Here is an 83,586-nt window from a genome sequence, read left to right as displayed (position 1 = left end):
CCCCGCCGAGGTGCGCGAGGACGTGCGGGCGCGGTTGGAGCGGAACGGCGTCGAGGCCCTGCATGCGGAACTCGCAAGCCGCGACCCGCGCGCGGCCGAGCGATTGAAGGTGCGTGACCGCACCCGCATTGCGCGCGCGCTCGAGGTGGTCGAGGCGACCGGCCGTTCGCTGCTCGATTGGCACCATGAAGGCCAGCCGCCGCTGCTGCCCAAGGACAGCTTTCGCGCGGTGTTTCTCGCGCCCGAGCGCGACGAGCTCTATGCCCGCATTGATGCCCGTTTCGATGCCATGCTGGGCGCGGGGGCGCTCAAGGAAGTGGAGCGGCTCGCCGGCCGCCACCTCGATCCGCTGCTGCCGGCGATGAAAGCCCATGGCGTGCCGGCGCTGATCCGGCACCTGTGCGGCGAGCTCAGCCTGGAGGAGGCCGCCAGCATCGGCCGCGCCGACACCCGCCACTACGCCAAGCGCCAGTTCACCTGGTTCCGGCACCAGTTGCCGGAGTTCGAGTGGGTGAAGCCGGAGGAGGCGAGGGGGTGGCTGCGGGCGGCCGTCAAGACAGCGCGGGACGACCGCTGAGGAGCGTTCCATGCACCGTCATTCCGAAGCTCGCGAAGCGAGAACCCGGAATCTCGAGATTCCGGGTCCGGTCCTTTGGACCATCCCGGAATGACGTGAGAGGAAGGGGGAATGACGCAGGATTGTTGGCGGCGCCGCATTTTCCCTCTCGCCGAACCCTGGGAACCCCGCTACACTGCCAAAATCGCGCGGGAACGGCCGCTTTGCCTTGACATCCAGGCTTCGGTCGCTATGTTCCGCGCAACCTTTGGGAAGCCGAGCGCCTGCCATGCGTAACATTATTACCAAACTCCTTATCGTCGTCGTACCCAGGCGCATCGCCGGGGATGGCTAGCGGCCATCCTGAAGTCAGGCGGTGCGCACGGGCCCTCTTCGGGGCCTTTTTTATTTCCCGAACCAGACCAGAACGAAGCCGCTGACAACAGCGCATCCGGAGCAAGCCAATGAGCGACAAGAGCCACGATCCGAACCAGATGACCGGCGCCGCGATGATCGTCCGCGCGCTCATCGATCATGGCGTGAAGGATATCTTCGGCTATCCCGGCGGCGCGGTGCTTCCGATCTATGACGAGATCTTCCAGCAGAGCGAGGTCCAGCACATCCTGGTCCGTCACGAGCAGGGCGCGGGCCACGCTGCCGAGGGCTATGCGCGCTCGACCGGCAAGCCGGGCGTCGTGGTGGTGACCTCGGGTCCCGGCGCCACCAACATGGTGACGCCGCTCACCGACGCGCTGATGGATTCGATCCCGCTGGTCTGCATCACCGGCCAGGTGCCCACCCATCTGATCGGCAACGACGCGTTCCAGGAGTGCGACACCGTCGGCATCACGCGCCCCTGCACCAAGCACAACTGGCTGGTGCGCGACGTCAACGATCTCGCAAAGGTGCTGCACGAAGCCTTCTATGTCGCGACCTCCGGCCGTCCCGGCCCGGTGCTCGTCGACGTGCCGAAGGACGTGCAGTTCGCGACCGGCACCTATCATCCGCCGCGCAAGTCCGACGTGCATCGGTCGTATGCGCCGCGCGTGAAGGGCGATGCGACGCAGATTCGCAAGGCGGTGGCACTGCTCGCCAACGCCAAGCGTCCCGTGATCTACAGTGGCGGCGGCGTCATCAATTCCGGGCCCGAGGCGACCAAGCTGCTGCGCGAGCTGGTCGAGGTCACCGGCTTTCCGATCACCTCCACGCTGATGGGCCTGGGTGCGTATCCGGCGTCGGGCAAGAACTGGCTCGGCATGCTCGGCATGCACGGCACCTACGAAGCCAACATGACCATGCATGATTGCGACGTCATGCTGTGCGTCGGCGCGCGCTTCGACGACCGCATCACCGGCCGCGTCGATGCGTTCTCGCCGGGCTCGAAGAAGATCCACATCGACATCGACCCGTCCTCGATCAACAAGAACATCCGCGTCGACGTGCCGATCATCGGCGACTGCGGCAACATCCTCGGCGACATCCTCCAGGTGTTCAAAGCCGAAGCGAAGAAGCCCGACATCAAGGCGTGGTGGCAGCAGATCGCGCAGTGGCGTGCCCGCAACTCGCTCTTCTACAAGAAGAGCAACGACGTCATCCTGCCGCAATATGCGATCCAGCGCCTGTTCGAGCTGACGCGCGGCAGGGACACGTACATCACGACCGAGGTCGGCCAGCATCAGATGTGGGCAGCGCAGTTCTTCGGCTTCGAGGAACCGCACCGCTGGATGACGTCGGGCGGTCTCGGCACCATGGGCTACGGCCTGCCGGCCGCGGTCGGCGTGCAGGTGGCCCATCCCGACAGCCTCGTCATCGACATCGCGGGCGACGCATCGGTGCAGATGACGATCCAGGAGATGTCGACGGCGGTCCAGTACGAGCTGCCGATCAAGATCTTCATCCTGAACAACCAGTACATGGGCATGGTGCGGCAGTGGCAGCAGCTGCTACATGGCAACCGGCTGTCGCATTCCTATTCCGAAGCGCTGCCGGATTTCGTCAAGCTCGCGGAAGCCTATGGCGGCGTCGGCATCCGGGCGCACAAGCCCGCCGATCTCGACGGCGCCATCAAGGAGATGATCTCGGTGAAGCGGCCGGTGCTGTTCGACTGCCGTGTCGCGGCGCTCGAAAACTGCTTCCCGATGATCCCCTCCGGCAAGGCGCACAACGAGATGCTGTTGCCGGAACAGGCGAACGACGAGGCCACCGCCACCGCCTTCGCGGGCGGCAAGGCGCTGGTGTGAGCTGAAAGAGCGATGATGCAGCAGCGACGAGCGGTCTCTCTTTGCCTCTCCCCGCAAGCGGGGCGAGGGAGCAGACCGTACGCGGGGCTACGATGTTCGATCTGAAGGAGCTCGAGCGCGCACATGCGATCGTGGGGCAGGCGGTACCGGCAACGCCGGCACGCGGCTGGCCTTTGCTCGCCGAGCGGCTCGGCACTGAGGTCGTCGTCAAGCACGAAAACCACACCCCGATCGGCGCCTTCAAGGTCCGCGGCGGGCTCGTCTATCTCGGACGGCTCAAGCGCGAGCGGCCGAACACGCCCGGCATCATCTCGGCGACGCGCGGCAATCACGGCCAGAGCCTTGCCTTTGCGGCAAGCCGGCATGGTGTGCCCGCCGTCATCTACGTGCCGCGCGGCAACTCGGTCGAGAAGAACCGCGCGATGAAAGCCTTTGGCGCCGAGCTGGTCGAGCATGGCGAGGACTTTCAGGCTGCGCGCGAGGAGGCCGAGCGCCGCGCGCAGTTCGCCGGGCTCCACATGGTGCCGTCGTTCCACCCCAACCTCGTGTTGGGTGTGGCGACCTACGCGCTCGAGCTGTTCAGGGCCGCGCCCGACCTCGACATCCTCTATGTGCCGATCGGGCAGGGCTCCGGCATCTGCGGCTGCATCATGGCCCGCGACCTGCTCGGCCTGAAGACCGAGATCGTCGGCGTGCAGTCGACCGAGGCGCCGTCCTATGCGCTGTCGTTCGCGGCCGGCACGATCGTGACGACCGAGACCAGCAATACGCTCGCCGACGGCATGGCGACGCGCATTCCGGACGCGGATGCGTTCGCCCTGATCCGCAAGGGCGCCTCGCGCATCATTCAGGTCACTGACGACGAGGTCGCCGCCGCGATCCGCGCCTACTGGACCGACACGCATAATCTCGCCGAAGGCGCCGGCGCCGCCGCGCTCGCCGCAGCGCTCCAGGAAAAGAGCAAGCTCGGGGGCAAGCGAGTGGGTCTCGTGCTCTCGGGCGGCAATATCGATTTCGATCTGTTCAAGCGATGGGTGATGGCGGATGCGCCGCAGGCCCAAAAGGTGGTCGCATGACGCGAGCATTTCCCAGGAATTCCGCTGTCATCGTCCGGCTTGACCGGACGATCCGGTACGCTGCGGCAGGCGTGGGAATCTCAGGCGCCGGTGATTACTGGACGCCCCGCTTTCGCGGGACATGACGAGAGACATTTGAGAGGACGACCATGAACCAGCCCGCATCCGCCTACTTCATCGAGGACCGCCACGATCCCAACGAGACGCACACGCTCGCGGTGCTCGTCCAGAACGAACCCGGCGTGCTCGCGCGCGTCATCGGCCTGTTCTCGGGTCGCGGCTACAACATCGAGAGCCTCACGGTCTCGGAGACCGAGAGCCAGAAGCATCTCTCGCGCATCACCATCGTCACCACGGGTACGCCGATGGTGATCGAGCAGATCAAGCATCAGCTCGACCGCATGATCCCGGTCTATCGCGTCGTCGACATGACCCTGACCAAGCGCTCGATCGAGCGCGAGCTGGCGATGGTGAAAGTGCGCGGGCAGGGCGAGCACCGCGTCGAGGCGCTCAGGCTCGCGGATGCGTTCCGCGCCCGGGTGATCGACGCAACGACCGAGAGTTTTGTGTTCGAGATCACCGGCAACACGGACAAGATCAATCAATTTATCGACCTGATGCGCCCGCTCGGCCTTGTTGAGGTCTCGCGCACTGGCGTTGCCGCGATCGGTCGCGGGCCTGAAGGGATGTGAACCATGCTGGCGCGCGACTGGTACTATAACGAGCGGAACCGGATGGGCATCGAGCCCGCGGTGGCTTCGATCTATGACAGCCACGACGATGCCGACCTGCGCGCGCGCGCCGCGCTGAAAATGCTGGGGGTGCAGCGGGGTTGGCGGATCGCCGACATCGGCTGCGGCAACGGCGTGCTGGCGACCGAAGCCGCGCTGATCGGCGCCGAGGTCGACGCCATCGACATCTCGCCGGCGATGCTCGCGCTCGCCGAGATCTACGCCCGCGACCGCAAGGCGCCTGTGCGCACCCAATCGGCGGGCCTGCTCAGCTTCTCCTACCGGCCTGAGTCCTATGACCTGATCGTCAGCGAGTTTACGCTCCATCATTTGCCGGATTTCTGGAAGGCGGTGGCGATATCGCGGATCTATCGCGCGCTGAAGCCCGCAGCGACCTTTTACCTGCGTGACATCGTCTTCGCCTCGATGCCCGACGCCCTCGATCGCGACGTCGAGCAATGGGCCGACTTCCAGATCAAGAACCATGATTTCTCGCGCGAGAACGTGGTGACACATATGCGCGACGAATATTCCACCTTTGGCTGGGTGATGGAGCGGATGCTGACCGACGTCGGCTTCACGCTGGTCTCCGCCGATTACCACGCCCCCATGCACGGCACCTATCTTCTGCGTAAACCCAATTCTTCCACGTAACGGCCGGCGACCAAGCCTAGACGACGACAACAGAGCGGCGACAGAGCAGAGCCAAAACAGCAACCAAGAACAACAACAATGAAGCCGGCCGACTTTCTCATCGCCGTCCTGGTGGCGATCATCTGGGGCCTTGCCTTCGTGGCGAGCCGGATCGCGCTCGACGAGTTCTCGCCTGAGCTGATGACGGCGATGCGCTTCATCATTGCCGCGGTGCCCTGCCTGTTCGTTCGCAAGCCGAAGATCTCCTGGTCGCTTCTGATTGCGATCAGCTTCACGCTGTTCCTCGGCCAATTCCTCGCCCAGGCCTATGGCATCGCCCATGGCGTTCCGGTGGGGCTGACCAGTGTCGTCGTGCAGAGCCAGGCGCTGTTCACCATCGGCTTTGCCGCGATCGCGTTCGGCGAGCGGCCGACGCCGATGCAGGCCCTTGGCATTGGCATCGCCGCAGCCGGGCTTCTGATGATCTGCGGCACCGTCGGCTATGATTTCAGTGCCGGTGCCTTTGCGGTGCTGATGATCTCGCCGATCTGTTTCGCCGTCGGCAATCTCCTGCTGCGCGGCGCTCGCGGCGTGCCGATGTTCGACCTGTTCGCCTGGCTATGCCTCACCTCCGCAGTGCCGCTGTTCGCCCTCGCCCTGGTCGTCAACGGGCCGGCGCCGACCTGGCAGTCGCTGATCCACATGTCGCTGACCGGCCTCATCTGCCTGCTTGTGATCGGCGCCATCTCGACCAGCATCGCCTATTGGCTGTGGGGCCGGCTCCTGCGCGATTACCCCGCCGCGCAGGTGGTGCCGTTCGCGCTCTTGGTGCCGTTTGTCGGCTCGGCCGCCTCCAGCATCGTGTTCGGCGAGAGGTTCGGCCCGCTGCGCCTCGCCGGCATGCTGACCGTCATCGGTGGCATCGCCGTGATGGTGCTGGCCAGGCGTCCGCAGACGCTGCCGAAGACCGCGTGAGGCCAGAATGTCCCAGTCGCTGCTCTATGCCTTCATCATCTTCGCGGTCGTGATGTTCTTCACGCCAGGGCCCAACAATATCATGCTGCTGTCGTCGGGGCTGACCTACGGCTTCCGCCGTACAGTCCCGCACATCGCCGGCATCACGATCGGGTTTGCTTTCATGGTCGGCGCCGTCGGCCTCGGGCTCGGCACGGTGTTCCTGGCCTATCCGATCCTCCAGACCATCCTGAAATACGCCGGCGCCGCCTACCTGATCTATCTTGCCGTGGCGATCGCTTTATCTGGACCGGCCAAGCCGGGCGAGGGGAGTGGGCGCGGGCCGATGACCTTCTGGGGCGCGGCGATGTTCCAGTGGATCAACGCCAAGGGATGGGTGATCGTGATCGGCACCATCACCGCCTATGCCGCCATCGCCCAGTTTCCGCTCAACATTGCCATCCAGACCCTGATCAGCCTGCTCGTGGGCACGGTCTCGACCGTGGTCTGGGCCCTGTTCGGGACCGCGCTGCGGCCGGTCCTGACCTCCGAGCGGCTGGTCCGCGCCTTTAATATCCTGATGGCGGTCCTGCTACTCGCTTCGCTCTACCCCGTCTTCATGGATGCATGATGTCGCGGATTTCCATGCAGAAACGGGTTTCCCTGGGGGGCGAAAATGCTCTAGACAGCCCCCGAAATCCGCAAATTTCACCGTCCGAGACCTGACCAACGGCCGATTCCGGCCCCCGAATGAGGAAACGACTATGCGTGTTTATTACGATCGCGACGCCGACCTGAACCTGATCAAGGGCAAGAAGGTCGCCATCGTCGGCTACGGCAGCCAGGGCCACGCCCATGCGCTGAACCTGAAGGACTCCGGCGTCAAGGAGGTGGCGATTGCGCTGCGCAAGGGTTCGGCCTCGGCCAAGAAGGCGGAGAACGCCGGCTTCAAGGTGATGGAAGTCGCCGAGGCCGCCAAATGGGCCGACCTCGTCATGATGCTGACCCCGGACGAGCTCCAGGGCGACATCTATCGCGAGCACCTGCACGACAACATGAAGAAGGGCGCGGCCCTGGTCTTCGCGCACGGCCTCAACGTCCACTTCAACCTGCTCGACCCGCGCGCCGACCTCGACGTGCTGATGATCGCGCCGAAGGGCCCCGGCCACACCGTGCGCTCGGAGTATCAGCGCGGCGGCGGCGTGCCCTGCCTGATCGCGATCGCCAAGGACGTCTCGGGCAACGCCCATGACCTCGGCCTGTCCTATGCCTCCGCCATCGGCGGTGGCCGCGCCGGCATCATCGAGACCACCTTCAAGGAAGAGTGCGAGACCGACCTGTTCGGCGAACAGGTGGTGCTCTGCGGCGGCCTGGTCGAGCTGATCAAGGGCGGCTACGAGACCCTGGTCGAAGCCGGCTACGCCCCGGAGATGGCCTATTTCGAGTGCCTCCACGAGGTGAAGCTGATCGTCGACCTGATCTATGAAGGCGGCATCGCCAACATGAACTACTCGATCTCCAACACCGCCGAGTACGGCGAGTACGTCACCGGCCCGCGCATCGTGACCGCCGAGACCAAGGCTGAGATGAAGCGCGTTCTCGCCGACATCCAGGGCGGCAAGTTCGCCCGCGACTGGATGCTCGAGAACAAGGTCAACCAGACCTCGTTCAAGGCGACCCGCGCCAAGCTCGCCGCCCACCCGATCGAGGAAGTCGGCGCCAAGCTGCGTGACATGATGCCCTGGATCAAGAAGGGCGCGCTGGTCGACAAGTCGAAGAACTGACGGCCACGCCGTCATTCCGGGGACGCGAAGCGCAACCCGGAATCCAGAGGTCGTGGATCGAGATTCCGGGTTCGCGCCGATGCGCGCCCTGGCGTGACGGGTGAAACAAGATGCTTCACTCGCCAAACCAAATCTTAAACCTCCGCGACTACAACCGGAGCGAGATCGCAAGTAGCGGTCTCGCTCTTTCCTTCTCGGCGCAAGCGCTGCTGCTTCATTCAAATTCTTCGATGTTGAAGCATAGCCTCAAGTTCAAGAACTGACGCTTAAAGCACATCCTTGATCTCGCGCTGCTTCTGAGGCCCTTGCCTCGCTTCTCCAATCCTCAAAAGAGCAGCGACTTCAGAGTCTAGGATTCGACTCTTCATCCTCGTGGTGATCGTTCGCGCACGATGCGCGAGCGCGGCTTCACGCACCACATCATCTTAAGAGCTGACGTCCGATCGCGCTTCTTGCGACGGCCGCAGATGGGAGAGGACGTTGCATCCGGACGCCCAGCAGACGGGCAGCATTGCACCCGGTTCCGTTTCCCCTACATGATCCCTGGACATGGAGGGGAGGCCACAATGCGATCTGTCGTCATCACCGGCGCATCCACCGGCATTGGCTGGGCTACGGCAAAATTCCTGATCGAGCGCGGCTTCCGCGTTTTCGGCAGCGTCCGCAAGCAGGACGATGCCGACCGGCTCAAGGCCGAGCTCGGCGCCAATTTCACGCCGCTCCTGTTCGACGTCACCGATGAGGGCGCGGTGCTCGCTGCGGCGCGGCAGGTGCGTGAGGCGCTGGGCGACGAGACGCTCGCAGGCCTCGTCAACAATGCGGGCGTCGCGGTCGCCGGCCCTGTCCTGGAGCTTTCGGCCGATGAGTTCCGTCGGCAGATGGACGTCAACGTCATCGGCCCGGTCATCGCGACGAAGGCGTTCGGGCCGCTCCTCGGCGCCGATCCGTCGCTCAGCGGACCCAAAGGCCGCATCGTCATGATGAGCTCGGTCGCCGGCAAGAACGGCAACCCGTTGATGGCGCCTTACTGCACCTCGAAGCACGCCATCGAAGGGCTGTCCGAAAGCCTGCGCCGCGAATTGATGCTGTATGGCATCGACGTCGTCATCATCGCGCCCGGCGCGGTGAAGACGCCGATCTGGAGCAAGGCCGAGCAGGTCGACATCTCGGCCTACCAGAATTCGCCCTATTTCCCGGTGCTCAACAAGCTGATGGCGTTCATGAGCAAGCTCGCGGAAAACGGCCTGCCGGCCGAGCGGATCGCCGAGGTCGTGTTCGAGGCGCTCACCGTAGCCAGGCCCAGAGTGCGCTACCAGATCACGCCGGATCCGATGCGGCACATGATGGGCGCGGCACTGCCCAAGCGCGCGCTCGATCGCATCATCGGCAAGCAGCTCGGTCTGCTGCCGCCGTGAGGCGGACGTTCTATCCCGCCGCGACGGCGCGCCCGCGCGGCCTGGCGGCCATTGCGATCATGCGGAGCGCCATCACGGCAAGCAGCGGGACCAGGAAGGCCGCATAGGGCGGCATCGCCGGCACGCGCATGCCGAACGACACCATGAACTGGAACCAGAGACAGTAGCCGCCGGCGAGATGCAGCGCGCGCCAGGCGCGGGGCCCGATCAGCGAGGCCGTGCGGTCAAACGAGGTCGCGCTCATCGCGATGATGAATGCGTAGCCGATGCCGCCGAAGATGTAGGAGGCGGCCGAGGTCGTTGCCGCAAAGCCGGCGGGATCCATTTTGGCGAACGCGATGATCGCAAGCGCGTGGATGGCGTGGGAGGCCGCGAAGCTCAGGCCGAGATAGCGGCGGTTGCGGCGCTGCCAGCGCGTCCAGGCGTTGGGCCAGAGCCGCGCCAGCGCCGCAGCGCTGAAGGCAAGGCAGAACAGGAGGAGCGAGCTGCGTGCCGTGAAGCGGATCACCATCCGCACGCCCTCGACTTCGAACTGCCGCATCGAGGCGATCCAGAGGCTCAGGGCGATCAGACTAAGGGCGAGGGCGGCAAGCAGCCGCCAGCCTTCGAGCCAGCTTCGACGTTGAGTCATGACGATGTTTCCTCCGTTATGTAATCATCGATTACATTTGGATGGGAGAAGATCGTCAACGGTGTAATCGCCGCTTACATTCAATTTCAAGTGATGCTAGAGAAGGACAATGCGGCCGCAGGTCTGCTGCACTTCTCCCGCTTGCGGGGGAGGTCGGCGTAAAGCGCCGGGTGGGGGCTCTCTCCACCTTGGGAGTGTTCATTGTGGATGCACCCCCACCCCAACCCTCCCCCGCAAGCGGGAGAGGGAGCTCACTTCCGCCTTGGCTCTCAGAATGCCGAAATCTGCCCGTGAGACTCCAAAGCGTCGCGCTCGCCGTGCCCCCGAAGCCCGGCCTTACCACCATGGCGATCTCCGTCGTGTCCTGATCGATGCTGCGCTGCAGCTGGCGGCGGAGGGCGGCGAGGTTTCGGTGCGCGAGGCCGCGCGCCGCGCGGCGGTGTCACCGGGCGCGCCGTTCCGGCACTTTCCCAACCGCGATGCGCTGATGGGCGCGGTGGCAGCGGAGGCGCAGCGGCGGTTTCGCACCGAGATTGACGCGGCGCTGGCTGAGACGCCCGCCGATCCGCTGGCCCGCTTCCGCGCGTTCGGCCTTGCCTATCTACGCTGGGCGATGCGCAATCCCGCGCATTTCGAGATCATCTCCACGGGGCGCTACTTCGTGCACAGCAGCTCCACCGAACTCACGCGCGACAATGCCGAGCTGGTCGCGCTGACCGAGCGGATGCTGACGGAGGCGGCGGAGCAGGGGCTGCTGCGGTCCGACGACCTCAAGCGCATCCAGATCGCGGGCCGTGCCCTGGTCTACGGCTTTGCCCGGATGAATCTCGACGGCCATTTCCCGCGCTGGGGGGTTGAGGAGGGCGACATCGAGCGCATGGCGGAGGAGGTGATCGACCTGTTCATCACAGGGATCGCCAAGCCCTAGCGCGGCGCATGACCCTCATGGTGAGGAGATAGAGCAAGGCATGCGGCCCTTCGCCGCTCGCAAAATTAAGCGAAGGTCGCACTGCAGCCCGCGTTGCCTCTCGGTGACTGTTCCATTACAGTTTTGTGACACGGCGCGCTCCGGCGGCGTCGGACGCCCTGGCCGTCAGCAGGCCGGCCAGAGGGCTTGGCATGACCGCGCCGGACCGTGTTCAGCGTGTCGTAAATGGCGTCCGCGCCCAATCCAGGTCCTTCCGCCGCCACCGCCGTGCTGGCGAGCGTCGCCGCACTCGGCATCTGGCGCTTGTTGGCGGTCGCCGCCCCGCATTTCGCAGCCCTCGCGCTGATGTACGAAACCGAGACCGATTTCGGCTCGCGGCTCTCTTTCGTCCTGGCCTGGGGGATCCTCAACTTCTTCTGGATCACGCTGCTGCGGCGGCCCGCGATGTCCGGTGCGTTGTCGCTGACCATGGTCGTCGCGCTCGTGCTGTTGTCGCGGCTCAAGCACGACGTCGTGCAGATGACGGTGAACTTCATCGATCTCATGATGATCGACCGCGACACCGTCGCGTTCCTGTTCACGATCTTCCCGAACCTGCGCTGGTCGGTGATCGGGGCCGGGCTCGTCACACTGCCGCTGATGTATGCGCTGTGGTGGCTCGATCCTTTCCGCATCCGCCGCCTGCCGGCGCTCGCCTGCAACCTCGCCTGTCTCGCCGCGCTGGTTGGCTATTCCCTCTATCATCCGGACGAGGCCTGGCGCGGCTATTACGACGACGGCTATCTCTCGAAATTCTTTCGCTCCGGCGTCACCGCAGTCTCCGACTTCGTGCAATACGGCTTCCTGGAGTCGGCGGTCTCCACCAATGAGCGGCTCAACATGCCGCTGGTCGACGCCTGTCATCCTGCCGGCCTCCGTCCCAACATCATCATGATCCATGATGAATCGAGCTTCGATATCCGCGCCGCGCAAGGCATCAAGGTGCCGCCGGGTTATGGCAGCCATTTCAAATCCTATGACGGCAAGGAGCGCACTTTCCTCGCCGAAAGCAATGGCGGACCGAGTTGGTTCACCGAATACAACGTGCTCGCGGGGCTCTCCTCGCGCTCGTTCGGCCGCTTCGCTTATTTCGTGACGCGCATTGCCTCTGGCCGTGTCGAGCGCGGCCTGCCGCTAGCGCTGCGGCGCTGCGGCTATGACACCATGTCGCTCTATCCGGCCTTCGGCGCCTTTATGAGTGCGCGCAGCTTCCAGCTCACCACCGGGATCGAGCGCTTCTACGATGCGAAGGATCTCGGCGCCAAGGATGTCGAGCCTGACAGCTTCTTCTACGACAAGGCGCTTCAGCTGATGGGCCGGCAGCCGCCGAACAAGCCGCTTTTCACCTTCATCTATCTCGGCGCCAACCATTTCCCCTGGGAGACGCGCTTCCGCCCAGACCTGATGCCGACCTGGCGTGCGCCAGGCAACACGCCTTCCATCGATGAATATCTGCGCCGGCAGGCGATGAGCGCCGAGCAGTACAAGGCCTTCATTGCGGGCCTGAAGAAGACGTTTCCGGGCGAGCCGTTCCTGATCGTGCGTTATGGAGACCATCAGCCGGACTTCGCGCCCCATATCCTCGAGCCCGGGCTCGACGAAGGCGGCATCGGCAAGAAGCTCGACGACTACGATCCGCGCCTCTACGCGACCTATTACGCGATCGATGCCGTCAACTTCGAGCCGGTGAAGAGCAAGGCCGTGATGGATACGATCGACGGCGCCTATCTGCCGCTGGTGATCCAGGAGGCCGCCGGCATTCCGCTCGATCCGTCCTTCGCCGCACAGAAGGAGATCATGCTCCGCTGCAACGGCGTTTTCTACGGCTGCAAGGCCGGCGCGGAGGCGCGTCGCCTCAACCGGCTGCTGATCGACGCGGGGATGATCCGGGGGCTGTAGAGCAGACGGCCTTTGTGCCCGTCACCGCGATCTCAACGGCTTCATGTCTGCTGTGCTTCATCAAAAGTCCACCGATTGCCGCGCGTGAAGTATTCCCTCCATGCTCGTTTCAGGATAGCAACAGATGTTTGTACAACTTGTCGGCCATGATGATTCGAAAATCGAAGCTGCGCGGACGGTCAAGCTCCGCCTCAGAACTAATACACGATCCCGCACGATTCCGACGCCTTATACACGCGCAAGGTAATCTTGCGGCTGGTCTCAACCGAAATCGGAAGGTGATCTCGCCCGACGCGATTGAACGTATCGTTCATTCGCTGATGGCTAACCCCGTATATCGCCATCTACTTGCTCCTGACCCGTTTCCCGTCGCGCATGCAAAGGTCAAAGCTGGTCGGATTCTGCAAGAAGTCACTCCTGGGTTCGAGATTGTCTGGTGTGCTTCCGTACTGTCGCATCATAAGGAAGATTTGGCGGAATTTCTTGGTCTCAAGGCATCTTATTCTTCTGCGTACCTCGGATCGGATTATCGGTCGGCGGCCGAATGTTTACGATTGATCGAGGAAAGGTTTGGTCTTTCGCTTTGGCTGACCAACGCGCAGCTGACGCTGGCTCATATGGCGAATGGTATAGCTAGTCAAAAGGAAATACTTAACAGGATCATCAACGAGCCGGGAGTCGATACCCTCTATGCCTATCTCTCATTCTATTTCAGCTATAGCCTGGAGGAAAGCGTAACTGCCAGCGAGGTTCGGCGCGAGTTTGTCGATGCTTCCAAAATTCGCGACTACTTCTTCTACCACGTGCTTCCTTTCAATCTCGATGAAATAGAGAGGCCTCACGATTGCCTTCGCCTGGAGAGCAACTCTCCGGTGATAGATCGATTCGAGACTTTGCTCGATGTGATGTTACTTTCTTATGGGAGAAACGAATGCCTTGAGGAGGTCAGGCAAGCGGCCACGCTTCTTGGTGGGCTTGATGACTTTAGGCTATCTTCTCTGCAATTTTTGCTGTCACCAAGTTGCACAGAGGCGACTGGAGATGTCGAGTTTCTTGTCGCATGCGATCAATATTCCCTAGGTGACCACCGCGGTGCGGCAGTCACGATCTCTCGGTTAATTGAGGCGGATCCAGCGGCCGCATGGGTGTATGAGTTGGCGGCGCGTAACGACAGTGCTCTTTCCATCCCAAGATCGACGTCGTCTCTAGCCGGAGTGATTATCTCGGAAACAAAGGCATTTCTTGATCTATCCAAGGATTTGTCGTCTGTTCGCGAAAGTCTTCTCAAGCTCGGATTTCGGACCAGGAAACTGCTCGCTTCACGGGCGGTCGCTGGATTGTTGGACAGGGTGCTGGACCTTCCGATCTCTGAGACATTTTCAGCGGCGCAGTCCGTCTTCTGTATGAGTTGCCCCCTTATTCAACCGTCTCACTACAAAATTCTGGAAAAGGTTGAAGAGCGCGCCTTCGAAAAGCTGACCGCTCAGCGGCGTACATCTTCCTCGGTCGCCCACCAGATCGGCGTTATCGCTGCGTCCAGCACGGACGACGCTCCGCAAGTTATGGCACAGATGTCGGTTCCGGCGAAAAGAGCGAATCTCTATCTCGCGTACAATGCCTATAACGAAAGGCGATACTCGGACGCTACGCGATACTATGCTGCTTATCGGGCTATCGATCCGCAGCTAACGAGTCCCAGAACGCTCGCGTTTGAGTATGCCCTTTACCGGCGGCAAAATCAGCTGGGGCAGGCGTTGACTGCGTTTGTGGATGCATATTTCGATCATTCGCGATCGCACTCGCTGTACTCTATGGAGGAGTTTGTCGATTGGGCGGTTTCACAGGCGGTCGCGGACAATACGGCGCTAGATCGATCGATCCTCTTGCACGTTTTCTCGACCTACTACGGTTCGGTACACGACGGCGACTTGTCGGACGCCCTAGAGGATATTCTGGACCATTTTGGTGTGAGATTGCCTAGCGAACTAATCAGAGAAAATCTGGAGAAGCGGCGGCTCATTTATGTGTTGCGGTTCGTGGCGAATATCGATCGGTTGGAGGATACAACCCGGTTCGCCTCGTTGAATGAAATAGAGACGGAGCGCATTCTGATCTTGCAATGGCTCGTCCAAAATGATCCTCCGAATCGAAACGCTTATACTCAAGAAATTTCCTCGATTACCAAAGATCAGGAAGTTGCGAGGCTGTCAGTCCAATTCGAGCGTAGTAAAATCTACGTGCACGAAGAAGGCATCCGTCGGACGTTCGACACTGAGATCAAGCCTCAATTTTTTCGATATCGGCAGCTCCTTGCTGATCCCGAAGTGGGCGCGCAAATCGACAAGATCGAGCAAAGAATTCGTAAGCTTCTTAAGGAATCGGACCTAGAGTTCGGATATCTACTAATTCCATCGACGGAGCGAGACTCCGTATATTTTTCTATGATTCAGAGGGCGTACGATATCCTGGTCCTTGACCCAAGCCACGGCTTCAAGACCTATCTGAGCACGCGCATCTTGCATGGAATTCTGGAAGGGGAGCTGCGTGCAAGCTTTGTCAATGAAGGTCTAATGGTCTCGGTCGATGGGTCATCGAAGGAGCAGGAGGCTTTGGATCGGTGGAGTGAGCATCTTAACGGACTCGGTCCTCCAGTTAGGATGGAAATTGCGAAGAGCATTGTGAAGTTCTCGGAACGAGTAACTGAGGCGATAGCCTATCTCAAAGACCGCAGAATCAGGATTCTTTCGAAGGAAATGCCGGAAGGATTGTTCGCGATCGGAATGTCAGCGCCTGCCTTTGAACGATTGAAGCAGAGCTTGAGTAGCACGACGACGTACGAGGAGTTTTTTGAGAGGCTCCTTTTGAATTTTTGGGAGAGCGTCGAATTATGTCTCCGCGATGTTAAGCTCGAACTCTCAGGCAAATTCCTCCGCCAGATACTGAGTGCATTCGACTCGCTGGAGTCGAGCCTCAATGGTCATGACGCAGAGGGTAGGCCTACCGAATTGCTTGATGCGATCGCTCGGTGTCGAACGTCGTTTGCTCTCCACTTGGAGCGGGTGAGTGCGTGGTTTGCGCGAGCTGGTGTATTGGCCCGAGAGCCATTCTTGGCTAGTGCCGCTATTCGCGTGGCGGAGAGAATAACAAATAATTGCTATCCAGAGCATCCGCTGGATGTTCAGAATACGGAAGTTGGTGTTCATGAGATAGCTGGCGATATCCTGAACCCACTGGTTGATTTACTTACGAACTCCTTTCAAAACGCCGCTGAGCATTCGGGTGTTCTTGATCGGGCGCCTGTTGTTCGAGTGATGGTAGCGTCGACAGTGGCGAAGGATCTGCGCTTTGAAGTTGTCAGTGAGCTCTCGAAGTCCGTCGACGTGGATGCGTGTCGGGCCGAACTGAGGGAGCTCGTGGATGAGGAGGACGTGAGTAACCCTGCCGCTGTCGCTAGCGAAGGGCGAACGGGGATTCGCAAAATGAAAAGAATCCTACGCCACGATTTCCAGTCTGAGAGTAAACTTTACATCGATGTTTCCTCTGATAACGAAGTCGTTGTGTCGTTCATCGTTCCGAGGAGCTACGTGCGTGAACGTACTCATCATTGAGGACGACTCCCAGAAGGCGGAGCGTGTGGTTTCTGTTGTGAAGGCGACCGTGCCAGATGCGAATATCGACGTCTGTCGATCGTACCAAGGTGGACTGAAGTTTCTCGAGCGAGAAAATGACATAGCGCTGGTCATTTTGGACGTGAGCTTGCCTACATTTGATCCGGATCCAGAAAACCGGCACGGGAGGCCGAGACCGTTAGGCGGGTACGATATAATGCGAAAGATGAGGCGGCGAGGGGTGACGCCGCCTGTCGTTATATTGACTGCGCTTGAGAATTTTGGGTCTGCGGCTCAACCTTATTCTTTTGAGCAACTTAGGCAGAAGTGCGCGCAAGAGTTTCCGGATTACTTCAAGGGGGCGATTTATTACTCGCAGTCCCGAACTGCGTGGCGTGATCAATTGGCCGATATCATAAGAGCAGTGCAGGCATGATTTCTATACTTCTCGTGGAAGACAATCAGGCAAAGATCAGGGCAATTGCCTCGACGATCGAGGAGTGCGGGGTCGAATACAAGCTTACTGTCGAAATGAATGTTGTGGATGCCAAGCGAGAGCTTGAGGGGCGGCGGTTTGATTTATTGTTGCTCGATATCAACCTTCCTCGACGAGCGTCCTCGGCTCCGGAGGCTGATGGTGGACTTGAGCTTATGAGGTGGCTCAAAGCAAGGGGGCAAGCGCACCGCCCGTCGTACATAGTTGGAGCAACATCATTCGAAGGTTCTTTTGCGCAGGCCAAAGCTGAATTTAACAATCTGATTTGGCAAGTGATCCCAATTCGACTTGATGAGAGTGGCTGGCGTTCGAAGCTGAAGGAGACGATAGCTGCGATCGAGGAGCAAATTCGTCCGCCGTTCGTTGGAGATGGTGTTTCGAATAGGGTCGATGTGCTCCTGGTGACTGCCCTTCACGAGCCGGAACTTGCGGAAGTGTTGAGATTGCCGGCGGGGTTCGAACGAGTGGAAGTCTTGCACGATGCTAGTGCTTATCATCTTGGTAGGCTAAAGCGAGATCGCAAGGCGGCGGACATTGTCGCAGTTGCAGCTTCCGACAAGGGGCTCTCCGGTGCCGCAATTGCTGCTATCAAGGGCATCGTTGCGTTCTGGCCAAGATACTTATTTATGACAGGTATTACGGCTGGGCTAAAAGGTCGAACCAGGATTGGTGACGTGATCTTTGCCGATCTTTCTTGGGATTGGGGTAGCGGTAAGATTAAGAAGGTTGGGCAGAAGGAGCAATTCATTCCAGCCGCATATCAGCGTCGTCTCGATGAAACGATTGCACGGCAGGTGAAAGAGCTGAGCGCTGACACGGGATTTCTTCAGAAGGTATGGGAGGCTGCAGAGATGCCCAAACCGAAGGATCCGCCTCGTATCCTCTTGGGCGCAATGGCTTCAGGAGCGTCCGTGCTGCAGAGCAGTGGGGCCGTGGCTAAGGTGCTGCAACAACACAAGGACGTTCTCGCCATAGAAATGGAGGCATTCTCGATCATGTTTGCGGCGCAGGCGGCGCCGCTTCCTAGGCCTTTGCCAATCGTTGCCAAGAGTGTGTGCGACAACGGTGACTCCAAAAAGAACGATAAATACCAATTGTACGCAGCATATACCTCGGCCCGGGTGTTTCAGGAGTTCGCCTTACGATACTTAACCCCGCAATTGCACGACTAGGGGCATCGTAATGATGCATCGATTATTCTCGACGGATAGTCGTTAGTTTAGAGTTCCCGCCGAGTTCAGGCACGGGCGGTCTGAAGGTAATGTTTTGCCCGACGTGTCAAGCTGGGCGCGGAAAAAGAAACTGCTTTACCGAAATTCGGAAATATCGTATGTGTCGCCTATCCCGGTTCACCAAGAGGGGCGATCGTACGTCGTCACGATTCGCGGGCCGGGTTGCGGTGGACGCGGCAGCGTCGGCACGAGAGGTGCGGGCAGGGCGGGTAGTCCCCGTGAGTCCGTGGCCACGTGCGGATGAGCGGCGCTGAGGGTTCGTCTCGCCAGCATTTTTCCGGCACCGTCGACAAGGCCGGAGAACCCTGCAGCGAGTATGGGAACCGTGCGTACGGCAAAACCGTGTGGTCCTGGCCGTCGTTGCTACGGTCAAGCCTTTCGCGGAGGTGCAGGCGAGCCCAACCGGGCGGACTTGCGCCGTCAATTCGCGGGGCGAGGGAGGCCAGAGGGAATTCGGCTCCCGGGAGAGCGCGGCATAAGCTGTCAAACCACTGCGCAGGGAAGGCCGCGTGTTTGGCTTCACCTGTATGCTGCTGTGCGGTTTCCTCTGCGCTACACGCGCACAGCGGACCGCGGGTGCCAGCCGGCACCCGGCCTTCCCTGCGCCCTCCTGGTCAAGAGGGCGGAAACATGAGCAGAGCTCGGGCGGATTGCGCCGCGAGGATGCGAGCTGACGTCCGCTGTTTGAATATCGAACAGAGCGTTGCCGCAACAGATGCTCCGTCACTCTCATCCGGAGGTGGTAGGGGGATGGATCTCCGCCGCCCTGCTGAAGGGTGATTGAGGGTGATGGCCAGGTTCTGCCTACTGCTTGCCCATCTTCCCCCACAGCCACTTCGCCACCGCGTCGGGCGACGAGTTCGCGTCATTGCCGCTCGCGCGCAAATTGGCCTCGCGCATGGTGGTGATGTCGATCTTGCCGAGCAGCGGCTTGAGTGCCGCCTGCAAGCGTTCGTCCCCGGCACGCTTTGGCGCCAGCAGCAGGATGGCATCGTAAGGCGGGATCGCGTGCCTGGGATCGTCGAGCGTCACCAGATCGTATTTCGCGATCAGGCCGTCGCTGGTGTAGCCAGCGACCACGTCGACCTCGCCGCTGGCAACCGCCGCATACATGAAGTCCGGCTGCATCTGGCGCTGTGCGCGGAAGGAAAGACCGTAGGCCTGTTGCAGTGCCGCCCATTCCGGACGCGAGAAGAATTCATAGTCCCCGGCGATCGACATCGTCGAAGCACGCGCGGCGAGATCGGCGATCGAATGAATGCCGAGCGCCTCGGCGCGCTTCCTGGGCATCACCAGCGCATAGGCATTCTCGAAGCCGAGCTCGCCAAGCACGGTGATGTTGTCCTTCGCGAGCGCCGTCTTCAGCTCCGACAACAGCTCCGCGCGCGGCTTGATGTCGGTGCGGTGCAACTGGTTGGCCCAGAGCGTCCCGGAATAGTCGACATAGAGGTCGATATCGCCCGCCTTGAGCGCCTCGAAGATCACGCTCGAGCCGAGGCCGGAGCGCGTGGTCGCGGAGAGGTCAGCGGCTTCGAGGCGATCGCGCATGAGCGCCGACAGCACATATTGTTCGGCGAACGTCTTGGCGCCGACGACATAGCGCGATGACGAGCGCCCCATCGACGGCACCAGCGTCGCAGCGACCAGCGCAGCGAGGCCGAGGCCGCCGAGCGCCGTGCGCAGGCGGCTCCGGTCGCGCAAGCCGCCCTCGATCAGGCCAAGCAGTTGGTCCACGGCGAGTGCAAGCAGGGCAGAAGCAAAGCAGCCAAACAGCACGAACACCCAGTTCTGGGTCTGGAGCCCGGCGAAGATGTAATTGCCGAGGCTGGTCTGTCCGATCGGTGTCGACAGCGTCGCCGTCCCGATCACCCACACTGCGGCGGTGCGGACGCCCGCCATCATCACCGGCAGCGCCAGCGGCAGCTCGACCATGAGGAGCGATTGCCGTGGCGTCATGCCGACGCCCTTGGCGGCCTCGAGCAGGGCCGGGTCGATGCCGTTCAGCCCGGTGATGCCGTTGCGCAGCACCGGCAGCATCGAATAGAGCGCCAGGGCCAGCATCGCCGGCAGGAAGCCGAAGGCCGAGAAGGAGACGCCGAACCAGGCGAGCGTCACCGAGGCGGCCGCAAGCAGCAGCGGATAGAACAGCGCGAGCAGCGCCAGTCCCGGCACCGTCTGCACGATGCTGGCGAGCGCGAGCAGCACGCCGCGCGGCGCCGGGCGGTTGCGTGTCAAAATCGCCAGCGGCAGGCTGACGACGAGGCCAAGCGCAAGCGCGGCGAGGCTCACCCGCACATGGTTGCCGAGATAGTCGGGCAGATGCGCCAGCGCCTCGCCCCAGCGTGGATCGGTCAGCAGGCTCATGCGCCGCCACCCCGCGGCAGCAGCGTGTTCAGCCGCTCGACCTGGCGCCGCGGCGTGCGCAGGAGCTCAAGCACATAGGCGTCATCGCTGCGGGCGAGCTCGGCCGGCGTGCCCTGCGCCAGCAGCTTTCCGCCGCGCATCACCGCGATGCGGTCGGCAAGCAAAATCGCTTCCGTCATGTCATGCGTGATCATGACCGTGGTCAGGCCGAGCTTGCGATGCAATTCGCGAAAATCTTCGCCGAGCGCATCGCGGGTGAGCGGGTCGAGCGCGCCGAACGGCTCGTCCATCAGCACAATGCGGGGACGTGCCGCGAGCGCCCGCGCTACCCCGATACGCTGGCGCTGGCCACCGGAAAGCGCCTCGGGCAGCCGGTCGCGATGGGCGCCGCGGTCGAGCCGCACGAGCTCCAGCAGCTCGTCGACGCGTGCGGTAATTTCCGGCGCCGGCACACCCAGCAGTTTTGGCGTGATCCCGATGTTGTCGGCGACGCTCAGGTGCGGGAACAGTCCGCCGCTCTGGAAGACGTAGCCGATCCGGCGCCGCAGTGCGACCGGATCGACGGCGCCGATATCCTCGCCCTCGACCGAGATCGTGCCACCATCCATCTCGATCAGCCGGTTTGTCAGCCGCAGCAGCGTCGTCTTGCCCGAGCCCGAGCTGCCCACGATCGCCACAAACTCGCCCTCGGCGATGTCGAGCGACACGTCGTCGACGGCCACGACGCGGTCGAAGTTCTTGGTGACGTGCGTGTAGCTGATCGCTGCTGCTGGTCGCACGCTTACCCTCCCCTGGAGGGGGCCGAGACGAGCGTAGCTCGCTCGTGGGTCGGCTCGCGCGATGCGCGAGGGGGGTAGGGTGACGGTATCTCCCCGAACGCGGTGGTCAAGCGTGCATCTCCTCGAAGTCGCGGCGATTGCGCGGGTGGCGGTGATACCGCGTTCGCGGCTTACCCCACCCCGACACGCATCGCTTGCCGCGATGCGCGTCACCCTCCCCCTCCCGGGGAGGGTGAAGAGAGACCATGCGTACCACGCTTGGCGGCTTGATTGAACTTGGCTGCGCGAGAGGCTAAGCCATCGATCGAGGTTCGGAGGAAACACATGACAACGCCCACAGCGGTGGCGCTCGAGGATGCGAAGGTTGCGTTTCGGCTGGGAGACGGGCGGGTCTATACAGCGGTGGAGAAGGCCCACCTCACCGTGGCGCAGGGCGAGTTCGTCGCCATCGTCGGTCCGACCGGCTGCGGGAAATCCACGCTGCTCAACGTCGCGGCCGGCCTGCTGAAACCGGCCGCCGGCAGCGCCAAGATATTCGACCGGCCGCTCGCGGGCCTGAACCGCGATGCCGGCTACCTGTTCCAGGCGGATGCGCTGTTCCCCTGGAAGACGGCGCTCGACAATGTCGCGATCGGGCTCGAGATCAAGGGCACGCCGCGCGCCGAGGCGCTGCCGCGTGCGCAGAAATGGCTCACTTCCGTCGGCCTCGGCGCCTTCGCGGGCCGCTATCCGCACATGCTCTCGGGCGGCCAGCGCAAGCGCGTGGCGCTGGCGCAGGTGCTGATCCGCGATCCAAAAATCCTCTTGATGGACGAGCCGTTCGGGCCGCTCGACGCGCAGACCCGGCAGGTCATGGGCAATCTCCTGCTCGACCTCTGGAACGCCGACCGCAAGGCCGTGCTGTTCGTCACCCATGATCTCGAAGAGGCGATCGCGCTCGCCGACCGCGTCGTGATCATGTCGGCGGGGCCGTCCTCGCGCATCATCGGCGACTGGCGCGTGACGCTGCCGCGCCCCCGCGACATCTTCGAGGTGCGGCTGGACAAGGAGTTTCACGCGCTGCATCGCGAGATATGGAGCGTGCTCAAGGACGAGGTCATGAAGGGTTACGCGCAATCCACCCAAGCGGCGGAGGCGGTCTGATGTCGCGCGTGACGCTGCTTGCGCTCCAAATTCTGGTCGCCGTCGTCTGCATCGCGCTGTGGGAGGTGCTGTCGACCGTCCCCTTGTTCGGCAAGATCCTGTTGCCGCCGTTCTTCTTCTCCAACCCGGTCGACGTGTTCAGCCAGATCGTCAAATGGTTCGCCTCCGGCGTGATCTGGAAGCATCTCGCTATCACGCTGTGGGAGTCCATTCTCGCCTTCGTGATCGGATCCCTCGGCGGGGTGCTGGTCGGATTCTGGTTTGCGCGCCAGCCGCTGGTCGCCGCGGTGTTCGATCCCTACGTCAAGATGGCGAATGCTTTGCCGCGCGTGGTGCTCGCGCCGATCTTTGCGCTGTGGCTCGGTCTCGGCATCTGGTCCAAGGTCGCGCTCGGCGTGACGCTCGTCTTCTTCATCGTGTTCTTCAACGTCTATCAGGGCGTCAAGGAGGTCAGCCGCACCGTGCTCGACAATGGCCGCATGCTCGGCATGAGCGAGCGGCAGCTGATGCAGCACGTCTATTGGCCTTCCGCGCTGTCGTGGATGTTCTCCTCGCTGCACACCTCGGTCGGCTTCGCCGTGGTCGGCGCCGTCGTCGGCGAATATCTGGGATCGGCGGCCGGGCTCGGCTATCTGATCCAGCAGGCCGAGGGCGTGTTCGACGTCGCCGGCGTGTTCGCCGGCATGTTCGTGCTGTCGGCCTTCGTCATCCTGATCGACATGGGCGTGACGCTGGTGGAGCGGCGCCTGCTGGTATGGCGGCCGACGGCTGCCGACGGGCGCGGCTAGTCGCAGCGCGGGGCCCGCGCATCAGTGCGAGCCCCGAAGCCCAAACGCTCAGTCCAGCAGCTTGGTGTCATCCGGCGCCTGCGGCGGCGTCTTGATCGCGATCGCCTTCACCTGTCCGCTGATCGGCTTGGTGCCGCCATGCGGCGTCCCCTTCGGGATGATGACGAGGTCGCCGGGCTTGACCGTGACTTCCTTGTCGCCGAGCCAGATCGTTCCGGTCCCGTCCAGGATGTACTGGATCTCGTTGGTGTTGGGATGCATGTGCTTGGGCACATTGCCGACCTGGATCGAGACGGTGGCGCCGTCTGCGCTCATGAACATCTTGGAGCGGTAGCCGACATTGTTGGCGGGCCCGAGTGCGTCGCCTTCCATCTCGCCGGTGTGGATGATCTGCGCAGTGATATTCTCCGCGGCCAGCGCCAGCCGCAGCAGGTGGGTCGCGCCGCACCCGGCGGCAAAGGCGACGGCGATCGACAGCCCGGCAGCAAGGCGGTTCATGGATAGTCCCCCCATCTAGGATTGTTCTTGTGAAGCCATGCTATTGCGCCGAAAGGCTGATGGCCAGTGCCTTGACCGGGGCCTTGGCCAGTGCTTCTCAAGCCTGTCCCGCTGCTCTATGGTGCCGCCAGCCGAACGGAGGAAACCAATGAAGAACACGATTGCCAGGCTCGCCGGCGCGCTGCTTGCGCTGACGCTCACCACCGGTCTTGCCGCGGCGCAAAGCAAGGTGACCATCGCGGTCGGCGGCGGCGCCTGCCTGTGCTACCTGCCGACGGTGCTGGCAAAACAGCTCGGCGAATACGAGAAGGCCGGTGTCAATGTCGATCTGGTCGATCTCAAGGGCGGCTCGGACGCGCTCAAGGCCGTGCTCGGCGGCAGCGCCGACGTGGTCTCCGGATATTTCGACCATTGCGTCAACCTGGCGGCCAAGAAGCAGGAACTCCAGGCCTTCGTGGTCTATGACCGTTATCCCGGCCTCGTGCTGGTGGTTGCGCCCTCGCGCACGAACGAGATCAAGTCGGTCAAGGATCTCGCCGGCAAGAAGGTCGGCGTCAGTGCCCCCGGTTCCTCCACCGACTTCTTCCTGAAGTATCTCCTGAAGAAGAACGGGCTCGATCCCGCCGGCACCGCCGTGATCGGCGTCGGCCTCGGCGCCACTGCGGTGGCTGCGATGGAGCAGGGCCAGATCGATGCCGCCGTGATGCTCGATCCCTCCGTCACCGTGCTCCAGGGCAGCCACAAGGACCTGCGCATCCTCAGCGACACCCGCACCCAGAAGGACACGCTCGAGACGTTCGGCGGTGAATATCCGGGCGGCGCGCTGTACTCGACGGCGGCGTGGGTCGCCGGTCACGAGAAGGAAACGCAGGCGCTCACCAACGCGATCCTGAGCACGCTTGCCTGGATCCATTCGCATTCGCCAGAAGAGGTGATGGCGAAGATGCCGGAGGAGATGGTCGGCAAGAACAAGGATCTCTATCTCGCCGCGCTGAAGAACACGATCCCGATGTTCTCGGAGACCGGCAAGATGGATCCGAAGGGCGCGGACGCGGTGCTTGCGGTGTTCAGCGTCGGCTCGCCCGAGGTGGCGAATGCCAAGATCGACGTCAGCAAGACCTTCACCAACAAGTTCGTCGATCAGGCCAAGAAGACCACGGGGATGAACGCCAAATAACTGACGCGAAGGCGTGGTAATCGACCCGTCATGACATCCTCGGTCATTCATCGCGTCACGACGCTTGATCTTGCCGTGCGCCCGATCCCGTGGCCGTTCGCCGAACAACGGCGCGCCGAGATCGACACGCATTTCGCCGAGCAGCAGCGCGAGCGGCCGCAGCTCTGGAACGGCCGTGTCCTGCTCGGGCGCGATCCCGTGTTCTCGGACGGCCATTTCGCCGCAACCTATTTCGAGACCGACTTCGCGAGCTTCCTCGCCTGGCGGGACTGGGGCTTTCCGGACACGGCCGTGTTCAACGGCTTCGGCATGGGCGCGCTGCGGGCCTCCGACGGCGCCTTCGTGATGGGCGAGATGGGGCAGCATACGTCCAATGCCGGCCGCATCTATTTCCCGTCAGGCACGCCTGACCTCGACGACGTCAGGGACGGCGCGCTCGACATCCCCGGCAGCGTCGTCCGCGAGCTCGAGGAGGAGACCGGCCTGACCGCCGCCGACTACGCGGCGGACGCAGACTGGCACTGCGTCGTTACCGGCCGCGCGATTGCGATGATGCAGATCCTCAACCTGGACATGCCGGGAGAGGCGGTCCGTGCCCGGATCGAAGCCAACCTCGCAGGCCAGGCCGAGCCCGAGCTTGCGGCCATCCATCTCGTGCGCGGGATGAGTGATCTCACGCCGGCCATGCCGCGTTTTGTCACGGCCTTCGTCGCGCAGCAGTTCGCCGCGCGCTGACGCGCAAGGCTTGACATCGCATCGCTCAACCCATGTGATGGGCGAAAAAGCAAAAGCAAAAAAGACTGCAATGCACAATCGTCCAGGGAGGTTTAGATGCGCGTGCGCATGGCTGCCCGCTTGGTACGTGGGCTGTTGATCGCGGTTGCGGCGACGGGCTTGGCGATGTCCGCCCAGGCCCAGGAGAAAAAGATCAAGATCGGCGTGATTTTCGACCTGACCGGGCCGCTCGCGGGCGGCGGGTCGGAGCTCGAATATATCGGCACCAAGATCATCCTCGACCAGTACAGCAAGACCGGCGTCGAGGGCTACAAGGTCGAGGCGGTCTATGCCGACGCGCAGAGCAAGCCAGACGTCGCCATCAACGAATCCGTCCGCCTGCTCGAGCAGGAGAAGGTCGACATGGTGCTCGGCTTCTTCTCCTCGGCGCAATGCGTGCCGGTGGCCGCCCGTGTCGAGCAGCTGAAGAAGTTCATGTGGATGACGACATGCATCTCGTCGGCCGTGTTCAACGACAAGAATTACAAATACGTGTTCCGCCCGCAGGCGAGCGGCGACCAGTTCGGCATGATGACGATGGACTTCATCGCGCAGAACGCCAGGGAGAAGTTCGGCAAGGAGCCGAAGGACCTGCGCGTCGCCATCATCCACGAGGACGGCGCCTATGGCGTCGACGTCTCCAAGGGCAACGAGGCAGGCGCCAAGAAGGCCGGCTTCAATGTCGTGCTGAAGGAAGGCTATTCGGCGACCGCGCCGGACCTGTCCGCACTGGTGACCAAGCTGAAGCGCGCCAGGCCCGACGTGATCTTCCACACCGGCTACAATCCCGACATCACGCTGCTCTTGCGCCAGGCCCGCGAGCAGGGATTGAAGTTCGGAGCGCTGATGGGCCATGGCGCGGGCTACGGCGTTTATGAGAAGCTGAAGGAAGGCCTCGGTGCGGACGCCACCTACATCTTCAACGCCGATCCGATCTCGATCTGGCTCGCCAACCAGAAGACCATGGATCCGAAGCTCGCGCCCGTCATCAAGATGGTCGGCGAGGAATTCGACAAGATCAAGCCTGGCGTCGCCATCCGCTCGGCCCATGTCGGCATCGGCGCCTCCAACACCTACGTGTTCATGAACGACGTGCTGCCGCGCGCGATCAAGAAGTATGGCGGCGTCGATCCCGACGCGCTGCGCAAGGCGGCGCTCGACACCGACATCCCGGAAGGTGGCACGATGCTCGGCTTCGGCGTCAAGTTCTACGGCGAGGGGACGCCGATGGCGGGCCAGAACGAGCGCTCGTTCCCCGTCGTCATCCAGTATCTCGACGACAAGTCCTATGTGGTGTGGCCCAAGAGCCAGGCGCAGCGCGAGGCGGTGCTGCCGCTGCCGAAGGGCACCACCTACAGCAACCAGTAGCGGCGGAGAGCGGCGGTGCTGGAGGTCAGCGGGCTGGTGAAGCGGTTCGGCGGCTTCAAGGCCGTCAACAACGTGTCGTTCAGGGTCGATCAGGGCGAGATCCTCGGCCTGATCGGGCCCAACGGCTCGGGCAAGAGCACGATCTTCAACATGCTCTCCGGCACGCTTCCTCCAACCGCTGGATCCATTGTGTTCGCCGGGCACGAGATCGCAGGCCTTGCCCCGCATCGGATCATCAACCGCGGCATCGGTCGCACCTTCCAGATCCCGCGGCCGTTTCGCCGCCTGACCATCTTCGAGAACGTCGCGCTCGCCGGCTTCTACGGCCAGGGCCGCCACAGCCGCGTCAAGGCCGAGGAGGCGGCCGAGCGCGCGCTCGCGATGGTCGGCCTGCCGACCGATCGGCATGCGCCCGTCGACGGCTTAGGCGCGGCCGGCTTGAAGAAGCTCGAACTTGCGAAGGCGCTTGCGACCGCGCCAAAATTGCTGCTCGCCGACGAGAGCCTCGGCGGCCTCGACGAGACCGAGATGGACCAGGCGGCCGACATGCTGCGAAAGATTCGCGACGAACTCGGCATCACCATCATCTGGGTCGAGCACATCATGGGCGTCCTGATGCGCGTGGTCGACCGCGTGATGGTGCTCGATCATGGCGAGAAGATCTCTGAAGGGCTGCCGAGCGCGGTTGCGAGCGATCCGCGCGTGATCGAGGTCTATCTCGGCACCGACGCCGAGACAATACAGGCCGCGGCCGCCGAAGCGCGCCGCCGGGCCGGAGTGTAGCGCCATGCTGGAACTTCGTTCCGTCGATGCCGGCTATGGCAGCTTCCAGGCGCTGTTCGACGTCAATCTCGACGTGAAGGCCGGCGAGGCGGTCGGCGTCATCGGACCGAACGGCGCTGGCAAGACCACCCTGATGCGCGTGATCTCGGGCCTGATCCGCCCCCTGCGCGGATCGATCAGGATGGAACGCGTCGACGTCGTGGCGACGCCGGCGCACCGCATCGTCAGCCTCGGTATCGCCCATGTGCCGGAGAACCGTCGGCTGTTTCCGCGGCTTTCGGTCGACGACAATCTCAAGATGGGCGCCTTCATGAAGGAGGCGCGCGGAAAATATGCGGAGCGGCTCGATATCGTCTTCGAGCTGTTTCCGCGCCTGAAGGAGCGCCGCCACCAGATGGCCGGCACCATGTCCGGCGGCGAGCAGCAGATGTGCGCGATCGGCCGCGCGCTGATGTCGAATCCAAAACTGCTGCTGCTCGACGAGCCTTCAGCGGGGCTCGCGCCGGTCGTGGTGCAGCAGGTGTTCCAACTCGTGAAGCGCATCCGCGCGAGCGGCCTGACCGTGCTGATCGTCGAGCAGAACGTGCAGCAGGTGCTGCGCGTGGTCGACCGCGCCTATCTGATCGAGGCCGGCACGATCCGCAGCTCGGGCACCTCGGCCGAGATGCTGGCGAGCGACACGGTCAAGGAAGCTTATCTCGGGGTGTGAGGACGGGCAGAGCGCATGCAGGCATTTCTGGACATCTTCGACATCTACCTGCTGGAGGCGGTAATCAACGGCATCCTGCTCGGTGGCGTGCTGGCGCTGCTTGCGCTCGGGCTGAACCTGATATTCGGCGTCATCGACGTGACCTGGATCTGCTATGCCGAGCTCGTGATGATCGGCATGTATGCGATGTATTTCATGGTACAGTATTACGGCATCAGCTATTTCATCGCCGCGCCGTTCACCATCCTGCTGGTCGCGATCCTCGGCGCCCTGCTGCACTACCTCGTGATCGCGCCGCTGCTCACCGCACCGCCGATCAACCAGTTGCTCGCGACCGGCGGGGTGCTGTTCGTGCTCCAGAGCTTTGCCACCGTCGCCTTCGGCATCGACTTCCGCAATCTCGGCATCCGCCTGCCGGTGCTGGCCTTCGGTGACATGAATTTCAGCTACGCACGACTGCTCTCGTTCGTGGCTGCGCTGGTCGGCATGGTCGCGGTCTATCTGTTCATGACGCGCACCTTTACCGGCACCGCGATCCGCGCCATTTCCCAGGACCGCCAGATCATGGCGCTGATGGGTGTCGACACGAAGCGGATCTATATCATTACCTCTGCGCTGGGCGGTGCGCTCGCCGGGCTCGCCGCGTGCCTTCTGGTGCTGCAATACGACGTACATCCCTTCGTCGGCCTGTCATTCGGGCCGATCACCTTCCTGATCTGCGTGCTCGGCGGGCTCGGCAATTTCATCGGCGGCTTCATTGCCGCCTTCGTATTCGCCGAGATCATCTCGCTCGGTGGCCTGTTCTCCGATCTCGAATGGGGCTATGTGCTTGCCTTCGCGTTCTTCATCGTCATGATGTTCATCCGGCCCGCGGGCCTGCTTGCGAGGCGCCGATGACGAGGCGGGGCCGGCTTGCAGCGTGGGCCGTTGGATTAGCGGCGCTGATAGCGCTGCCCTTCGTCTATCGCGATCCCTACCATCTGCACATCCTGGTGCTGATCCTGATCTGGTCGTTCGCCTACACCTCCTGGTCGATGATGGGGCGGTTCGGCCTCGTCTCGCTGGGGCACGGCGGCTTCATGGGGATCGGCGCCTATGTCACGGCGCTGCTCTGGAATCATCTCGGCCTGTCGCCGTGGATCGGCATTCCCGTCAGCATGGTCGCGGCAGGCGCGCTGGCGCTTGTCGTCGGTTATCCCTGCTTCCGCTTCCGCATCACCGGGCATTATTTCGTGCTGGTGACGCTCGCGCTCTCCGGCATCGTGCTCCAGGTCATCACGGCAACGCGCGACTACACCGGTGGCTCGCTCGGCTATACGCCGAATCGCGCTTCTGCCAACAAACTGCTGGCGCTGCAGTTCGACGACAAGACGGCCTGGTATCTGATCGCGCTCGCGGTCTGGCTCGCGGGCCTCGTGGTCTGGCACTGGATCGACCGCAGCATGAGCCGCTGCGCGCTCGAGGCGATCTCGGAGGATGAGGACGCCGCGGCGGCTGCAGGCGTCGACGTCACCGCCGAGAAGCTCAAGATCACGCTGATCAGCGCGCTGATGACGGCGCTCGCCGGCGCGATCTACTGCCAGTACCAGATGTTCATCACGCCCGACACGGTCAGCGGCATCGCCGTATCGCTCCAGATGGTGTTCGCGGCGATCGTCGGCGGTCTCTTCGTCTCGCTCGGCCCGACCGTCGGCGCCATTATCACCATCCTGCTTGCGGAGACCCTGCGCATCGGCTTCGGCACCAAGGCGGTCGGCTGGGATAACCTCGTCTACGGCGTGCTGCTCGTCCTTTTCATCATATTCCTTCCCAAAGGCATCCTTGGTAGCGTGCTCGACCGATTGAAGCCGCAACGCAAGGTATCCTCGAGCTCATGAGCAAGAAGCCGTCAAAATCGCTCGCCGAACAACTCGACCAATACATCACGCCCTTCCGCTACGACGGGTCCGGCAAGTTTCGCCTCAAGGCGCACAAGACCAACGAAATGGGCGGCCTCGACAAGGAGCAGGGGCAGGAGATCCTCGAGGCCAACAAGAAGCGCCTTATCGCGTTCCAGGAGCAGCTCTACGCCCAGGATCGCTGGTCGCTCCTGATCGTGCTCCAGGGCATGGACGCGGGCGGCAAGGACTCCGCGATCAAGGCGATCTTCGAGGGCATCAACCCGCAGGGCTGCGAGGTCCATGCCTTCAAGCAGCCGAGCAGCAAGGAGCTCGACCACGATTTTCTCTGGCGTCATGTGCTCGCACTGCCGGAGCGCGGCCGCATCGGCATCTTCAACCGCTCTCATTACGAGGAGTGCCTGGTGACGCGCGTGCATCCGGAGATCCTCGCCAAGGAGAAGCTGCCGCCAAAGCTCGTGACCAGGAATATCTGGAGGGAGCGGTTCGAGGACATCTCCGCCTTCGAGCGCTACCTGACGCGCAACGGCACGGTGGTGCTGAAGTTCTTTCTCAATCTCTCCAAGGAGGAGCAGCGCGAGCGCTTTCTCGACCGGCTGGAGGATCCGGCCAAGCAGTGGAAGTTCTCCATGGACGATATCAGCGAGCGTGCGCTGTGGTCGCGATATCAGGCGGTGTACCAGGATATCGTCCGGCACACGGCAACGCCTCATGCGCCCTGGTATGTCGTACCGGCCGACCACAAATGGTTCGCGCGGGTCGTCATCGGCTCGGTGATCGTCGCCGCGCTCGAAAAGCTCGACCTGCGTTTTCCGCGCGCCGACAACACCTCGCTGCGCGAGTTCGCCGAGGTACGGAAAGCGCTGGAGAGCGAAGGGAACGGAGGCAGGAAGCGCGCAAAGTGACCGCCTGTGGGACCGGGAACCAGAAGAACGTCAACTTCGCGCTCCAGGGCGGCGGCGCGCACGGCGCTTTTGTCTGGGGCGTGCTGGACCAGGTGCTCGAGGACGGCAGGCTCGCGATCGAGGCGATCAGCGCCACCAGCGCCGGCGCGATGAATGCGGTGGCGCTGGCCTCCGGCATGGCCATCGGCGGAGCGGAAGCCGCGCGGCAGAACCTGCACGCGTTATGGTACGAGGTCTCGCGGATGGATCTGGCCTATGACCTGTTCTCGCCGCTCAATCAGTGGATCCAGGCCTTGAAGCTGCCGCCGGAATATCACCCGGTCCATGCCTTCATCCACACCCTGACGCACACGATGCCGCCGGACGTGCTCAACCCGTTCCACTTCAACCCGCTCCGGTCCCTGCTGGAGCGCGTGGTCGATTTCGACCGGCTCAATTCGTCGCCGGAGGCCCCGCAGCTCTTTCTCAACGCGACCAATGTCCGCACCGGCAAGATCAAGGTGTTCCAGACGCCGCTGCTCAGCGCGGAAACCGTGCTCGCCTCGGCTTGCCTGCCGCCTTACTTCCAGGCGGTCGAGATCGACGGCGAGCACTATTGGGACGGCGGCTATCTCGGCAATCCCGCTATCTTTCCGCTGATCTATCGCAAGGGCAGCCACGACGTCATCATCGTGCAGGTCACAGCGATCCGGCGCGACGAACTGCCGGCGAGCGCCGCCGACGTCCTCCACCGCATCAACGAGATCAGCTTCAATTCGTCATTGATGCGCGAGATGCGCGCGATCGCCTTCGCCACCCGGCTGATCGACAACGGCGAGCTCGACAGCAACAGTCACAGCCGCATGTTCATGCACTGGATCGGCAACGACCAGTTGATGTCGCAGCTCGGCACTGCCACGCAGTTCCATCCTGATTGGAGCCTGCTATGCCGACTGCGTGACGAGGGGCGCGAGGCCACGCGAAGCTGGCTCGCGCGGAACTTTGACCGGATCGGTAATTGTTCTACTGTCGATCTGACCGAGATGTTCCTCTGATAGGAGGCTGTCGTGTTCAGGCTCACCCTCGCCATTCCCGTGCTCGCCGCGCTTCTGATCGCAGGTCCCGCGCGCGCCCAGACCTATGCAGGCAACGCGCCGGTCTGCCTGCGCGTCTTCGGCGAACTGGAGGGCGAGCGGATGGATTGCATTTTTCCCTCGTTCGCCCAGTGCAAGGCGAGTGCGTTGGGGCGCCCGGCGACCTGCCTGGCAAACCCCTATTTCGCGCAAGCCTCTCCCCGCAACAGAAGGGAGAGGTTGAAGCCCCCTCAATAGCCGCGGCCCCACCAGTAGCAGAAGCGTTCCACATTGGCGGGAAGGCTGGCCTCGTAGTTCGCCCACTTCTCGTATTTCGGCAGTTTCACTTCCTTCATTGCCGTGTCGAAACACTTGCCGGCATCGGCCGCCATCTTCACCTCCGCCGACAGGTCCTCCATGTAGGCGATGTCGTCCTCGACGTCCTTCTTGGTGCCGAGGCGGCCGCCGGCATAGGGGTGACCCGGGATCATCCGCTTCCAGTCGAGCGAGGCGAGCCTCCTAAGCGAGGCGATATATTCCAACGGCGAGGCGTTGTCCGGGATGTTGCGGAACTGCACGGACTCGATTGGCGCGAAGTCCACGACGAAGACGAGCTTCTCTTTTGGCAGCCGCATCACCAGCGAATTGTCGGAATGGTTGCGGCCGACATAGTTCAGCTCCAGCGAGGTGCCGCCGAGCGTGATGGTCTTCTTGTCGTCGACCACCTGGTCCGGCATCACGACGTCAGCCAGGAGCGCGTTCTGCTTCTTCAGCTCGAGCAGGCGCTCCTTGGTGCGGCGATGGGCGATGAAGGTGGCGCCGAGGTCCTTGAACGGCTGGCCGCCGGCGATGTGATCATAGTGGTGGTGGCTGTAGATGACGTATTTGATCGGCTTGTCCGTGACCGCCTTGATGGCGTCGATATAGGGCTTTGCCGGACGTAAATACGAGATCGGGTCGGTCGCGATCACGCCCTGCGGCGTCACCACGAACATCGACTGATGGCCGCCGTAGCGGAAGATGTAGACGTTCTCGGTGCCGTCGACCTTTTTGGTCGAGGTCTGCGGCGGGTTTTGCGCGGCGGCCGATCCAACTCCGATAGCGAGCGCGGCGAGCACGGTGAGGAAAATCGATATCTTCATCTTTTGCTTTCTGAAAATGAGGGAGTGCGGAAGAGGCGGATGTCCTCGTCGACACAGACGCTGGCGAGAAGATTTTATTCCGCTGCATCATGTCGCGGAACAGCCATCGGAACGTCACCGTTGCGGAACAAGCGCCTGCAAATGTGATCGCTACCCCTTTGATCTCGCTTGACAGTTTTGTGTCGCAGGAGGAGCATACCGAGGGTCGCAAAACAGCGACGCGCAATGTCCAACCTCAAGAGCAAGGGGAGGTCTATGACGCCACCTCCGCAAATCCAGCCGCGTTAATTGCGATGGAGCTCGTTCGGACTATCGCATAGCGGCTCAAATCCGCGAACGACACGCCGGGACAAGGTTTAAGCGGGCTGCATCAGTGAGGCAAAGCCCCTTACCTTCCCGGCGGTGTATTTTGGGCGACTGTGACGACGTCGCCGGCGAAATGCCGTAACATCCTGCTTTCTCTCTTCTCCTCCTCGCCGTCATCCCGGGCCGAGCTTGGGATGACGGGAGTAGTTTTGCGCTTCCGTGCGCATGACGCCGCCGCCCTTCCTGCATTGCGGCAAATGCCAAGAGAAAGTCGTCTCCTTGGCAAACTTCCGACACAGGATCGGGGCGAATAACACAATCCGACATGACGCATGCGCAACCAGCGGTGACGGGTCCTGACTCCGTCGGCGCAGCTATTTTTCCAGGGAATCCTCGTGTCGCATAAGCTCGTCCCGGCGCTCCTTGCCGTTCTCTTCCTCACGATCTCGGCTCTCTCCACTGCCCGTGCCGAGCCACCTGCGCCGAAAACCAACGGGACAGTCGCGCTGTCGCCGGACGAGGCGAAGCGTGCACTGGAGACCTTGCAGGACGATCAGAAGCGCGCCCGGATGATCGATACGCTGCGCGCGATCGCCGCCACATCGAGTCAGCCGCAATCTGCGCCGCCAGCGCCCGAACAGAAATCGCCGATTCCGCTGTCGGCCGATGGTCTCGGCGCGCAGCTGCTGCTGACCGTGTCTGAGGAGATCGGCGATATTTCACGCCAGGTTGCCGAGATGGCGCGAACGCTCACGCATTTTCCCGCCTTCTACTACTGGTTCCTGCGCACGGCGAATGATCCTGCCGCCTATAATCTTCTGATCGAAATCGCCTGGAAGCTGACGCTGGTGTTCGGCTGCGCCTTCTGCGCCGAGTGGGTGATCTTCCGGCTGATCAGGCGTCCCGTCGCATTCCTGGAATCGCGCGTGCCGCAGACCGCGCGTCTTCCGGCGCAGGCGCTGCCCATCGCCGATCCGCCATCGTCCGCGGCGGACGTGGCCGCCGAGCCCGAACTGCACCGGCGACGCGTCAGCCTGGCGCGGGCCTGGCAGCTCTTCTTGCGGCTGCCCTTCGTGCTCGGGCGCCTGGCCCTCGAGCTGCTCCCGGTGTGCATCTTCGTCGGCATCGCCACGGCGCTGTTGGGAACGGAGATCGGCGAGCCCATTACCGTCCGTCTCGTGATCCTCGCGGTCGTCAATGCCTACGCGTTCTCGCGCGGGCTCATCTGTGTCGTCCGCGCCCTGGCGGGGCCGTTCGGCCTGTTTCCGGTTCGCGCCGAAACCGCGGCCTATATCGAGATCTGGGCACGCCGCATCGTCGGCGTCGGCGTGTCGGGAATCGCCTTCGCCAACGTGGCGCTGCTGCTCGGCCTGCATCGCGCGGGCTACGCGGCCTTGCTGCGCATGGTGATGCTGATCGTGCATCTCTTCATCGTCGTCATCATCCTGCAATGCCGTCGCCAGGTCGCGGAAGCCATTCGCGCGCCCGCGGGCCGGCAGGGGATCGCGGCGCGCTTACGCAACCGCATCGCGGGCGGCTGGCACTATCTCGCGATCGCGCTCGACCTCGCGCTGTGGGCGGTCTGGGCACTCAACATCCAGAACGGCTATTCGCTGCTGCTGCAGTATTTCGTCGGCACCATCGCGGTTGCACTGATCACGCGCGTCATCATCATGGTGACGCTCAGCCTGATCGACCGCGGCTTCCGCATCAATCCGGAGATCCTCCAGCGCTTCCCCGGGCTGGAGGTCCGCGCGAACCGCTATCTGCCGCTGCTACGCCGGATCGTCTCGACCGTCATTGCCTTCATCGGTTTCGTGGCCATGCTCGAGGTCTGGGGCGTCGATGCCATCGTCTGGTTCTATGGCGGCCAGATAGGCAGCCGCTTGATCTCGGCCGTGGTGACGATCGGCATCGCCACCGTCATTGCCGCCGCGATCTGGGAGGCCAGCAACGCGCTGATGGACCGCCAGATCAACGTGCTGTCGCGGGACGGACACTATGCCCGCGCCGCGCGCCTGCGCACCTTCCAGCCGATGCTGCGGACGGTGCTGTTGTGCGTGATTGCCACCGTCGTTGGTCTCACCGCGCTCAGCGAGATCGGCGTCAATGTCGCGCCATTGCTTGCCGGCGCCGGCATCGTCGGCATCGCCATCGGCTTCGGCTCGCAGAAGCTGGTGCAGGACCTCATCACCGGCCTGTTCCTGCTGCTGGAGAACACGGTCCAGGTCGGCGACACCGTCAGCGTGTCGGGTCTGACTGGCGTGGTCGAGAACGTCTCGATCCGCACCATTCGCCTCCGCGCCGGCGACGGTGCCGTGCACATCGTGCCGTTCAGCGCCGTGACCACCATCACCAATTCCAGCCGTGGCGCCGGCAATGCGTCGGTCAGCGTCAACGTCGCCTTCAAGGAAGACACCGACCGCGCCGGGCAGATCCTCAAGGAGATCGTCGACGAGATGCGCCGCGAGCCGGAATTCCGCGCGGCGATCCGCGGCGACCTCGATCTCTGGGGTATCGACAAGGTCGATGGTGCGATGGTCTCGATCGTCGGCCAGATCCGCTGCACGGATTCGGGCCGCTGGCCGGTGCAGCGCGAATTCAACCGCCGCATGAAGCTGCGCTTCCAGCAGGCCGGGATCGAGATCGCATCCCCCGTCCAGACCATTTTGATGCAGATCGCTCCGCCCGCCGATGCGTCCACGAATCTGACGCCGCGTCGCGCAGCCGGATAGCCGCTCGCTAAAATTTCCTGCTTGCCTCGGCCGACCCGGCAGCGTTCACTCTGGCTCCAGTTCGCTGACGATATGCGGGCGGCAAAGAGGGCGGGGAGAGAATGATGTGGGGGCTGTGGGCCGGCTTGCGCGGCTATGTGATCGTCGTTTGTGCGCTGGTCGGCTGCGCGTCGTGGGCCACGCCAGCCAGCGCCCAGCCGTTTCCGTCGCGCCCCATCACCCTGATGGTCCCGTTCGCAGCGGGAGGGCCGACCGACACGCTGGCACGGATCCTGTCCGAACGGATCGCGGCCGAATTGCACACGACGATCGTGGTCGAGAACGTGGCGGGCGCCTCCGGCAGCATCGCGGGGGCCCGCGTCGCGCGGGCGGCCCCGGACGGCACGACGATCACGATCGGCCATTGGGGCACGCATGTGCTGAACGGCGCTATCTTCAAGCTGCCCTACGACGTGGTCACCGATTTCGAGCCGGTCGCGATGATCGCGCTGGGAACGCAGCTCATCGTCGGCAGGAAGACGCTCAAGGCCGACAATCTGAAGGAGCTGATCGCCTGGCTGAAGGAGAACCCCGGCAAGGCCACCGCCGGGACCGCGGGCGCCGGCACTGGGGCGCACGTTGCCGGCGTCTTCTTCAAGGAGAAGACCGGCACCGACTTCCAGTTCGTGCCTTATCGCGGGGCGGGGCCCGCGATGATCGATCTCGTGGCCGGGCAGATCGACGTCATGTTCGACCAGGCGTCGAACTCGCTGCCGCAGTACAAGAACGGTGCGATCAAGGCGTTTGCGGTGACCTCGCCGACGCGGCTTGCGTCCGCGCCTGACATCCCGACCGTCGATGAGGCGGGCTTGCCCGGTCTCTACATTTCCTACTGGCACGGCATCTGGGCACCGAAGAACACGCCGAAAGATATCGTCACAAAATTCAACGCGGCCATCGTGGTGGCGCTTGCCGATCCGTCCGTCAAGCAGCGCTTCGCCGAATTGGGGCAGGAGATTCCACCACTGGAGCAGCAGTCGCCCGCCGCGCTGGCGGTCTTCCAGAAAGCCGAGACCGAAAAATGGTGGCCAATCGTGAAGGCCGCCGACATCAAGCCGGAATAATCTTGCCGCGTTGATTTTCTCGTCGCACGCAACCTGCGGTCTTCGCAAGGACCTCGCTGCGGTGCGAGATCACAATCGATGCATGACCAGCAACATCCTTGATCTCCAGGGAGCGCTGGCCGACAATGTTTGCGGTTCAATAAGAAACTCCCTGGGGGAAATTCGTGAATAGACCTAACCGGGTCAGTGCCCACTCGACATCATCTTCCACCGCGCCGCACGGCATGACGCTCTTGCGCGATCCCTTGCTCAACAAGGGCACCGCCTTCACCGAGCAGGAGCGCGCCGACCTCGGCCTGCGCGGCCTGCTGCCGCCCTGCGTGCTGGCGATGGAAACGCAGGCAGAGCGCGTTCTCACCAATCTGCGCACGCTGCCGACCGATCTCGAAAAATACGTCGCGCTGAACGCGCTGCACGACCGTAACGAGGCGCTGTTCTTCCGCGTCGTCTGCGACAACATCGACGAGATCCAGCCGATCATCTACACGCCGACGGTCGGGCTTGCCTGCCAGAAATACGGCCTGATCTTCCAGCGGCCACGCGGCATGTTCATCTCCTCGCGCGATCGCGGCCAGATCGCCGAGATCCTGAAGAACTGGCCCCATCCGGCCGGGCTCATCGTCGTGACCGACGGTGAGCGCATCCTCGGCCTCGGCGACCTCGGGGCCAATGGCATGGGTATCCCGGTCGGCAAGCTCTCGCTCTATTCGGCATGCGCCGGCGTGCATCCCGAGCTGTGCCTGCCGATCGTGCTTGATGTCGGCACCAACAACGAAGAGCTGCTGAACGATCCCTATTATCTCGGCCTGCGCGAGCGGCGCCTCACGGGCGAGGCCTATGACAGCTTCGTCGACGAGTTCATGCAGGCCGCGCGGAAAACCTTTCCGGGCGTGCTGATCCAGTTCGAGGATTTCGCCAATCACTCGGCGTTCAAGCTGCTGCACAAATATCGCGACGAGGTCTGTGTCTTCAACGACGACATCCAGGGCACCGCGGCGGTCGCGCTCGCCGGCCTTTTCTCGGCGCTGCGGGTCAGTGGCGGAAAGCTCAGGGATCAGAAGGTCCTGTTCCTGGGCGCGGGCGAGGCCGCGACCGGGATTGCCGATCTCGTCGTTTCCGCCATGATGGCGGAGGGCGCCTCGGAGGCCGAAGCGCTCCGGCGCAACTGGCTGGTGGATTCTCGCGGCCTCGTCGTCAGCGGCCGCGCCGGTCTGTCCGGTCACAAACTCCGCTATGCTCATACCGACCAGGCGCCGATTGCCGACTTCCTCACCGCGATCGAAACGCTGAAACCGACGGCGATCATCGGCGTTGCCGCGGTCGGCGGCGCCTTCACGCCCGACGTGCTGAAGGCGATGGCCGAGCTCAACGATCATCCGATCGTGTTCGCGCTCTCCAACCCGACCTCGAAGGCCGAATGCTCGGCGGAGGATGCCTATCGCTACACCGAGGGCCGCGCGCTGTTCGCCTGCGGCAGCCCCTATGATCCCGTCACGCTCAACGGCCGGACATTCGTGCCGCGCCAGGGCAACAACTCCTACATCTTCCCCGGCGTCGGCCTCGGCGTCATCGCGAGCCGGTCACGCCTGGTGACGGACGAGATGTTCATGGCGGCGGCCCATACGCTCGCCGATTGTGTCGGCAAGGAGGACCTCGCGCAGGGCAGCCTCTATCCTGCGCTGCCCCGCATCCGCGAGGTCTCTGCGCGCATTGCTGCCGCCGTTGCGCAAGTGGCTTATCAGCGCGGGCTGGCGGACGGTCCCGCGCCCAACGACGTGATGGGACTGGTCAAGTCGCAGATGTACGAGCCGCATTACTGAGCGTTCGGCCCCTGACCCAGAGCAACCGTATATGACGCGGGTTGCCCAGTTGCGCCGACGCTTCCACATCGTCATGTCCGGGCATAGCCGTCCGAAGGACGGCGTCGCTTCCGCTCGCCTATGTCCCGGCCATCCCCGCGTCGCTCCGCGGTACAAGGAACGTGGATGCCCGGGACAAGCCCGGGCATGACGAACTCCTGAAATTTCGCATACGTGATCACGCTGGCTCCGGGCGGACGGCGGTTAGGTCAGCACGGCGGCACCATTTCTGGTAGAATCGCCGTTGCGCGGCGTGCCCGTATATGCGACGGTCTGTAGCGTTACAAGAAACTTCCAGCCGCAAGGTCAGACACCATGGACGATCGTTTGCCCGAACTGGGCGACCTCGAGCGCGAGGTCATGCAATTGGTTTGGGCCCACGGTCCGGTGACGGCCGAGGTCGTGCGCGAGCGGCTGTCGCGGCGTCTGAAAGAGTCCACCGTCCGCACCGTGCTGCGCCGGCTGGAGGAAAAGGGCTACGCGCGGCACACCGTGGACGGACGTACCTACGTCTATCACGCCGCCGAGCCGCGCGCGCGCGTGGCGGCCAAGGCCGTGCAGCGCATCGTCGACTGGTTCTGCAACGGCTCGATCGAGGAAGTCCTCGTCGGCATGGTGGACAATGCGATGCTCGACCAGCAGCAATTGCGCACGCTGGCCGACCAGGTGGCCAAGGCGAAGAAGGCGAGGGGAGTGAAGAAAGAATGATCGCAACTCTGGCGGAGGCGGCGCTGCGCTCCTTTGTGCTGGGAGGCGTCGTCTGGCTCGGTCTCAACCTCTTTCGCGTGCGAAATCCGCACGTTCACATGACGGCGTGGGTCGTCGTGCTGCTGGCATCGCTGGCGATGCCCTTCGTGATGCATTGGCCGACGCTCACCATCGCGCGGCTGCCCGTGGCGGTGCCGGACGAACTCTGGTCCGCCGATTTCTCGATGCTGGAAACGCCGCAGCCGCCGCAGTCGCCGCTACCGGTCGCGCCCGGCGCTGTCCCCGCGCCGCTGCCAAAGGCTGGCGTGTCGATCGACCGGTGGCTGGTAGCAACCATTGTTTATGCCGGCGTCGCCGGCCTGCTTCTGTTGCGGCTGTTCGTCGGCCTTTTCTTGACCTGGCGGCTTACGCGCGCGGCGAAGCCGATGGGCGGCCCGCAGATGATCGGTGCCGACGTGCGCATCAGCCGCGACGTCGGCGGTCCGGTCACATTCGGGTCGACCATTCTCGTGCCGCCGCAGTTCGCCGGCTGGGATGCGAAGAAGCGGCTTGCGGTGCTGGCACATGAGGGTGCGCATGTCGCCAATCGCGATTTCTACGTCCTGCTGCTCGCCGCCATCAACCGCGCGGTGTTCTGGTTCAGCCCGTTCTCGTGGTGGCAGCTCGCGCACCTTGCCGAGCTCGCTGAGATCATCAGCGACGCCCAGGCGATCGAGGTGATCGACGACCGGCTGTCCTACGCGGAGATACTGCTGGACGTCGCGACCTCGGTGAAGCCGCGGCCGGTGGAGCTCGCGATGGCGCGGGCCTCGACTGTGCGCGCCCGCGTAGAGCGCATCATCGCGGCGGCCGCGCTGCCGGTGGCGGTCGGCTGGCGCAAGCGGCTGTGGATCGCGGCCGCGATCGTGCCGGCCATGATCGTATCGGCGGGCATGATCGCCTACCGCACGCCGGATCCCGCGCCCGTCGCCGCAGATCTCGGTGAAACGGCGCCCGCTCAGCACTACCGTCCATTCGTCAATTTCTACGCCATGGGCCCCGCCTCGGTGTTTGCGATCTTTCGCGAGGGCGATGAGCTGTACGGACAGATCACCGGGCAGCGCAAGCTGCGGCTGACGGTCGCCAGCGACGGCACTGCATCCTACGCGGCCTCGTTCGGCGAGATCACGTTCCCGCTCGATGCGGAACGCCGCTCGTCCGAACTGATGCTGCATATGAACGGCCGTGACGTGCGCGCTGTCCGCATTGCGGAGATGCCGACATCGGCCTCCGATGCGGCGCCGCTCGATCAGTATGTCGGCTGGTACCGGCTCGCGCCGAACCGCGTACTCACGGTACGGCGCGACGGCGACGGCCTTCAGGTGCAGGAAACCGTGCTGGGCCGATCCGCGGTTCTCGCCGAAGGCGCTGACGCATTCTCAATCCGGGGCGACAATCTCCTGATCTTTCTGCGCGACGAGCAGGCGAGGGTGACACGCGTCCTTCTCCAGACCGCGGTCTCCGGCGCCCGCCTCGCGCCGCGGATAGACGCTTCCGTGGCCAAGGCGATCGAAGCGGATTTCGCCCGCCGGATCGCCGAGGTGCCGGATCGCTTCAGGGAGCAGGTCCCGGCCGCCGGCGGCAAGGAAGCGATCCTGCGCGGGATCGAGGATATGCGCCGCGGCACGCCCAACTACGATCGCATGAGTGCGCCGTTAGCTGCGAAGATCCATCTGCAGCTCGACGAACTGCACGCGACGTTCCTGGCACTCGGTGCGGTGGAATCGATCTTCTTCCGCGGTGTCGGTCCTGGCGGCTACGACATCTATGGTGCGAAATTCGAGAACGGCACAGCGGAATTCCGCCTGCTGCTCGAGCCCGACGGCAAGGTCGCTGACGTGATCTTCCGTCCCGACGGCAATGACGAGCTTGGCGGCATCGTTGCCTGTTCGGAGGAGGCGAGTGTGCGCGGCCGCGCCGGCACGTCGCCGATCAGGATCATGGTCTACAACGAGATGGGCGACGACATTCAGGTCTTCAATCTCGATGCGGACGGCAATCGCAGGACGCAGAGCGTCGTTAGGACCAACATGTCGTCAGCCCATATGACCACGGTGAACAGCCCGTGGGTCATTGCCGACAAGTCGGGGCGATGCCTGGAGATCCTGCTTCCGGGCCGGCAGACGCGCTTTCACAACGTCGAGGCCTCGACCGTCGGTTCGCGGCCGGGACACGCGGCGCGCCGCGCCGTTCCGATCGCCAATGGCGAGGAGATGCTGCGGCGCTACATCGAGGGCGTCGGAAAAGGTCAGCCGGACTACGACCACATGACCACCGAGGTCGCCAATATCACGCGTCAGCAGCTTCCGTTCGATCAGGCGATCCTGGCGCGGCTTGGCGCGCTACGTGCGGTCTCGTTCCGCGGCGTCACCGCGCTCGATAGCGACATCTACATCGCCCAGTTCGCCAACGGCTCGGCGGAATGGCGCATCGGCGTCAGGAACGGCACGATCACGAAGATCGCGCTTGGGCCGAATTTCTAGAACTGTCACAGCCGCCCGTCTGTCACGCCAGACGGGCGGCTCCCGATTTCTTGACCACGGTCTCTCAATCTCCGCTTGCGAGACTGCGTGCTGAATGTTACGGTCCGTAGCATTACATATTGTAACTTAGGTCGGCGTCTCAGGCGCCGACCGTTTGGCAGGCGCGGAGAATTGGGCACTCGCCATGAGCAATTCTGCAAAAGCCGAAGCTGTGCTGGCCCTTCATCGCTTCGGGATGGGGCCCCGACCCGGATCGATCGCCGCTCTTGGCACTGATCCGCGCGGCGCGCTGATTGCCGAGCTCAACCGGCCCCTGGCGCTCGCCGCTGCGGCCGGGCTGCCCTCCAGCGCAAAGGCTTTCCGCACCGTGGCGGACGCCAATGCGCGGCGAACGGCGCGCGCGAAGCAGGCCCAGCAGCAGGCCAAGAAGCAGCAGATGGCCGCGGCGCCCGCGATGTCGGAGCATCAAAATCAGGGGCAGGCTCAGGCGCAGATCCAAGGTCAAACGCAAGGCCAAGCGCAGGGCCAGAGCGAGGAGAAGGACGCTGCCGAGATGGCGGCGAAGAAGGCTGCCGAAGCCATTCCGGACCCCGGACGTCCGATCTATTTGCAGGAAGCCAAGGTGCGCACCGAGGCCGCACTGGCCGCTGACATTGGCTTCGCCGAGCGGCTGGTGTGGTTCTGGTCCAATCATTTCTGCGTCTCGGCCAACAAGATCCAGAGCATGTCTGGCGCCTACGAGCGTGAGACCGTTCGCGCCAATGCGCTCGGTCGCTTCGTGGATCTGCTCATGGCCGTGGAGAGCCATCCGGCGATGCTGTTCTATCTCGACAATCTCGACTCGATGGGGGCGAACTCGACCGCGGGCATCAACCGCAGCCGTGGCCTGAACGAGAATTTCGCGCGGGAGACGATGGAGCTGCACACGCTGGGTGTTCGCACCGGCTACACCCAGGACGACGTCATCAGCTTCGCCAATGTTCTGACCGGCTGGACGCTGGTGCCGCCCGGCGTCGATCCCCAGCACGGCGGCGAGTTCACCTTCAACCCGCGGCTGCACGAGCCCGGCGGGCAGACCGTGCTCGGCAAGCGCTACGATCAGGAGGATGTCGAGCAGGGCCGCGCCGTGTTGCGCGACCTCGCCGCGCATCCGGCGACCGCAACCCATGTCGCGACAAAGCTCGCGCACCATTTCGTCGCCGATGAGCCGCCGCCGACGCTGGTCGAGCAGATGGCGAAGACGTTTCGCGACACCGAAGGCGACCTCAAGCAGGTCGCGATCGCGATGGTGTCCTCGGACGAGGCGTGGCGTGGGCCGCCGTCGAAGCTCAAGCGTCCCGGCGAGTGGGTCGTCGGCATGGTGCGCGCGACCGGCATCACGCAGGTTGATCCGGTGCGCTACACCGGGGGCCAGGAGCTGCTTGGTGAGGCGCTGTGGCGTCCGTCCTCACCAAAGGGGTATCCCGACGACGAGGCAAGCTGGATCGATGGGGTCGGACGGCGGCTCGACGTCGCCAACTATTTTGCCGAGCGCGTGGCAGGGATCGCCGACCCGCAGGCGATCATCGAGAACGTCTTCGCATCCGAAGTCGCGGGCGAGGTGAAGCAGGCGGTCGACCGCGCCGAAAGCCGGCAGCAGGCGCTGGCGCTGTTGTTCATGTCGGCGGATTTCCAGAGGAGGTGAACATGAGCTTCGTCCATCACCTGCCCACGCGGCGCGAGCTCCTGGTCGGCTCCGGTGCGCTGTTTGCCTGGGGCCAGATGCCGCGGCTCGCGCGCGCCGAGGGGCGCGATCCGCGCCTGCTCGTCATCATCCTGCGCGGCGCGCTCGACGGACTTGGTGCGGTCGCGCCGGTTGGCGATCCCGACTGGATCTCCTTGCGCGGCGATCGCGCGCTGGTGCTGGACGGCAAGATGCCCGCGCTGCCGCTCGATTCTTTCTTCGCGCTCAATCCGGCGATGCCGAACCTGCATCGGCTTTACAGGAGCAAGCAGGCCTCGATCGTCCACGCCACGGCGACGCCCTATCGCGAGCGATCGCATTTCGACGGCCAGGATGTGCTGGAGAGCGGACTCGTCAGGCCCGGCGCGACCGGTTCGGGATGGCTCAACCGCGCGCTGTTCGCGCTGGAGTCGGGTGGGCGCGTCGACCCGCGCGGCAGCCGCGCGCTCGGCATCGGTTCGGTGACGCCGCTCGTGGTCCGCGGCTCCGCGCCGGTCATGACATGGGTGCCGCAGAAGTTGCTGCCGGCGAGTGTGGACACGCAGAACCGCCTGCTCGATCTCTACCAGCACACCGACCCGAAGCTCGCGAGCGTGCTCCAGGCGCGGATGAAGCTGGCTTCGCTTGACGGTACGCCCGCGATGGGCGATCCGATGTCGGACGATCCGACGCTGGCGCCCCCGGGCATCGCGCGCGTGCGCGCCTATTTCGCGGATGCTGCCGGCACTGCCGCGCGCTACCTCGCAAAACCCGACGGCCCGCGCGTCGGCGCCATGGGCTTCGTCGGCTGGGACACGCACATCGCCGAAGGCGCTGCCGCGGGCCAGCTCTACAACTTGCTCGGCGCGCTCGACGGCGCGTTCGCCGCGATCGAGAGCAACATGGGCGAGGTCTGGCACGAGACCGTGGTCGCCGTGGTCACCGAGTTCGGACGCACTGCGCGCATCAATGGCACGCAAGGGACGGACCACGGCACGGGGACTGTCGCCTTTCTCGTCGGCGGCGCGCTCGCAGGCGGCCGCGTGATCGCCGACTGGCCGGGACTGAAACCCGCGCAACTCTTCGAGGACCGCGACCTCAAGCCGACCACTGATCTGCGCGCGGTGCTGAAGGGCCTGCTCGGGGATCACCTGCGCGTCGAGGAAAACTTGCTCGCCGGCACCGTCTTCCCCGAGAGCGCCGACGTAAGGCCGATCGGAGGCCTCGTCGGCTGACCGCGTACCGTTGCAACCAATCGGGTTCGTGATGTGCACATTGACACAACGAGAGCTCGACTTTCTCGCCAGCCTGAAGACGAGCTGGCGGTGGCTCTATTGGCGCGAGCTCGCGCGGGTCCTCAGGGAGGATGCGCAGTCCCGCAAGCCCGGCAGGGCACTCGCGCGTTGACGTGGCGCGTCGTGTTGCGCTGAGTTCCAGGCGTCCCGTCCCTGTTCAGGACGTGCGACTGTGGTGGAATCGTCACAGTCGGCGCGAAACGACCGCCGCCGCAGGCCTGCTTTCCTTCCGACAAGGTTCTGCCCCCATTGCACGCCGAACTTAAGGTTGTTCGGAGGGGCGTACCATGTCTCGCTTTGCACGTGTCGAAAGTGCCCGGATTTCCCTCGCAACCTCGTGCCGACAGCCGGCCCGTCTTCTGCTCGCCGCGCTTGGCGCCGCTTCGCTCGCTGCGTGTGCGCAATCTCCGGCCGGCCGCCAGGCGGCCTCCGGGTTCGTCGGCACCAGCCGGCAGGCCGCAGTCGAGCGGCCACACAAGCCGCACGCAGTAGCAGCCTTGCATCGGCGGCCGGTCATCCGGACGCGTGTCGCTGGCAATGCCGGGAGCGCGACGCAAGCGGCCTCGCGCGGCGTTGCCAGCTTCTACTCGGATACGGAGACCGCGAGTGGCGAGAAGTTCGACAAGAACGAATTGACCGCGGCGCATCCGACCTTGCCGTTCGGAACGCGCCTGCGCGTCACCGACGTCTCCAGCGGCCGTTCTGTCACCGTCAGGGTCAACGATCGCGGGCCCTATGTCCGCGGGCGCGTTGTCGACGTCTCCCATTCCGCCGCCGAGGCGCTCGGCATGGTGGACAAGGGCGTCGCCAACGTCAGGCTTGATGTCGTGCAATAACATGTTCGGAATCTGCGGCTGCCCGAATGCGCCGCGCTTAACCGCCTGTTAGCCGCTCTGACGCACCATGGGTGCCCAACAAATCGGGGCTCTCGAGGAGGCGGCGCTTGAACACGATCCAGTATCTCGAAGATCAGGCCGCGCGCGCCGAGCGGCTGGCCAAACGGATCACGGATACGCGAACGATCGAAAAGCTTCTGACCTTCGCGGGCGAACGCCGGCGCGAGATCGAGGTCATCGCCGGCAAGCATCGGCGCGCATAACGCTCGCAAACCATGCCCTGAGCGCATTCGGCCCCGCCATTCGGCGCGGAACGTCGCATCCCTCCCGGCGTCATCTGGTCGATGCAAGAGGAGGAGAGAGCTATAGGCTTTGGACGAGGTGCTTTGCTTTGGTTGTTTGGCGTGCCGCTGCCGATCATCCTGCTGCTGGCATTGTTCTGGCACCACTGAGATTGGCACACACGAAAAGCGCCGCGGAAGCGACGCTTTCTTCGTGCATGCGGCGTCGGCCGCGTTAACGCGAACGAGGAAGATCAGGTGTGGCTGTAGTTCTCGACGAAATCGCTGAGATAGTCGGGCAACGTGACACCGTCGATATCGCAGCGCGCCCGGATTTCGCCGGCGATTTCGGTCGAGATGTCCTTCATCCAATGTTCGAGCGTGTTGAAGGAAATCACGCGGACAGGATCGTTGAAGCAGCCGGCGACGAGCTCGTCGATCGTCGCTTCGATATCGTTTCGCTCGATACGGATTTCAGTCGCCTTGTCGAGACGATCGATCACCACGAACATGGTTTGATCGGCGCCATAAGGCACGATCGGGGATGATACGCCGGCTTCAGGCATCGCAGGCACTCACGCCTTTTCGATCAGCAACAACGGGAAGTGCCGGGATAAGGTTCCTACTGTCACGAAAGCTTGTCGTACGTCGTGTAAACGACGGCCGCGGCACGCGATCAGAGAAATTCCCGTAAGCGCGACAGTTCGGCGATGTGCTCGGGCGACAGGATCGCCGTGACCAGCGGCGGCTGCGGCGTGGCGTGGATATCATAGAGATGCCGTGTCGCGGCAGGCTTGTCCATGAAGGCCGAGATGCATTGGTCGAGCGTGCCTTCGATCACCGGGTAGGAGGTACGATCCGGCCGTCGCTGATTTCCGAGCGAGGGCCATTTGTGCAGCACGGCGGCTGCGCCGAAGTTGACCTTGGAATCCCTGAAAGGCGAGTCCCCCATCGTTTTCCCCCTCAGGCAAAAAAGAACCCCCGCACGCGTGCTTTGCGTGCCGGGGCCCACACACCTATCGCTGCATCTCAATGCCACAAACTTCTAACGCGGCTGCCGGGAGATGGTTCCCGGCGTCCGCTGCCGGTCAGCTCGCGGCCGCCGCGATCTTGTGCCCCGGGCTCGCATGATCGTGGCTGTTCTCGTCGCCACGCCGCACCTCCGGCGGAAGCCCGGCAAAGCGTCGCAACGCCTCGGCCATCTGCACCCGGCCCTGCACGCCGGTGATCACCACGTCCACCATCGTGAAGGACGAGTGGAAATGGCCGCGTGCCTTGAGCTGCTCGACCGGAACGCCGGCGGCGGAGAGTGCCTCAGCATAGGCGATACCTTCGTCGCGCAGGGGATCGAACTCGCAGGTGACGATGAAGGCCGGCGGCAGGCCCGCGACTTGGCCGCGCAGCGGCGAGACGCGCGGATTGGTGCGGTCGGCCGGCGAGCAGTAGAGGTCCCAGAACCAGTACATCAGCGAGCGCGTCAGGAAATAGCCGGTCGCATTGTCATTGTAGGACGGGCGGTCGAAGGTGCAGTCGGTGACCGGGCATATCAGGAGCTGGCCGGCGATCTCCGGGCCGCCGCGGTCGCGCGCGAGCTGGCAGGTGACGGCGGCGACGTTGCCGCCGGCGCTCCAGCCCGCAACCAGCACGGCACCGGGCGTGCCGCCGAGCTCTGCCACGTGCTCCGCGATCCAGCGCGTCGCCGCATAGCCATCTTCGGCCGCAGTCGGGAAGCGGTGCTCGGGCGCGTGGCGATAGCCGACGCTGACGAAGATCATGTCGGTCCGCCGCACCATGTCGCGGCAGAACGGATGATCGGACTGCTCGTCGCCGAGCACCCAGCCGCCGCCATGGAAATAGACCACGACCGGATGCGGCCCCGGCGTTGCCGGCCGGTAGAGGCGATAGGGCAGCGGACCGTCGCTGCCGGGCAGGGTGCCGTCGACGATTTCGCCGATAGGCCGTCCCGCTGGACGGCTCTTGTTGAACTCGTTGACGAAAGCGCGGGCGCCGAGTGCGCCCATCGACTCGATCGGCGGCAGGTTCAACTGCCCGAGCAGATTCAGCACCAGCCGCACATCCGGTTGCAGGCGCACCACTTCGCCGTCATTGCACTGCGCGGCGCCGCCAGCGCCGGTGAGCTTGAAGCCGAGCATGCCGCGGCTGACGACCTCGTCGCAGATGCTGCGGTAGGGGCCGACGCCGCCGGTATAGGGCATCAGGGCGTGCACCTTGCCGGGCACGTTGGCGCCCGTGTACCAGGTGTTGGCGAGCCGGTGCAGCGTCAGCATCGAACAGTCGGCCATATGCTGGCCCCAGCCCGCCTGCGCCGCATCGGTGGCCTCGATCGTAGAGAAGCCGGCGTCGCGCAGTGCTGCGAGCCGGTCGACGATCCAGTCGACATGCTGCTCGATCGACACCGCCATGTTCGACAGCACCGACGGGCTGCCGGGTCCCGTGATCATGAAGAAGTTCGGGAAGCCCGCGACCGTGAGCCCGAGATAGGTCTGTGGTCCCTGCGCCCAGACGTCGGACAGCGATTTGCCGCCGCGTCCCGTGATCGGATGCACGGCCCGGATCGCACCGGTCATGGCGTCGAAGCCGGTCGCGAACACGATCACGTCGACGTCGAAGCTGCGCTTGTCGGTCGAGATGCTGTCAGCGGTGATTGCCTTGATCGGCTCCTGGCGCAGATTGACCAGCGTGACGTTCGGCCGGTTGTAGGTCGCGTAGTAGTTGGTATCGAGGCAGGGACGCTTTGCGCCGAAGGGATGGTCGTGCGGCGTGAGCGCTGCGGCGGTTTCGGGGTCCTTGACTGCGGCGCGGATCTTCTCGCGGATCAGGTCCGAGACGATGTTGTTGCCGTCGAGGTCGGCGCCCTGATCGGCCCAGAGCTGCGTCAGGATGTAGACGAGATCGCCTTTGCCCCACGCCTCCTCAAAACGCAGGCGACGTTCTGCGTCGCTCAGTTGCCAGCTCACGGCCATCTGCTGCGGATAGGGGACGCCTGTCATCGACTGGCGCGCCTGCTCGCGATAGGCGGCGCGGTCGCCCTGCAACAGGCTCATGCGCTCGTCCGGTGCCGGCCCGTTATGCGCGGGCAGCGCGAAATTCGGCGTGCGCTGGAACACGGTGAGATGCGCGGCCTGCTCGGCGATCAGCGGGATCGACTGGATGCCGGAAGAGCCCGTGCCGATCACCGCGACGCGCTTGCCGGCAAGGTTGACCCCGCTATGCGGCCAGCGCCCGGTGAAATAGACCTCGCCCTCGAAGTCCTTGACGCCGTCGATCTCCGGCGGTTTTGGCGCGGAGAGGCATCCGGTCGCCATGATGTAATAGCGGCAGGAGACGGACGCGCCATGGTCGGTGGTGAGCCGCCAGCGTTCGGCCGCTTCGTCCCACTTGGCTTCCGTGACCTTGGTCCTGAAGCGGATGTCGCGACGCAGATCGTAGCGGTCGGCGACGAAACCGAGATAGCGCAGGATCTCCGGCTGGGTCGCGTATTTCTCCGACCAGGTCCAGGCCGTCTCGAGTTCCGGATCGAAGGTGTAGCTGTAGTCGATGGTCTGGATATCGCAGCGCGCGCCGGGATAGCGGTTCCAGTACCAGGTGCCGCCGACGTCCCCGGCCTCTTCCAGGGCGACCGTCGTGAAGCCGGCCTTGCGCAGGCGATGCAGGAGATAGAGGCCGGCGAAGCCGGCGCCGACCACGGCGACATCGACCTGCTGGGTGGCTTCGTTCGCCGCGCCAGAAGCACGTGCATCGACCATTGCGTCAGGCATGGCATTCCTCCCGTGCATTTTGTTTTGCCGGCAGGCTAGCGCCGCAGGCTCGGCTTGTCATCAGAGCAAATTCAATCTTCGGTAGCCGTTTGCGGCGGCACGGCGGCAACGCAAATGGTGCGGCGATACACGCATCGCGGCGCACAACGGCGCCGTATGCGTGATTTTCCGGACTAATCAGGCCGATACCTTCTGTGTATGCTGTCTCCGTTGTCCATGCGTAACGAGCGCCATGACCGAGTTGACTGAGCGAACCAAAGCCAACATGGACGTCGTCCTGGAGGAGACGTGCCGCCAGTTGCCGCACGGCGGCGATCACGACAGCCGCAGGTTCATCGCGGAGCGCCTGATCGATGCGGCGCAATCCGGACACGCCACGCTCGGTGAGCTCGGCATCGTCGCGCGTCGCGCGCTGGCGGACCTCACCAGCAAGGGCAACTAAGCTCGTGACGCGATCAAGTTGAGCTGTGGCCGCGATGACGATGCGCTCCCTCGCCCCGCTTGCGGGGAGAGGGTTGGGGTGAGGGGGAGTCTCCACAGGGACGGTGACAGTTGGACTCGTGGAGAGTCCCCCTCACCCGGAATCCGCGCGTTCCGCGCGCATTCCGACCTCTCCCCGCAAGCGGGGCGAGGTAAGACTACCGCGTGAGGCTTGCTTCGCCGCAGGTGGCGGACGTAACCTCTTAGGGAACCATTCCGCGCATCGAGATCCCCCAAGATGCGGTCCTTGCCTGCGCTCGCTCTGGCTTCCGCTCTCCTTTGCTGCGCTGGCCCCGGCCTGGCCCAGGCGGTCGGACAGTTTGCGTTTGCGCTCACGCGCGAAGGACAGATGCTCGGCGCCGTCGAAGGCGAGGTCGCCTCCTTCAAGGGGCTTGCCTACGCGGAGCCGCCGGTCGGCCCGCTACGCTGGCGCCCGCCGCAGGCAACGCCCGAGAGCTCGGAGATGCGCACCGCCTATGACTACGGCGCGCCTTGTCTCCAGCCGTCGCTGCCGGGCGCGAGCGAGGATTGCCTCACGCTCAACGTGTTTCGCCCCTTCGGGGTCGACGGACCGCTGCCGGTGATGGTGTTCATACACGGCGGCGCCTTCTTCACGGGCACTGCCAACGATGCACTGTTCGACGGCGCGAAGCTCGCGCAGGCCGGCCTCATCGTGGTGACCGTGAATTATCGCCTCGGTGCGCTCGGCTGGATCACGCATCCCGCGGTGCCGGACGGCGGCTCCGGCAATTTCGGGCTGATGGACCAGATCGCGGCGCTGCATTGGGTCCACAACAACATGGCAGCGTTCGGCGGCGATCCAAGCAACGTCACCCTGTTCGGCAGCGGCGCAGGCGCGACGTCGATCGCGCTGTTGATGCTTTGCGGACAAGCCCAGGGCTTGTTCCAGAAAGCCATCCTTCAATCGGTCCCCGGACGCGTGCGCCTGCGTTCGCCGCAAGAGGCGGAGGCCGTCGGCCGGCAATTCGTCGCGGCGCTCGGGCGGAACGGCAAGGAAGTCGATCCGCGCGCGATCGAGCCCGGACAGCTGCTTGCCGCCGAAAAGAAACTGCTCGCAATATCCGCCCGTAGCTTCCTGCCGATGATCGATGGAATCCTGGCGACAGAAGATATCGCTGCTGGCTTTGCGAGCGGACACGAAAGCCGCATTCCCCTGATCATCGGCTCGAACGACGACGAGACGCGGTTCGGCGGCGAGCTCGATATCAAGGAAGAGCTTGCGTCATCTGGCGGTGGCATCGATGAGCTGCGCAAGCTCTATCCAGACGTCGCGAGATCGCCGGACCTCGCGGCGCGGTTCTACACCGACAAGGTCTTCTCCGAGCCGGTGAGGATGCTGGCGCGCCTGCATGCTGCAAGCGGCGCGCCGACGTTTCGCTATCGCTTCGCCTACATCCCCGAAGCCCGGCGCGGAAGTCCGGAGGAGGGGCACGGCCGTGAGCTGCAGTTCATCTTCGGCGCGGAGGGCGTGCCCGGTGCCGGCATGTTCACGCGACGGGATCGCGAGATCGCGAGCCGCTTGCGCGCCTACTGGATCAACTTCGCCAGGACCGGCGACCCCAACGGCCCTGATCTGCCGCACTGGGATGCGGCCGCAAAGGACGATCGCATCCTGCTGATCACGAATGATCGCATCGCAAGCGGCGACGACCCCTGGTCGGAGCGTCTGGACCACTTCGCGCACTAAAGCGGAATGAGTTTTGGTTGAATCGATGCGAGCCGAGAACTCAGAACACCTCTCCCGCAGGGAGAGGCATAGGCCGCCTTTGGCGGCCGTTCTTGAATTAAAGGACGCCGAAGCGGTGCTTCGGCTATGTCGCATCGAAAGATGCGATCCGGGTGAGGGGTTACAGTCTCACTGAGCGCTGCGGCCCCTCACCCGGATTGCACTGGACGATGCTTCGCATCGCCACACGCAATCCGACCTCTCCCCGCTGGGGAGAGGTGGACCCCGGACAGCCGACCGAACCTAATTTCATCACGCTTTAGAGTCCTGAACGGGGAGTTGAATTTATGCCGCGAGTTCGACGCGGGGCGCCGGCGTCAGCCGGTCTTCCTCCAGATAGTCCATCGCGCCGTCCTTCTCGACGGCGTAGAACTGCTGGCCCTCCCTCGACTTGAAGGCGGCGCGGACGACGCCGCGGCGGCCCTTGTCACTGTTGACGACGTCCCCCAGCGAAAACTTCCTCATCTTACGTCCTGCTTGTCTTCTGGCCGAGTGCTTCGGCCACATCAGGGATTTTGGGCGGCAAATCGTTAACGGCTTGCTAACCATACGGGTTTGCCTATGCTCACCGCCCTGGCGCGGGTGAGACACGCGCATGTTGCGAAACAGACGAGCCGACATCCATGACGCGATTTCCAACCTTCTTTCTGTCGCATGGCGGCGGTCCCTGGCCGTTCATGGAGGACAGGCGGGTGCAATATGCCAAGACCGCGCAGGAGTTCAGCCGCCTGCCGCAGCTTCTACCGGCAAAGCCCAAGGCCGCGCTCGTCATCACCGGCCATTGGGAGGCCGACGCGTTCACCGTGTCGACGTCGGCGCATCCGCCGATGGTGTACGATTATTACGGCTTCCCCGAGCACACCTATCATCTGAAATATCCCGCGCCGGGTCAGCCCGAACTCGCAGCCGAGGTCAAGGCGCTGCTCGCGCGCGCCGGCCTCGATTGTCGGGAAGACGCCAATCAGGGATTCGATCACGGCACCTTCGTGCCGCTCGGATTGATGTACCCCAACGCCGACATGCCGATCGTGCTGTTGTCGCTGAGGTCGGGCTATGACGCGGCCGAACACGTCAGGGTCGGAGAGGCGATCGCATCGCTGCGCGATGCGGGCATCCTGATCATCGGCAGCGGGCTCACCTATCACAACATGCGCGGCTTCGGACGGCCGGAATCGAAGCCGGTCTCATATGAGTTCGAAGCCTATCTGAACGAAGCCATCAGCCAGCCGGATGCGGCGCGCCGCAACGCCATGCTGGTGGACTGGCAGAATGCACCGAGTGCGCGCCTTGCGCATCCGCGCGAGGATCATCTGCTTCCGCTGATGGTGGCCGCCGGTGCCGCCGGCAGTGATGTCGGCCAGCGCATCTTCGTCGACGAAGTCGCGAACGTCGCGATGGCGTCTTATGTGTTCGGGTGAATTCGTAGGGCGGATTAGCATAATCCGCCATGGAGCCGCGAGTGAAGTTAGGGGCTTACGCCTTCTGCTAACTCGCCCTACGTATCGCGCAAGCTCACCCGTATTTCAGCTTCATGAACAAGATGCCGCCGGCGAGCACCATGGTGATGGCGTTGGCGGCGACCAGTGGGGCGTCGCCGCTGAGCAGGCCATAGATGAGCCAGAGCGCCAAGCCCAGCACCATGACCAGGAACATGCCGAGCGAGATGTCCCCGGCCGAGCGGGTCTTCCAGACCTTGATGAATTGCGGCGCGTAAGCGACGGTGGTGCAGGTTGCTGCGGCAAAGCCGAGCAGCTTGATCGCGAAGGGTTCCATGCCGGCTCTATAGCACGGATTCGACGATGGTGATGCGTCAGTCGAAATGCGTCACGGACGGCGCGCGGCGATGAGGCCGCGGTAGAGCGCGGCATAATCGCCCGCCCGGTTACGCCATGAGACGTCGGTGGAAAGGCCGCTCAGTTGCAGCCGCCGCCAGGTCAGCTTGTCGTGGAAGGTCGTGTTGGCCTTGCGCAGCGTGCCCGCGAGGGCCTCCGCCGTCACGGGTGCGAACTTGAAGCCGGTGGCATCGTGGCCGGACGAGTCGGCCTCGCCGATATCGACGATGGTATCCTCGAGACCGCCGACGCGGGAGACGATGGGTACGGCGCCATAGCGAAGCGCGCAGAGCTGGGTCAGGCCGCACGGTTCGAACCGCGACGGCACGATCAGCGCATCCGAGCCGGCCTGGATCAGATGGGCGAGGATCTCGTCATAACCGATCACGACCGCGATCCGTCCCGGATTGGCACGCGCGGCGGCCTGATAGCGGTCCTGGAGATCGCGGTCGCCGCTGCCGAGCAGTGCGAGCTGCATGCCCTCGCTCAAAATGGTCGGTATAGCCTCGAGCAGGAGATCGAGGCCCTTCTGCCACGACAGACGGCTGATCACGCCAAGCAGAGGCACCTCCGGTGAGGAATTAAGATTGAACTGCTGCTGAAGCGCGGCCTTGTTCGCAGCCCGGAACGCCAGCTCCTTCGCGCTGAAGCGATAGGCGATGTGCGGGTCGGTCTCTGGATTCCAGACCGATATGTCGATGCCGTTGAGAATGCCGCTCAAGACGTCCGCGCGCTCGCGAAGGACGCCGCCGAGCCCCATGCCGCCATCATCGCTCTGGATCTCCTGCGCATAGGTCGGCGACACCGTGGTGATGCGGTCGGCGAATTGCAAGCCGGCTTTCAGGAAGCTGATGCCACCGAAATATTCGAGGCCGCGGACGTCGAAGGAGCCCCAGGGCAGGCCGATTGCACCGATCAGCTCGCGGTCGAACCTGCCCTGAAAGGCCATGTTGTGAATGGTCATGACGGTGCCGGGCCGTGGGCGGTTGTCATAGTGCAGATAGGCGGGCGCGAGCGCCGCCTGCCAGTCGTGGGCGTGCACGATGTCGGGCACGAACGCGGGGACGAGCCCATGGCCGATATCCGCGGCCACGCGCGACAGCGCCGCAAAGCGCACGCCGTTGTCCGGCCAGTCGACGCCGTCGGCCGTGACGTAAGGGTTACCCGGCCTCTCGTAGAGATGAGGCACGTCGAGCACGAAGAGATCGAGCCCGTCGCGCGAGCCTGCGAGCAGGCGGCCGGATCCGCCGAAATAATCCGGCCAGCGCCGGATTTCGTCCCCGCCCGAAAGCATCTGCATCACGTCGGGATAGCCCGGCATCAGCGTGTGCATCTCGACGCCATGCGCCTTCAGCGCAATCGGCAGCGCGCCGGCGACATCTGCGAGGCCGCCGGTCTTGACGATGGGGTAGACTTCAGAGGCGACTGCGAGGACGCGAACAGGCGTCATGTATTGAGCCTGTCGAGCATAGGCTGAGTGATAAGCGAAATGCCCTGTTCCGTGGTGCGGAAGCGCTGGGCATCAAAGGGTGGATCCTCGCCGACGACAAGGCCCTCGGGGATCTCGACGCCGCGGTCGATCACGACATTCTTCAGACGCGCGCCGCGGCCGACGTTTACGTAGGGCATGATCACGGCGTTCTCGACATTGGCATAGGAGTTGATGCGCACACCGGTGAACAGCAGCGAGCGGCGCAGCGACGCGCCGGAGATGATGCAGCCACCGGAGACCAGCGAACTCACGGCCTGCCCGCGCCGGCTCTCCTCGTCATGGACGAATTTGGCAGGCGGCGTGATCTCCGCATAGGACCAGATCGGCCAGGCGCGGTCGAACAGGTCGAGCTCCGGGACCACGTCGGTGAGATCGATATTGGCGGCCCAGTAAGCGTCGACCGTGCCGACGTCGCGCCAATAGGCGCCGCCGTCACTGCCGGAGCGGACGCAGGAGCTCGAGAACTGGTGCGCGATCGCACGGCCGTTCTTCACGATGTAGGGGATGATGTCCTTGCCGAAATCGTGGTTCGAATTCGGATCCTCGGCGTCGCGCCTGAGCTCCTCGAACAGGAATTTCGTGTTGAACACATAGATACCCATGCTGGCGAGGGAGACGTCCGGCTTGCCCGGCATCGGCGGCGGATCGGCGGGCTTTTCGAGGAATGACTGGATCCAGCCGTTCTCGTCGACATGCATGATGCCGAAGCCACTTGATTCCGTGCGCGGCATTTCGAGGCAGCCGACGGTGACGTCGGCGCCGCTCTCGACATGCTGCCGTAGCATCACCTCGTAATCCATCTTGTAGATGTGGTCGCCGGCCAGCACCACGATGAAGCGGGAGTTGTGCGCCTCGATGATGTCGATGTTCTGGTAGACCGCATCGGCCGTGCCGACATACCACATGCTCTCCGAGACGCGCTGGCTTGCCGGCAGGATGTCAAAGCTCTCGTTGCGCTCGGGGCGGAAGAAATTCCAGCCCATCTGCAAATGTCGGATCAGGCTGTGCGCCTTGTACTGGGTAGCGACCGCGATGCGGCGGATACCGGAGTTCACGGCATTGGACAGGGCAAAATCGATGATGCGGGATTTGCCGCCGAAATAGACCGCGGGCTTGGCGCGCCGGTCGGTCAACTCCAGGAGCCGGCTGCCGCGTCCGCCGGCCAGGACGAATGCCAGGGCCTGGCGGGCGAGCGGCTCATTTCCGACGGCACTCATGTCATCCTCCCACTCACGCCTGGCGCAGGCCGAGGCCTTTTGTCGCGAGGGACCTCTCGGCCCGGCGCCATTGGAACCGATAGTAGCGGTACGAATACTAAATCGGAAAGGTGGTTGTTGGTTGCGAACGCGCGGGAAGCTTAATGCTTTTGCTTCGGGCGACGGCCCCGGGCGTCGCAACCGTGTCATATCCGCGCGCAGAAGCGGAGGTGTCGATCATGGCTGGCAAGAAGCAGCGTTTGCGGCCCCGCCTGATCACAATCGAGGCAAGTGTGGGTGTCTTGTGCGCTGCACGCGAAATCGGGGCTTTGACTCAGCGCAAGGATGCCCGATCATTACGCGCGATCCTTTTCCAAACGAAACGTCAAACAGGGAGTTAAGACGATGAGTATCTGGAAAACGGCAATTGCCGGCTCGCTGGCGGTCGCGATGATCGCCGGTCAGGTGGAGCAGGCATCGGCGGCGCCGATGCCGACCAACGTCGCAGCCATGAAGGCCGTGGCCGGCAGTGACACCACGCAGGTGTATTGGCGCGGCGGCTGGGGCGCGCGCGGCTGGGGCTGGGGTCTCGGCGCCCTTGCGGCCGGCGCCATCATCGGCGGCGCCATCGCCAGCAGCGCGCCCTACGGCTACTATGGCGGCGGTCCGTACTATGGTTACGGATATCCCGGTCCCTATTATGATTATGGTCCGGCCAGCTACGGCTACGCGCCGGCCTATGGCTATCCCGGCTATTATGGCTACCGCAGCTACTACAGCTATCGGCCCTACCGTCCATATTACGGCGATAGCTATGGCTATTACCGGCGTCCCTACTACGGCGCCGATTGGTGACTGGACGCGCCGGGAAGGCACCCCGGTCAAATAGGGTGCCTGACCTGCTGTAGCGTTGCGATGCCTGCGTTACTCGCGGACCGCTGCAAGCAGGAGGTCCGTTCAGCAGGCGCGCGGCGAGATCCGTGATCTGGCGCGGTGACGCGGGAATGCGCCGCCAGGAAAATCCCGATGCAGATCGCGATAATGATCGCGATGTCGATGCACCATTCGACAGGGCCCGAGCTCATGGCAGCGCGATCGAGCTGGCGAGGTCGGCTTCGGACAGGCCCGGGCCGCCTGATGCAAGATAGAGGGCAACGAGGAAAATGCGGGTGAGGATGGCGACGCTCAGCAGGACCTTGAGGTCGTATTGGCGAATGACGAAAGCGAAAGCCGGGATCGCCGGGCGTTTTGAAATGCTCATGGCCAACTCCTTGCCAAAATTCGGGCGTCGAGTGCCTGCCGACTGAAATGACAGCGTGATGAAAGGGTTGTCCGACACCTTCCTGAAGTGACGACGCGCGATGCTAGGGCCGGCGCAGGGCGCAAGTCTTAAGCGTGTCCTTACATTTGGCTGAGCTTTCCCTTAAGATTGGGGAAGCATCCGGAGGTTGGAGCCGTGCGTACAGACGCGCTTGCCTTTGGGGAATTTCGGCTCGATCGAGCCAACGCGCTGCTATGGCGAGGTGGGGAGCGGATCGCGCTGGCGCCGAAGCCGTTCGAGGTTCTGTGTTGTCTGGTCGGCCGCCCCGGCGAGCTCGTCACCAAGGAAGAGCTGCTCGATACGGTTTGGTCCGATCTGCATGTCAGCGAGTCGAGCCTGGCCGTCGCCATGAACGCGCTGCGCTCCGCGCTCGGCGATGACAGGCAGTCTCCCAACTACATCGAGACGGTCACGCGGCGCGGCTATCGCTTCATTGCGGCGGTCACGACCGCCGAGCTGGTTGCGCTCGAGCGGGCGGTCGAGGAAGAGGCTTCTCCCGCGGAGCGGATCGTCGATCGGCGCCGGCAGTGGCGGGTGGGGCGCGCTGCGGCGCTCGAGATGCTGGACGGGGCGTTGCAGCTTGCCCGTACCGGACAGCGTCAGGTCGTCTTCATCACCGGAGAGGCCGGAATCGGCAAGACGACCCTCGTTCAAATGGCGCTCGACAGGATCGAGCGGCAGGGCCTGGGCGTGCTGCATTGTGGCTGCAACGAGTTGTTCGGCACCCATGAGGCCTTTCTGCCGCTCATCGAAGCGCTTAACGAGCGCTGCCGCAGCAAGGAAGGCGCTTCGCTCCTCGCCTCCATACGCGAGCATGCGCCGACCTGGCTCGCGCAAATGCCCGGCTTCCTCGGCGAAGCCGATCGCACCGCATTTCAGCATGAAGTCTTCGGCGCGACGCGCGAGCGGATGCTGCGTGAGTTCGCCGATCTCATGGAAAGTCTCGCCGCCGCGCGACCATGGGTGATCGTTCTCGAAGACATGCACTGGAGTGACTTTGCCACCGTCGACGTGCTGTCGCGGCTCGCGCGACGGGATCGGAAGGCGGCGATCCTTGTCCTGGCTACCTATAGGCCGATGGAGGTCGCCGTCGGCGGGCATCCCGTGCGCGCGGTCCACCAGGACTTACGGATCCACGGACACGCCAGCGAGCTCGCGCTCGACCGGCTGACCGGCGTCGACGTCGAGCGTTATCTTGCCTTGCGCTTCAGCTCCGCCGATTTTGCCAGGGAACTGGTCGAGCGCATCTTCGCGCGAACCGGCGGCCAGCCATTGTTCGTGACGTCGCTCGTCGATCATCTCGTGGCGCAAGGCGCGCTCGTCGAGGACGACGCGGGCTGGCGACTGGTCCGCGAGGAGGCTGCCTCGCACGACAGCATGCCGCGTGATCTGGAGGGCATGATCACGCAGCAGATCGATCACCTCTCGGCGGACGAGCGCAATCTGCTCGAGGTGGCAAGCGCGGCGGGTGCGGAGTTTTCGGCGCTCCAGGTCGCCGGTGTGCTCGACCGTCCGCTGCTTGAGGTCGAGCAAATGTGCGAGGACCTCGCGCGGGCCGGCCGCATCATCGTCGTCGATGGCCTGACCGAATGGCCGAGCGGGGAGGTCTCCGGGCGCTATGCGTTCCAGCACGCGCTTTATCAGGAGGCCCTGTATCAGCGGCTCGCGCCCGCGCGCCGCACCAAGACCCATGCGAGCCTTGGGGCTGGTCTCGAACGGGGTTATGGACCGCAGGCTCCGGAGATTGCCGCGGTGCTCGCGCGTCACTTCGAACTGGGGCGCGATTTCCCGAAGGCGATGCTCTATCTCGGCGTTGCTGCGGAGGGCTCGGCGCGGCGGTTCAGCACGCGCGAGGCCGCGAACTATTTGTCCCGGGCCTTGGAGCTGGTGCCGCATCTGCCGCCCGAATTTCAGGTCGCAACGCGTCTGAAGCTGCTGCTCCAGCGCGCGTGGGCCTGGCGGGCCGGTGGAGATTTCCTGAATTCGCTCCAGGACCTCAGCGCAGTGCTCGCGCATGCGGCGGAGAACGGGCTCGTGCGTGAAGAGGTGAACGCGCTGGTCGACCTCAGCAGGTTCTGCCTTTACGTCGATCGGCGCCAGAGCCTGCCGTTCGCAGAACAGGCCCTGGCGAAGAGCCGCACGATCGACGACGCCGCGTTCGGCGCGCTCGTTCAGGGCAACGTCGCCAATTTGAAGCTGATGCTGCGTGGCTGGGACCGCGAGAATGCCGAGCTTTCCGAGCAGGCATCAAGGCTGATCGCGGACTCGCAGGATCTCAGCATGCGCCTGCGGCGCTGCTCGATGGAGATGGTGCTAGAGTATCTGCGGGCGAATTATCCGGCCTGCTGCGCTGCGACCAGCAGGGGAAAACAGCTCGCTAGGCAGGTCGGCGACGTCTATCTGTTCGCGCTCTATGAGTCGGTCGAGGCCTTTGCGCAGATCTATTCCGGCGAATGGGGGCGAGCGCAAAGCAGCGTCGTCGCGACGCTAGCCATTTCGGAGCGGAACGCAAATCCGCAAGCCATCGCATTGTGTCAGCTCACGATCGGATGGCTCTACTCCGAGGTCGAGGAATACGGCAGCGCGGCGCGGCGCGGGGAGGAAGCGCTCGGCCCAATGATAGAGGCAAATCCGTTCACCTTCTTCGTCGGCAGGAACCTGCTGGCGCGCGCGTATGTCAGAATGCGCAACTTGGCCCTGGCGCGGCAGCATCTCGACGCCCTGGAGCGGCGGATGGAGGTTGACCGCGTGCCGATGGAGTCGCTGGTCGTTCCCCACTATCGCCTGACCTGGTGCGACTACTGGATCGCGACCGGTGATCTCGATCGCGCCGAGAGTGCAGCCGATCAGTTTCACAAGGTAACGAGCGCTGCGCCCGATCTGCCGTTTCTCGTGTTGAGCTACGATGTGATGGCAAGAATTGCGCTGCTGAAGCACGATACGCAAACGGCTAGCGACAACTTGTCGGCGGCCATTTCGATAATCCGCCATGCGGGGCTGCCGCAAGCTGCATGGCGCGTCTACCGCACGGCGGCGGCGCTTTACGAGAGCCTCGGACACGTGCAAAGGGCGGCCAAGTGGCAAGGGCGCTCCGGTCGGGTGATCGCGTCGCTGGCCCAGTCGCTCGATCCGGGTGATCCGCTGCGGTCGGCGTCCCTCTTCGACGCAATCCGGGACGTCGGGACCAAAGCTACTGGACGGGGATCGGCGTCCCTCTTCGACGCAGTCCGGGACGTCGGGACCAAAACTACGGGACGAGTGTGATCGGACTCAATTTGGCAAGTCCGAGATCTGTCGTGGCTCTCCGGGTGGCTGTTTGACCATGCCTTCGTTCTGCTTCTGTCGAAGCGTGCGGGACGTACGGTAGGCATCCCTGCGCACCCGCATAATCGAGCCGAGCGGCTGATGCGCCTCAAGGCATCGCCATGGATCGAACGACAGCACTTCATTGGCATAGGCGCGGCGCGCGGGACTGTCGGCGTCCTGGCGCGGAAGGGTGATCTTGCCCAAGGCTTGCGGCGGCGTGACGTCCTCGGGCCAGTCGATCGAGGCATCCTCGATCGGCGTGCGTTTCAGGTCGGTGCAGAGCTGGGCGCGTAATTCATACTCGGCCGAGTTGTCCTTGAAGAAGGCAACGACGGACTTGAGGACGACATCGTCGCCATCGTGGCAGGGCTGCCCGGTGAGCTTGCGCACCGACTCCGACATCGGGGCTACGCGAAGCCTTGCGACATGGTCGCCAAAGCGGAGCGCTCCCTCGGTGTGAAATGTTTCTCCGAGAATATTGTTGCCGGGATCACCGAGCGCCCTGAGGAGCATCGGGATGTGAATACCTGTTCTATCCGCCAAGGCGACCAGAGCGCGTGAGCAGAATCCGCCCACTCTGAAAAGGAATTCGGGAAGGATCAGGCTGCGCTCGAAATTGCGCTGCGCGCCGTCGAGATACGCCTTGGTATCTGCGAAATAGCTGGCGTGGTTGACGAGCAGGATATCCTGGTTCGTCGAGTTATCGTCGTCGGTCGCCTTCGGGCCCGTCACGCCCAGAACCTTGATGGCGAATCCTCTCGGTGAACGAACGCGATCGCTCTTGTTGAATGCGGTGGAGAGACGGACGATGATCGGGTAGCTGCGGGCGTCTTTGAACAGACCTTGGCGCAGATGCTCCGGCAGCCCGTCGTAGACGATCAGCTCGCCGCGGAGAAAACCGACGCCTTTGGCGTGTTGCTGGCGAGTCCCGTGCCCGTCTTTGCGACAGGTGAATTCGCTGGTCCGCTCGATCGAGGCAACGATCGCTGCCACGGCCTCCGCTTCCTCTGGCCCGACTTGTTCGACGGACGCCTGATAGTGAAGATACTGATCGGCTGACATGGCGCTGATCTCCAGCCCGAAGGTCGCCTTTTCCATTGCGAACGTCGACGGCCGCAGGGCAGGTTCCATTGTAAGCCCGTACGCGCGGCATGGGCAACCGGAGAGCGAGCCCCGGCGGTCCGGACGCGCGGGGTGAGGCATCGCGTTACCGGCGAAATCACAGGTTCGATGCTAGTGCGGCGGCGCGCCAGGAGTCCTTATGGGCTCCTTATGTTGTCCTGATCTTTTCCTTAAGACCACAGGTCCCCGTGCGGAGGCGCCGCCATCCGGGCCGACACGCGGAGGTGCAGCCGGCGGCTAGAGCGAGAGCCACACGATGAGGCTCATGCAGGCGAGATGCGCAAGCACGATCGCGGCGAGATGCAGCGGGCCGGCCTTGAGACGAACCCCGCGCATCTCGCCGCCTCCGCCTAGTTCGATCCCGCGGCCGCGGCAGTGAAGCTGCGGTCGACGGCCTTACTGACGTCAAGCGTCTTCGGCAGGATGCCGTAGCGCGTCGAGCGGTCTGAGGCTTCCTGCACCTCCTTCACGACGTTCTCATCGATCACGATCGGGCTCGTGCGCTGCGCGGTATAGGCGGACAGCAGCACGTCCTCAGGCAGCTTGGTCAGCTCGGCCGTGCTCTTGGCGTATTCAGAAAGGTGATCAAGCGACCACAGCCGCGCCTTGTTCAGTCGCTGCACCAGGTCCTGAACCGCCGCTCGCTTGGTGGCAATGGCAGTGTCGGAGGCAACGATGAAGGTGATGGTCGGCGTCAGACCTTCGCCGTCGGCGATCACGCGAGCCTTGTCCTTCAGCGTCGCGAACGACACGTAGGGCTCCCACACCGCCCATGCGTCGATCGAGCCGGCCACCAGCGCGATCTTGGCATCGACCGGGCCGAGCGGTGCGAAGGTCGCGTCCTCCAGCCTGATCTGCGCCTTCTCCAGCGTCGCGTCGATCAAGAATTGTCCCCAGCCGCCGCGGGTGCCGGCGAGGCGCTTGCCCCTGAGGTCGGTGGCCGACTTGATCGGCGAATCCTGGCGCACGAGGATGGCTTGCGTCTTCGCATCCGATCTGGTGCCGCCGATCGCCTTGATTGGCGCGCCGGCTGCATAGACCGACAAGAAGGAGAGATCGCCGGTGTAGCCGACATCGAGCGCGCCGGCGTTCAGCGCTTCCAGGATCGGGGCAGCTGCGGGGAATTCCGACCATTCGATCTTGTACGGCAGATCCTTGGCATAGCCGGAGATATCGAGCAGCGAGCGGTTGCCGCCCTTCTGGTCGCCGACGCGCAGCACGACGGTGTCGGCGGCGAGCGATGCGGCCGCCGTCGACAGCGTGATAGCCACCGCGAGCAGAGATGCCGCGAGCCGGCGTGTTATGGAATGATCGTTGGAGTGCGAGTTGATGCTCATGTCTTCTGTCTTGTTGCTTTGCTCACGACGCGTGAGCCAGCGATGCGGCGAGACGATCAAGTCTATGACCGCGTGATACGCAGTCAATGAAACGGCCGACCGTATTGCAGGCGCGGCAGGCAAGGACGTTTCAGCGAACGAGCACTTTCGAGAAAGTGCGGTGCGCGTGGCCGAAGATGCGCAAGAATAATACAAGTAACGAAGAGGCGATGCAGGTTGCGCACCGATGCATCAGCGAAAATCGTTTCACCGCGCACGCACGCGCCGATGGAGAGAATGACTTCGCTTCGCGCAACATTCGAAATTCCATTTCATTGACGATGTGGTCGACGCGCCGCATGATTTGCGCATCGCATCAACGCGGCGCGTGATCACCGACGGAAAGATTCTTCTCTCAACGCAGCTCCGCACGGAACATGCGCAACGCGAACCGTTGGCGCATGGCGGAGCCATGCCAGCGCAGGAGCCAAAGACCGATGAACAACGAGAACAAGCGCAGCGGATCAGCGCTCGATCGCCGCCATCTGCTCCAGGCGGGACTTGCGGCGGCTTTCGCCGCGCCGCTCGGCGCGCTGGGCGCACATGCCTTTGCGCCGCGCGCGGTCGCGCCCGGCATCGACTTCTCGGAGTTTCCGCTGTGCCGGACGGCGGCTGACAGCCCCGCGCTCACCGGTGCGCCGCGCAAGCTGAAGCTGTCCTGGAACGCCGGCGCGGTCTGCCTCGCGCCGCTTCCCGTCGCCATCGAGCACGGCTTCTTCCAGAAGCAGAATCTCGACGTCGAGCTCGTCAACTATTCCGGCTCGACCGACCAGCTCCTCGAAGCGATCGCGACCGGAAAGAGCGATGCCGGTCTCGGCATGGCGCTGCGCTGGCTGAAGCCGCTGGAGCAGGGCTTTGACGTCAAGATCGCCGCCGGCACCCATGGCGGCTGCATGCGCGTCCTGACGCGTACCGACTCCGGGGTGGGCAAGCTCGCCGACCTCAAGGGCAAGATCGTCGCGGTCGGCGATCTCGCCGGCCCGGACAAGAACTTCTTCTCGATCCAGCTGGCCAAGCTCGGCATCGATCCGGTCAAGGACGTCGACTGGCGAGCTTATCCTGGCAACCTTCTCTATGTAGCCGTGGAGAAGGGCGAGGTGCAGGCGTTCCTGTCATCCGACCCGCTTGCCTATCTCTGGCTCAAGGACAGCCAGTACAAGGAGGTCGCCTCCAATCTCGACGGCGAGTACCGCGACAAGAGCTGCTGCATCGTCGGCCTGCGCGGCAGCCTGGTGCGCGAGGAGCCGCAGGTCGCCCGCGCCATCACCCAGGCGTTGCTCGATGCCGCGATGTTCACCTCGCAGAATCCGACTGTGGCAGCCAAGTCGTTCCAGCCTTACGCACCCAAGGCGGCAACGCTCGCCGACATCGAGGGCATGGTGCGCTACCACACCCACCATCATCATCCCGTCGGCGAAGTGCTGAAGCGCGAGCTCAAGGCCTATGCCGACGATCTGAAGAGCGTCCAGGTCTTCAAGCAGAGCACCGATACGGCGAAATTCGCGGAGCGCATCTATGTCGACGTATTCGCTGTCTGACGGCCTCGCCTCCGGCGCGCCGCGGATCTCGCGCGCGCCGTTGCTCGCGGCTTGGGTGAAAGAGTCCGGCGCAGGCGTCGCGGCCAGTGCCGCCTGGATCGCTTTTGGCCTGTCCTGCCTGTGGTGGGAGGATGTCGGCGATTGGTCGCGGACGCACTCGCTCGGCATTGCCGCCTTCGTCATCGCCGCGATCACCCTGTTCGGAACCGTCGGCGCCGATTATCTCGGTTCGGCCGGTCGGGCCCTGCGCCAGCGCGCGCCTTGGCTGGTCGCGCTCGGTGTTTTCCTGACGCTCTGGGAGGTCGCGACCGCAAAATTCGCCTGGTTGCCGCTGCCGTTCTTTCCGCCGCCGCAGGCGATCATCGAGGTCTATACCGATGATCTGCCCAAACTGCTCGACAGCGTCTTTGCTTCGGTCAGGCTCCAACTCGGCGGCTATCTCATTGGTGCGACAATCGGTTTCCTGACCGGCGTTTCCATCGGCTGGTCGCGCGCGGTCGGCTATTGGGTGCATCCGGTGCTGCGCTTCATCGGCCCGCTGCCGGCGACCGCCTGGCTGCCGATCGCGTTCTTCACATTCCCGTCGAGCTGGAGCGCCTCGACCTTCCTGATCGCGCTCGCGACCGGCTTCCCGGTCACGGTGCTGACCTGGTCGGGCGTCGCAAGCGTCAGCAATGCCTATTACGACGTCGCGCGCACGCTGGGGGCAAAGCCGTCGTTCCTGGTGCTGAAGGTCGCGATCCCCGCGGCATTGCCGCACGTCTTCGTCGGCCTGTTCATGGGGCTCGGCTCGTCCTTCGCCGTGCTCGTCGTCGCCGAGATGATCGGCGTCAAGGCCGGGCTCGGCTGGTACCTGCAATGGGCGCAGGGCTGGGCCGCCTACGCCAACATGTATGCGGCGCTGATCGTGATGTCACTGCTCTGCTCCGGCGCGATCACGCTGCTGTTTGCGATCCGCGACCGCCTGCTGGTCTGGCAGAAGGGGACTGTCAAATGGTAGCCGCAGCTCTTGCCGAAGCCATCACCCATCCGGCCGCCGGCGCCGCACTCGACATCGATAATGTCAACCACGCCTTCGACATCGACGGTGCCGAGCTGCCGGTGCTCAGCGACGTCAGCATCTCGGTCGAGCCGGGCGAGTTCGTCGCGCTGCTCGGCCCCTCCGGCTGCGGCAAGTCGACATTGCTGCGGCTCGTCGCGGGTCTCGACAAGCCAAAGGCGGGAACGCTGCGCGAGGACGAGAGCCGCATCAGAAGCCCGCAACCCTCGCGCGTCGTCGTGTTCCAGGATCCGACGCTGTTTCCCTGGCGCTCGGTCTGGGACAATGTTGCGCTGGGGCTGGAAGCGCAGGGTATCCTGAAGAGCCAGCGTCAGCGAGTCGATGCCGCGCTCGATCTCGTTGGCCTTTCGGCCTTCCGCAACGCGTACCCGCACCAGCTCTCCGGCGGCATGGCGCAGCGCGTCGCGCTTGCCCGCGCTCTGGTCAACGATCCCAAGATCCTGATCCTGGACGAGCCGCTCGGCAAGCTCGACTCGCTCACCCGCATCACCATGCAGGCCGAGCTCGTCGCGCTGTGGCAGCGCAAGGGTTTTACCACGCTGCTGGTGACGCATGATGCCGAGGAGGCACTGGTGCTTGCCAACCGCGTCATCGTCTTCAGCGAGCGGCCCGCGCGCGTGAAAGCTGACATCCGCGTCGACCGTCCCTATCCGCGCCACCGCGGCGATCCCTACCTTGCGGACCTGCGCCGCCAGATCCTCGGCCTGTTGGGGCTCGACGCCACATGGTGAGTCCTGCCACCAGGGGCCGGACGGCCCAGAGCGAACCCGATTACGTCGCGCGCGCCGAGACGCTGGCCGAAGGCTTTGCCGTGCGAGCGGCGGCGCATGATCGCGATGCCAGCTTTCCCTTCGAGAATTTCCGCGAACTCTCCGAGGCAGGCCTGCTGTCGCTGACGGTGCCAGCGGCGCTCGGCGGGGCCGGAGTCGGCGCGAGATACATCGCGCGGGTCCTCGGCATCATCGGCAAGGCCGATCCGTCGACCGCGCTGGTGCTGTCGATGCACTACGTCAACCATCTGGTAATGTCGCGCAGCCCGAATTGGCCGGCGCGACTGTCGCGCAAGCTCGGGCGCGAAGCCGTCGAAGGCATTTCGCTCGTCAACGCGCTGCGGGTCGAGCCGGAGCTCGGCTCGCCCGCGCGCGGCGGCCTGCCGGCGACGATCGCGCGGCGCACCGAAACCGGCTGGCGCCTGACCGGCCACAAGATCTATTCGACCGGCGCGCCGATCCTGAAATGGTACCTGGTCTGGGCGCGCACCGACGAGGCGGAGCCGCGCGTCGGGCAGTTCCTGGTCCCGGCGGGCCTGCCGGGCACGCGCATCGTCGAGACCTGGGACCATCACGGCCTGCGCGCCAGCGGCAGCCACGACGTCATCTTCGACGACGTCGTGATCCCCCTCGATTCCGAGATCGATGTGCGCAGACCTGCGGATTGGGGCGGGCCCGACGTCACGCAGGCGATGGTTCACACCGTCTTCGTCGCCGCGATCTATGACGGCGTCGCACGCGCTGCGCGCGACTGGCTGGTGAGCTTCCTGAAGCAGCGCGTTCCCGCCAGCCTCGGCGCGCCGCTCGCGACCTTGGCGCGTGCGCAGGAAATCCTCGGCGCCATCGAGGCGCGCCTTTCCGTCAATGCGCGGCTGATCTCGTCCTTCGCCGGCGATTTCGACGACGGCATCGCGCTCTCCGCCGCCGAATCCAACGTCATCAAGCTGACCGTGACGAACAACGCCGCCGCCGCGGTCGAGGACGCGCTCTCGCTCACCGGCAATCATGGCCTTAGCCGCGCCAATCCGCTTGAGCGGCACTATCGCGACGTCCTGTGCGGCCGCGTGCACACGCCGCAGGACGATTCCACCCGCATCGGCCTCGGCCGCGTCGCACTCGGGCTCTAGGGATCAAGTAAGGAGACGATCATGTCGATCGAGTTCATCGGTTATATCAGCAACAACAATTCGTCCGAGACCATCGTCCGCGAGGGACTGGTCCTCGATCCCACCCACATCGAGACGGTGGCGAAGGCGCATGAGAACGCCGGCTTCGACCGCGCGCTGCTGGCATTCCATTCGACCACGCCGGACAGCCTCCAGGTCGCCCAGCACGTCCTCAACGTCACCGAGCGCCTCAACGTGCTGATCGCGCAGCGCCCCGGCTTCACGTCGCCGACGCTGCTGGCACGACAGTTTGCGGTGCTCGACCAGTTCTCCCGCGGCCGCGTCGCGCTGCACGTCATCACTGGCGGCAATGCCACCGAGCTCCGGCAGGATGGCAACACGCTCGACGACAAGGACGCGCGCTATGCCCGCACCTCCGAGTTTCTCGACATCGTCCGCCAGGAATGGACCAGCGACAAGCCGTTCACCTACAAGGGCAAGTACTATCAGGTCGAGAACGCTTTCTCGCAGGTGAAGCCCTATCGTCCCGAAGGCATCCGCATCTATTTCGGCGGCGCCTCGGACGCGGCGATCGATGTCGCCGGCAGGCACGCCGACACCTTTGCGCTGTGGGGCGAATCCTATGCCCAGGTGCGCGACGTCACCTCGCGCGTCCATAACGCAGCGGTCAGGCAGGGGCGACCGACGCCACGCTTTAGCCTCTCGGTGCGGCCGATCATTGCGCCGACGGAGAAGCAAGCCTGGGAGAAGGCTGAGGCGATCCTGGCGCGCGCCACTGCGCTCCAGGACAGGACCGGCTACCGCAAGCCGGTCGACGGCAACGCTACCGCCGGCGCGCGGCGCCTGCTCGCGCTCGCCGACCAGGGCAGCCGCATCGACAAGCGGCTCTGGACCGAGATCGCAAAACTCACCGGCGCAAACAGCAACACCACCGCGCTGGTCGGCACGCCCGAGCAGGTCGCCGAAGTCTTTGGCGACTACTACGACCTCGGCATCACCCACTTCCTGATCCGGGGCTTCGATCCGCTGATCGATGCGATCGAATATGGCCGTGAGCTGATTCCGCTGACGCGCAAGCTGATCGCCGAACGCCAGGTCGCCCGCGGCGAGGCGGCGGAATGATCCGCCTCATGCTGGCCGGCGCGCTGCTGTTCGGTTCGTTGGACCTGGCGGCAGCGCAAACCACCCTGCGCGTCGGTGACCAGAAGGGCAATTCGCAGGCGGTGATGGAAGCTGCCGGCGTGCTCAAGGACGTCCCCTACAAGATAGAGTGGAAGGAGTTTCCGGCCGCTGCACCACTGCTCGAAGCGCTCAGCGCCGGCGCGATCGAGACCGGTCTCGTCGGCGATGCGCCCTTCACCTTCGCCGCCGCATCCGGCGCGCCTGTGAAGGCGATCGCTGCGATCCGGCAGACGCGGGAAGGGCTCGCGATCCTCGTGCCTGAGAATTCGCCGATCAAGAGCTTCGACGATCTGCGCGGCAAGAAGATCGCAACCGGCCGCGGCTCGATCGGTCATCAACTGATCCTCGCCGCGCTGGAAAGGAACGGCTGGAGCGCGAGCGACGTGCAGATCGCCTTCCTCGCGCCGTCCGATGCCAAGATTGCCTATACGCAAGGTTCGGTCGATGCGTGGTCGACCTGGGAGCCCTATGTCAGCCAGGAGGAGGTTCTGTTCAAATCGCGCCGCATCATCACCTCGGAAGGCCTGACGCCGGGCCTGAGCTTTCAGGTGGCGCGGCCCGAGGCCATCCGCGACAAGCGCGCGGAGCTGACCGACTTCATCCGGCGCCTCACAGCGGCGCGGGCGTGGTCGCTGAACAACGTCAACGGCTACGCCGAGACCTGGGGCAGGCTGATGAACATCCCGACCGCCGTGCCGCAGAACTGGCTCGCGCGCGCGAAGATCCGGATCGCGCCGATCGATGACGGCGTGGTGTCGGACGAGCAGGCCACCATCGATCTCTATTTCCGCTGGGGCTTGATCAAGCAGAAGCTCGTCGCCGCCGAGATCGTCGATCGGTCCTTCGCGGACGCGATCGCCAAGGCCGGATTGTAGCTGCTGGGCTTACTCTCGTGTCCCGGACGCGGCGCAGCGTGTAACGCTGCGCCGCTGAGCCGGGCTCACGAACGCGCGATCGGCTTTGGTCGAATCGGTACCAGCAGAGACGTACTTCACCTCTCCCGCAGGGAGAGGTCCGATCGCATCGTGAGATGCGATCCGGGTGAGGGGTTACGGTCTCACTGTGTGCGGCGGCCCCTCACCCGGATTGCTACGCAATCCGACCTCTCCCCGCTGGGGAGAGGTAAGTCTTAGACTGTACTTGTTTTCGTTTCACGGCCGTATCAACGCTTAGTGAGGCGAGAACGGCGTTTCCAACCCGGTCGTCGTCCTCGAAACATTCCTTCTGCATTCCACGCGTTCGGCAGCGTTCACATTGCTATTTGGATCGCCTCCCTTGCAGCGCGATGGATCCCGTCAAAAATCAAGCAGACGACCACATCGGGAGACCGGCCATGGGCCTGCAAGAAACAAAAATCGAATCGCTTCCCTTCGTCACCGCCGAACTCAACTATCTCGCGCCGACAACCGCCAAGCCGCGCACCTACGCTTTCGATCCGCCGCCGGGCGAGCCGAAGAGCACGGCGCTCCCGGAGCCGCATCAGGTTCCGATCTTCGATGCCCGCCTGATCGCCGATAATTTTTCGCTCGATCGTGAGGGCTTTGCGTTGGTGCGCCATCCGACACGGGTGAAGGACTTTTACAACGATGCAGAGGTGAGGGCGGTCTACTATCCCGCGGTGGAGGCCTTCCTGCGCGCGACGCTGAAGGCCGACCGCGTCGTTATCTTCGACCATACGGTGCGCAAACGCGTCGAGGGCGCCGCCGACATTCGTGGGGCCGGACCGCGCCAGCCTGCGACCCGGGTCCATGTCGACCAGACCATCGTCTCCGGGGCCAACCGCGTGCGCGAGCATCTGCCGGATGAAGCCGAGGAGCTTCTCAAGGGCCGCGTGCAGGTGATCAACCTCTGGCGTCCGATCCGTGGCCCCTTGCGCGACTCCCCACTCGCGATGGCTGACGGCACGACGGTCGCGCCCGACGATCTCGTCGCTTCCGACCTGATCTATCCCAACCGCCGCGGCGAGACCTATTCGGTGAAATACAATCCGAACCACCGCTGGTTCTATTTTCCCGAGATGACGTCGGACGAGGCGTTGCTGCTCAAGTGCTATGATTCCGCAACCGACGGCCGCACCCGCTTCGGGCCGCACACCGCCTTCGTCGATCCGACTACGCCGGCTGATGCGCTGCCTCGCGAAAGCATCGAGCTGCGCACGCTGGTCTTTCACAAACAGTAACAATGTGTGATGGCACTGCCGGGCGCAGCCCGGCAGTGTTTAGGAACTTCGGGGAACAATTCAGCGTTTGCAGCGCCGGGCAGGGCCAACCGGGGAGCCGTGCCGTGCGAACGCTGACGCTATTATTCCTTTGTCTTGCCGGTTTCTCGTTTGTCGCTTTTTCTGTTGCGCATGCTGAAAGTGGACTTGCCTCATATTACGGATACGGAAAAGCCGCCAGGAGCGGCGAGTTGACCTGCGCGCACCGGACGCGGCCATTCGGGAGCGTGCTCACGGTGTCCTATGGCGAACGCTCGATCCAGTGCCGCGTCAATGATCGCGGTCCCTTCATCCGTGGCCGTATCGTCGATCTCTCCGTCCCCGCCGCCCGTGCGCTGGGCGTGATGAGCGCCGGCGTGGTGCGCGTCTCGGTGCAATAGACAAGCCGCCTTGCTATAGTGCCGCCCGAACCAGGCGGTGAGGAGCGCAATGGCAAGGATCAGGGTAGGGCTCGCAGGCTGCGGCTTCGTGTCGGAGCTGCACATCTACGCATTTCGCCGCGTCTACGGCGTGGATGTGGAAGTTGCGGCCGTGGCGGCCCGCGGCGACCATGTCGTCGAGTTTGCTCGGCGCCACCAGATCCCGCGCTGCTATCGCAGCTTTGCCGACCTGATCGCTGACCGCGAGCTCGACGTCATCGACATCTGCACGCCGCCCAATCGCCATGCCGAGATGATCGTCGCGGCGATGCAGGCCGGCAAGCACGTCATCTGCGAAAAGCCGTTCGCCGGCTATTTCGGCCGTGAAGGCGACAAGCAGCCGATCGGCAAGCATGTGCCGAAGGCGCTGATGTATGAGCGCGTGCTGGAGGAAATGGACGAGACGCGGATCGCCATCGAACGCACCGGAAAACTCTTCATGTATGCCGAGGACTGGATCTACGCGCCCGCAGTGACCAAGACCGCGGAGATCATCAAGGCGACCAGGGACAAGATCCTGTTCATGAAGGGCGAGGAAAGCCATTCCGGCTCGCACGCGGCGCATGCCGCGCAATGGGCCATGACCGGCGGCGGTTCGCTGATCCGCATGGGCTGCCATCCGCTCTCGGCCGTGCTTTATCTCAAGCAGGTTGAGGCGAAGGCGCGCGGCGAGACCATCCGCGTCGCCAGCGTCACCGGCGATGTCGGCAACGTCACCGCAGGGCTCAAGCCCGAGGAGCGCACCTACATCAAGGCCAATCCGGTCGACGTCGAGGACTGGGGCACACTCACCGCCACTTTCTCCGACGGCACCAAGGCCGCCGTGTTCTCCGGCGACATGATCATGGGCGGCGTGCGCAACCTGATCGAGACCTACACCTCCGGCGGCTCGCTGTTCGCCAACATCACGCCGAACATGCACCTGATGAGCTACCAGACCAGCGAGGAGAAGCTCGCGAGCGTCTACATCACCGAGAAAGTCGACCGCAAGACCGGCTGGCAATATGTCTGCCTCGAGGAGGAATGGACGCGCGGCTATTTGCAGGAGATCCAGGACTTCATGGAATGCGCCGCGACGGGACGGCAGCCGCTGTCCGACCTCGCGCTGGCGTATGAGACGATCAAGGTGAACTACGCTGGGTATTGGGCCGCGGAGGAGGGGCAGCGGGTGGTGTTGTAGGTCATTGCAGTGCTGATCGATTAGCCGCGCGCACGCTGCCTACCGCTCTCCCCTTGTGGGTGCCTTTCCGCGCCTACCAAGCCCCGACAGCCATCAAAACAAGAATGGTCACGCACGAGACGCAAGCGATCGATGCAGTATAGAATTCGGGAGTGTTCAATGTTGCCTCCGAGTTGCTGCCGCTTTTCTTGATTGCTGCTGCGGCGAGGAGAGGCCCCCCTGTTTCGTGGCCGCTTCAATTCGGCGTGCCGTGACCGATTTCGTGCTGGGTGTCGGTCCTGCCAACGCTACTCTGATCGGCAGGATCGTAATCCGCTTGCAAGGTTTCGGGACGTTTGCCCCTGATCAGAAGCTGTTTCCGCATTTCAGCGAGGCGGGCGCGGCAATATTCGCGATAGAGAAGGTCGAATATGGCGGGCATGGTCACCCCCATCGTTGACTATCACTGCGATAAGAGATTCCCGATACGAGCAAGATATTCCCGATACCAGCCCCGCCGGATGGCTCCCCGATGCGAGCCCTTCGCCGACTGCGCCAATTCCAAAGCTCAAACGCGATTGGTTGACTGGCTTGTATGTGCGAAAAAAGGAGCAGGTCCAATTATCTGGAGCGTAGTGTAGCAGGCCTCTGTTTCAGCAAAACTTCGTCTCACAACTTGAGAGCGCTGCTCGGCGACTAAAAATCCAACTACAGCGCGAAATAACTTACCACTGGATGCAAGCACCGTCGGCTGCAACGCCGCCCGAGATGCTAGCGGCTGCCGGGCTTTTGCCGGGAGAGGCACAGGCTGCCTTCGGCAGCCGTCTCGAAGAATGCCGAAGCGAAGCTTGGGCTACGTCGCGGGCAGGGCGGCGAGCCACCCTCTCGCAAGGGGAGAGGGTGCAGCGTCAGCGCGGCGGCTACGCCCCGTAGGTCGAGCCTTTCGGCAGCGGGAAGACCGGATCCTGCGTCCGGATATTCGTCGGCCACACCACCGAGATGTGTTCGCCGGCGTTCTGCATCACGACCGGCGTCGAGCGTTCGTTCTGGCCGGAGAGCGGGGTACCCGGCGGGAAGAATTTGACGCCATAGCCCTGGATGGTGCCGCCGGCGGGGATGTCGACATCGAGCGCCGCCTTGCGCACCGCCTCAGGTTCGAAGCTGCCGTATTTTTCCTTGGCGACCGGCAGGACGTTGTTGAGCAGCACCCAGGTCTGGTTAAACCCCATCGAGCAGTGCGGCGGCACGTCGGTGGCGCCGGTCTTGGCCTGGTAGCGCGTGACCATGGTCTTGATGAGGTCGCCCATGCCCGGCGCAAGCTTCGAGGGATCGAGCAGTTGTGCCGGCACCGGATCGATGTTGCAGAAATTGTCGATGTCGGCGCCGAAGGTGGCGCGCAGCTTGTCGAGCTGGCTGTAGCCGGCGCCGGCCCCGAACAGCATCTTGAAGCGCAACCCGCTCTCGCGCGCCTGGCGCAGGAACAGGGTGATATCGGGGTTGTAGCCGGCATGCGAGATCACGTCGGCCTTGGCGCGCTTGATCTTGGTCACGAGCACCGAGAGATCTGGCGCGGAGGCCGAATAGCCCTCGCGCAGCACCACCTGGATGCCGGCCTGCTTGGCATAGGCCTCGTCGGCGGCGGCGACGCCGACGCCGTAGGGTCCGTCCTCATGGATCAGTGCGACCTTGACGTCCTTCGGGTCCATGCCGAGCTTGGCTTTCGCATGCTCGGCGATGAAGCTCGCGAAGGCCTGGCCGTACTGATCGGAATGGATTTGCGCGCGGAAAACATATTGCAGGTTCTTGTCCTTGAACACGGCGGTCGAAACGGCCGTCGTGATCCAGAGGATCTTCTTCTGTTGCTCGACCTTGGCCGCGAGCGGCACCGCATGCGAGCTCGCATAGACGCCGTTGAGGATGTCGATCTTCTCTTGGTTGATCAGGCGTTCGGCCTCGTTGATTGCAACGTCGGGCCTGCTCTGGGAATCCGCGGCGACCGGAGCAACCTTGTACTTGCCGCCGATACCGCCCTTCTCGTTGACGAGGTCGATCGCGATCTGCGCGCCGACCGAGGAGGCGACCGAGCCGCCGGCGGCAAACGGGCCGGTCAGGTCATAGATCAGGCCGATGCGCAATGTCTCGGCTTGTGCCCGGGCGCGCGTCCAATCGAGGCTGAGTGCGGCGGCGGCAGCCGCCGAGGTCTTCAGCAGCGTCCTGCGTGAAGTCGGCATCCTATCCTCCCTCTGAACCGTCGTACGTTCGGCTATGTTATTTTTTTGCGAAGTATTCAGAGCGGGCGGTGGAAAGTCAACATCGTCCAAGGTCGATAGGGTTGGTGCCGCAATTGCGAAAGGCAAAGAAAAAGCCCACCGTTCCGCGCGGAGCGACGGGCTCGATGTCGGCTGGCACGCGGATTACTGCGACAGCTTCACGAAGTTCGGAAACTTCATCTTCCCTTCCGCGATCCTCTCGGGCCAGACCGTGATCTGCTTGCCGTCCTGCCACTGGAAGACGAGGCCGGTCACCGCGCCGGTGCCGGACTTGATGCCGTGGGTGAACTCGTCGTCCTTGCCGTAGAACTGGATGCGGCCGATCGTACCCTCGTAGTCGGTCTTCTCCAGCTCGGCGACCATCTTGTCGGGATCGGTCGAGCCCGCGCGCTTGATCGCGTCGGTGATGAAGTAGACCTCGTCATAGGCGGTGTAGCCGGTATAGGCCGGCGGCGTGCCGAACTTGGCCTTGAAGGCGGCGGCGAACGGCTTCGTCTTCGAGGTCACGGCGACATCGGGCGTTGCCACCGCCAGCGACGGCACGCCGTCGGCGGCGCCATTGGTGTCCTTCCAGAAGGTCGGGCTCAGCGCCTGCGCGCTGATGCCGAACATCGGGATTGGCACCTGCTGGTTCTTCCACTGCACTGTCGGCTGCACGCCGACATGGGAGATGCCGGTGACGATCACGTCCGGCTTCTTGCTCTCCATGTTGTTGAAGATCGGCGTGAAGTCGGTGGTGTCGGGCGAGAAGCGCACGTGCTCGACCACCTTCAGCCCGGCCTTCGGCAGGCAGGCCTCGTAGCCGACGTCGAGCGGCTTGGTCCAGGCCGCGTCCTCGCTCATGATCGCGACCGTCTTGAACTTGAGCTTGTCGACGAGGAGATCCTTGGCGGCGTCGCAGACGAGCTGGGCCTGTGCGGCCGAAGTCAGGTAGCCGTGAAAGGTGTACTTGTTCTTCTCATAGTCGTTGTGGATCGCCTTGGTGATCTCGTTCGATGCGGCGCCGGGGGTGATCAGCGGCATCTTCAGGCGCGCCGCCCACGGCTCGAGCGCCAGCACGACTTCGCTGATATAGCTCGCGATTACGGCCGACACCTTGTCCTCGCTCACCGCGCGCTGGAAGGCGCGCACGGAATCTGCCGAGGAGCTCTTGTTGTCGTAGGTGACGATCTCGATCTTGCGGCCGAGCACGCCGCCCTTGGCGTTGATCTCGTCGGCGGCGATCTGCGCGCCGCCCGGGGTTGCCGCACCCGCGATCGACTGCACCTCGGCGATGACGCCGATCTTGATCGGATCGTTCGACTGCGCATAGGCGGGCGCGGCGAGGCACAGCCCCAGCGCGGAGGCGAGGAGCAGGCTACGGCTCATTGTCGTCGATGATCGCATGGTCGTTCCCTTTCGTTTGTTTTGTTGTTGTTATGAACTGCCTCAGAGATATCCGGCGCCGGCTTCCGCGGCGAAGCGGCCGGGATCGCCCTCCCAGACGATCCGCGCATGCTCGAGCACGTAGACGCGGTCGGCATGCGGAAGCGCGAAGGTCACGTTCTGCTCGCCGAGAAGCACCGTGATCGACGTCGTCTGCCGCAGTTTCTCCAGCGCCTTGGACAATTGCTCGAGGATGACTGGCGCAAGGCCCAGCGTCGGCTCGTCCAGGATCAGGATCTGCGGCTGCATCATCAGCGCGCGCCCGATCGCCAGCATCTGCTGCTCGCCGCCGGACAGCGTCTGCGCCAGCTGGCCCTGGCGCTCTTTCAGGATCGGGAACAGCTCGAACAGCCAGGCGAGCTGCGCCCCGCGCGCCGCGTCGGTCAGATGCTGGCCGCCGAGATCGAGATTCTCGCGCACCGTCATCTCGCCGAACAGTTCGCGCGATTCCGGGCACTGCACGAGGCCGCTGCGGGCGATCTTCGCCGGGCTCGTGCCGCGCAGCTTCTCGCCGCCGCGCAGGATCTCGCCGCTATAGGGCAGGAAGCCGGAGATGGTGTTGAACAGCGTGGTCTTGCCGGCGCCGTTGAGGCCGACGATGGAGACGAACTCGCCCTCATGGACGTGGACCGAGACGTTTTCCAGCGCCTGCGCCTTGCCGTAGTGAACGCTGACGTTCTCGACCTGCAAGAGCGGCACCTTGTCCTTGAAGCTGGTCTCGGGCCGCGCATGGGTCTCGATCGCGCCGCCGAGGTAGACTCGCCGCACGGTCTCGTTCTTCATGACGTCGTCGGCCTTGCCGGTGACGATCTCCTCGCCGAGATACATCGCGAGCACGCGGTCGACGAGCGCAGCGACGCTCTTGACATTGTGGTCGACCAGCATCACCGCGCGGCCCTCATCGCGAAAACTGCGGATCAGGTCGGAGAAGACGTCGACCTCGGCCCGCGTCAGGCCGGCGAAGGGCTCGTCGACCAGCACGACCTTGGGGTCGCGTGCGATCGCCTTGGCAAGCTCGAGCCGGCGCAGATCGGCAAAGGGCAGCGTCGGCGGACGGCGGTCCATCACGGCGCCTAACCCGACGCGGTCGGCGATCCACTTGGCGCGGTCGACCAGCGCCTTATCGGGGAACAGCATGAACAGGCTGTCCGGCAACAGCGCCACCATGATGTTCTCCAGCACGGTCTGCCGGTTCAGCGGCCGCGAGTGCTGGAACACCATGCCAAAGCCCTTGCGGGCGATCTTGTGCGCGGGAAGACCTGCGACGTTCTCGCCTTCGAAGATCACCTCGCCGGCGGTCGGGCGCTCGATGCCCATCACGCTCTTCATCGCGGTGGACTTGCCCGAGCCGTTTGGCCCGATCAGGCCGAAGATCTCGCCGCCGTTGACCTCGAAGCCGAGGTTCTTCACCGCCGTCAGGCCGCCGAAGCGCTTTGTGAGGCCGCGGACCTTGAGCACGGGCCGGTTTGCAGTCATCTGGTCCATCACGAGCGCGCCTCGCGCGAGAGGGCCGCTCCGAGGAAGCCGCCGGGGAAGAACAGCACGACGAGGAGGGCGACCGCTGAGACGATGAAGGTCGCGAGCTCTCCGGTTGGCCGCAGGAACTCGCCGGCGACGATCAGGAAGATCGCGCCCAGCGCCGCGCCAAGCACGGTGCGCCGGCCGCCGAGCACGGCCGAGACGATGACGTTCACGCCGACCGCGACGTCGACGACGGTGCCGACCGAGGCGGTGCCGAAGTAGAACACCAGGAGCGCGCCGGAGAGCCCCGAGAAGAACGCGCTGACGATGAAGGCGGCGAGCTTGTGCTTGACGATGTTGAAGCCGAGCGCGCCGGCCTGCACGGGATCCTGGCCGCTTGCCTGCAGCACGAGCCCGATCGGCGATTGCGACAGGCCATAGAGGATCGCCGCCGAGATCGTCATGAAGCCGAGCGCGATCCAGTAGTTGGCGCCGGCGTTGATGGTGATGACGTCGGGGATGGTCAGGCCGATCTCGCCGCCGGTGAGGTCGGCGAATACCACGATGAAGTTCTGCAGCATCAACACCGCGACCAGCGTGGTCAGGCCGAAATAGGGACCGCGCACCCGAAGCGCCGGCAGCGCCAGTACCAGGCCTGCGACGACGGAGGCGAGCGCCCCTAACACGATGCAGAGATAGACCGACCAGCCGAACTGGTTGTTCAATATGCCGGCGGTGTAGGCGCCGACGCCGATCAGGAAGGTCGGCCCGAAATTGACCTCACCGGCGAAGCCGAACAAGAGGTCCCAGGCCATCGCGAAGACGCCGAAATAGAACGCGACGGTGAGAAGCCCGAGCACATAGCCGGAGACGTAGAACGGCAGGATCGCCGCGATCACGACCAGCGCGAGCGAAACGAAGAACAGGCGCGAGGTGAAGAATCCGGACATCTCAGCGCCTCCCCAGAAGGCCCTGGGGCCGGATGTACATCACGACGACGAGCAGCAGGAGCGCCGGAATGGTGCGGTAGGCCGGCGAGACCAGATAGGCGGTGATGGTTTCGAGATAGCCGACCACGAAGGCCGCGATCAGCGAGCCGGAGACGCTGCCGAGGCCGCCGAGCACAACGATCGAGAACGCGCTCGCCGTCAGCGGCCCGACGCTGTAGGAGCTGACGCCCAGGAACATCCCGAGCAGCACGCCGGCGATGCCGGCGAGGATGCCGTAGATCGCCCAGACCACGATGAAGATGTTGGTGAGCTCGAGGCCGAGCAGCGTCACGCCGCGCGGGTTCATCGAGGCTGCCAGCACCGCCTTGCCGGTCCGGGTGCGGTTGACCAGCAGCCAGAGTAGCGCGATGACGAGGCAGCACACGATCGCGGTAAAGATCTCGTTCTTCGGCGTGCGGACGCCGAGGATGTCGACGACGCCCTCGACGATTGGCAGCACCGTCTTGGCGTTGTTGGTGAAGAAATAGGCGATCAGCTCCTGGATCATGATCCCCCACAGCAGCGTGCCGGTGAGGACGAAGATCTCCTTCTCCTCATTCGGAATGCGCCGGGAATCCTGGATCGGCTTCACCACCGCGAAGTAGGTGGCGAAGGCCGTGACCAGGGCGACGGCGACCCCGATCAGCGCGCCGGCATAGGTGCCGACGTTCAGGATGCTGGCGGCGGCCCAGGCCGCGACCGCTGCGGCCACCATGATGGCGCCGTGGGAGAGGTTGAGCACGCCGGAGACGCCGAAGATCAGCGTGAAGCCGGTCGCACCGAGAGCGTAGAGGGCGCTGATGGCGAAGCCATCGATCAATATCTGGAATGCTCGCATCTATGATTGGCCAGGCAGTCTTGGCTGCCTCTTGGAGAGAAGGTGCTGCGGAAGCCGCATGTGGAAGCTCCCGGGGTTGGGCCCGGGAGCTGTTCCGGCTAGTTCGTTGTGAGCTTGATGAAGCTCGGGAACTTGATCTCGGTCTTGGCCACCTCCTTGGGCCATACCGCGATCTGCTTGCCGTCCTGCCATTGCAGCATCAGCCCGGTGATCAGGCCCCTGCCGTACTTGATCGAGTGGGTGAACGGATCGTCCTTGCCGTAGAACTGGACGCGGCCGATCGTGCCTTCCCAGTCGGTCTTCTCGAGCGCCGCGACCAGCTTGTCGGCGTCGGTCGAGCCGGCGCGCTTGGCGGCATCGGCGATGTAATAGACCTCGTCATAGGCGGTGTAGCCGGCATAGGACGGATAGTTGCCGAACTTCTTCTTGAAGTTCTCCGCGAACGGCACCGACTTCGGCGTCACCGCGACGCCGGGGCCGGAGACGCCCTGGTAGAGCACGCCCTCGGCCGCCTGGTTGGTGTCCTTGCCGAAGGTCTCGTTGGTCGCCTGCGAGGAGATGCCGAACATCGGGATCGGCACCTCCTGGTTCTTCCATTGCACGGTCGGCTGCACGCCGACATGGGAGATGCCGGTGATGATCACGTCGGGCTTGGAGCCCTCGATCTTGTTGAAGATCGGCGTGAAGTCGGTGGTGTCAGGCGAGAAGCGGATGTGGTCTAGCACCTTCAGCCCGACCTTGGGCAGGCATTCCTCGTAGCCGACGTCGAGCGGCTTGGTCCAGGCGGCGTCCTCGCTCATGATCACCGCCGACTTCATGTGCATCTTGTCGACGAGCAGCTCCTTGGCGGCGTCGCAGACCGACAGCGCCAGCGCGGCCGAGGTGAGGTAGCCGTGGAAGGTGTACTTGTTCTTCTCGTAATCGGCGTGGACGCTCTTGCTGATCTCGTTGGAGGCCGCGCCCGGCGTGACGAACGGCGTCTTCAGGCGCGAGGCCCAGGGCTCCAGTGCCAGCACCACCTCGCTGATGTAGCTGGCGATGACGGCATTCACCTTGTCCTCATTTACCGCGCGCTGGAATGCGCGTACCGAATCCGCCGAGGAGGAGTGATTGTCGTAGGAGATGATCTCGATCTTGCGGCCGTCGACGCCGCCACCCGCGTTGATCTCGTCGGCCGCGAGCTGCGCTGCCTGCGGGATCGATGCGCCGGCGATCGCCTGCGCCTCCGCGATCACGCCGATCCTGATCGGGGCTGCAGCAAGTGCCGCGCCCGACGCTGTCATCAGCGCACCGAGCGAGGCCGCACCGAGGACCATTCGCAATGCACCAGAGAGTATGGTTTTCATGTTGTTCTTTCTCCCTATTAATAAGCCTCTTATGAGCTATTGGGCCGCGACTATAACGGCGATGACATTCTCGGCAAGTGAAACTGCATTCAGGATTGTGAGAGCCGGACTAAAGTCTAGAGCTGCGCAAACAGCAGGCAGCATAGTTGCAAGTCCTGTTTCGCGATCAGGCATGCAGATTTCGTCGATCGCTATGCTGTGCGCGCCCGGCCTTGCGATCGCCGGTGTCAGCCCGACTCGCTCGCACTGCGAGCAGCCATTGATCATCGCCCGCCACGGGCGTCGATGCGACCGCCGGCGAGCTGCGTTGTTATCGGCAACGCCGCGCGGAGCGAGAAGGTCCTAGGGTCTGTACCTAATTAGCGCGCTCTGATTCTCTTGCACCCGAACTGATTCGGCACGGGGGCTTTGATGCGCAAGGGGCTGTTCTGGCTCAACGACAAGCAGTGGGCTCAGATAAAGCCGCATCTGCCAACGAACCAGACCGGACCGGAGCGCGAAGATGATCGACGCATCATCAGCGGTATCATCCACATGCTTCAGTGTGGCGCGCGCTGGCGCGATTGCCCGCCCGACTTTGGTCCTTACACGACGATCTACAATCGGTTCAATCGCTGGGCCAAGCGCGGACATTGGCAGGCGATCTTTGAAGCGCTCGCCCGCTGCGGCAAGGATGGCGTGACTTTGTCCATCGACTCCACCTCGATCAAGGCGCATCGCTCGGCGAGCGGCGGAAAAGGGGGGAACATGAACAGGCGATCGGCCGCTCGCGCGGCGGGCGGACCACGAAAATCCACGCGCTGAGCGACCCTGATTGCAAACCCTGCGCATTTCATCTCACTCCGGGCCAGGACGCAGATATTGCCGCAGCGCCGGCCCTTTTGGAACTCGCGCCGCCCATGTCTGCCCTCATTGGGGACAAAGGCTACGACGGCGACGGCTTTCGCGCCGAAATCGTCAATCGTGGCGCCAAGCCCGTCATTCCAAACAAATCCAACAGGGTGACCTTCCACAACTTCAGCAAGCGCATCTATAAAGGGCGCAATGTTATCGAGCGTTGCTTCTGCCGGCTCAAGGATTTCAGGCGTGTCGCAACTCGTTACGATAAACTCGCCAGAAACTTCTTGGCTGCCGTCCACATCGCAGCCATCGTCGCCTATTGGATCAATTGAGTCTGGACCCTA

The 83,586-nt window shown here is 63.8% G+C and carries 73 protein-coding genes and 1 pseudogene; 52 read left to right on the top strand and 22 right to left on the bottom strand.

The features are described 5' to 3' along the window. The 9 genes from AYJ54_RS52865 to AYJ54_RS30740 form a co-directional block, all read left to right on the top strand. Nucleotides 1–577 (top strand): tRNA (adenosine(37)-N6)-dimethylallyltransferase (locus AYJ54_RS52865; protein WP_283808720.1); only part of this gene is annotated, 577 nt, incomplete at its 5' end. Nucleotides 578–1,020: 443 nt separating this feature from the next. Next, on the top strand, nt 1,021–2,796 hold the full coding sequence (locus AYJ54_RS30775; protein WP_063705016.1) for an acetolactate synthase 3 large subunit: 1,776 nt from the start codon (nt 1,021–1,023) through the stop codon (nt 2,794–2,796). A gap of 92 nt (nt 2,797–2,888) precedes the next feature. Next, nucleotides 2,889–3,872 carry a threonine dehydratase gene (locus AYJ54_RS30770; RefSeq protein WP_063705013.1) on the top strand — a complete coding sequence of 328 codons (984 nt, stop codon included), beginning with the start codon at nt 2,889–2,891 and terminating at the stop codon, nt 3,870–3,872. A 149-nt stretch (nt 3,873–4,021) separates the two neighbouring features. Next, nucleotides 4,022–4,564 carry an acetolactate synthase small subunit gene (gene ilvN, locus AYJ54_RS30765; RefSeq protein ID WP_063705011.1) on the top strand — a complete coding sequence of 181 codons (543 nt, stop codon included), beginning with the start codon at nt 4,022–4,024 and terminating at the stop codon, nt 4,562–4,564. Nucleotides 4,565–4,567: 3 nt separating this feature from the next. After that, nucleotides 4,568–5,257: a class I SAM-dependent methyltransferase gene (locus AYJ54_RS30760; RefSeq protein WP_063705010.1), complete on the top strand. Its 690-nt coding sequence runs from the start codon at nt 4,568–4,570 to the stop codon at nt 5,255–5,257. A gap of 78 nt (nt 5,258–5,335) precedes the next feature. Next, a complete protein-coding gene (locus AYJ54_RS30755) occupies nt 5,336–6,211 on the top strand; it encodes an EamA family transporter (protein WP_063705008.1) in 876 nt (291 codons plus the stop codon). A 7-nt stretch (nt 6,212–6,218) separates the two neighbouring features. After that, nucleotides 6,219–6,821 carry a LysE family translocator gene (locus tag AYJ54_RS30750; protein ID WP_063705006.1) on the top strand — a complete coding sequence of 201 codons (603 nt, stop codon included), beginning with the start codon at nt 6,219–6,221 and terminating at the stop codon, nt 6,819–6,821. A gap of 133 nt (nt 6,822–6,954) precedes the next feature. Next, the gene (ilvC, locus tag AYJ54_RS30745; RefSeq protein ID WP_063705004.1) at nt 6,955–7,974 is read left to right on the top strand and encodes a ketol-acid reductoisomerase; all 1,020 of its coding nucleotides are present in this window, start codon (nt 6,955–6,957) and stop codon (nt 7,972–7,974) included. A gap of 566 nt (nt 7,975–8,540) precedes the next feature. After that, on the top strand, nt 8,541–9,389 hold the full coding sequence (locus AYJ54_RS30740) for an SDR family oxidoreductase (protein ID WP_063705002.1): 849 nt from the start codon (nt 8,541–8,543) through the stop codon (nt 9,387–9,389). A gap of 10 nt (nt 9,390–9,399) precedes the next feature. Here AYJ54_RS30740 and AYJ54_RS30735 read toward each other — a convergent pair whose 3' ends face one another. Further along, nucleotides 9,400–10,020 (bottom strand): hypothetical protein, encoded by a 621-nt coding sequence (locus AYJ54_RS30735; protein ID WP_063705001.1) that lies wholly within the window; start codon nt 10,018–10,020, stop codon nt 9,400–9,402. A gap of 274 nt (nt 10,021–10,294) precedes the next feature. Here AYJ54_RS30735 and AYJ54_RS30730 point away from each other — a divergent pair, with 274 nt between their 5' ends. From AYJ54_RS30730 to AYJ54_RS30710, 5 genes are all read left to right on the top strand, one after another. After that, nucleotides 10,295–10,948: a TetR/AcrR family transcriptional regulator gene (locus AYJ54_RS30730; protein WP_063705000.1), complete on the top strand. Its 654-nt coding sequence runs from the start codon at nt 10,295–10,297 to the stop codon at nt 10,946–10,948. Between the two features lie 225 nt (nt 10,949–11,173). Continuing rightward, entirely contained in the window at nt 11,174–12,886 is a 1,713-nt protein-coding gene (locus AYJ54_RS30725) for a sulfatase-like hydrolase/transferase (RefSeq protein WP_063704999.1), read from the top strand. 278 nt (nt 12,887–13,164) lie between these two features. Continuing rightward, nucleotides 13,165–16,494: a hypothetical protein gene (locus tag AYJ54_RS30720; RefSeq protein ID WP_136624040.1), complete on the top strand. Its 3,330-nt coding sequence runs from the start codon at nt 13,165–13,167 to the stop codon at nt 16,492–16,494. Beyond that, nucleotides 16,475–16,930 (top strand): response regulator, encoded by a 456-nt coding sequence (locus AYJ54_RS30715; protein ID WP_063704996.1) that lies wholly within the window; start codon nt 16,475–16,477, stop codon nt 16,928–16,930. Before AYJ54_RS30720 ends, AYJ54_RS30715 begins: the two co-directional genes overlap by 20 nt. Next, nucleotides 16,927–18,162 carry a phosphorylase family protein gene (locus AYJ54_RS30710; protein ID WP_063704994.1) on the top strand — a complete coding sequence of 412 codons (1,236 nt, stop codon included), beginning with the start codon at nt 16,927–16,929 and terminating at the stop codon, nt 18,160–18,162. The genes AYJ54_RS30715 and AYJ54_RS30710 overlap by 4 nt, the downstream gene beginning before the upstream one ends. Nucleotides 18,163–19,026: 864 nt before the next feature. Here the strand turns inward: AYJ54_RS30710 and AYJ54_RS30705 are convergent. Both AYJ54_RS30705 and AYJ54_RS30700 read right to left on the bottom strand, forming a co-directional pair. After that, complete coding sequence (locus tag AYJ54_RS30705; protein WP_063704993.1) at nt 19,027–20,586, bottom strand: glycine betaine ABC transporter substrate-binding protein; 1,560 nt, start codon at nt 20,584–20,586, stop codon at nt 19,027–19,029. Beyond that, on the bottom strand, nt 20,583–21,365 hold the full coding sequence (locus AYJ54_RS30700; RefSeq protein WP_063704991.1) for an ATP-binding cassette domain-containing protein: 783 nt from the start codon (nt 21,363–21,365) through the stop codon (nt 20,583–20,585). The genes AYJ54_RS30705 and AYJ54_RS30700 overlap by 4 nt, the downstream gene beginning before the upstream one ends. 324 nt (nt 21,366–21,689) lie before the next feature. Between AYJ54_RS30700 and AYJ54_RS30695 the strand changes: the two genes are divergently transcribed. Next, nucleotides 21,690–22,508, top strand: a complete 819-nt coding sequence (locus AYJ54_RS30695) for an ABC transporter ATP-binding protein (protein WP_063704990.1) — start codon at nt 21,690–21,692, stop codon at nt 22,506–22,508. Next, nucleotides 22,508–23,296: an ABC transporter permease gene (locus AYJ54_RS30690; RefSeq protein WP_063704988.1), complete on the top strand. Its 789-nt coding sequence runs from the start codon at nt 22,508–22,510 to the stop codon at nt 23,294–23,296. The genes AYJ54_RS30695 and AYJ54_RS30690 overlap by 1 nt, the downstream gene beginning before the upstream one ends. Before the next feature lie 48 nt (nt 23,297–23,344). Here the strand turns inward: AYJ54_RS30690 and AYJ54_RS30685 are convergent, their stop codons facing one another. Next, a complete protein-coding gene (locus AYJ54_RS30685; RefSeq protein ID WP_063704986.1) occupies nt 23,345–23,794 on the bottom strand; it encodes a cupin domain-containing protein in 450 nt (149 codons plus the stop codon). Between the two features lie 148 nt (nt 23,795–23,942). Between AYJ54_RS30685 and AYJ54_RS30680 the strand changes: the two genes are divergently transcribed. From AYJ54_RS30680 to AYJ54_RS30635, 10 genes and pseudogenes are all read left to right on the top strand, one after another. After that, nucleotides 23,943–24,971 carry an ABC transporter substrate-binding protein gene (locus AYJ54_RS30680; protein WP_063704984.1) on the top strand — a complete coding sequence of 343 codons (1,029 nt, stop codon included), beginning with the start codon at nt 23,943–23,945 and terminating at the stop codon, nt 24,969–24,971. 30 nt (nt 24,972–25,001) lie between these two features. Then, the gene (locus tag AYJ54_RS30675) at nt 25,002–25,706 is read left to right on the top strand and encodes a hypothetical protein (RefSeq protein ID WP_063704982.1); all 705 of its coding nucleotides are present in this window, start codon (nt 25,002–25,004) and stop codon (nt 25,704–25,706) included. Nucleotides 25,707–25,802: 96 nt separating this feature from the next. Further along, nucleotides 25,803–27,113 (top strand): ABC transporter substrate-binding protein, encoded by a 1,311-nt coding sequence (locus AYJ54_RS30670; protein ID WP_063704980.1) that lies wholly within the window; start codon nt 25,803–25,805, stop codon nt 27,111–27,113. 15 nt (nt 27,114–27,128) lie between these two features. After that, complete coding sequence (locus tag AYJ54_RS30665; protein ID WP_063704978.1) at nt 27,129–27,896, top strand: ABC transporter ATP-binding protein; 768 nt, start codon at nt 27,129–27,131, stop codon at nt 27,894–27,896. Nucleotides 27,897–27,900: 4 nt separating this feature from the next. Further along, complete coding sequence (locus AYJ54_RS30660) at nt 27,901–28,605, top strand: ABC transporter ATP-binding protein (RefSeq protein ID WP_063704976.1); 705 nt, start codon at nt 27,901–27,903, stop codon at nt 28,603–28,605. A 15-nt stretch (nt 28,606–28,620) separates the two neighbouring features. Further along, complete coding sequence (locus AYJ54_RS30655) at nt 28,621–29,502, top strand: branched-chain amino acid ABC transporter permease (protein WP_063704975.1); 882 nt, start codon at nt 28,621–28,623, stop codon at nt 29,500–29,502. After that, a pseudogene (locus AYJ54_RS30650) lies at nt 29,499–30,516 on the top strand (branched-chain amino acid ABC transporter permease); the annotation flags it as partial. The gene AYJ54_RS30655 and the pseudogene AYJ54_RS30650, both read left to right, overlap by 4 nt. After that, nucleotides 30,479–31,408: a polyphosphate kinase 2 family protein gene (locus tag AYJ54_RS30645; protein ID WP_063704971.1), complete on the top strand. Its 930-nt coding sequence runs from the start codon at nt 30,479–30,481 to the stop codon at nt 31,406–31,408. The pseudogene AYJ54_RS30650 and the gene AYJ54_RS30645, both read left to right, overlap by 38 nt. After that, nucleotides 31,405–32,442, top strand: coding sequence for a patatin-like phospholipase family protein (locus tag AYJ54_RS30640; RefSeq protein WP_063704970.1), 1,038 nt, complete (start codon nt 31,405–31,407; stop codon nt 32,440–32,442). The genes AYJ54_RS30645 and AYJ54_RS30640 overlap by 4 nt, the downstream gene beginning before the upstream one ends. A gap of 12 nt (nt 32,443–32,454) precedes the next feature. After that, nucleotides 32,455–32,718, top strand: a complete 264-nt coding sequence (locus AYJ54_RS30635) for a DUF3551 domain-containing protein (RefSeq protein WP_063704968.1) — start codon at nt 32,455–32,457, stop codon at nt 32,716–32,718. Here the strand turns inward: AYJ54_RS30635 and AYJ54_RS30630 are convergent. After that, entirely contained in the window at nt 32,712–33,602 is an 891-nt protein-coding gene (locus AYJ54_RS30630) for an MBL fold metallo-hydrolase (protein WP_063704966.1), read from the bottom strand. The genes AYJ54_RS30635 and AYJ54_RS30630 overlap by 7 nt on opposite strands. A 701-nt stretch (nt 33,603–34,303) precedes the next feature. Between AYJ54_RS30630 and AYJ54_RS30620 the strand changes: the two genes are divergently transcribed. The 10 genes from AYJ54_RS30620 to AYJ54_RS51515 all read left to right on the top strand — a co-directional run bounded on the left by AYJ54_RS30620 (nt 34,304) and on the right by AYJ54_RS51515 (nt 46,931). After that, the gene (locus AYJ54_RS30620; protein WP_063704962.1) at nt 34,304–36,643 is read left to right on the top strand and encodes a mechanosensitive ion channel domain-containing protein; all 2,340 of its coding nucleotides are present in this window, start codon (nt 34,304–34,306) and stop codon (nt 36,641–36,643) included. Nucleotides 36,644–36,747: 104 nt separating this feature from the next. Further along, complete coding sequence (locus AYJ54_RS30615) at nt 36,748–37,746, top strand: tripartite tricarboxylate transporter substrate-binding protein (protein ID WP_063705067.1); 999 nt, start codon at nt 36,748–36,750, stop codon at nt 37,744–37,746. Between the two features lie 164 nt (nt 37,747–37,910). Further along, nucleotides 37,911–39,566 (top strand): NAD-dependent malic enzyme, encoded by a 1,656-nt coding sequence (locus AYJ54_RS30610; protein ID WP_082905915.1) that lies wholly within the window; start codon nt 37,911–37,913, stop codon nt 39,564–39,566. 354 nt (nt 39,567–39,920) lie between these two features. Then, nucleotides 39,921–40,313 (top strand): BlaI/MecI/CopY family transcriptional regulator, encoded by a 393-nt coding sequence (locus AYJ54_RS30605; protein WP_063704958.1) that lies wholly within the window; start codon nt 39,921–39,923, stop codon nt 40,311–40,313. Next, a complete protein-coding gene (locus tag AYJ54_RS30600) occupies nt 40,310–42,835 on the top strand; it encodes a M56 family metallopeptidase (protein ID WP_063704956.1) in 2,526 nt (841 codons plus the stop codon). Before AYJ54_RS30605 ends, AYJ54_RS30600 begins: the two co-directional genes overlap by 4 nt. 184 nt (nt 42,836–43,019) lie before the next feature. Then, complete coding sequence (locus AYJ54_RS30595) at nt 43,020–44,519, top strand: DUF1800 domain-containing protein (RefSeq protein ID WP_063705065.1); 1,500 nt, start codon at nt 43,020–43,022, stop codon at nt 44,517–44,519. A 2-nt stretch (nt 44,520–44,521) separates the two neighbouring features. Then, a complete protein-coding gene (locus AYJ54_RS30590) occupies nt 44,522–45,772 on the top strand; it encodes a DUF1501 domain-containing protein (RefSeq protein ID WP_063704954.1) in 1,251 nt (416 codons plus the stop codon). A gap of 31 nt (nt 45,773–45,803) precedes the next feature. Next, on the top strand, nt 45,804–45,944 hold the full coding sequence (locus tag AYJ54_RS51520) for a hypothetical protein (protein WP_201724281.1): 141 nt from the start codon (nt 45,804–45,806) through the stop codon (nt 45,942–45,944). A 175-nt stretch (nt 45,945–46,119) separates the two neighbouring features. Then, nucleotides 46,120–46,668 carry a septal ring lytic transglycosylase RlpA family protein gene (locus tag AYJ54_RS30585; RefSeq protein ID WP_063704952.1) on the top strand — a complete coding sequence of 183 codons (549 nt, stop codon included), beginning with the start codon at nt 46,120–46,122 and terminating at the stop codon, nt 46,666–46,668. 107 nt (nt 46,669–46,775) lie between these two features. Beyond that, nucleotides 46,776–46,931, top strand: a complete 156-nt coding sequence (locus AYJ54_RS51515) for a hypothetical protein (protein ID WP_201724280.1) — start codon at nt 46,776–46,778, stop codon at nt 46,929–46,931. 272 nt (nt 46,932–47,203) lie between these two features. On the opposite strand, the gene AYJ54_RS30580 is transcribed toward AYJ54_RS51515, so the two are convergent. The 3 genes from AYJ54_RS30580 to AYJ54_RS30570 form a co-directional block, all read right to left on the bottom strand. Continuing rightward, nucleotides 47,204–47,515: a hypothetical protein gene (locus tag AYJ54_RS30580; protein ID WP_063704950.1), complete on the bottom strand. Its 312-nt coding sequence runs from the start codon at nt 47,513–47,515 to the stop codon at nt 47,204–47,206. Between the two features lie 110 nt (nt 47,516–47,625). After that, nucleotides 47,626–47,901, bottom strand: a complete 276-nt coding sequence (locus tag AYJ54_RS30575; RefSeq protein WP_063704948.1) for a hypothetical protein — start codon at nt 47,899–47,901, stop codon at nt 47,626–47,628. Between the two features lie 136 nt (nt 47,902–48,037). Further along, nucleotides 48,038–50,728, bottom strand: coding sequence for a flavin-containing monooxygenase (locus AYJ54_RS30570; RefSeq protein WP_063704946.1), 2,691 nt, complete (start codon nt 50,726–50,728; stop codon nt 48,038–48,040). Between the two features lie 232 nt (nt 50,729–50,960). Between AYJ54_RS30570 and AYJ54_RS30565 the strand changes: the two genes are divergently transcribed. Both AYJ54_RS30565 and AYJ54_RS30560 read left to right on the top strand, forming a co-directional pair. Then, nucleotides 50,961–51,170, top strand: coding sequence for a hypothetical protein (locus AYJ54_RS30565; protein ID WP_063704944.1), 210 nt, complete (start codon nt 50,961–50,963; stop codon nt 51,168–51,170). Between the two features lie 276 nt (nt 51,171–51,446). Further along, nucleotides 51,447–52,916, top strand: a complete 1,470-nt coding sequence (locus AYJ54_RS30560; RefSeq protein WP_063704943.1) for a carboxylesterase/lipase family protein — start codon at nt 51,447–51,449, stop codon at nt 52,914–52,916. A gap of 324 nt (nt 52,917–53,240) precedes the next feature. Here AYJ54_RS30560 and AYJ54_RS30555 read toward each other — a convergent pair whose 3' ends face one another. Further along, nucleotides 53,241–53,420: a hypothetical protein gene (locus AYJ54_RS30555; RefSeq protein ID WP_027551297.1), complete on the bottom strand. Its 180-nt coding sequence runs from the start codon at nt 53,418–53,420 to the stop codon at nt 53,241–53,243. 158 nt (nt 53,421–53,578) lie between these two features. Between AYJ54_RS30555 and AYJ54_RS30550 the strand changes: the two genes are divergently transcribed. After that, the gene (locus tag AYJ54_RS30550; RefSeq protein ID WP_063704941.1) at nt 53,579–54,373 is read left to right on the top strand and encodes a DODA-type extradiol aromatic ring-opening family dioxygenase; all 795 of its coding nucleotides are present in this window, start codon (nt 53,579–53,581) and stop codon (nt 54,371–54,373) included. 94 nt (nt 54,374–54,467) lie between these two features. Here the strand turns inward: AYJ54_RS30550 and AYJ54_RS30545 are convergent, their stop codons facing one another. From AYJ54_RS30545 to glgC, 3 genes are read right to left on the bottom strand one after another with little or no spacing between them, the layout of a single operon-like run. After that, the gene (locus AYJ54_RS30545) at nt 54,468–54,728 is read right to left on the bottom strand and encodes a SemiSWEET transporter (protein WP_063704939.1); all 261 of its coding nucleotides are present in this window, start codon (nt 54,726–54,728) and stop codon (nt 54,468–54,470) included. A gap of 51 nt (nt 54,729–54,779) precedes the next feature. Further along, complete coding sequence (gene glgA / locus AYJ54_RS30540; protein WP_063704937.1) at nt 54,780–56,237, bottom strand: glycogen synthase GlgA; 1,458 nt, start codon at nt 56,235–56,237, stop codon at nt 54,780–54,782. Then, nucleotides 56,234–57,496, bottom strand: coding sequence for a glucose-1-phosphate adenylyltransferase (gene glgC / locus AYJ54_RS30535; RefSeq protein ID WP_063704935.1), 1,263 nt, complete (start codon nt 57,494–57,496; stop codon nt 56,234–56,236). Before glgC ends, glgA begins: the two co-directional genes overlap by 4 nt. Nucleotides 57,497–57,880: 384 nt before the next feature. Between glgC and AYJ54_RS30530 the strand changes: the two genes are divergently transcribed. After that, on the top strand, nt 57,881–58,330 hold the full coding sequence (locus tag AYJ54_RS30530) for a hypothetical protein (RefSeq protein ID WP_063704933.1): 450 nt from the start codon (nt 57,881–57,883) through the stop codon (nt 58,328–58,330). Between the two features lie 226 nt (nt 58,331–58,556). On the opposite strand, the gene AYJ54_RS30525 is transcribed toward AYJ54_RS30530, so the two are convergent. Further along, complete coding sequence (locus tag AYJ54_RS30525) at nt 58,557–58,736, bottom strand: hypothetical protein (RefSeq protein ID WP_063704931.1); 180 nt, start codon at nt 58,734–58,736, stop codon at nt 58,557–58,559. Between the two features lie 195 nt (nt 58,737–58,931). Here AYJ54_RS30525 and AYJ54_RS30520 point away from each other — a divergent pair, with 195 nt between their 5' ends. Continuing rightward, nucleotides 58,932–62,060 (top strand): AAA family ATPase, encoded by a 3,129-nt coding sequence (locus AYJ54_RS30520; protein ID WP_063705063.1) that lies wholly within the window; start codon nt 58,932–58,934, stop codon nt 62,058–62,060. A gap of 6 nt (nt 62,061–62,066) precedes the next feature. Here AYJ54_RS30520 and AYJ54_RS30515 read toward each other — a convergent pair whose 3' ends face one another. Next, nucleotides 62,067–63,233: a catalase family protein gene (locus AYJ54_RS30515; protein ID WP_245329164.1), complete on the bottom strand. Its 1,167-nt coding sequence runs from the start codon at nt 63,231–63,233 to the stop codon at nt 62,067–62,069. Nucleotides 63,234–63,574: 341 nt separating this feature from the next. Next, complete coding sequence (locus AYJ54_RS30510) at nt 63,575–64,561, bottom strand: ABC transporter substrate-binding protein (RefSeq protein WP_063705060.1); 987 nt, start codon at nt 64,559–64,561, stop codon at nt 63,575–63,577. An 86-nt stretch (nt 64,562–64,647) separates the two neighbouring features. Between AYJ54_RS30510 and AYJ54_RS49910 the strand changes: the two genes are divergently transcribed. From AYJ54_RS49910 to AYJ54_RS30465, 10 genes are all read left to right on the top strand, one after another. Next, the gene (locus AYJ54_RS49910) at nt 64,648–64,932 is read left to right on the top strand and encodes a hypothetical protein (protein ID WP_136624037.1); all 285 of its coding nucleotides are present in this window, start codon (nt 64,648–64,650) and stop codon (nt 64,930–64,932) included. 105 nt (nt 64,933–65,037) lie between these two features. Then, entirely contained in the window at nt 65,038–66,138 is a 1,101-nt protein-coding gene (locus AYJ54_RS30505) for an ABC transporter substrate-binding protein (RefSeq protein ID WP_063704929.1), read from the top strand. Further along, on the top strand, nt 66,116–67,138 hold the full coding sequence (locus AYJ54_RS30500; protein ID WP_063704927.1) for an ABC transporter permease: 1,023 nt from the start codon (nt 66,116–66,118) through the stop codon (nt 67,136–67,138). Before AYJ54_RS30505 ends, AYJ54_RS30500 begins: the two co-directional genes overlap by 23 nt. After that, nucleotides 67,132–67,929 (top strand): ABC transporter ATP-binding protein, encoded by a 798-nt coding sequence (locus tag AYJ54_RS30495; protein ID WP_063704925.1) that lies wholly within the window; start codon nt 67,132–67,134, stop codon nt 67,927–67,929. The genes AYJ54_RS30500 and AYJ54_RS30495 overlap by 7 nt, the downstream gene beginning before the upstream one ends. Next, nucleotides 67,923–69,095 carry an acyl-CoA dehydrogenase family protein gene (locus AYJ54_RS30490; RefSeq protein WP_063704923.1) on the top strand — a complete coding sequence of 391 codons (1,173 nt, stop codon included), beginning with the start codon at nt 67,923–67,925 and terminating at the stop codon, nt 69,093–69,095. The genes AYJ54_RS30495 and AYJ54_RS30490 overlap by 7 nt, the downstream gene beginning before the upstream one ends. A gap of 21 nt (nt 69,096–69,116) precedes the next feature. Further along, nucleotides 69,117–70,217, top strand: a complete 1,101-nt coding sequence (locus AYJ54_RS30485) for an LLM class flavin-dependent oxidoreductase (RefSeq protein ID WP_063704921.1) — start codon at nt 69,117–69,119, stop codon at nt 70,215–70,217. Next, a complete protein-coding gene (locus AYJ54_RS30480; protein ID WP_063704920.1) occupies nt 70,214–71,152 on the top strand; it encodes an ABC transporter substrate-binding protein in 939 nt (312 codons plus the stop codon). The genes AYJ54_RS30485 and AYJ54_RS30480 overlap by 4 nt, the downstream gene beginning before the upstream one ends. A 458-nt stretch (nt 71,153–71,610) precedes the next feature. Beyond that, nucleotides 71,611–72,456 carry a CmcJ/NvfI family oxidoreductase gene (locus AYJ54_RS30475; protein WP_063705058.1) on the top strand — a complete coding sequence of 282 codons (846 nt, stop codon included), beginning with the start codon at nt 71,611–71,613 and terminating at the stop codon, nt 72,454–72,456. Nucleotides 72,457–72,560: 104 nt separating this feature from the next. Beyond that, complete coding sequence (locus AYJ54_RS30470) at nt 72,561–72,875, top strand: septal ring lytic transglycosylase RlpA family protein (RefSeq protein ID WP_063705057.1); 315 nt, start codon at nt 72,561–72,563, stop codon at nt 72,873–72,875. A gap of 49 nt (nt 72,876–72,924) precedes the next feature. After that, entirely contained in the window at nt 72,925–74,094 is a 1,170-nt protein-coding gene (locus AYJ54_RS30465; protein ID WP_063704918.1) for a Gfo/Idh/MocA family protein, read from the top strand. A gap of 235 nt (nt 74,095–74,329) precedes the next feature. Here the strand turns inward: AYJ54_RS30465 and AYJ54_RS30460 are convergent, their stop codons facing one another. From AYJ54_RS30460 to AYJ54_RS30430, 7 genes are all read right to left on the bottom strand, one after another. After that, nucleotides 74,330–74,527: a hypothetical protein gene (locus AYJ54_RS30460; RefSeq protein ID WP_063704916.1), complete on the bottom strand. Its 198-nt coding sequence runs from the start codon at nt 74,525–74,527 to the stop codon at nt 74,330–74,332. Between the two features lie 466 nt (nt 74,528–74,993). Next, nucleotides 74,994–76,304 carry an ABC transporter substrate-binding protein gene (locus AYJ54_RS30455; protein WP_063704914.1) on the bottom strand — a complete coding sequence of 437 codons (1,311 nt, stop codon included), beginning with the start codon at nt 76,302–76,304 and terminating at the stop codon, nt 74,994–74,996. A gap of 183 nt (nt 76,305–76,487) precedes the next feature. Beyond that, nucleotides 76,488–77,729 (bottom strand): ABC transporter substrate-binding protein, encoded by a 1,242-nt coding sequence (locus tag AYJ54_RS30450; protein WP_063704912.1) that lies wholly within the window; start codon nt 77,727–77,729, stop codon nt 76,488–76,490. 42 nt (nt 77,730–77,771) lie between these two features. Continuing rightward, nucleotides 77,772–79,253, bottom strand: coding sequence for an ATP-binding cassette domain-containing protein (locus tag AYJ54_RS30445; RefSeq protein ID WP_063704911.1), 1,482 nt, complete (start codon nt 79,251–79,253; stop codon nt 77,772–77,774). Then, nucleotides 79,253–80,179: a branched-chain amino acid ABC transporter permease gene (locus AYJ54_RS30440; RefSeq protein ID WP_063704909.1), complete on the bottom strand. Its 927-nt coding sequence runs from the start codon at nt 80,177–80,179 to the stop codon at nt 79,253–79,255. The genes AYJ54_RS30445 and AYJ54_RS30440 overlap by 1 nt, the downstream gene beginning before the upstream one ends. 1 nt (nt 80,180) lies before the next feature. Beyond that, nucleotides 80,181–81,056, bottom strand: coding sequence for a branched-chain amino acid ABC transporter permease (locus AYJ54_RS30435; RefSeq protein WP_063704908.1), 876 nt, complete (start codon nt 81,054–81,056; stop codon nt 80,181–80,183). Between the two features lie 98 nt (nt 81,057–81,154). Beyond that, nucleotides 81,155–82,402 carry an ABC transporter substrate-binding protein gene (locus AYJ54_RS30430; protein ID WP_063704906.1) on the bottom strand — a complete coding sequence of 416 codons (1,248 nt, stop codon included), beginning with the start codon at nt 82,400–82,402 and terminating at the stop codon, nt 81,155–81,157. Nucleotides 82,403–82,813: 411 nt separating this feature from the next. On the opposite strand from AYJ54_RS30430, the gene AYJ54_RS47940 reads away from it, so the two are divergent. Further along, nucleotides 82,814–83,574 (top strand): IS5 family transposase gene (locus AYJ54_RS47940; protein ID WP_430641378.1). Its coding sequence is split into 2 segments (ribosomal slippage): nt 82,814–83,170 and nt 83,173–83,574, totalling 759 coding nucleotides; the frame shifts between segments, so codons are not numbered across the junction. Nucleotides 83,575–83,586 lie beyond the last annotated feature (12 nt).

The sequence above is a fragment of the Bradyrhizobium centrolobii genome, from assembly GCF_001641635.1.
Lineage (GTDB): Bacteria > Pseudomonadota > Alphaproteobacteria > Rhizobiales > Xanthobacteraceae > Bradyrhizobium > Bradyrhizobium centrolobii.
The sequence above is the reverse complement of the archived record's forward strand: the minus strand, read 5'-3'. Positions and strand labels throughout refer to the sequence as shown.

Excerpts from the sequence above, each read along its gene's own strand:
- AYJ54_RS30480 (WP_063704920.1), top strand. The coding sequence starts at position 70,214 with ATGATCCGCCTCATGCTGGCCGGCGCGCTGCTGTTCGGTTCGTTGGAC.
- AYJ54_RS30750 (WP_063705006.1), top strand. The coding sequence starts at position 6,219 with ATGTCCCAGTCGCTGCTCTATGCCTTCATCATCTTCGCGGTCGTGATG.
- AYJ54_RS30675 (WP_063704982.1), top strand. The coding sequence starts at position 25,002 with ATGACATCCTCGGTCATTCATCGCGTCACGACGCTTGATCTTGCCGTG.
- AYJ54_RS30590 (WP_063704954.1), top strand. The coding sequence starts at position 44,522 with ATGAGCTTCGTCCATCACCTGCCCACGCGGCGCGAGCTCCTGGTCGGC.
- AYJ54_RS30630 (WP_063704966.1), bottom strand. The coding sequence starts at position 33,602 with ATGAAGATATCGATTTTCCTCACCGTGCTCGCCGCGCTCGCTATCGGA.
- ilvN (WP_063705011.1), top strand. The coding sequence starts at position 4,022 with ATGAACCAGCCCGCATCCGCCTACTTCATCGAGGACCGCCACGATCCC.
- AYJ54_RS30770 (WP_063705013.1), top strand. The coding sequence starts at position 2,889 with ATGTTCGATCTGAAGGAGCTCGAGCGCGCACATGCGATCGTGGGGCAG.
- AYJ54_RS30705 (WP_063704993.1), bottom strand. The coding sequence starts at position 20,586 with ATGAGCCTGCTGACCGATCCACGCTGGGGCGAGGCGCTGGCGCATCTG.
- AYJ54_RS30570 (WP_063704946.1), bottom strand. The coding sequence starts at position 50,728 with ATGCCTGACGCAATGGTCGATGCACGTGCTTCTGGCGCGGCGAACGAA.
- AYJ54_RS30670 (WP_063704980.1), top strand. The coding sequence starts at position 25,803 with ATGCGCGTGCGCATGGCTGCCCGCTTGGTACGTGGGCTGTTGATCGCG.
- AYJ54_RS30680 (WP_063704984.1), top strand. The coding sequence starts at position 23,943 with ATGAAGAACACGATTGCCAGGCTCGCCGGCGCGCTGCTTGCGCTGACG.
- AYJ54_RS30615 (WP_063705067.1), top strand. The coding sequence starts at position 36,748 with ATGTGGGGGCTGTGGGCCGGCTTGCGCGGCTATGTGATCGTCGTTTGT.
- AYJ54_RS30525 (WP_063704931.1), bottom strand. The coding sequence starts at position 58,736 with ATGAGCATTTCAAAACGCCCGGCGATCCCGGCTTTCGCTTTCGTCATT.
- AYJ54_RS30560 (WP_063704943.1), top strand. The coding sequence starts at position 51,447 with ATGCGGTCCTTGCCTGCGCTCGCTCTGGCTTCCGCTCTCCTTTGCTGC.
- AYJ54_RS30730 (WP_063705000.1), top strand. The coding sequence starts at position 10,295 with ATGCCGAAATCTGCCCGTGAGACTCCAAAGCGTCGCGCTCGCCGTGCC.
- AYJ54_RS51520 (WP_201724281.1), top strand. The coding sequence starts at position 45,804 with ATGTGCACATTGACACAACGAGAGCTCGACTTTCTCGCCAGCCTGAAG.
- ilvC (WP_063705004.1), top strand. The coding sequence starts at position 6,955 with ATGCGTGTTTATTACGATCGCGACGCCGACCTGAACCTGATCAAGGGC.
- AYJ54_RS30735 (WP_063705001.1), bottom strand. The coding sequence starts at position 10,020 with ATGACTCAACGTCGAAGCTGGCTCGAAGGCTGGCGGCTGCTTGCCGCC.
- AYJ54_RS30655 (WP_063704975.1), top strand. The coding sequence starts at position 28,621 with ATGCAGGCATTTCTGGACATCTTCGACATCTACCTGCTGGAGGCGGTA.
- AYJ54_RS30755 (WP_063705008.1), top strand. The coding sequence starts at position 5,336 with ATGAAGCCGGCCGACTTTCTCATCGCCGTCCTGGTGGCGATCATCTGG.
- AYJ54_RS30690 (WP_063704988.1), top strand. The coding sequence starts at position 22,508 with ATGTCGCGCGTGACGCTGCTTGCGCTCCAAATTCTGGTCGCCGTCGTC.
- AYJ54_RS30595 (WP_063705065.1), top strand. The coding sequence starts at position 43,020 with ATGAGCAATTCTGCAAAAGCCGAAGCTGTGCTGGCCCTTCATCGCTTC.
- AYJ54_RS30740 (WP_063705002.1), top strand. The coding sequence starts at position 8,541 with ATGCGATCTGTCGTCATCACCGGCGCATCCACCGGCATTGGCTGGGCT.
- AYJ54_RS30605 (WP_063704958.1), top strand. The coding sequence starts at position 39,921 with ATGGACGATCGTTTGCCCGAACTGGGCGACCTCGAGCGCGAGGTCATG.
- AYJ54_RS30685 (WP_063704986.1), bottom strand. The coding sequence starts at position 23,794 with ATGAACCGCCTTGCTGCCGGGCTGTCGATCGCCGTCGCCTTTGCCGCC.
- AYJ54_RS30435 (WP_063704908.1), bottom strand. The coding sequence starts at position 81,056 with ATGCGAGCATTCCAGATATTGATCGATGGCTTCGCCATCAGCGCCCTC.
- AYJ54_RS30445 (WP_063704911.1), bottom strand. The coding sequence starts at position 79,253 with ATGGACCAGATGACTGCAAACCGGCCCGTGCTCAAGGTCCGCGGCCTC.
- AYJ54_RS30450 (WP_063704912.1), bottom strand. The coding sequence starts at position 77,729 with ATGCGATCATCGACGACAATGAGCCGTAGCCTGCTCCTCGCCTCCGCG.
- AYJ54_RS30530 (WP_063704933.1), top strand. The coding sequence starts at position 57,881 with ATGAGTATCTGGAAAACGGCAATTGCCGGCTCGCTGGCGGTCGCGATG.
- AYJ54_RS30485 (WP_063704921.1), top strand. The coding sequence starts at position 69,117 with ATGTCGATCGAGTTCATCGGTTATATCAGCAACAACAATTCGTCCGAG.
- AYJ54_RS30440 (WP_063704909.1), bottom strand. The coding sequence starts at position 80,179 with ATGTCCGGATTCTTCACCTCGCGCCTGTTCTTCGTTTCGCTCGCGCTG.
- AYJ54_RS30645 (WP_063704971.1), top strand. The coding sequence starts at position 30,479 with ATGAGCAAGAAGCCGTCAAAATCGCTCGCCGAACAACTCGACCAATAC.
- AYJ54_RS30500 (WP_063704927.1), top strand. The coding sequence starts at position 66,116 with ATGTCGACGTATTCGCTGTCTGACGGCCTCGCCTCCGGCGCGCCGCGG.
- AYJ54_RS30725 (WP_063704999.1), top strand. The coding sequence starts at position 11,174 with ATGGCGTCCGCGCCCAATCCAGGTCCTTCCGCCGCCACCGCCGTGCTG.
- AYJ54_RS30760 (WP_063705010.1), top strand. The coding sequence starts at position 4,568 with ATGCTGGCGCGCGACTGGTACTATAACGAGCGGAACCGGATGGGCATC.
- AYJ54_RS30550 (WP_063704941.1), top strand. The coding sequence starts at position 53,579 with ATGACGCGATTTCCAACCTTCTTTCTGTCGCATGGCGGCGGTCCCTGG.
- AYJ54_RS30695 (WP_063704990.1), top strand. The coding sequence starts at position 21,690 with ATGACAACGCCCACAGCGGTGGCGCTCGAGGATGCGAAGGTTGCGTTT.
- AYJ54_RS30575 (WP_063704948.1), bottom strand. The coding sequence starts at position 47,901 with ATGGGGGACTCGCCTTTCAGGGATTCCAAGGTCAACTTCGGCGCAGCC.
- AYJ54_RS30555 (WP_027551297.1), bottom strand. The coding sequence starts at position 53,420 with ATGAGGAAGTTTTCGCTGGGGGACGTCGTCAACAGTGACAAGGGCCGC.
- AYJ54_RS30565 (WP_063704944.1), top strand. The coding sequence starts at position 50,961 with ATGACCGAGTTGACTGAGCGAACCAAAGCCAACATGGACGTCGTCCTG.
- AYJ54_RS49910 (WP_136624037.1), top strand. The coding sequence starts at position 64,648 with ATGAAACGGCCGACCGTATTGCAGGCGCGGCAGGCAAGGACGTTTCAG.
- AYJ54_RS30660 (WP_063704976.1), top strand. The coding sequence starts at position 27,901 with ATGCTGGAACTTCGTTCCGTCGATGCCGGCTATGGCAGCTTCCAGGCG.
- glgC (WP_063704935.1), bottom strand. The coding sequence starts at position 57,496 with ATGAGTGCCGTCGGAAATGAGCCGCTCGCCCGCCAGGCCCTGGCATTC.
- AYJ54_RS30545 (WP_063704939.1), bottom strand. The coding sequence starts at position 54,728 with ATGGAACCCTTCGCGATCAAGCTGCTCGGCTTTGCCGCAGCAACCTGC.
- glgA (WP_063704937.1), bottom strand. The coding sequence starts at position 56,237 with ATGACGCCTGTTCGCGTCCTCGCAGTCGCCTCTGAAGTCTACCCCATC.
- AYJ54_RS30600 (WP_063704956.1), top strand. The coding sequence starts at position 40,310 with ATGATCGCAACTCTGGCGGAGGCGGCGCTGCGCTCCTTTGTGCTGGGA.
- AYJ54_RS30465 (WP_063704918.1), top strand. The coding sequence starts at position 72,925 with ATGGCAAGGATCAGGGTAGGGCTCGCAGGCTGCGGCTTCGTGTCGGAG.
- AYJ54_RS30475 (WP_063705058.1), top strand. The coding sequence starts at position 71,611 with ATGGGCCTGCAAGAAACAAAAATCGAATCGCTTCCCTTCGTCACCGCC.
- AYJ54_RS30510 (WP_063705060.1), bottom strand. The coding sequence starts at position 64,561 with ATGAGCATCAACTCGCACTCCAACGATCATTCCATAACACGCCGGCTC.
- AYJ54_RS30710 (WP_063704994.1), top strand. The coding sequence starts at position 16,927 with ATGATTTCTATACTTCTCGTGGAAGACAATCAGGCAAAGATCAGGGCA.
- AYJ54_RS30460 (WP_063704916.1), bottom strand. The coding sequence starts at position 74,527 with ATGGGGGTGACCATGCCCGCCATATTCGACCTTCTCTATCGCGAATAT.
- AYJ54_RS30505 (WP_063704929.1), top strand. The coding sequence starts at position 65,038 with ATGAACAACGAGAACAAGCGCAGCGGATCAGCGCTCGATCGCCGCCAT.
- AYJ54_RS30490 (WP_063704923.1), top strand. The coding sequence starts at position 67,923 with ATGGTGAGTCCTGCCACCAGGGGCCGGACGGCCCAGAGCGAACCCGAT.
- AYJ54_RS30495 (WP_063704925.1), top strand. The coding sequence starts at position 67,132 with ATGGTAGCCGCAGCTCTTGCCGAAGCCATCACCCATCCGGCCGCCGGC.
- AYJ54_RS30775 (WP_063705016.1), top strand. The coding sequence starts at position 1,021 with ATGAGCGACAAGAGCCACGATCCGAACCAGATGACCGGCGCCGCGATG.
- AYJ54_RS30580 (WP_063704950.1), bottom strand. The coding sequence starts at position 47,515 with ATGCCTGAAGCCGGCGTATCATCCCCGATCGTGCCTTATGGCGCCGAT.
- AYJ54_RS30455 (WP_063704914.1), bottom strand. The coding sequence starts at position 76,304 with ATGCCGACTTCACGCAGGACGCTGCTGAAGACCTCGGCGGCTGCCGCC.
- AYJ54_RS30430 (WP_063704906.1), bottom strand. The coding sequence starts at position 82,402 with ATGAAAACCATACTCTCTGGTGCATTGCGAATGGTCCTCGGTGCGGCC.
- AYJ54_RS30515 (WP_245329164.1), bottom strand. The coding sequence starts at position 63,233 with ATGGAACCTGCCCTGCGGCCGTCGACGTTCGCAATGGAAAAGGCGACC.
- AYJ54_RS30585 (WP_063704952.1), top strand. The coding sequence starts at position 46,120 with ATGTCTCGCTTTGCACGTGTCGAAAGTGCCCGGATTTCCCTCGCAACC.